Here is a 113,880-nt window from a genome sequence, read left to right as displayed (position 1 = left end):
CAGTTGGGCCGACATCGTCAAGCGTGACCTGGGCATGTTTCTTGAACGCTTGCCGGGCCTGGAGCTGTTGCATTGGAGCGACGGCAGCCCGTTCGCCGACGAGGTCACCCGTGACTGGATCACCCAGCACGTCAGCGGCAATCGTACGCAGCAATGGCTGCCGGCACCCAAGGCGGTGCTGACCACCGGTGATGCCGAGATTCTGTCGCTGGAAGGCGAAGCCCTGGCCCAGGCAGACAGTGACGGCGTGGAAGTCGCGCTGGCCTGGCTGGCGGCGCGGCCGGGCGTGCACAGCGGGCGTCAGCGCTGGCTGTTGCGTTTGCTGATGGCGCGAGTCGCCGAGCAATACGGCAAGAGCGACCTGGCGGTGCACTTGCTGGGCGAGTTGGACACCACTGCGCAACTGCACGCCTTGGCGACGTGGGAGCCGGAGTTGAACTTCGAGGTCAAGGCTCGCCTGCTCAAGCTGCTGCGTTTGAAAGCACAGCGCAATGATGCCGACAAACCCACTCTGGCGCGACGCAACGAGGCATTGCTGGCGGCGCTGGTGGCGATTGATCCGGTACGTGCTGCGGTGCTCTGCGGCTAACCCTCATTCATCAGGAATTTATCTGTGAGCTTGGACAATTTAACACTGCGCTACTTTGACGCCGAAATGCGTTACCTGCGCGAAGCCGGCAAGGAGTTCGCCGAAGCGTTCCCGGATCGCGCCGCCCAGCTCAACCTGGACAAGCCGGGTGCGCAAGACCCGTATGTGGAGCGCCTGTTTGAGGGGTTTGCCTTCTTGATGGGGCGCTTGCGCGAGAAGCTCGACGATGACCTGCCGGAGCTGACGGAGGGGTTGGTCAGCCTGCTATGGCCGCATTACTTGCGCACGATTCCCTCGTTGTCGATCATCGAGTTGGTGCCGGATCTGGCACAGATGAAGCGCAGTGAAACGATCGCCAAGGGCTTTGAGGTGTTGTCCCAACCGATTGGCCCGCAGCGCACCCGCTGCCGTTACACCACCACCCAGGATCTGATCCTGCAACCGCTGTCCCTGGAGTCGGTGAGACTGGCCTACGAGCCGGATGGGCGCTCGCTGCTGCGCCTGCGCTTTGCCTGTGGTGCGTTGACGGACTGGAGCCAGATCGACCTGAGCCGCCTGCCGCTGTACCTGAATGCCGACGCTCCTCTGGCCAGCGCATTGCATCAGGCACTGACCCTGAACACGCAGGCGTTGTACGTACGTCTGTCAGGGCAGCACGAGCGCCAGCGCCTGGAGGGCCACTTTGCGCCCAAGGGGTTTGCCGATGAGGATCGCCTGTGGCCCAAGGGCGATAGCGCGTTCAGCGGTTATCAGTTGCTGCTGGAGTACTTCACCTTTCGCGAAAAATTCATGTTCGTGACCCTTTGTGGTCTTGAACAACTGAACCTCACCGCAGGTACACCCTGGTTCGAACTGGACGTGGTACTGCGCGAGGCATGGCCACACGAATTTAGTGTGAGCAGCGAACACATTCGCCTGCATACGGTGTCGGTGATCAACCTGTTCCCGCTGGAGGCCGACCCGTTGACCCTGGCGCCGTTGCAAACCGACTATCTGCTGCGGCCCATGCGCCTGCAGGACGGTCACACCGAAATTTATTCGGTCGACCAGGTTACCTCGTCAAAAAACGCGGTGCGTCAGGACTATGTCCCGTTCACCAGCTTTCGCCACAAGGGCGGCATGCTGCGCGACGACGCCCCTGAGCGTTATTTCCATACCCGGTTGAAGCGCTCCGCCAAGGGTTTGCATGACACCTGGCTGATCCTGGGCGGTGACGGTTTCGATAAGGATCGGTTGCAGGGCAGCGAAAGCCTGTCGTTGCGTCTGACCGGCACCAATGGGTTGTTACCGCGCAAGGCGCTGCAAAGCACCTTACTCGACACCCTGGTGCAATCGACTCAGACCGGCCTGCGGGTGCGCAATCTGTGTGCACCCAGCTTACCGTGCTACCCGCCCAACCGTGATCGTTTTCATTGGCGGGTGCTCAGCCATTTGGGTTCGAACTTTTTGCCGATGCTCGACAGCGCCGAGGTGTTGCGCGGCACCCTGGCGTTGTACGACTGGACCGGCAGCGAGCTGAATCGCCGTCGCCTGGAGGCGATTGTCGAGGTTCGCCATCATCTGGTTCAGCGCTTTGAAAAAGGCTTTCTGCTACGCGGGGTGGATATCGAAGTCACCCTGGATGCCAATGGCTTTTCTGGCGAGGGCGACATCAGCCTGTTTGGCGAGATGCTCCATCGCTTCTTTGGTCTGTATGCCGACATTCATTTGTTCAACCAGCTCACGCTGATCTTGCAACCTACTGGAAAGTGCCTGCGATGGAACGAGAACCACAGTCAGCGTATTCCCGGCTGAAAGCCGCTGGTTTACTGCAAGCGCTGGACGGACGGGTCGCGGAGGCCAACCTGTACCGTTTCTGTCAGTTGCTGGAACAGGCGCTGCCCAATCACCCAACCTTGGGGAGCACCGCTCACCCGGCGGATGACCCGGTGCGCTTTCGGCCCGATCCCGGCATGGGCTTTCCGGCGGGTGAACTGAAGGCCATCGAAACTGACGAAGAGCATCCCGAGCGTCCGGCGACGGTACGCACACGTCTGCTGGGCCTGTATGGCGTCGACTCGCCAATGCCGACGACGTTCCTGGACGACATCGCCCAACGCCGCGAAGGACATGAGGCACTGGAAGCGTTCCTGGATATATTCAACCACCGGATATTCACCCAGTTCTATCGCATCTGGCGCAAGTACTCCTACCCGGCAACGTTCGAAGAGGGCGGCAGCGATGCTACTTCGCAATGCCTGCTGGGGCTGATCGGTCTGGGGATACCCGGCACGGCCAAACAGATCGCCACGCCGATATCGCGCTTCCTGGCGCTGCTCAGCGTGATGCGCCTGCCGACGCGTAACGCCGAAGGCATTAGTGCGCTGGTCAAGCTGCTGGCCCCCAACACTACAACCCGAGTGACGCCGCACTGGCCACAGAAAGTGCCTCTGGCGCAGCCGGCCAGTTTGTCCATCACTCACCCGGTGAGCTTATCCCAGGGTACGCCGTTGGGCAGCGTCGGTTTTGATGCCAACAGTCAGTTGCACCTGGCACTGTTCACCGAGGACCTGATTGAGGCGTGTGGCTGGTTGCCGGGCAATCAACTGCACAACGATTTGTTGGTGCTGCTGCGGGTGTACCTTGGCTGGCGTTGTACTGCGAAATTGCAGCTGTCGCTGCCGATGCACAGCCTGCCCAAACCGATGCTTGGCGGCGCGCCCGTGCTGCTGGGCATGACCGGTGTTCTGGGCCTGGGCAGCGAGGCCTGGCAGGTCGCAGAACACGACACCATCACCATCAACCTGGGCCGATACCAAGGCCTGCACAGCAACCCCCAGTACAGAGAGGCACTGCATGTCGCGTACCGTTTTTAATCTATTGAAGGTGGCGCTGCTCGGTGCGTTATTGAGTGGGTGCGGGCTGACCCAGACCGTGACCGACGGCACCGCGTCCATGGCCAAGGCCATCTTCTACAAACAGGTAAAAGTCCTGCATCTGGACTTTACCGGCCGGGCAGCGATGAACACCGACGTGACTGACATGACGGGCTTATCCGTACCCACTGTCGTGCGGGTGTATCAACTGCGCGATCACAAAATCATGGACAAGACCACCTACGACAGCGTGTTGAGTGATGCTGACAACCTGCTGCGTGCTGATCTGTTGGAGCAGCATGTCCTGGTGGTGAAACCTGAAGAGGGTATGCAACTGAATGTACCCATGAACAAAGACGCTCAGTTTGTGACGGTGGTGGCGTTGTTTCGTACCCCCGACATGCAGAACAACACCTGGCGCCTGACGGTGACCCGCGATGACCTGGACCCGGACCGGGCACGAGTGATCGAACTGGGTAACAACCAGCTGACCCTGCAACCCCTGGAAAAGGAGTAAGTCGTGAGCGAGCTGAATCCTTCTCTCTACGAAATGCTGCTGCAAAACTTTGACGGTGAACTGGACCTGTACCGTGTCCGGGAGGAGGACCAGCATACCCTGTCGGTACTGGATAACCTGCAACGCATCCTCAACAGCCGAGCGGGATCGATCAGTCATTTGCCGGACTACGGCCTCCCGGATATGGGCCTGATCCTGCAAGGATTGCCCGCTGCTGCACATGGGCTGATGGGCACGCTGAAGAATACCTTGCTCAAGTACGAGCCTCGCCTGGAGGCAGTGAACATCGAGCTGCTGCCACAGACTCAACCCGGTCATCTGGAGTATGCCCTGGACGCACAACTGAAAGGGGGCGAACGGGTGACCTTCGCCACGACCCTGGCGCCCGAGGGGAAAGTGTTGGTGCGTCACTTGAGGCGGCAGAACTACCTGTCCAAGCCGTAAACCTGTAACAGAAGGGATGCTGTATGACGGCGTTATTTGAAATGCGTATCCGGGTCGGCGGTGCCCCGAGCAGCTTTGGTGAGTTCTCCGCACTGCGTGACGAGTTGGCCAAACTGAGCCATCCGGCGTGCCCGGACGTCGACTGGGCCAAGGTCGAGCAACTGTGCCTGACGTTGTTCCACGACAACGGCGCAGATCTGCACACCGCTGCTTCTTTTGCACTGGCCCGCAGTCAGCGCCACGGTCTGGAAGGTATGGCGCAAGGGGTGACGCTGATAGAGGCGCTTTGCGGTGAATGGCCCAGCGTGTGGCCACCCATGGCCTCCGTGCGCCTGGACATCCTGGCCTGGCTGTTTGCTCAATGGCAGCCGTTGCTACGCGGCCTGGAAATGACGACACAGACGCTACCCTCGCTGGTGCGTCTGGACAGTGAGCTGGCACGTTTAAACGCGCAATTAGATCGTCAGACACAGGTTCCGCAGGTCCCGTTGCAGACGTTACGTCATCAGGTGAGCGCTCTGATGCAGCGTCTGGAGAGAAATATCTATGCAGGTGAAATGGTGCCGCAACCAAGTAGGGTTCCGGAGCCAGCCTTCGTGATGTCGGTGGTGATTCTGCCAGTCTACCCGATGCTAGAAGTGCCGTCTGCGGCTTCGAAAACCCGCAAACGCCGAATCGCCCTATGGCTATTTGCGTTGGTCGCCACCCTGGTCCTGGCAGGCGGTCTTGGCTGGTTTATCGCTTCACAACAAAAATTGACCGCGATTGATCCGGTGCAGTTGAGCAGCTTGTCGCTGTTCGATGCCGGTAGCACCGTGCTCAAGCCTGGATCGACCAAGGTGCTGATCAATGCCTTGGCTAACATCAAAGCCCAGCCAGGCTGGCTGATTGAGATCGTCGGGCACACCGACACCACGGGTAACGCGGAGCAGAACCTTCAACTGTCATACGCACGCGCCTCGGCAGTGCGCGACTGGATGCAGCGCATGGGCGACATTCCTGACAACTGCTTTGCGGTTCGGGGGGCGGCAGGCAGGCAACCGATTGCTGGCAATGAGACTGCGTCGGGACGAGCGGACAACCGCCGTGTGGATATCCGTCTGGTGCCGCAGGTAGAGGCTTGTATGAGTGCCGCACAGTGAAAGGGCGATGCCGATAGTTAAACGTAGCAAAAATGTACCGTAATAAATGCATGAGCAGGGTCCACCGGACCCATATTAAAAAATAGGAGCGCAGATGACTCAACCCATTGATAAAACGATCCAGGTACTGGAAGAGCTAAGCCGCTGTGAACCACGTAAAGTGCGACGTACAGGTTTGGAGAACAAGGCACAGGTTATCGCCAACTGGTGTTTGGGGCTTGCTCTGTTTTTTCTTGTTGTCAATGGAGGCTTCGTTTTTTTCTATGACACTAGACCACCGTCTCTATATGCCAAAATATTTGTGCTGCTGATGAGCACGATTTCCATGCTACTGGCCATCTCTTCATTGGTTGCGCCGATGGTTGCGTCATTTCTGCTGGCTTTTCGCTGGAAGAAATTATCGTTGGAAGGGTTGTGTGACGATATTCGGTATGAACAAGCGATGGCGGATCGTTTGGCCACATACGAGGCAGGAGCCTTGAAAGATGCCCATTTTTGGTTAAACCGGAAAATCAGACGTATCAATGAGCGTACAGGACGTTTTTTCGGGGAGAAGACTGCCGCAATAGGTCTTTTGGCAACCGCGTATTCATTTACTGCTGAGTTTGGTGGCTTTGAATGGGTGTCGAAGACAATGGCCGCCGGTTTCAGAATAGATAATTTAGGGAATACTGTGTTGTTGGGGGTTGGTGCGCTCTTACTCGGTATGTCTATCGGCTCAATCTTGCTGGGGCATATTGCTGCACGTTACCGGTATCAGATTGAAATAATCGAGTTGGTGGATAGGTCATAACTGAAAAAATCGGCTTGAAATTTATTTATATGAGCGTGGTTTTTTGCAAAGCTTTAAAGCTTGTCTATTTTTGGAGGGAGAGTGTTTCGACGTTTTTGACAAAAAATTAAATAAAATACTTAGAAGCCCTGGTGATGAACTTGAGTGTGTGCAGGGCTGCTATGCATGTTTTCAGGTCCTGGTAGTGGTTATTTAGGCTCTGTACGAAATTCCGAGAAACCTAATTACCACCCCTCGGAGCCTCAGATTTTGTAGAGTTTCCAGCCATCTACGGAAAGGAATCCTATGATGGCAAAGCGTTACGAACTCTCGGATGAGGCTTGGGATGTGGTCGCCGAGCTCTTCACCGAATCCCATGGCAGGGGGCGGCCCCGCCTAAGCGACCGCTTGATGCTCGACGGCATACTCTGGGTGCTCTGCTCGGGTGCGGCATGGCGAGATATGCCAGATTACTTCGGCCCGTGGTCAACGGTGTATCAACGGTTTCGGGTCTGGCGAAACCGGGGAACATTCGATCAGATGCTCAAACGCTTGCATCTGAAGCTGAACGAAAAAGGTCTGATTGATTTGCAAACCTGGATGATCGACTCGACAGCAGTACGCGCAACCCGAGCCTCATCTGGCGCTCGGAAAAAAGGGGGGCTGACGAGCCTGCCGATCACGCTCTAGGTCGCAGTCGCGGTGGCCTGACAACCAAAATCCACATGCTCTGCGACGCTAACGGGACACCGTTGCGTTTCCTCCTCTCTGGCGGTCAAGCCAGTGACATCAACTACGCACAGCCACTGCTGGACGATGTCAGCATTCCATCGGGCCAACGTGGCCGTCCGCGCAAACGCTGCAAACGGTTACTCGCCGACAAGGGCTATGACGCCGAGGTGTTACGCCGTTATTGCGACCAGTATCGAATGCAACCCGTCATCCCGCTGCGCTCGATGAAGCGCAAACCTAAGCCAGGTTTACCGAGGCTGTTTGATCGCCCCAAATACCGGCAGCGCAACATCATCGAGCGCATGTTTGGCTGGTTGAAAGAGAACCGCCGGATCGTGACACGCTTCGACAAGCTTGCGAAAAGCTATGCCGCCATGGTTTCGCTGGCTTGTTCCATGCGGTGTCTGCGACAGCTCTTTTCGTACAGAGCCTAGCTCACCTTGACTTGGCTGGCTGCTTTTGGCTGATAGCAGCGCTCCGCGACAGGCTGCTTTGGGCCGGTAACTGCCGTTCGCCAGAAGTCGCAATCAGTCCCAAGCAATCTTGTCATTTGCCAAGGCTTAGGGCAGGGTCGATACCACTGATATCTCTGCCAAAGGAGTCACTCCATGTCAAAGCTATATCCCAGTATTGATCCTGAGGGGCTGGTCGAGTACTCGGTGGTCTACACCGACCGCTCGCTCAACCACATGTCGCAGTCATTTCAAGGCGTGATGAACAACATTTCCAGGACCCTGAAACAGGTCTACAACGCCCAGGCTGTTGCGGTAGTCCCGGGCAGCGGCACATTCGGCATGGAAGCGGTAGCGCGACAGTTGGCCACCGACCAGCAATGCCTGGTGATACGCAACGGCTGGTTCAGTTATCGCTGGAGCCAGATCCTCGAGATGGGCAACATCCCGGCGGCCACCACGGTGCTCAAAGCCCGACCAGTCGATACGGGGCGCCAGGCTGCCTACGGACCACCCCCTCTGGACGAAGTGCTGGCAGCCATTGAGGCTTCGAGGCCGCAGATTGTCTTTGCCCCCCACGTTGAAACCTCATCAGGGATTATCCTGCCCGATGACTACCTGCGGGCCGTCGGCGACGCCGTGCATGCGGTGGGCGGCCTGTTCGTGCTGGACTGCATCGCCTCAGGCACAATTTGGGTTGATATGCACAAGTGCGCAGTCGACCTGCTGATCAGCGCACCGCAGAAAGGCTGGAGCGCTTCCCCTTGCTGCGCCCTGGTGATGCTCAGTGCTTTGGCCCTCGAGCGCATCGAGCAGACCCAAAGCAGCAGCTTTGCCTGCGACCTGAAAAAGTGGCTTCAGATCATGCAGGCCTACGAACAGGGCGGACATGCCTACCATGCAACCATGCCCAGCGATTCCCTCGCGCGATTCAACGAAGTGATGAAAGAGATGCAAGCCTACGGTTTCGACAAGGTCCGCGGCGAACAACAGGCCCTGGGCGATCGGGTGCGCGTAATGTTGACCGGCAAAGGCATCAAAAGCGTGGCCGCAGCCGGCTTTCAGGCCCCTGGCGTAGTGGTGAGCTACACCGATGATGCCGACATCAAGAGCGGCAAGAAATTTGCCGATCAGGGCCTGCAGATCGCCGCCGGAGTGCCGTTGCAATGCGACGAGCCGGCCGACTTCCAGACCTTCCGCATCGGTCTGTTCGGTCTCGAAAAGTTGCACAATATCGAGCGCACGGTCAGCACCCTCGAGCAGGCACTGGACGAAGTGCTAGTGCACTAAGCCCTCACCCATGTTCCGCTGCCAGCATTGATCTGAACTGCGAAATCAGCGCTGAAGATAGCCCGGCAGCTTCGAACACGGCGCAGGTGAAGCTTACGGGGGCAGGGCCTGGAGCCGTTATGATGCGGTCTGCAACCACCGCTACCGGACTGCTTCGATACAGCGTGCGCCCCCCATAACCTGCGGCATTCTGTTGCAAGAAATCAGCGCTGTTCGAGGTATGAGGAACCGTGTCGAGCAGCCCGGCTCTGGCAAGTGCCAGCGTTGCACCACAGATGCCGGCGATGGTCGCTCCACTTGCGCGACTGGCATGAAGAAAGTCTCGAATATCCGGAGCCTCTGCCCGCTCCCAGACCATGCCTCCAATAACGGCGACAACGTCCGGTTTCCAGTCAAGACAGTGTTGCAAGCCGCTATCGACAGTGACAGTCAATCCGCCCTGCGAGTGGAGCTGCCCCGTAGTCGGAGCGAAAAACCTGACGTCGATCCCGTAAAAGGGGGACGCCGTTCCCGCTATGAATGCGTATTCCCAGTCCGCAAAACCCGGTGTCAGTATCAAACCCACGCGTGCCATCAGCCACAATCCTCCATGAATGCCGACAGGGTACGGTGACGTCAAACAGACATCAAGGTCGCAGGGACGCGCCCGTGTTCTCAGCAGCCTGCCGCTTTGCTCTGCTCCAGCCACTGCGGGTAAGTGATGCAGCTGATGTGTTCAGTCCGATAGTCGTTGAGGAATGGGTTGTATTTGTTTTCTTCAGTGTGGTGATGGCGCAAACCACACTTCGATTGCACGGCAAACGACTGGGTGTTGTTGGCAAAGTAGCCACACCACAGGGCTTTGAGCTTCAGGGTTTCGAAGGCGTGGCGCATCACTTCACGCACGGCTTCCGGAATCAGGCCTTTGCCCCAGTACGGCACGCCGATCCAATAGGCAATTTCGCCTTCCTGCTCACTGATCTCGAAATTGCTGTTGCCACCGATAAGAATGCCGACGCAACCCACCGCACGACGGTTCTCCTTCAGCTCGACCGCATAGACCTCGGGGTGATTGAACACGGTGCGAATGATCTCGGCGCTGTTTTCCACACTGGTGTGCGGGGGCCAACCGGCGACGGGGCCGACGCGCTCGTCTTGGGCATATTCGTAAAGATCCGCGGCATCCGTGTCTTGCCAGGGGCGTAGCAGTAGCCGTTGTGTTTCAAGTCTCATGTCGTGCACTCGTGTTTGCTTGGCTCGGGTGGCACACAGTAGTGCCATGGGCCTGATCGGCAAACGCCAGTACCTCGGCATTTTCGGTACTTATCGAAACTAATGGGCCTAGCGATGTTAGGCTCAGCCCTCTTGTATGGGGTTACTTTGAGTCGCTATGCAGCACATTCCCAAACTTTATGCGCCTGACGATTCGCTCCGGCTGGGCGACACCACGCTGGCCGAAGGGGTAGGGGTGCCGCTTGCTTTCGGTCATGCGTACATGGTGCTGCTGGTGTGCCTGTCCGGGCGTGCCTACTTCACCCTCAACTTCAAAGAGCATGCGGTCCGTCGCGGTGATGTGCTGATACTGGCGGAGGACACCATTGTCTTGCTCAAGCGTCGCTCACGCGGCTTCAGGGTGTTTTTCTGCCTGATGCCCAAAGCCCTTGCGGCGGAGGTTGCCTACCCATTGCCGAACCCGTTGTTCGTGTTTCTGCATGACCATCCCCATTGCGTACCCGCAACCGCAGACAGGCCGCTGCTGGACGGCTGGCTGCTGCAGATGGGCGATATTGCGCGCAGCGGTGCCACCTACCGGCACATCATGCTGCGCAACCAGTTGCAGAACTTCTTTCTGAAGATTGCCGAGCAACTGCCAAGCCTGGAAAAAGGCAGCAGCGAGTTCAGCCGCAAGGAGATGCTCAGTTGGCGTTTTTGGGAATTGATCGGCAAAAACTGCATCCGCCACCGCGACGTGAAGTTCTATGCCGATGCGCTCAATATCACCCCGTTCTACCTGTCACAGCTCACCAAAGCGCATTTCAACGACAGCCCCAAAGGCCTGATTGATCGGCAGGTGACCCTGGAGATCAAAGCGCTGCTTTCGTACAGCAACCTGGCGATCGGGCAAATAGCGGACGCGCTCAACTTCGCTGACGCGTCGTACTTGTGCCGCTATTTCAAGCGGCAAACCGGGGTGTCGCTGTCGCGCTATCGCAGGCATGAGCAGGAGGGGAGCGCAGCCAACAAAACAGGTGGCGCCTGAGTGACGACCGCTGCGCGCTCGATTGCCGGCAAGTCCGGCTCCCACAGGATTAGCGCAGTACCTGGGGGAGATGGCTTGCCAGCGATAGGGCCAGTCCAGCGCCAACCTACAACGACACCAACACATCACACTGCGATTCATTCAGCACATGCTTGGTAACGCTGCCGATCAACAATTCTTCCAGCGCGCTGTCCCCCTGCTTGCCGATCACGATCAGATCGCAGTCCAGCTCCTGCTCCTTCTCGACGATCCGCCAGGCAGGGTCGCCGTGCACCACGACTTGCCGCGCATCGCTCACCCCGGCGGCTTCGCTCAAGGCCGCGAGCTGCTGCACGGCATCTTTGCGGATGACATTGCGGTAGTGAGTGAGCGTGTCCTGGTCGATGTGGGCGAAGCGCATGCTGCTTTCGAACGGTGCTTCGTATACATGCAGCAGGATGATCTCGGCCTGCGGGGCAACTGCTTTTGCCTGCTCGATGGCGCGCAGCGAAGAAGGCGAGAAATCAACCGGCACCAGCACGCTACGGTAGGCGTCGCGGGGCGCCTGCTTGACCACCAGCATCGGGCAGAGCATGCGGTTGAGCATTCGTTGCACGGTCGAGCCCAGCAGCAGACGGCGAGCCACGCTGTGGCCCTTCGCCCCACACACCAACAGGTTGCTGCATTTGTCCTGCACTACACGGGTGATTTCGCTGACTACCGAGCCGGGCGCGACCTGCACGCCAGGGGCGATGTCATAGCGCTGGAACAGCATGGCTGCCAGGGCGTGCACTTTCTCTCCGGCGGTTTCCAGCAAGCGATTCAACAAGTCTTCATCCGGCACCAGCACCTGCTTCAAGCGCTCGTAGGGCGCAGGATTGGCAACGTAGAGCAGATCCAGTGCTGTCTGCTGCGCCTTGCAGAGCAGCGCGGCGCGCTCTGCCGCGTTGCGGGCAGAGGAGGACAGGTCGGTGGCAACCAGAACGTGATTCAGCGGGCTCATTTGGGGCTCCTTATGCAATGCCGCGCACAGGGATCGATGGCGTTGGCCGGTGTCGATCCATTCCTTGCTTGCAGCCATCGTCTCGCGAACCAGGCTTGGCGGCTTGATTTGGGTCAAAGGAGTAGGGGAGGCAAGGTCTACGGTACTGGATGAGCGGGCCGCATCGGCGGCCCAGGACTATCGCTGGCGATCACTCCGCCGCCGATTGCCCTGCTTGCAGCGAGCGCCGCAACAACGCGGCGGTTGCCGACCGCGCTTCGACCTCATCCAGCAACGCATGCTTACATGACCGGCTAGAGCAGAACCTCGCTAGAAAGCGCAGCGGATTCGGATGCTGACGGACAGCAATAAACATCCGGCTGGGCAAGCTACAGAAGGGCACTTAAGCCGTCGCCTACCCCGTCACCTCAGTAGAGATGGCGCAGGTCATGCTTGACCACCGCATCGACCACTAGGCTGGTGGCCTTGCCCAACAGGCCCGTACCGTTCATGTGCTCGGACAGCATCTTGGAAAAGGCTGGAATCTGCCTTTCGTCCAGGTGTGTTGCGCGATCCCACAAGCCCGCGGCCAGCAGTTCTGGGCAGTGCTGGAAGCGATAGCGCTCGACGTTCACGACGGTAGCGACCCGAGGTGGCTTGCCGTTGATTGCCAGTGGGGCGAGCAAGTTCGAGTCGTTGTTCAACCAGGCACGCCCGGCCACGGATAAAACCGTGTCGGCGCCGGGCTGAAGGAAGGACAGGCGCAAGGCGCCATCGACGAGGATATTGCTCAGGCTGCAGGCAACCTTGTTGCCGGGGCGTTCCGGTACTAGCAGAGTGTGGCGATCCAGTACCTGGACGAAACCAGCCGGGTCACCTCGTGGCGACATCTCGGTGGCGTCGGCCTGGCGCTGCGTGAGCATCAGCAGGTAGGGCGAGGCGGCGATAAAGGCCTGCGCTGGCTCGGACAAGGCCTGCCCTGTGTCAGCTAAAAAGGGCGTGGTGTACTCTCTGGCCCGCCAGAAATCGGCGCGTACCTTGGCTCGCGAACAGTGCAGGAACAGCGCCTCGGCGCGAAACTCCAACAGCTTTCCGGCCCGCAGAGAGCCCCGGCCATTGGCGCGCAGGCTGAACCCCACGCCGGGCAGGATGAAATACAGACTGCAGGCCATTTCCTCTATCGGCTGCTGTGAGATCGCTTTGTCTGCCGGCCAGGGCAGCAAGATGTCCTGGCCCTCGGCCCGTAACACTGGATGGTGGCGCAAATCGAGGTACTCGATATCTAACCGCGGGTCGGCGAAGCCGACGGCGCAAACCGTCGCTTGGCGGATCATCAGCAGGCAGTGCTCATCCAACCTGCGCTGCAGGCGTTTGTGCATCATCGCCGGTGGTGGCGGAATCAGTGCGCGCAAGGCGCTTAACGATTCGATTCTGTGCTCGGGCATAGCAGGTCTTCCTGTGCCATGGTCGTGTCGTCGATGCTAGGCAGTCCGATGACGGCTGGCCATGGCTCTGCGGTTCAACCTGCATGGCTTTTGGTTGCAACCTGCACTTGCACGGCCGACGGCTGGCCGCCGCTCTGCACCGTGCGTTAGAGTCGTTACCTAAGCAACTACCAAGAGCAAGCCCGATGGTCAGAAGTACCACCGTATCGGCCGTCGCAGTGCTGGATCTGCACGACCAGTTGCTGAATCTCGGCGTGGTCACTGCAACCCAGTTGCGGGAGGCCGGGGTGGAGGGTGCCAAACTTCTCGACCAGGGGGCTGCGGCATCGCCGATCCAGGAGCAGCGTGTCGACGAGACCCAGTTACTGGCGCTGTGGCAGTTCGCCGCGAACAACACGCAATTGCCGCATATCGGCCTGCTGATCGGGCAGACCTTCAACCCCGCCACGCATGGCGTGCTGGCTAGTTGGTTGTGCCAATGCAGTCGGGTGAGCGAGGCGCTGGAAGTGTTCCAGCGGCATATCGCGCTGATGAACCCTTCGGAGAGCTGGCAGTACAGTGAAACGGCAGATGCTCTGGTGCTGGAGATCACCTTCGCCCCCGGCAAAACCTACCCGCAGGCCGCCATCGAACGCAGTATGAGTGCAGTGCTGCGCTGGAGCCGGGAGATGACCGGCGTAGAGCTGCGGCCTCTGGCCTGCGAGTTCGCTTTCCCATCCCCGGCCTACCATGCGCACTATGTCGAGCTGTTCGGCAGCGAGCTGCGCTTCGACAGCGAGAGAAACAGCCTCCACCTGCCGCGCGACTTCCTGCAGCATCCCATTCTCGGCGCCAGCGACTACCTGCGACAGATGCTGGAGTCTCGTGCAAGGGCGACACTCGCAAAGCTGCAAGACGCAGATACGATTGCCGGCACGGTGCGTCGCTTGATTCTCGCAAGCCTGCCCGAAGGCATGAGCATCGAGCCAACCTGCCAGGCGTTGCACGTCAGTCGCACCACGCTCTACCGACGCTTGAAGGAAGAGGGCACCAGTTTCAGCGCGCTGGTAGCGGAGGTACGTCGCGAGTTGTCCGCGGAGCTGATTCGCCAGGGGCTGCCCGTGGCGACGGTCAGCGAGCGGCTGGGGTTCAGGGATACCAGCACTTTCCACCGTGCCTTCAAGCGCTGGTTCGACCGCCCTCCAGGAGCCTTTCGAGAGTAGCAATGGGCTTGCCGCTTTCGGCGTCAATGGCGCGTTAAGCGAGGCGATTGAATTGCCCCTGAAAAGGTAGGTACCTGCGAACCTCAATGCAGGAGACTGGCCTGCTACGAATCAGTCCGTTTCTGGCCGGTTACTTCCCTTCACAATACGTAGCTTCTTGGCCACTCTAGGGTAGCAGCTACCCGCCGGTTCCCAGGCCAGCGATCAAGAAACCCGACACGCATGACGGCGCCCCGCGCACAGCCGTCACCACAAGAAGTGCCGCAGTGTGGGCCCCCTGCCAACAACCTTGATTGTTAACAAACAGCCACTAGCCTTTACCCATCTTCGCGTCACCCCCTCAACGCAGGAGAGCCCCCATGAGCAAGCCAGCCAATACCCTGATGCTGCGCTTTGATCCGGCATTTGCGTCATTGCGCGACGGCCTTTCGGTTGCCCTGCAGATCGGCGACACGCTGTGGCTGGCCAACGACGAAACCACCAGCCTCGAACGCCTGATCATCCAGCCCGCAGCATTGGGTGAGGCCGTAACGTGCGATGAGCACCACTCCTTCCCGCTCATGAAGTACCTGACCCTGCCCATACCCGATCCAGACGCCGAGATCGACATCGAGGGCCTGGCCTATGCCCCTGACGGGGGGTATCTCTGGGTCGTCGGCTCCCATAGCCTCAAGCGCAAGAAGGCGGATGCCGATAAATCTGCGCAGAAGAACATCAAGCGCCTGTCGAGCGTAGAGGCTGACGGCAATCGCTTTCTGTTGGCGCGCCTCCCTGTGGTGCAGCAGAACGACAGCTATGTGCTCGCCGACAAGGTGGATGGCGATGGACGTACGGCGGCGCAGTTGCATGGCAATGCGCTCGGCAACGACCTGACCGCACAAATTGCCAAGGACGATCAGCTACGCGACTTTCTGCGCATCCCGGGCAAAGACAATGGTTTCGACATCGAAGGGTTGGCCGTCATCGGCTCGCGCCTGCTGTTGGGGCTGCGGGGGCCGGTGCTGCGCGGCTGGAGCGTGCTGCTGGAGCTCGAACCTGAACCCGATGGCGACTCCACCGACACCCTGGTGCTGAAGAAGATTGGCCCGGATGGGCGCGGCTACCGCAAGCACTTCTTCGCGCTCAACGGCCTGGGGGTGCGAGACCTGTGCAGCAGTGGCGACGACCTGCTGATTCTGGCGGGGCCGTCCATGGACCTGGACGGCCCGGTCACCGTGTTCCGTTGGCGCGGCGGCTTCGCGGCCGATGAAGAGCAGGTAGTGTTTGCCGATCAATTGGAGAGGGTGCTGGAGGTACCGTTCGGCCAAGGCGACGACCATGCAGAGGGCATGTGTTTGTTCACGTCGGCTGAGGAGGGGAGTGAGCTCTTGCTGATCGTCTACGACGCCGCCGCGCAGCGTCGTAAACACGGCGACCGGAGTGTGGAAGGGGACCTGTTTACCCTCAGTTAGCGGCGGCTGCGCGGTATTGAAATCGCTTTTACCGCTACACTATGGCTACCACCATCGAAAAAACCGATACCCCCTCATGCGCTACTCCCCAGAAGCCCTCCAAGCCTTCGTCGAAGCCGCCGCCCTGGGCTCCTTCTCCGCCGCCGCCCGCAAGCTGCGCAAAAGCCAATCCACCATCAGTGCCGCAATCGCCAACCTTGAGGCCGACCTGGGCGTCAGCCTGTTCGACCGCCAAGCCCGTCAACCCGTGCTCACTGAAGCCGGGCGCAAGGTGCTCGGCCATGTGCAGGAGATTCTCGCCGCCAGCGAGCGCCTGGACCAGTTGAGCATCCGTCTGGCGGACAAGGTCGAGCCGCGGCTGACCATCGTGTTTTCCGACATGCACCAGCTCAACCCGGACAACCGGGTGATGCAGTTGTTCGAGCAGCGCTACCAGGACATCGAGCTGGAATGCATGATCGCCGAGGCCGGTGATGTGCTGAACTTGCTGCAGAGCGGCCGTGCGCATCTGGGCATGCTCGCTGCGCAGCCCGGCTACCCGCCGGATGTAGCCGCCACGCGGTTGGCGGCGCAGGCGCAGATGGGGATCTTTGTTGCCAGCAATCACCCACTGGCGCAGCTTGAGCAGCCGACCCAGGCGCATCTGGCTGGGCATCGTCAGTTGTACTTGAACACCTACACCGACAGCGAGAATAAACCCCAGGGGCGGGTGTGGTCGGCACCGGATTATCTGATGCTGCTGGAGATGACCGAGGAGGGCTTTGGCTGGGCCGAGTTGCCCCACGGCCTGGTCAGGCAGTACGGCCATGGTCAGCTCACTGAGCTGAAGCTGCGCGGTTGGCCACGGCCGATTGCGGTGGATGTGGCCTGGTCGAAGCTGACCCCGCCGGGGCCTGCCGGGTTGTGGTTGCTCGATCGCTTGCTGGAGAGCAGTTAGGCGCGGGCGCCGGCCTGTTCCAGCAAGGTCTGCATTTCTTTGTAACCCCGCTGCCGCGCATGCTGCAGCGGCGTCACGCCTTTTCCATCGGCCAGGTTCACATCCGCCCCGGCCTTGATCAGCTCACGCACGATCTCGACATGCCGTTGGCCGCCGTCGCCGAGGATGATGGCCTCGAGCAGGGCGGTCCAGTGCAGTTTGTTGACGTGATCAACCGCCACACCCGCGGCGATCAGCAGGCGCACGGTGTCGACGTGACCGCGTTCGGCGGCCGGTATCAGGGCGGTGCCGCCGTAGCGGTTGGTGCTGGCCAGATCGGCGCCGTGGGCCAGGGTCAGTTTGAGGATGTCGTTGTGGCCTCGGGCGCCGGCGTACAGGTAGGGGCTGTCTTCGATCGAGTCTTTGGCGTTGACGTCGGCGCCGGCGTCGATCAGTACCTTGGCGGCGTCGACCTGGTTGTTGTGGGTGGCCAGCAGCAGCGGGGTGCGGCCCATGTTGTCGCGGGCTTCAAGCGTGGCGCCCTGGTCGAGCAGGCTGCGTACCTGTGCGGCCTGGCCGTGTTCGGCGGCGCTGCGCAGTTGGCTTTCGAGGGTGCCGCCGTCGGCACTGGCGGTCAGCGATGTGAGCATGGCGAACACCACGGCAAGGTGAGTGGACAGGCGTTCAAGGAGCATAGCGGGACCTCCTGGTAGGCGATTGCTCGCTGGGTCGGGCCATGTTAAAAGTCGAACTCCTTATTTAGAAGTTAAATAAAAGCATGTCTGTCAGTGAAAAATCGAATAGGCCGCTGTTCGACCTCGACCTGTTGCGCGCGGTGGTGATGGTCAGTGATTGCGGCAGCTTCACCACGGCGGCGGCGCGCCTGCACTCGACCCAGTCGACGGTCAGCCAGAAGGTCCGCCGGCTGGAGGAGATGGTCGGGCACAAGCTGCTCGAACGCGGCAACCGCGACGTGCTGCCCACTGACGCCGGGCAGACGCTGCTCGGTTACGCCCGGCAGATGCTCGCCTACAACGATGAAATGCTTGAGGCGATGTCGGGCGCCACCGTGGCGGTGACCGTGCGTTTGGGCGTGCCCGAGGACTTTGCCGCCGGGCGTACCACCCATCTGCTCTCGACCTTCAACCGCAAGCACCCGCAGGTCAAGCTGGAGGTCACCAGCGGCCTGTGCCGCGACCTCAGCGCCAGCTACGACAACGGTGAGCTCGACCTGATTTTGCTCAAGCAGCGGCGCAACAGCCGTGAGGCGGTGGCTTGCTGGCCAGAGAAACTGCAATGGATCGACAGCGCCAAGAACCCTGCCTTCGACCAGGACCCGGTGCCGCTGGTGACCTTCCCGCCGCGCGGCCTGTACCGCGACGACATGATCGGCGCCATCGAGCGCATGGGCCGCCGTTGGCGCATCAGTTTCACCAGCTCCAGCCTTAGCGGCCTGCAGGCGGCAGTGGCCAACGGCATGGGCATCAGCCTGTTGCCGCTGCGGGCGGTCACCGCCGAGCATTTGCAGCTGACCTCGGAACACGGCCTGCCGTCGATCGATGCCATGGAGGTGGCGATCATTCATCGGCCGACCGCCGACGCCATGGTCAAGGAACTGGCCGCGGAGCTGGCGCGCACCCTGGCGAGCGAGTAAGGCCCAGGCACGCCCTCAGCGCGAATCGGCAGGCGTGCCGCTCGGCAGCCATCTAGCCGGCTGGTACAAGTGCACGCGATTACGGCCCTGGTGTTTGGCGGCATACAGGGCGTTGTCGGCCTTGGACAGCAAGCGCGAAAGGTCATGCGCGCCAGGGCCGCGGGCGCCGACGATGCCGATGCTGACGCTGAGAAACCCCGGTTCCAGCATCGGTTGCGCGTAGAAGCTGTCACAGATGCGTTGCGCCACCTGGCGTGCCGTCTGTTCGTCGGTATTGGCCAGCAGGCAAGCGAACTCTTCGCCGCCGATACGGGCGAAGACATCCTCCTGACGCACACTGTTGCCGGCGACCTGGGCGAAGGACATCAGGGCCTGATCGCCGGTCTGGTGGCCGTGGGTATCGTTGAGGCGTTTAAAGTGATCCAGGTCGCAGAGCAACAGCGCCACCGGCTCGCCACGGCGGGCACAATCGCTGAGCAACTGTGCGCCCCGGCACATGAAGGCGCGACGGTTGCCGATGCCGGTCAAGGGGTCGGCATAGGCGGCGGCCTTGAATCGCAGTTCGGCGCGCTCGCGGACCATGGCCAGGGTCACGTAGGCGATGCCGATGGCAAACAGCATCGATTCGAACAGCATGAACGAGAAGAACCCGGTGCCGCGGCCGTTGCTGGCGATTGCTTGCTCCAGGGACACGCCGTGGTCGGCGAAGGTACGCACGCAGTAGGTCGCGGTATGCCCCAGCAGCAGGATCAGTGCTGGCAGGTGGGCGACTTCCAGGCGCTTGCGGTCGCGCCATAGCTCCAGTACCGCCAGGCAGCCGTAGCCGGCGGTGAGCATGGAGTAGACCGTCACGCGCAGGCCCAGGTCGTCGGCAAAGCCTGGCGTCAGCGACCAGGCGAACCAGAACAGGGCACCGGCGAAAATCCCCGGCAGGTGCGGCGGGCGGCCGCTGAACACGCGCATGCTGGCCCAGTTCAACGCCGCACTGAGCAGCAGCACCATGTTGCCCAGCACCAGGGCGATGAAGTCCGGGGCACTGCCGCGCAGGCTGATCAGCGCCGTGCCGAAGGCGGCAAGCAGGAGCATGCTGCCCAGGTAACCGAGGGTCTGTTCACGTACGCCTCGGCTCCAGGCATGCAGGGTCAGCAGGCCCATCAGGGCGAAAATGAAAACCGCTACCAGCAGCAGGGTGGGGATGCTCAGCAGCACGTGTATCGTTCTCCGCAGATGGCCTTGCGGCCAACCGGCCAGTGCCGGTTTTCAGCGGCATGCTAGCCGAGCACCTGTCACTTTGCCAGCAGCGCTGCCTGCGGGCCAGGGTTCGGTTATGCTGCGGGCCGATCTCATTGCTGCGAACTGCCCATGCCCAGACTGCCTTCGCTGACCGCCTTGCGCACCTTCGAGTGCGCTGCCCGCCATGGCCATTTTGGCCGCGCCGCCGCCGAGCTGTGCGTCACCGACAGCGCCGTCAGCCATCAGATTCGCCAGCTCGAAGAGCAACTGGGGGTTGCGCTGTTCGTCCGCGAAGGGCGCCAGGTGCGGCTGACCAGCGAAGCAGGGCGCCTGCTCCAGCATTTGCAGCAGGCCTTCGAGCTGATCGGCAAGGCCTGCGACGAGCTGCGCGACCCGGCCTCCCAGGCGGTACTGCGCCTGGCGGTAACCGCGGAGCTGGCGCAAAAGTGGCTGGTGGCGCGCCTGGCCGATTTCAGCAGCCGCTACCCGCATATCACCCTGCACCTGCATGAGCAGCCGATCGATGCCGGGGCGCCGGCCGCCGATATCGACCTGGCGATCACCTATGGCACCAGTTCGGTGGATGCCAGCACCCACTTCGTCCGGCCCTTGCCGTTGTTGCAGTTCTTCCCGGTGTGCAGCCCTGGGCTGTTCAACCTCGGCGGCCTCAAGCGCCCGCGCGACCTGGTGCGCCACTGCCTGCTGCACGACGACCAGGACGGCAAGACCTGGACCGCCTGGCTCGCCACCCATGCCGACGATGCCCAGCCCGGGCGCCAGCTGTACTTCCCCCATGCGGCCCTGGCGCTGGAGGCGGCGGCCTTGGGCCAGGGCGTGGCCATGGGCGACAACCTGACCTGCCAGGCCGACCTGGTCAGTGGCCGCCTGGTGCGCCCGTTCAATGCCAGCGTCACGGCGTTGGGGCAATACGCGCTGGTGTGCGAGCGCCTGCGCCTGGAGCGCGGCGCGGTGGCTGACTTCATAGAATGGTTCACCACTCAGATCGCCGAACCGTGAATTGAACTCATCAATCGCTTAGATTTCATCGTTGGAAGCCTCGGCCGGGGCGGCGTAGCGTGCAGCTATCCCCACCCACCGCAGAGGTTGCTCATGGCGCGTTCACTTACCACCACTCCCAAGGCCGATGGTTTCCGCCTGCCCGGCGAATTCGAGAACAAAGCCGGTTGCTGGCTTGGCTGGCCGGAGCGCCCGGATGTGTGGCGCAACGGCGCCAAGCCTGCGCAGAAAGTCTGGGTCGATATCGTCAGTGCCATCGCCTCCAGCGAGCCGGTCACTGTCTGCGCCTCCGCCGCCCAGTACGCCAACGCCCGACGCCTGTTGCCGGCGCAGGTGCGGGTGGTGGAAATGACCTGCAACGACACCTGGTTCCGCGACAGCGGCGCGGTGTTTGTGGTCAACGATGCCAGCGGCGAAGTGCGCGGCGTCGACTTCGAGTTCAACGCCTACGGCGGCCTCGATGGCGGCCTGTACTACCCCTGGGACAAGGACGACCAGATCGCCCAGAAGATCCTCGAAATCGAAAACCTCGACCGCTACCGCGCGCCGCTGGTCGCCGAGCTCGGCGGTATCCAGAGCGACGGCCAGGGCAGCGTGCTGACCACCGAACAGTGCCTGCTCAACCGCAACCGCAACGCCCACCTGGGCAAGGCTGAAGTCACCCGGCGCCTTGAGGAATACCTGGGCGCCGAGCAGGTGATCTGGCTGCCGCGCGGCTGCAAGTTCGACGAGACCGACGGCCACGTCGACGACCTGGCCTGCTTCGTGCGCCCCGGCGAAGTGGTGCTGCAATGGACCGACAACCGTGACGACCCGCAGTGGGAAATCTACCAGGAGGCCTACGACATCCTGCGTAGCACCCGCGACAGCCGCGGCCGCGAACTCAAGGTGCACAAGCTGCCGCAGCCGGATGTGCTGGAATGGACCGCCGAAGAAGCCGCTGGGCTCGACCAGGTCGACGGCACCCACCTGCGCCAGGCCGGGACCAGGATCTGCGCCTCGTACATCAACTACTACGCCGGCAACTCGGCCATCGTCGTGCCGCTGTTTGGCGACCGTAACGACAAGGTGGCCCAGGCCACTCTGGCCGAACTGTTCCCCGGCCATCGAATCATCGGCATCGACAATTCGCGGGAGATTCTGCTCGGCGGTGGCAACGTCGCCTGCATCACCATGCCGCAATACGCCGGAGTAAAAATCTCATGAGCCTGCGCGCCTGTGGCCTGGCCGTAGCGCTGGCGTGCGGTATGACGCAGGCGCTGGCTGCCAGCAATGAGCAGCCGACGGTCAACCTGTACATCTGGGGCGAGTACCTGGCCCCGGATACCCTGAGCAACTTCGAAAAAAGCACCGGCATCCGCGTGGTGGCCGACCACTTCGACTCGCTGGAAACCGTAGAGACCAAACTGCTGACCGGGCGCAGCGGCTACGACCTGGTGCTGACCGCCGGCCAGCACCTGTCGCGGGCAATCAGCAGCGGTGCCCTGCAGACGCTGGACAAAGCCCGCCTGCCGCACCTGGCTGGCATCGGCGAGGAGTTCCGCCAGCACATGGCGGTGTACGATCCGGGCAACCGCTATGCCGGCACCTATGCCTGGGGCACCACCGGCTTCGGCTACCAGCAGCAGGCCCTGGCGGCGCGCCTGCCCGAGGCGCCGACCGACAGCTGGGCGATGCTGTTTGATCCGCAGGTGGTGTCGAAGTTTGCCAGTTGCGGGGTGAGCCTGCTCAACGACCCCAACGAGGTGTTCGCCGCCGCCATGCGTTACCTCGGGCTGGACATCAACCAGCAACGCATCGAAGACCTGCGCCAGGCCGAGGCCTTGTTACAGAAGGTGCGGCCGTACATCCGCTACTTCGACAACGACCGCAACATCAACGACCTGGCCAATGGCGAAACCTGCCTGGCGATGTCGTGGAACGGCAACGTCGCCATCGCCCAGAACCAGGCGCGCCAGGCCAACAAGGCCATCGACCTGACCTTCAGCATTCCCCGCGAGGGCACGCTGATCTGGCTCGACGCCCTGGTGATCCCCAAGGACGCGCCGCACCCGGAGGCGGCGCTGGCCTTGATGGACTACCTGATGCGCCCGGAGGTGATCGCGCCGATCACCGACAACATCCAGTACGCCAATGCCATCAGCGCCGCCGATGCCCTGGTCGATCCGGCCATCCGCAATGCTCCCGGCACCTATCCGCCCGCCGAGGTACGGGCGCGCTTGTACAGCAAGAACGACAACAGCAAGGCCTTCAACCGCGAACTGACCCGCGCCTTCAGCCGGCTCAAATCGGGGACCTGAAGCCGGCCAAGATGCGCGGGTGCGCCACATTGTTGCGCCTGCGCGTCGCGGCGATTGTGGCGCCTGCCGGCGTGCGGTATGAGTAGCCGACTCCCGTCGCCCAAGAGCGGGAGATCACAAGGAACGCCCCGAATGCCTCAGCTCAAGAACGCGATCTCCCTGGCCTTGCTGTTGCTGGCCACGCCCCTGGTCCATGCGCAGACCGCCACCAACCCCGAAGCCGCCGTGCGCTCCAACCTGCTGGTCGATGCCGTGGCCTGGCGCCAGACCGCGGCAGAATTTCGCGCCCTGTATTACCAGGGTTTCAACGTCGCCAAGGCGCGTCTGGACCAGGCCCTGGCCAACCAGAAGCCAGGCGACAAGAAGCCTGCGATCATCAGCGATATCGACGACACCATCCTCAGCAGCAACACCTACTGGGGCTTTCTGATCGGCCAGGACAAGGAGTTCTTCGATGACGCGGTGTGGGACCGCTGGGTCGCCGCCAATGGCCCGACCCTGACCCCGGGGGCGCTGGAGTTCCTTGAGTATGCCAAGTCGCGCGGCGTGGAGATCTTCTACGTTTCGAGCCGCGACCAGGGCGACAAGACCTACGAGTACGCGCTCAACAACCTGCGCACGCTCAAGGTGCCGTACGCCGACGAAGCCCACGTGACCATCCTGCGCGAGAGCTCGAACAAGGAGCCGGCCCAGCACAAGATTGCCGAGCAGTACAATGTGCTGCTGATGCTCGGGGACAACCTCAACGACTTCGAGCGCAGCTTCTACGTCGACAAGGTCGACCAGCGTGCGCAACGGGTGGACGCCAGCCGCAGCAAGTTCGGCGGCCAGTACATCATCTTCCCCAACCCCACCGACGGCCATTGGCTCAAGGCCATCTTCGGCGAATCGGAACCGGCCGATACCCCGGCCAACCGGGCGAAATTCCGCGAGGCGGCAGAGCAGGGCGCCTGGAAACCGGCTAGCTGATTCACCGAAGCCATAAGCAAAAAATCCCGCAGGCCGTGTGGCCTGCGGGATTTTTCATGCAACCGTGAAACTTAGCGCTGCGGGTTGAGCACCAGGTTCATGTGACGGTTTACATCTTTGTACAGCAGGTAGCGGAACGGGCCCGGGCCGCCGGAGTAGCAAGCCTGCGGGCAGAAGGCACGCAGCCACATGAAGTCACCGGCTTCGACCTCGACCCAGTCCTGGTTCAGGCGGTAAACGGCTTTACCTTCCAGTACGTACAGGCCGTGCTCCATGACGTGGGTTTCAGCGAACGGAATCACGCCGCCTGGCTGGAAAGTGACGATGTTGACGTGCATGTCGTGACGCATGTCGGCCATGTCGACGAAGCGGGTGGTGACCCAGGCGCCGTCGGTGCCCGGCATCGGGATCGGCGCGATGTCTTTTTCGTTGGTGACGAACGCTTCCGGCAGGGCCAGGCCTTCAACCACCTGGTAGTGCTTGCGGATCCAGTGGAAGGTGACGTTCTTGGCGCTGTTGTTGCGCAGGCTCCACTCGGCTGCCGGTGGAATAAAGGCGTAGCCGCCTTCTTTGAGGGTGTACGGCTTGCCTTGCAGGGTGATGTCGATTTCGCCTTCGACCACGAACAGTACCGCTTCGGCGTTCTTGTCCAGCTCAGGACGCTCGCTGCCGCCTTCTGGCGCCACTTCGACGATGTACTGCGAGAAGGTCTCCGAGAAACCGGTCAGCGGGCGGGCGATGACCCACATGCGCATCTTGTCCCAGAACGGCAGGTGGCTGGTGACGATGTCACGCATCACGCCTTTGGGGATGACCGCGTAGGCCTCGGTGAACATGGCACGGTCGGTCAGCAGTTCGGTCTGTGCCGGATGGCCGCCGTGGGGAGCGTAGTAATTGGACTTCGACATGGAACACCTTCTGTCGTTGTTGTTCTGGGGTTTTGTGTTGCATCGCCCGGGAGTTGCCCTGGGCGATTGTCTTTCTCTGCGGCGCAAGCCGGCAGAAATGTGTTTGCTTAGCCGCTACGCACTTCGAAGTGCAGCGCCGGCGTTGGTGCAAGCAGCTGGCCGCGGCGTACCAGGCGCCGTTCGGCCGGCGCGGCGGCAACCGCGGCAGCGCCGTTGTCGGCCTTGAGCACGATGAAGGTCGCCTCGTTGCCTACCTTCAGACCGTAGTCGTTTTTGCCCAGCACTGCCGCCCCGGCCGTGGTGGCCATGGCCAGGGCCACATTCAAGTGTTCATCGCTGTAGAAGCCCGAGCGGTAGCCGATCAGCATGGCGCGCTGGAGCATGTCGGCGTTGCCGTAGGGCCACCAGGCATCGCGAATGTTGTCGTTGCCGGCGAACACGTTCACCCCGGCGGCGCGCAGGCGCAAAATCGGCGGGAAGCCATGATCGCCCGGGGCATTGGTCATGATCGCCACCCCGGCTTCAGCAAGGGTGGTGGCGGTGCGGGCCACTACCGCGTCGTCGACCTGGCCCAGGGCATAGGCATGGCTGACCGCGACGCGGCCATTGAGGCCGGCGGCACGGGTGCGGACGGCGATCCGTTGCAGTTGCTCGATGCCTTGCAGGCCGGGTTCGTGCAGGTGAATGTCGATCTTCACACCCTGACGCTCGGCAATGCCGAAGACCACATCCAGCTGACCGTCGGCGTCGCCGTCCAGGGTCGTGGGGTCGATGCCGCCGATCACATCGGCGCCTTCACGAATCGCCGCCTCCAGTACCTCGGCAGTGCCAGGGCAGGACATCACACCGGCTTGCGGGAAGGCCACCAGCTCGATATCGACGATGCCGCGCCATTTCTCCCGGGCTTCCAGCACCGCCTGCAGGTTGCGCAGGCCGGTGGTGGCGTCGACGTCGACATGGCTGCGCATGGCCACGGTGCCAACCGCTACCGCCTGGCGGATCAGCGCCTCGGCACGTTCGAGCATCGGTGGGGCAGCGGCCAGTTCGCGCTTTTCGATGGCCAGGCGTTCACGCAGGCTGCCAACCGCTTGATGCGGGTGCCAGCGGTCGCCGACAAAGCTCTTGTCCAGGTGGATGTGACCGTCGATCAAACCGGGCAGCACCAGGTGGCCGGCCAGGTCGATGACCTCGGCGCCGCTGCTGGCCGGACGTTCGCTGCCCAGGCTGACAATGCGCCCGGCGGCAACCGCAAGGTTGAGCGGGCTGCCATCGGCAGCAACAGCGTTGACGAATACACGATCGATCATTTTCCAGCCCTTTGCCTACTACTGATTCACACCCTATAGAAAGACTGCACCTATCCACAAATTAAATATTGGAATCGGTTGCAGTGGATTTCTGAATGCGAACCCCGGGCTTGGCGCTGGCTCAGCCCAGCAGGTGTTTGAGCGGGTGATAGTCGGCCTTGAGCGTTTGCGTGGCCTTGAGAATCGCCTCTTCGATACCGCGCAGGTGGGTGCATACCAACTCGATGGCAGCGGCCTGGTCACCGGCTTCGATAAAGCCCAGCAGGCGCAGGTGCTCGTTGCCGCGACAGGCTTCGTGACGTTCGTCATCCAGGGTCGAGGCGTACAGCGAGCCGCGTTCGATCAGCTTGCGGAACCAGTCGAGCAGCACCGGGTTGTCGAGCACTTCGGCCAGGCGCAGGTGGAACTCGCCGAGCAGCAGGACGTAACGGCCATGGTCGCCGGCGTCGGCGGCGGCTTCTTCTTCGGCAACGTGCTGGTGCAGCGGGGCGAGGAGGGTGGGGTCGGCGCGGCGGCACAGCTCGGTGACGATGCCGATTTCGATCAGCCGGCGGGTTTCGAACACCGAGCGGATGTCATCGTCGCTGGGCAGGGATACCCAGGCGCCCTTGTTCAGTTCGGTGGACACCAGGCCGTCGGCTTCCAGTTGCTTGAGTGCCGCGCGTACCGAAGTGCGACTGACCTTGAACAGCTCGGCCAACGACGACTCGCCCAGCTTCATGCCAGGGCGCAGGGTGCGTTTTCTGATGGCCTCGTGAACCCCTTGGTAGACGCGCTCTACCGTCGATGCGGGGTGTTTTTCCGTCATTACCAGCTCCGATATGCCTTGACCTTATAAGCATGCCGTAAATGAGGGCTGCTGTGCACCACTGATGGCCTCATCGCGGGTCAAGCCCGCTCCTACAGAAATCGCATCGAGCTGTGGGAGCGGGCTTGACCCGCGATACTTCTTGAATACACAAGTGTGTACTTGAGTAGCAAGTATATGGATACAAAAACTAGCCGTAATGTTACTGGTTTTCTCATCTAACGCTGTAGACGATTGACCGCTTGATCAGGTTTATCCGGCTTTAGGGTGTTCAGGTAAAAAATTAAAACTATAAAAATCAATCATGTAGTGGTCTTGTCAGGTCGCCCGCATAACCCCTGCGCTTTCCCTTTGGCACACATATTGTTCGTCGAAAATCGTTAGACAAAAATTGTATGCAATATTTGTATTCATCGGCGCAGGGCAGCGCCAACACTGCGGTCCCACTCTTGAAATCCAACAATAATTCGCTGCAGCACCTTTACTCAGGGCTGCAGAAGGAGCCCGGGGAACATGCAATTGGATACTTCCAACCCGCTGCAAACCGCCTACCTGCCGCCGCAGGCCGCGTCGCTCGAGCCGGGGGCCCTGAGCCCCCGCCTGCACAACGCCGACCTTGCGCCCACCAAGGCCGAAGGCCGGCGCTGGGGCGGTTACAGCATCTTTGCCTTGTGGACCAACGATGTGCACAACATCGCCAACTATTCCTTCGCCATGGGCCTGTTCGCCCTCGGCCTGTCCGGCTGGCAGATGCTCGCGGCGCTGAGCATCGGCGCTGTGCTGGTGTACTTCTTCATGAACCTCTCAGGTTACATGGGGCAGAAAACCGGGGTGCCGTTCCCGGTCATCAGCCGCATGAGTTTCGGTATCTACGGTGCCCAGTTGCCGGCGATCATCCGCGCGGTGATCGCCATCGCCTGGTTCGGCATTCAGACCTACCTGGCCTCGGTGGTACTGCGGGTGCTGCTGGTGGCGGTGTGGCCCGACCTTGCACGCTTCGACCATGACGCGATCCTCGGCCTGTCCAGCCTCGGCTGGGCGAGCTTTGTCGCCATCTGGCTGGTGCAGCTGGTGATTCTCACCTTCGGCATGGAGATGGTGCGCAAATACGAGTCCTTTGCCGGGCCGGTGATTCTCTCTACCGTGCTGATCCTGGCGGTGTGGATGTACCTGCGGGTCGACGGGCACCTGGCCTGGTCGGTCGGTGAGCCTCTGACCGGCTGGAAGATGTGGACCCAGGTATTTGCCGGCGGCGCGCTGTGGCTGGCGATCTACGGCACGCTGATCCTCAACTTCTGCGACTTCGCCCGCTCGGCGCCGTGCCGCAAGACCATCCGCATCGGCAACTTCTGGGGCCTGCCGGTGAACATCCTGGTGTTCGCGGTAATCAGCTTCGTACTGGCCGGGGCGCAGTTCAGCATCGATGGCCGGGTGATCGACAGCCCGACCCAGATCGTTGCCGCGATCCCCGACAAGACCTTCCTGGTGCTCGGTTGCCTGGCGTTTCTGATCGTCACCGTGGCGGTGAATATCATGGCCAACTTCGTGGCGCCGGCGTTCGTGCTCTCGAGCCTGGCGCCGAGCCGCCTGAACTTTCGCCGCGCCGGGCTGATCAGCGCCACCCTGGCGGTGCTGATCCTGCCCTGGAACCTCTACAACAGCCCCTTGGTGATCGTCTACTTCCTCTCCGGCCTGGGCGCGCTGCTGGGGCCGCTGTACGGAATCATCATGGTCGACTACTGGCTGATCCGCAAAGCCCAGGTGCATGTGCCCGACCTCTACAGCGAAGCGGCCAGCGGCACCTATCACTACACCCGCGGGGTCAACTACAAGGCGGTGGCTGCCCTGGTGCCCTCGGCCCTTGCCGCCGTGGTGCTGTCGCTGGTGCCGGCCTTCAGCGCCCTGACGCCGTTCTCCTGGTTCTTTGGCGCCGCGATTGCCGGCGGCGTGTACTACCTGATTTCCGATCGCAACAAACACTACGTGGACTGTTCCGGCGAGCACTTTGCCGTCGACAGCGCCCAGCACTGAGCTCTGCACAAGGAATACCGCAATGAGAATTCTGGTCGTAAACGTCAACACCACGCAGTCGATCACCGACGCCATCGCCCGCCAGGCGCGCAGCGTGGCCTCGCCAGGCACCGAGATCGTCGGCCTGACCCCGCGCTTTGGCGCCGAATCGGTGGAGGGCAATTTCGAGAGCTACCTGGCGGCGGTGGCGGTGATGGAGCGGGTGCTCAGCTATGACCAGCCGTTCGATGCGGTGATTCAGGCCGGGTACGGCGAGCACGGGCGTGAAGGGCTGCAGGAGTTGCTCAACGTGCCGGTGGTGGATATCACTGAGGCGGCGGCCAGTGTGGCGATGTTGCTGGGGCATCGCTATTCGGTGGTGACTACCCTGGATCGTACGGTGCCGCTGATCGAGGACCGCCTGAAGCTGGCCGGGCTGGACAGCCGCTGCGCCTCGGTGCGGGCCAGTGGCCTGGCGGTACTGGAGCTGGAGGAAGACCCGGAGCGGGCAATCGAGTCGGTGGTGCGCGAGGCCGAGGAGGCGGTGCGCGTCGACAAGGCCGAGGTGATTTGCCTGGGCTGTGGCGGCATGGTCGGGCTGGAGGAGCGGATTCAGGCACGCACCGGGGTGCCGGTGGTGGATGGGGTGACGGCGGCGGTGGCGTTGGCGGAGTCCCTGGTGCGCTTGAAGCTGAGTACGTCGAAGGTGAGGACGTATGCCAAGCCACGGCCCAAGCAGATTCTGGGATGGCCTCGGGCTTTGTTGGGGTAGGTGAGGCTGGCGCGGGATCTTGTGGGCACATCCGTTTGCCGGGGGCGGTCTGGCCACCCCCGGCAAACCTACGGTCGGGCTATCAAGGCGTGACGATATTGAACTGCGGGCTGAAGCTGTCGAGGGTCCCCAGCAGTTCGGCGATTTTCTTGCCGTTGCCTTCGACCTTGATCAGGCCTTTTTGCATCGCCGTCGGGAAGTCCAGTTGCTTGAGGCTGATCTGCTCCAGGGTCGCCTTGTTCATGCTCAAGCTCGCATCGGCCTTGGGGTTCAGGCCCGCTCGGTGGGTCAGCACGCCATTGCGCAAGGTCAGGTTGTAGGCCTGGTCCGGCTCGGTAAAGCTCCAGTTCAGGTTCAGGTCATGGCCCACCGCCTTGTCGACATCCACCCGCACTGCCATGTAGTCGAAGAACATGTCCGCAGTCAGCGCCCGGACCATGTCCACCGACACTGAACTGCCCCCCTGGCTCGGCACGCCATCGCGCAGTTCCATCGCGCCGGTCAGGTACATGTTGCGCCAGGTGGCGTTCTCGCTCTGGTAGCCCAGTTGCTCCATGGCTTGCGCCTGGGTACTGCGCGCCTGGGCATTGTCCGGTTCGGCAAACAGTAGCTGGTTGCCCAGTTGCACCGCCCAGCGGTACTCGCCTTTGTCCATCGCCGCACGCACCTTGGCCAGCACGGCGTCGCCGCCACCCATGGCCTCGACATAGTGCTGGGCGCTCTCTACCGGTGGCAGCGGGTTGAGGTTGGCCGGGTTGCCGTCGTAAAAGCCCATGTAGCGCTGGTACACCGCCCGCGCGTTGTGGCTGAGCGAGCCGTAGTAGCCACGGGTGTACCACTTCTTCGCCAGCTCCCCGGGCAGGGTCTGCATGTTCTGCGCGATTTCCATCGGCGTCAGGCCCTGGTTGAGCAGGTGCAGGGTGCGGTCGTTGAGGAAGGCATACATGTCGCGCTGGTCGGCAATCAGCGTGCGCACCTGTTCAGCGCCCCAGGTCGGCCAGTTGTGCTGGCCGAACAGCACCTCGGTCTTGTCGCCGTAACGGCTCAGGCTGGCGTCCAGGTACTGCGACCAGGCCTTGGCATCGCGCACCTGGGCACCGCGCGGGGTGAGGATGTTGTGCATGGTCTGCGAGGCGTTCTCGGCAATGCCCAGGGCCTTGAACTGCGGCAGGTACAGGTTCATTTCCGCGGGCGCTTCAGTACCCGGCGTCAGCTGGAACTCAAGCTCGACGCCGGCCACGGTGCGGGTCTCGTAGGGCTTGCTGATCAGGTCGCTGGGTTCGATCAGGGTGATGGTGCCACCGGTGGCCAAGGCCTTGCCGATCCCGGTGTCGACCTGGCCCTGGGCGCCGCGTGGCAGGTACATGCCGAACTGGTATTGGGCGCGCCGGCTCATGGCGTTGCCAGCGTAGACGTTCTCGCTCATCACGTGTTCCATGAAACCGCTGGGGGCGAACACCTTGACCTTGCCGGCCTTGACGTCGGCCTCGTCGATGACCCCGCGCACGCCGCCAAAATGGTCGGTATGGCTGTGGCTGTAGATCACCGCCGCCACCGGTTTGTGCGGACGGTTCTGGTAGTACAGCTGCAGCGCGGCGCGGGCGGTTTCGGCGCTGGTCAGCGGATCGATGATGATCAGCCCGTCGTCGCCCTCGATGATGGTCATGTTGGCCAGGTCCAGGCCACGCACCTGATACAGGCGCGGCGCGACCTCGAACAAACCGGCATGGGCGTTGAGCTGGGCCAGGCGCCAGAGGCTGGGGTTGACGCTGTCGGGGCTGTCCTGGGCGGCAAGGAATTTATAGCCTTCAAGGCTCCATACCGGCTTGCCGGCAGCATCGCTGACCTGGCCGTTGAACGGCGCAATCAGGCCGCGGGTAACCGCCTGGTAATCGGCGCGGTCGGCGAAGGGCAGTTGCGTCAGCACGGCGGCATTGCTGCTGCGGGTCTGTTCGCTGGCAGCGGCCGGGGCTTGTGCGGCGTGCAGGGACTGGCTCAGGCACACAGCTGCGATCAGGCTGGCCAGGCGTGTACGCGGGTGCAGGGTTGGGAAGGGCATGGCAACTCCATTTTTTGTCGTTATGGCACACGGCTTCGAGCCTAAGGCTCGGCCTCGGCCCGGCAGCAAGCCGCTGACGACAAAAACCATGCAGGCGCAGCTCAAGGCGTTGCACCGCCCTGGCGCTCGGCCACGGCGCGCAAGGTGCGCAAGGAGACGGTGGGCGCGTCGAGGACGAACTGGTTGGCCAGCCACGAGGGAATGTCCCCGGCCGGATCGGCCTGCAATTCATAGGTGACTTCGGTGAGTTGTTCGCCTTTGGGCACCAAAGTCCACAGGCCCTTGAGCTGGCGCACGCGGATCTGCCCCGGCACATGTTTGACCATGCCGGGCACGGCCTTGAGGTGACGCACCAGGCTGCCGTCGTCGCGGCGCTCGCTGCGCACCTGGATCACCATGTCGCGGGTGCTGGCCGGCCAGGGCAGGGCGGTGGTCAGGTAGACCCAGGTGCTGTCGCCCTCGACCTTGAGCAGGCGCATGTCGGCGCAGCCGTACAGCCATTTGCAGGCCACCCGCAGGTTTTCCTGCAACTCGCTCAAGGTTGCCACGCTGGCCTTGATCAGAGCGACGCCGCGAAACTGCTGGTATGGCGAACCCGGCACATCGCTGAGATAGACCTGAATACCGTCTTCATCTTGCGCCAGATGCCACTGTGCAGCAGCGCTGGCGCCGTTGCTGACGGCGAGCAACAGGCACAAAACAAGGCGAAAGCGCATGAACAGGCTCCAGCGGCGGGCGACTGCTCAGAGCATAGTGCCTCGGATCAGATCTGGACGAGCCGGCCCTTGTGCTCGGGTTGCAAGCGGTCACCGCGGCCGAACAGCTTGTGGCGCAGGGTGCCGTCTTCATAGGCACTGCGGTAACGGCCACGGCGCTGCAATTCAGGCACCACCTGCTCGACCACCGCTTGCAGGTCGTCCGGCACCACCGCATAGGTGAGGTTGAAACCGTCGATACCGGTGCTGTCGAGCCAGTCTTCCAGTTGGTCGGCAATCTCGGCGGGCGAGCCGAGCAGCACCGGGCCGCGGCCGCCGAGGCTGACGAATTCGGCCGCTTCGCGCACGGTCCAGCGCCGGTTCGGGTCCGCCTTGGTAAACACCGCCAAGGCAGTACGGCCGGCGTCGTTGTCGATGTACTCAATCAACGCGTCGGGGTCGACGCCTGCGAAGTCGATGCCGGTCCAGCCCGAGAGCAGGGTCAGCGCCGCCTCGACATCCACGTACTGGCGGTACTCCTGCAGTTTGGCCTCGGCAGCCTGGCGGTCCGCGCCGACGATCAACAGGGCCTGGGCGTAGACCAGCACGTCCTGCTCAGGCCGGCCGGCGTCACGGGTGGCCTTGCGGATGCCCTCGACAATAGCGCTCAGCGCCGCCTGGGTCGGTGCGCTGATGAATACGCATTCGGCATGATCGGCGGCAAAGCGCAGGCCCCGGGGCGAGGCGCCGGCCTGGAACAGCACCGGTGTGCGCTGCGCCGAAGGCTGGCTCAAATGAATGCCGGGTACCTGGAAGTGCTCGCCCTGGTGGTTGATCGGGTGCACCCGCGCCGGGTCAAGGAACCGCCCGCTGGCGCGGTCCTGTACCACGGCATCGTCGTCCCAGCTTTTTTCCCAGAGTTTGTACAGCACCTGCAGGTATTCCTCGGCCAGCTCGTAGCGCTCGTCGTGGCCCAGTTGCCGGGCCAGGCCGAGGTTGCGCGCGGCGCTGTCGAGGTAGCCGGTGACGATGTTCCAGCCCACCCGGCCGGCGCTCAGGTGATCGAGCGTGGACATGCGCCGGGCGAAGGGGTACGGGTGTTCGTAGGTCAGCGAAAAGGTGATGCCAAAGCCCAGGTGCTCGGTCACCCCGGCCATGGCCGGGACGATCAGCAGCGGGTCGTTGACCGGCACCTGTACGCCGCCGCGCAGGGCACCGTCGGGGCTGCCCTGGTAGACGTCATAGATACCCAGCACATCGGCGATGAACAGCGCGTCGAACAAGCCGCGTTCGAGCAGGCGGGCGAGGTCGGTCCAGTAATCCAGGCGATTGAAATCGACGCTGGTGTTACGCGGATGGCGCCACAGCCCGGGGGACTGGTGGGTGGCGGCGTTCATGCTGAAAGCGTTGAAGCGGATGGTCTTTGGCATGGTCTGTACTCAGGGCAGGACTGACACCGGGTAGACCGCGTCGGCCACCTTCAGCGGTTTGGGGATCAGGCCCAGGCCCTGGAAAGTGTCGGCAAGCCTCTGCTGCTCGGCGGTGATCTTCGCGTCAATGGCCACGGCGTTGTAGTTGCGTCGCTCGCTGGCCACCTGCAGCACGTCGGCGCCGATGCCCAGTTGCGGCGCCAGCAGGGCAGCGACTTCGTCGGGCTTGTGGTTGGCCCAGTTGCTGACCTTGGCCAGTTCGCTGAAGAAGGTTTTCAGCAGTGCGCGGTTGTCGTCGGCAAAGGTCGCCGACGACAGGTAGAAGGTGCGGTTGTTGGACAGCCCGCTGCCATCACGCAGGTTCTTCAGGCCCGGTTGTTTTTCGGCGGCGGCGAGGAAGGGGTCCCACAGGGTCACGGCCTGCACGCTCCCGGACTGCAAGGCGGCCACGGCATCGGCGGCGTTGTTGACGTAGGCCGGGGTGATGTCCTTGTAGCTCAGGCCGGCGTCCTGCAGGGCCACGGCCAGCAGGTACTGGGCGTTCCAGCCGCGACCGGTGGCCACGCGCTGGCCTTTGAGAGCGGCGACATTGGCGATATGGTCCTGCTCGCGCACCACCAGGCCGATGCCTTTGGGGTAGGGCTGTTCGGCGGCCAGGTACACCACCGGCTTACCGGCGGCCTGGGCGAACACCGACGGCGCGTCGGCGGCATGGCCAAGGTCGATGGCGCCAGTGCTCAAGGCTTCGAGCAGTTGCGGGCCGGCGGCGAATTCGTACCAGCTGACCTTCACCCCTTGTGGTTCCAGGGCTTTTTCCAGGGCGCCACTGCCTTTGAGGATGTTGATGCTGTTGAACTTCTGGTAGCCGATGCGCAGGGTCTTGCTGGGTTCGGCATGGGCCAGCGGGCCGGGCAATACCAGCGCGGCCAAGGCGGCAAACAGGCCGCCGGTGAGCAGGCGACGCAGGGGGGAATGGGGCGTGTGCGACATGGGCGGACTCCTGGGATTCAAGGGCAAGGCATGCCCGAAAATATAAGGAGCCCGCGCAGGCCCTTCAATTTGTTTATTCCAATTTGTTAGATTGTTTTGTTATTTTTATATCCTTTTGTTGTGGGAGCGGGCTTGCCCCGCGATTGCGCTATGACTGACAGACCGCTATCGCGGGCAAGCCCGCTCCTACAGGGTTAAAACTGCCATTGCACGCCCAGCGAGTAGCCGGCCTGATTGCCCTCGCTATGGGCAAAGCGGCTGTTCACTTCGGCAAACACCCCCAACTGCTCGGTGAACAGCAACTGCGCCCCCAGTTGTGCGCGGCCAAAGTCCTTGTCGACACTGCCCATGTCCGCCACCCGCACACGGCCGTCGGCATTGCTGGTCAGGTCGATTTCGTCCAGGCGGCCATCGGCCAGTTCGCGCACCCAACGCACGCTGGCGTAGGGTTGCAGGGCCATGTTCGCCCCCAGGCCAACGCTGCCATGCAGGCGCCAGCCGAGGCTGGCTTCGAGGGCGTCGTAGTTCTGCTTCTCGTAGCCCAGGGCGGTGCGCAGGCTTTCGTCTTCGTGGAAGTCGTCGATGCGGTAGTGCATGTAGTCCAGGCCTGCGACCGGGCCGGTCTTCAAGGCGCCGAAGCTGAAGTCGTAACCGCCGTCCACCCGCGCACCCCAGAACCATGCCGAGGTGTCGCCGGAAAGGCGCTGGTCGAGCAATACCGGGCCATTGTTGGCCTGGATGTACACCGAGCGTTTGGTATCAAAACTGGTATGCCCGGCGCTCAGCTCGCCGGCCAGCCATTGCGGGCCGCCGTCATTGAGCAGGGCAAACAGCCCGGCCTGCCAGGCATCGCCTTCGATGCGTCCACCATGGTCGAGGGAGTCGCGGCTGCGCTGGAAGCTCAAGCTGGCACCGACGCTCAGGGCCTCGTTGAGACGGTAGTCGGCGATGCCATAGACCCCCACGCGTTTCGACTCGGGGTTACCCGGCGCATCGAAACCGCTGTCAGGCGAGACTTCGCCTTCCATGCCCACTTCGCCGTCAAAACTGCCCACCGCCCGCGAGGCGTCCAGCAGGCTCAGCCAACGGCGGTCATGCAGGCGGGTCAGGGCCTGGTGCTGACGTTGCAGTTGGTCTTCCATCTGCCGCGCCATGGCCCCGCCGGAGGCGGTGGAGGCCAGCACATCGGCGTTGGTCAGTTCCAGCACCAGGCGCGTCAGCAGCCGCGAGAAGTCGCTCAGGCGCTGGTCGATGCGCTCCTGGCCGAAGGCGTTGGTCAGTACTTGCTGGTTGTCTTCGGCCGGGTCGTGCCAGGTCGAGCCGCCGGGAATCGCCGGGTTGTCGGTTTGCTCATAGCCGTCCAGTTCACCCAGCTCCCAGTTGGTCGCCTCGATGAACAGCACCGGCACGTTGAGGCCGTTGAAGCTTTCGCCGTCGCTGCAGCAGCCGGTGCCGGCCGGGTACTCGGGGTTAAGGCCAGGGTTGGTGAACAGCGGGATGTTCATCTCTTGGGCGATGCGCAGCAATTGGTCGCGGTAGGCACCCAGGGCCGGGTTGGCGACGCTGTTGCTGGCGGCGTGGGCGTACATCTTGTCGCCGGTGATCAGGCTGTCGAGGTTGATCATGCCCAGCAGGTTGGCGCGCTGGCTGTCGCTCAATGAGGCGACATAGGCCCGCGAACCGCGCAGGCCTTCTTCCTCGGCACCAAAACCGACCACTTCCAGGCCGTTCTCCAGGGCTACGCCGCCCAGGTTGCGGGCGATCTCGGTGAGCACGGCGGCGCCCGAGGCGTTGTCGTCCAGGCCTTGCAGGGTAGGGCGGCCGAAATAGGTGTCGTAGTGGGCGCCGAGCACCACATAGGTGCTGTTCTGGCCCGGGGCTGAAGCGATGACGTTTTGCGAGCTGCGGTTGCCGGCCCAGGTGAAGTCCTGGCGGCGGGTCTGGTAGCCGAAGCCCAATTGCGTTTGCATCAGTGCGGTAGCACCTTCGAAACTGGCGGTACCGCGGTAACGCCCGGGGTAGTCGTTGATCAGGCGGTCCAGGGTCTGTCCGGCAAACTCCCCATATTCATAGGCGCTGGCGCCTGCGGACAACATGGCACAACCCAGGCTTACAGCGACTGCTAACGGTTTGAACACGGCACTTTTCCTTATGTGTCGTTACGAAAGGCGCATCATAGGATGCGCCGCGTCGCAGCAAGCAGGATGTGTACCGTTTTGTGACTGATGTAGGAAATTCGCAGCATGAAGGTTCAGATAAAACCCGCACTTGAGCGTGAAAAAGCCCACTTTGAGGCAATGCTTGCGCAGTATTTGCGCGAACTTGATGTCGAAGGGGACTACCCCTATTTATCGCTTTACTGGCAGGAACCAGGACGATTTGCCTATCTGCTGCTGGTTGAGAACGAAATTGCAGGGTTTGCCCTGGTTCGCCAGCTGCAAGAGAGCACAGCGCACGAACTGGCGGAGTTTTATGTTGCCAGCGCTTATCGCCTGGCGGGGGTTGGCCATGCCGCCGCGCAGGCGCTGTTCGATTTGCACCGCGGCCCATGGGAGCTATCGGTATTGGCGGATAACCTCGCCGGTCTGGGTTTCTGGCCAAAGGTTTTGCCGGCGGGGGCCCATGCCGAAACCATTGATACGCCCGAAGGGGTGCGATACGTCCAGTTCGAGTTCGTCAGTGGCTAACCGGCCAGTGTGGCCAGCAATGCGGCAATCGCCACCTTGGCCACCTGCGCATCCTGCTCGGACTTGACCCCGGAGACCCCCACCGCGCCGATCACCTGGCCGTCCACCCACAGCGGCACGCCGCCTTCGAGGGTGGCGTTGAGCACCGGCACCGAGAGAAAGGCGCTGCGCCCGCCGTTGATGATGTCTTCGTAGACCTTGCTTTCCTTGCGCCCAAGAGCTGCGGTGCGGGCCTTTTCCTGGGCGATGTAGGCGCTGATCGGCGGGCAGCCGTCCAGGCGCTCCAGGGCCAGCGGGTGGCCACCGTCATCGACCACGGCGATGCTCACCGGCCACTGGTTGGCCTGGGCTTCGGCGCGGGCGGCGGCAAGCAGTTGCGAGACTTCCTGTTGAGTCAGTACGGCCTTGCTGAGCATGGGGTAGGGCTCCACGAATGAGGGGCGGATACGAGTGCATCACTATTACCGTAGACGTTGCCGGATGTTTCTTGTCACTGCCTGCGACAACAGGCCGCACCCCGTAAATACTGGGATACAGACGTACGGGACGCTGCGCGCTGGAACCTGCGTCCACCGCCATGACAAAATGCGAAGGTTTCTCGACATGCCCTCTATCCAGGGGCTGGCACCTTCCCAAAAGGATGGTTACATGACTGATTTACTGACCCGGCGCCAGGTTGTTGCCGGGATCAGCCTGCTGGGCCTCGGCGCTCTTGCAGGTTGCGACCCCCGTTCCGGTGGCGCGCTGGACTTCAAATACGGCAAGGACATGAGCAACAAGATCCTCGGCCGTTCGTTCAAGCTCAAGGATACCCAAGGCAACGTGCGTACCCTGTCGAGTTTCTGGGGTTCGATGCCGATGGTGTTCTTCGGTTTCACCCAGTGTCCGGCGGTGTGCCCGACCACCCTGGCGCGCGCGGTGCAGATCAAGAAGCTGATGGGCCGCGACGCAGGCTTTTTGCAGGTGGTGTTCATCAGCCTCGACCCCGAACGCGATACCCCCGAAGTGCTCGACGCCTACGTCAAGGCCTTCGACCCGTCGTTCGTGGCGCTGTCCGGCACCCTTGAAGAAACCGCGGCGGCAGCCCGGGAGTTCGGTGTGTTCTACGAGAAGGTGCCAGCCGGCGATACCTATACCATCTCGCACACCTCAACCAGCTACGTCTTCGATTCCCGCGGCCAGTTGCGCCTGGGTCTGTCCCATTCGCTCAATGCAAAAGAGTGCGCAGAAGACCTGCTCACTGTCATGGAGGTGTGTTAATGCTTCGCAACCCTGTCAAACGTACCCTGGCCGCGCTGGCCCTGATCGGCCTGGCTTTGCCGGCCATGGCTGAAACCACCGTCAGCGACGCCTGGGCGCGCGCCACTGTGCCACAGCAGAAGTCCAGCGGTGCCTTCATGACCCTCACCGCCAGCACTGACAGCAAGCTGCTCAGCGTCGCCTCGCCGGTGGCCAAGACCGTGCAGGTGCACCAGATGACCATGGAAAACGACGTGATGAAAATGGGCGAGGTCGACAGTGTCGCGCTACCGGCAGGCAAGGCGGTGAGCCTTGACCCCAACGGTTATCACGTGATGCTCATGGACCTGAACCAGCAGCTCAAGGAAGGCGAGCAGGTGCCGCTGACCCTGGTGGTCGAGGATGCCAAGGGCGTCAAGCAGACCATTGAAGTGAAGGCGCCGGTGCGGGCGCTGAATGCTGAAGCCATGTCGGGTCATCAGCACATGCACTGATCGCCGCCAAGCGATCGAGCACAAGCCAGGCTGCAGTCAAGGACGGCTGCCTGGCTTTTTTGTGCGCGGCATCAAATTATTTAGCTGTAATAGCTTTTAATTCGCATTTACAAATCGTTACCATTCGCACCCCTTTACAATCTTTACAAAAAAGGAACGCATGGTGGCTCTTTCGCGCATTCACCCGGCCTCACTTTCCGTGCTCGGCGTACTGGTCGTTCCAGCGCTGCACGCCGAAACCCTGGCTATTCCGGCAACCTCGGTCAACAGCAATTATGAAGAACAGAGCTACAACGCCAGCGAAAGCCGCCGTGCACTGAAAATCGATGCACCACTGCGCGATATCCCACAAACCGTCAACGTCGTGCCGCAAAGCGTGATCAAGGATCAGGGCGCGCAATCGATGGAAGACGTGCTCAAGAACGTGCCGGGGTCAAGCTCAACCGCGGCAACGTGCAGCGCACCGAGGACGGCTGGTTCAACCAGACCGAACTCAAGCAGGAGGGCGTGCTTGCCGGCATGAACCACAACCTGTTGTACGGCGTCGAACTCGGCCGCCAGGTCAAGGACCAGAGTGTGTTCAGCCAGAACAACGTGGCTCAGGTACCGGTGTTCCGCGATGCGCTGGTCGATGTGCCATTCCAGGCCAATCGCCAGACCGCCAAGGGCACGACCACCCAGGACACCGCAGGTTTCTACGTGCAGGACCTGATCGAACTGGCGCCGCAGTGGAAGGCGTTGCTCGGCGTGCGCTACGACGTGTTCGACCAGAAATACGCCGACGACCTGACCCGTACCGATCTGTCGCGTAGCGACACTACCTGGAGCCCGCGTGTAGGCCTGGTCTACCAGCCGGATGCGGTGCAGTCGGCCCATGGTTCAGTGGACCTGTTCACCGCCGCCGGCGCCTGCCGGTGACCATCGACAGCGGCAAGTTCTCCTTCAGCCGCCAGCTCTCGAACAACGCCGCGCCAATGTGCAGGCAAACCAGCGCCAGCAGGGCGTTAGCCATGTACTCATGGATGTCGCGCAGGCCGTCTTCGCCCCAGAAGTAGTAGATCTCCTCCATCATGAAGCCGCTGACGCCAAGGCCGGCCATCAACAGCAACATCAGTACCATCACCAGTGCGCCCAGCGGCGAATGCCCGAGGCGGTGATAGTCAGCGCCGCTGAACAAGGCTTGCAGGTGCCATTTCAGCCGTATGGGCGTTGGCCAGAAGTCGGCCCAGCGCGCTGCCGGGCTGCCGATGAACCCCCAGGCCGTGCGCAGCAGGACGATCGCCAGACCGTAGTAGCCCAGCCAGCGGTGCCAACCGTCACCTTCCTCGGTGAAAAAGTATCCGCCAACAAAGGCCACCACCAGCGACCAGTGACACGCGCGCACCAGCGGGTCCCAGAGGCGCAGGCTGTTGCCGCTCACCTCAGTCGATCTCTTCCTTCACCTTTTTGCCAGTGACCGGGTCGAAGTAGATCTCGACTTTTTTACCTTCTTTGTTCTTGCCATAGATCTCGTAGCAGTTACCGTCGGTGACCTTGAATTTCTTGATTTCGTAGCCGTCTTTTTTCAGCTGTTCCTGGAAGTTGTTCTGGTCCTGCCATTGCACCTTGTCGGCGGTGCTGCATTCGGTTTTGGCCAATACGGCGGGGCTTGCGACTAACAGTGAGACAAGCAGAAGGTTACGCATGATGGCTCCTGGGGTTGTCGAACAGTGGCTGCCCGATTGAGCTTATGCCAGGTTTGCCGACTTCGCTAACGCCTCATCCAGCAGCTCGATCCAGTGCCTTACCGGTGTGCGCCCGGCGCCATCAAGGTGGGTCTGGCAGCCAATATTGGCGCTGACGATCAGGTCCGGGTGGCCGCTTTCCAGGGCGTCGAGCCGGTTGTCGCGCAGTCGTGTGGCCAGCACCGGTTGCGTGAGCGAATAGGTGCCGGCCGAGCCGCAACACAGATGCCCGTCGGGCACGTTGCTGAGGTTGAAGCCCAGGTGCTTGAGCAGTGCCTCAAGGCTGCCGCCGAGCTTCTGTGCATGTTGCAGGCTGCACGGGCAATGCACCGCCAGTACCAACTCGCTGTGGCAGGCGAGTTTTTCCAGCGGCTGGGCGGCAATCACTTCGACCAGGTCCCTGGCCAGCTCACTGACCCGGCGGGCTTTGTCGGCGTATTGCGCATCGCCGTGCAGCAGCTTGGCGTATTCCTTGACGAAGGCGCCGCAACCGCTGGCGGTCTGCACGATGGCCTCGGCACCGGCTTCAATGGCTGGCCACCAGGCGTCGATGTTGCGCCGGGCACGTTCAAGGCCTCGGGCTTGGGCATCCAGGTGATAGTCGACTGCACCGCAGCAGCCAGCCTGGGGCGCCGGGGTGACGCTAATGTCCAGGCGATCGAGCACCCGTGCCGTGGCAGCGTTGGTGTTGGGCGACAAGCTGGGTTGCACGCAGCCTTCGAGCAGCAGCACCCGCCGTGCGTGGCGGGGTTGCGGGCGTGGTTGGGGGACGCCGGCCGAACGCGGCAGCTTGGCCTTGAGCGGCGCCGGCAGCAGGCTGTCGAGGCTGCGCCCCAACTGCACCAGGTGCTTGAAGGTCGCCGGGTGGTTGACCAGGTTGCGCAGGCCGCTGCGCAGGGCCCGCTGCAACGGTGGCCGGGCCACGGCCTGATCGACCACGGCGCGGCCGATATCCAGCAGGTTGTGGTAATCGACTCCGGAGGGGCAGGTGGTTTCGCAGTTGCGGCACGACAGGCAGCGGTCCAGGTGCAGTTGGGTTTTTTCGCTGGCCGGATGGCCTTCGAGCACCTGCTTGATCAGGTAAATGCGCCCGCGCGGGCCGTCCAGCTCGTCACCGAGCAACTGATAGGTCGGGCAGGTGGCGTTGCAGAAGCCGCAGTGCACGCAGCTGCGCAGGATGCTCTCGGCTTCTTCGGCGCGGGCCAGGCGTTTGGCGGCATCACTCAGTGTGGTTTGCATGGTTCAGAACTCCGCATACATCCGGCCAGGGTTGAAGATCCCCTGCGGGTCGAGGCGCTGTTTGAGTTGCTGGTGATAGCGCAGCAAGGCCGCAGGCAGCGGCTGGAACGGGTTGTCACTGGCGCTGTAGCAGGTGGCATGGCCGCCCAGGTGCGTGACCGCACTGCGAATGCTCGCGGCCGGGGCCTCGGACTTGAGCCAGCGCTGGGCACCGGCCCAGTCCAGCAGTTGCTCGCCGGGCAAATCCAGCACCGGGCTGTGGTTGGGCAGCGACAAACGCCACAACGGGCGCGGGTCGGCGAAAAACGCCAGGCGCTGGTTGTTCAGGCCCTGCCACCAGCTGGCCTCGAAACGTTCGCCGCCAAGCCGGTCGCGGGCGGCCTTGACCGAGCCTTCGCCGCCTTCAAGGCGCAGGCGCAACATGCTGCCATCATGGCAGGCGGCGCTGATCGGCAGCGGTTGCTGGCCCCATTGCGCCAGTTTCAGCAGCGCTTGCTGTGGGTCGAGGTGCAGGGCGATGTTTTCTTCGCAGCGCGGCTTTGGCAGCACTTTAAGCGACACCTCGCTGATCAGCCCAAGGCAGCCGAAGCTGCCGGCCATCAGCCGCGACAGGTCGTAACCGGCGACGTTCTTCATCACCTCGCCGCCAAAGCGCAGGTGCAGGCCCAGGCCGCTGATTACCCGGGTGCCGAGCACAAAGTCGCGTACCGAGCCAGCCCAGGGCCGGCGCGGCCCCGATAGCCCGGCGGCGACCATGCCGCCCAGGGTGGCACCATCATCGCTGTGCGGTGGCTCGCAGGGCAGCATCTGCCCGGCGGCCTCAAGCGCCGCCGTCAACTCGCTCAGCGGTGTGCCGGCCCGGGCGGTGATCACCAGCTCCGTCGGGTCGTAGTTGACGATGCCGCGGTGGTCACGGGTGTCGAGTTCAACGCCGTCAACCGGGCGGCCAAGAAAGGCCTTGCTGGCGCCGCCACGAATGCGCAATGGCGTGCCCTCGGCGCGGGCCTGGCTGACCTGTTCGAGCAACGCCTGGCTGGCATCGTTGTTGTGCGCCAACATCAGAAACGCTCCAGGTCGGGGAAGGGCAGTTGCCCGGCGTGTACATGCATGGCGCCGAATTCTGCGCAGCGGTGCAGGGTCGGGATGTTCTTGCCGGGGTTGAGCAGGCCATGGGGATCGAAGGCCGCCTTGACGGCGTGGAACAGGGTCAGCTCGTCGCTACTGAACTGCGCGCACATCTGGTTGATCTTCTCGCGGCCCACGCCATGCTCGCCGGTGATACTGCCACCGACGCTCACGCACAGTTCGAGAATCTCGCCGCCGAAGGCTTCGGCGCGCTCCAGTTCGCCGGGCTGGTTGGCGTCGAAGAGAATCAACGGGTGCATGTTGCCGTCACCGGCATGAAAGACGTTGGCCACCCGCAGCGCGTACTTGTGCGACAGCGCAGCGATGCACTGCAGCACATGGGGTAGCTCGCGGCGGGGGATGGTGCCGTCCATGCAGTAGTAGTCGGCAGAGATTCGCCCCACCGCCGGGAAGGCGTTCTTGCGCCCGGCCCAGAACTTGACCCGCTCCACTTCATCGCGGGCCTGGCGCACTTCACTGGCGCCAGCCTGTTCGAGCAGCGCACGAACCCGGTCGCAGTCGTCATGCACGTCAGCTTCGACGCCATCCAGTTCGCACAGCAAGATCGCCTCGGCGTGCACCGGGTAGCCGGCATGAATGAAGTCTTCGGCGGCGCGGATGGCCAGGTTGTCCATCATTTCCAGGCCACCGGGAATGATCCCGGCGCCGATGATGTCGCCGACCGCCCGGCCGGCCTTCTCCACCGAGTCGAAGGCCGCCAGCAGCACCTTGGCCACCTGCGGCTTGGGCAGCAGCTTTACTGTTACTTCGGTGATGATCCCAAGCATGCCTTCGGAGCCGGTAAACAGCGCCAGCAGGTCGAAACCCGGGGCATCGAGGCTGTCGGCGCCGAGGGTCAGGCATTCGCCTTCGACCGTGAGGATTTCGACCTTGAGCAGGTTATGCACGGTCAAGCCGTATTTCAGGCAGTGCACACCGCCGGCATTTTCGGCGACGTTGCCGCCGATCGAACAGGCAATCTGCGATGAAGGGTCGGGCGCGTAGTACAGCTCATGGGGTGCGGCGGCCTGGGAAATCGCCAGGTTGCGCACCCCGGGCTGTACCCGTGCGGTGCGCGCGGCCGGGTCGATGGCGAGGATCTTGTTGAAGCGCACCATCACCAGCAGCACGCCTTTTTCCAGTGGCAGGGCGCCGCCCGAGAGGCCGGTGCCGGCGCCACGGGCGACCACCGGCACCTTGCGCGCAAAACACAGTTTGAGGATGCCCTGGACCTGTTCGAGGGTATGCGGCAGCACCACCAGCATCGGTGTGCAGCGGTAGGCCGAGAGGCCATCGCATTCATAGGGCTTGAGGTCTTCCTCGGCGTGGAGGATATCGAGATCGGGCAGTTGTGCCTGCAAGGCCTGTAGCAGCGCCTGCTTGTCGACTGCGGGCAGGGCACCATCGACGTTTTCGTCGTAAAGAATATTCATTGACGGCCAGTCACCGGAAGGTGCCAGAAGCTGCGGGAAATCGAAGGCGAAGCGCGGCGCCTGGTGCCGGCGAGCCAGGGTCGTGCAGGATGGACCTCAAGTGCGCCTGGCACCCGCCGCCAGCCTCCGGGCTAGCGGAAACGGGGCAGTGGGCGTTCGACGCTCAACGAGGTGAGGGTTTTTCTGACCAACTGATCGTCGGCTTCAACGGCCTTGAGGGTGTCGCGGATCTTGCCGGCCACAGGCACATCGCCCTGGCGGTCGATCCAGTCGGCAATCTCCTTGCACGCCGAAGCGAGCCGGGCCTGGCGCTGGTTGATCAGGTTAAGGGCTGTGGTGATCTCTTTATCGGACATGAGGGAATCCTCCATCTGCGCGAATAAAGTGTAGCAGCGCAGAAAAATCCTGCGCTGGGGCCTCAGCCGGCCAGACGCTCGCGCACACGCATCAGGGCATAGCCCAGCAGGTTCAGGCCCTGCCACTGGCGCGGGTCGGCCGCTTCAGGCGCCTTGCCTTCCAGGCCAATGCCCCAGATGCGGTCCACCGGGCTGGCTTCAACCAGCACCTGGCCCGCGGTCGACAGCAAAAAATTGCGCAGCCCAGGGTTCTGCTCGAACTTGAGCAGGTTGGCCTGCTCGACGATGGCCGAGCGCTCGGCAACCCAGGCGTCGTCGTCGTAGCCGGCGACTTCGCGGCCAAGCTTCTTGGCCTCGGCGGGCGTGCGTGCGGCGAGAATCTTCTCAAGGGTGGCCTGGTCGTCGAACAGCCGCGCCTTGCCGGCCATCATGTAGTGCTCGGCGCTGGGGTAGTTGAGGCCTTGCTCTTTGAAGCCGGCTTCGAACCACTGGCTGAAGCAGCTTTTGTCCGGCTTGCCGTCGACCTTTTGCCGGTGGCCCCAGAAGTACAGGTAGCTGGGCGCCAGGCCCTGGTCGATGGCGGTGATCAGGCTGGCGTTGTCGAGGATGTTGCTCAGTGCCTTGGGCGATACAGTCATGCCTGGTAATCCGTTATCAATCATTCAAAGAGAGGGAGCTACCAGCGCAGGGGCCGGTCCAGTTGCTTCCAGAACAGCCAGCGGTGCACTTCAGCGTGTTCGCCGGTACCGATCTGCCAGTCGGGGCGCGAGGTGTCCAGGGCGATGACCGAGATGAAGCCGGCATGGCTGGCGACCACCAGGGTCTTGCCGTCGGGCGAGATATCCATGGCGCTGATGGTCGAGCCGATAAAGTGCTGCCAGCGTTCCTGACCGTCCTCGCCAAAGGCCCGCAGGTAGCCATAGGCATCGCCGACAATGAACTCGTCATTTCGCGAGGCGCCGGCATAGACCCGGGCGCCATCCTGCAGCACCGGCGTGCGCGGATCGTCGCTGTAGAAATCGGTCTTGAGCCCGGGGATGTCCTTGACTGCCACGCCCAGGGTCGCGCCGTAGTAGAAGTGGCAGGCATTGAGGATCAGCCGGTCGCCACGCTGATTGAACAGGGCAAAGTGCGGGTACTCGCCGGCCGGGCCGATATCGGCGATCACCTCCAGGCGATCATTGAGTACCAGGTGCTGGCCGCATTGCTCGCCGATGGCAATCAGCGAGCCATCGGCAGAGATGGCCGCGTGCTCCATGGACAGGCTGAGATTCAGATCATCCGCGCTGATGCCGTCGGCCATGTCCTGGAGGATATCTTCGGCGCGACGCAGCAGGCGCGTGGCCCCCGTGCCATGCAGCACGAAAATGCCATCGCTGCTGACCAGCAACACCCGTTGCCCATCCGGGAACGGGATCAGCGCTGTAGGCTGCGGGGGATGTTCGAGCGCTTCGAGCCCGGCGTCTGCAGGCAGACCTTCGAGGCCGTTGGGCCAGGCGAACTGGGCAACCTGCTGGCCGCCCCAGCCATCGGTGACGCGAACCCCGTCGGCATTGCCCAGGGCGAAATAGCGCCGTGCCGGGCAGCGGCCAAAGTGATCGACACCGGCTACCGGGGTTACCGATTCGCCGTCGATCTGCACCACCTGCCCTGGTTGATAGGCAGTGCCGATGCGCGCCAGCAGACGACCGTCGTCGAGCAGCACCAGGGTGCCGATGCTTTGCGCCTGTTGATCCAGCATCGGGATCAGTGGCAGGTGTGCAGGTGGCCAGTCCTGGCGAAATGCCTGGTGCTGGAGTGCATCGACGCCCGGTCGGTTGACTGCCTGCAGGGCTGCCAGCCAGGCGGGCAGCAGGTGTTCGGTGGGGGCCGACTGGGGTTCTTCGAGCCCGTCCCAACCTTCTTGCGTACCTTGCGCGACGTAGCGGTTGACCGCCTGGGCGTAGTCGACCACGGCGGCTCGCCACGCTTGTTGGGCTGTGGCAGGGTGCGGGGTATCCATGGGGGCGAGCTCCTTGTTCCTGGGTGAAGGCGTGTCCAGGGCGCCATGATAGCGTGCCCCCCTGCGGTTGTGACAGCATCGGTGCTGACGTACTATCCTTGCCAGCAAGCGATACTCCGCATACTTATAAATCTTTCCTCAGCGCACACGCTTCACTCAGGCCCGACCGGCATGAGTGTCTGGCGCTGGGCGCGTTTTCGTTCCCGGCAACCGCAAACCTCTCGGAGCAAGGCCTTACTCATGAATACATCCGTGGATGCGCGAACCGGTAGTTGGCTGAGTGTCATCGCCCTGGCCCTGGCGGCCTTCATTTTCAACACTACTGAATTCGTCCCAGTGGCGCTGCTCAGCGACATCGGCCGCAGTTTCGACATGTCCACCGCCCAGGTCGGCCTGATGCTGACCATCTACGCCTGGGTGGTGGCCCTGGCCTCGCTGCCGATGATGCTGCTGACGCGCAACATCGAGCGGCGCAAGTTGCTGATCATCGTCTTTGCCCTGTTCATCCTCAGCCATTTGCTTTCGGGGGTGGCGCAGAGCTTCGCCATGCTGCTGGTCAGTCGGATCGGCATCGCCCTGGCCCATGCGGTGTTCTGGGCCATTACCGCCTCGCTCGCCGTGCGCGTGGCGCCGCCGGGGCAACAGGCCAAGGCTCTGGGGCTGCTGGCGACCGGTACCACCCTGGCGATGGTCATGGGCATACCGCTGGGGCGGGTGGTTGGCGAAGCCCTGGGCTGGCGCACCACCTTTTTGGCGATTGCCGGGGTGGCTCTGGCGACCTTGTTGTGTCTGGTCAAGTCCCTGCCGCTGCTGCCCAGCCAGAACTCCGGCTCATTGCGCAGCGTACCGGTGCTGTTCAAGCGTCCGGCGCTGGTGACCGTGTATGTGCTGGTGGCGCTGGTGATTGCCGCGCAGTTCACCGCCTACAGCTACATCGAGCCGTTTGCCCTGAACGTGGCGCAGGTCGGCGGTGAGCTGACCACCGTGCTGCTGTTGCTGTTTGGCGGTGCCGGGGTGTTTGGTTCGGTGCTGTTCAGCCGCTACAGCGAGCGTTTCCCGCAGGGGTTTCTGCTCGGGGCAATCGCCATGCTGGCGACCTGCCTGCTGCTGTTGCTGCCGTTGTCCGGCGACTTCAGCCTGTTGGGCAGCCTGAGTGTGTTCTGGGGTGTTTCGATCATGTGCTTCAGCCTGGCGCTGCAGTCCAAGGTGCTGATCCTCGCCTCGGACGCCACCGACGTAGCCATGGCGATGTTCTCCGGGATCTACAACATCGGCATTGGCGCCGGGGCCTTGATCGGCAGCCTGGTCAGCGTGCACATGGGCCTGGGCAATATCGGCTTTGTCGGTGGTTCGCTGGCGTTGGCCGGGCTGCTGTTGTGCGCGGTGACGACCTACCGCTTTGCCCGGACTGAAGTGGCGTAATCGCGGGGCAAGCCCGCTCCCTCAAGGCGGACCTGTGGGAGCAGGCTTGCCCCGCGATGAGGCCTTGCGATCAATCGCGAATCTTCATCAGCCCGGCGCATTTCAGGCAACGAACCCGCTTCAACTCGCGCAGCTCGCTAAAGCCAGCCCGACGTGACAGCGCGGTGCCGACTTCGTCCTTGTACAGGTGCAGCATCGCCGCGTTGCAGTGCGGGCAGCGAACCAGCATCGCCAGTGGGAAGCACAGAAGGTTCAGACCAAAAAACACCAGTATGTAGGTGCTGCTGATGTCTTTGGGCATCCAGTCGAAGAGCGTCAGGATCAATAACGGCGCGCCGATGTAGATACTGAAGTCGTTGATGCAGATGTTCAGAAACGCCACGCGGTAGTATTCCAGTTGCGGCATGTCAGTTCATCGAGTCATAGGGCAGCAGGGCGGTGTCGACCACCATGTCCGCCGGCAGGGTGACAATGGCAACCACCGGGCAGACGATGGTCACCCAGCAGAATATCGTCGAGTAACCTTCGTAGCCGCGGGCGCCGATGGTGGTCAGCAACTGGACGTTGGCCTGGGTGCCTTTGTAGTAGTCGCCGCTGCCGTAGCTGTTGGAGCCGCGCGCGAGAAAAGTGCCGCAACTGGCCAGGAACAGGGTCGAGGCCAGGAGCAAAGAGGTGAGGATTCTGATGATGCCATTCCTTAGCAGATAGAGATGCGAGACTGGCGCGCATTCTCGCACAACATCCCTAGTATCCGCGCAACCCGCGTGCACTGAAGTACTCTTCCAGCACCTCGGGGCCGGCTCCGACCTGGGCCAGGGCCACATAGCTGTCCGGGCGCAACAGGTACACGCCGTCTTGTTGCAACCCGGCTGCCTCATGGGCCTCGTGCCATTCGAACACTTCCAGCGGCATGCCGCGCTCGCTGCACCAGGCCACCAGGCTGCCGCTGGCGGCGCCATAGACCTGGACTTGCCAGCACATTCGCGCCAGCCCGGTAAAGTTGTCGTGGGTGCCGTCGCTGACCCACGGCATGCGTTCGCCGCCATGCACCTGGCCGGCGCTGCCGACGCTCAGGGGCATGTCGCGGTAGTTCAGGGTGATTTGCGAGACGGTGCGAAACAGGAACGCCCGCGCCGATTTCAGCGCCGCCACCCGCGGCAACAGCAGTGGCGCCAGGCGAGTGCGCAGCAGGGCGGCCAGGCGGCCGTCGGCGGTGATGAAATTGAACACCTGGTCGGTGGTCGACACCAGTCGTTGGGCAAAGGCGCTGCGCTCGATTTCATAGGTCTCGAGCAGAGCGTCCGTGGCGCAGCCCTGCAACACGGCGGCCAGTTTCCACGCCAGGTTGATGGCATCGCCAATGCCGGTGTTCATGCCCTGGCCGCCGGCCGGGCTGTGCACATGGGCGGCGTCACCGAGCAGGAAGGCGCGCTCATGGCCAAACTGCTCGGCCACCCGGTGGTGCACACGGTAGGTGGAGAACCAATTGACCTGTTTGATCTCGACCTTCAGGTGCTCCATGGCCCGCTGGCTGACATCCTCGAAACGCAGGTCCCGGGGGTGTTCGGCGCGCTCGTCGCGCACCGTGCCGATCAACCGCGCCCGGCCGCTGCCGGCCAGCGGGAAGACGGCGAGAAAGTCCGCTTCGTCGAGGTCCACGTGCAGTTCGCCATTGAACGCCGGCCCCGTACCGTCGACATCGGCGACATAGAACACCTGCTCATAGGTACCACCGGGAAAGCCGATGCCCAGGACCTTGCGCACAGTCGAACGGGCGCCGTCGCAACCGGCCAGGTAGTCAGCTTCGCAGACTTCCTCGACGCCGTCGGCATGCCGCAGGCGGGCGGTGACAGTGTCGGCGTCCTGGCTGAAACCGAGCAGCTCGGTTTGCCGTTGAACCTCAACGCCAAAGTGCTGCAGGCGTTCGATCAACAGCTGCTCGTGCTGGTCTTGCGGGTAGATGTGCAGGAACGGGTAGGGCGTAAGGTCGGCGCCAATGCTGTTGAACGGCAGCCGCGCCGCGGTTTCGCCCTTGACCCACAGGTTGGCCGCCGGCACCCGGTGCCCCTGCTCGAGGATCGCTTCGGTCAGGTCCAGCTGGCGATACAGCTCCAGGGTCCGCGCCTGCACCGCGAGGGCTCGCGAGGTGGTGCCGGGGCCGGCAGTCTTGTCGATGATCCGCACCTTGATGCCCAGCTTGCTCAACCACAGCGCCAGCACCAACCCGGTGGGGCCGGCGCCAATAATCAGTACGTCACAGCGGTTCATCGCAGGCGCTCCTCGGTACTTGTTGCGGCTGTGCATTGAAGTGTAAGACCCCTGCGCGGTTTTGCTCGCCAATCGTCGGCGCCTGGCTGGTGATGCGGGATTATCTGGATTACTATAAATTCAAGATATCCAGTCTAATCATCGGGAGGTCCCATGAGCCGAACCCAGGATCAGCGCCCGGCGGTTGCCGCCCTGGCCGGTTCGCCGAAGGATGTGCGCAAGCGCCTGAGCCGCCAACAGGCCGAGCACGTGGTGGCCGTGGCCCTGGCCGATGCCAGCCCCGGTGAGGCCGATGCCATTGCCGCGACCTTTGCCAGCGTCGCCGAGTTCGTCAAAAGCCTGGTCGGCCGGCAACAGCAGCAAACCCTCGAATCCATCGTCGAAGCCCTGGTGCCCAAGGCGCCGCCAACCCCCAATGCGCTCAAGGAGGCAGCGATGCTGGCCCAGGCGCGCACGGCGGTGCTGGAGAGTGGCGACTGGCTGACTGCGGCGCAGATCGCCGGGCTGGCCGGCTTCAGCCTGAGCAACCCCAGCGCCCAGCCGAACAAGTGGAAGCGCGAAGGGGCGATCTTTGCCCTGCGCCACCATGGCGTCGATTACTTCCCGGCCTATGGCCTGGACGCCGCGTACCGGCCGCTCAAGGCCATGGCGCCGGTGCTGGCGCGCTTTGCCGGGGCCAAGGACAGCTGGGGCCTGGCCTACTGGTTCATGTCGGCCAACAGCTTCCTCGCCGGCAAGCGCCCGCTCGATCTGCTCGTCAGCGCGCCGGAGCAGGTGCTGGCCGCCGCCGAAGACGAACTGCAGGGCGTCGCTCATGGTTGATACGCCGGCGCCTGCCGGTGTGTTGCAGCTGTCGACCCTGAGCTGGGCGAAGGGCACGCCGATCCATCGTGTGCACCTGGATCTGTACGGTCCCGGCCAGTTCAACCCCGGGCTCAAGGGCAATGCCCGTTTCAGTCCGATCAGGGATGCCCGTGGCCAGCCGATCCCGACCTTGTACGGCGGCACCAGCTTCGACTGTGCAGCGATGGAAACGGTGTTTCACGACGTGCCCTTTGCTGTCGGGCTCAAGACTTACGACAAGGGCAAGTTGCACGGGCACTTGCACTCGGTGCTGCACAGTGGCGAGGACTTGCTGCTGGTCGACCTGGGCAGCAAGGCGCTGCGCAAGCTCGGCGTGCCGCGCAACCAGTTGATCGACACCGAGAAGGACCAGTACCCGCAGACCCGCCTGTGGGCCGAGGCGATCTACCGGCAGAACCCCGAGGTGCAGGGCCTGTGCTGGACTTCACGGCAGGATGACAGCGCGCGGGCGTTGATGCTGTTTGGCGATCGTGTCGCGGCCAGGGCGCTCAAGCCCCAGGGCGAATCGCGCAGCGTGCTGCAGGACAGCGGCGCTTACGCCGAGCTGTTGCAACTGGCCGAGCAAATCGGTGTGCTGCTGGTTGCCGGGCGCATGGGCTGATTACTCAGCCTTGCTGCGCACGATGCGCCCGACCTTGATCTCGTCGGCATAGGCCTTGAGTTTGTCGGAGTCTTTGTACAGGCGGTTCATCAGGTGCAGCACGGCAACCACATCAACGCCATCGATGCGCTCGGCCAGTTTGCTGATTTCACCGGCGGTGCGCTCCAGGTTGCTGGCGACGGCTTTGAGGTCGCGCTTGAGTTCGGCGGAAGATTTCTTGATGCCCATTGGGGGTTCCGGGTGTGGGATGAAAAGGGGGGCATCGCGGGGCAAGCCCGCTCCTACAAGGTCTGTGGGAGCGGGCTTGCCCCGCGATCGCTTTATCAGCCGGGAAACAAAAACGGGCTGACACCACTACGCCCATACCCTTCGCGCTCCACTTCGGCGTCCAGCGCCAGGGAGGCCAGGTCATCGGCCAGTACTTCCTGGTCGCGGTCCTTTTCCGGGTACAGCACTTTCAGGTAGCTGTGACAGTCGTTGCAGCTCTCGGCCTTGATCGCGGCATCCTGACGCTCCAGGGACCAGTAGTCCAGGGCGCCGGTGGCTTCGCAGTTGCTGCATTTTACCCGAACCATGTGCCAGCGGCTTTCGCACAGGCTGCAATGCAGGTAACGCAGGCCGGCCTGGGCGCCGGTCATGATCACGCTGGCCACCGGCGCGCTGGCGCACACCGGGCAATGCTGGCGCTGTTCGCCCAGGGCGGCCTTGGCCGAGGCCGGCAGGGCATTGGCCAGCTGGGTGAAGTACAGTGACAGCGCGGCCCAGAGGAACAGCGCCTGGCCGCTGTCGACCTGGTCATAATCACCGGCAAGCAAGGCGCAGGCGCGTTCTTCCAGTTGCGCTGGCGAGTAGCCGCGCAAGGCGTCCAGAGTGCTGCACACCACCGGCGTGGCGTCGTTGTACAGCGCATCAATCAAGGCGCCGAGCAACTGCTGCCAGTAAGCGTGGCGCGGGTACTCGCCGCTGGCCAGTGGCGCCCGGCCATCGGCCAGGCGCGCAGCCAGCCCGGACGCCTGCATTTCAGGCAACGGCAGGCTTGCAAGCAACTGCTGCTGCGTCTCGGCGATGTTGGCACACAAGCCCAGGTAATCGCCCATGGCATGGCCGTCGGCCAACTGGCGCAGGCGCGCCGCGCGTTTGCGGTAACGTTCCTTGAGCGACGGCAGCAGCACCGCGACGATCTCGTTGACGCCACCGCTGGGCGTCTGCACCGGGGTCATCTGGATGCTGTTCATTTATCGCTCCCGGCCTTGCCCTGCTTGTTGTTCAGCTGACGGTACCAGCGGTCGTGGTGGGTCTTGGCCCAGCTGCGGCTGACGTAGCCGGTGACCATGCCGCGGATTGAGCCCTTGACCCAGAACGCCAGGTAGGCGTGGCCGATGATCAGCAGAATCAGGCTGATGCCGGCCAGCGCATGCACCAGCAAGCCGATGCGAATGGTCGGGATGCTGAACAGCGGCGCGAAGTACGGCCGCCAGATCACCACGCCACTGAGCAGCAGCAGGCTGATCAGGCCCATGATTCCCCAGAACAGGATCTTCTGCCCGGCGTTGTACTTGCCGATGTTCAGCGCCGGCTCATGCTTGCCGGCCAGCACTTGCTTGACGTTCTTGAACCACTGCAGGTCTTCGCGTTCCGGCAGGTTGTAGCGCACGAAGCGCACGAACAGGAACATCAGCAGCAAAAACACCACCACGCCGAAAAACGGGTGGAGGATGCGCGCCAGCTGCGGGGTGCCGAACACCGCATTGAGGCCGTTGAGCGAGGGGAAGAACCACGACAGCCCCGACAGTGCCACGGCGAAGAAGCAGATCACCATGAACCAGTGGCTGGCGCGCTCGATGAAGCGCGTGCGCAGGATCAGTTTGTCCTTGTTCATGCGTGGGTATCCTCTTCGATCTTCTGGTCCTGTTCATCGACTTCGTTGGGGCCGACGCCGATGTAGTGGAACAGGGTGCCGGCCAGGGTGGCGAAGAACGCCGCCGCAGCCACCGGTTTCATCCAGCCTTTCCAGCCCTGGATGGCGTTGCTGATGCGCGGGTCGGTGGGCAGCTTGTGGTACAGCTGCGGCTTGTCGGCGTGCTGCAGCACGTAGACCACGTGGGTGCCGCCGACGCCCTGCGGGTCATAGATGCCGGCGCCGGCAAAGCCGCGGCCCTGCAGCTCGGTGACCCGCTCGCTGGCCTGGTGCAGCATGTCTTCTTTGCTGCCGAAGTTGATCGCTCCGGTCGGGCAGGTCTTGACGCAGGCCGGCTCCTGGCCGACCGACACGCGGTCGACGCACAGCGTGCACTTGTAGGCCTTGTTGTCCTTTTTGCTGATGCGCGGCACATCGAACGGGCAGCCGGCGATGCAGTAGCCGCAGCCAATGCAGTGCTCGGACTGGAAATCGACGATGCCGTTGGCGTACTGGATGATCGCCCCCGGTTGCGGGCAGGCTTTCAGGCAGCCGGGGTCGGCGCAGTGCATGCAGCCGTCCTTGCGGATCAGCCATTCGAGTTTGCCGCTTTCGTCTTCGACTTCATCGAAGCGCATCAGCGTCCAGGTTTCGGCCGAGAGGTCGGCCGGGTTGTCGTACACGCCAACGTTGTGGCCGACCTCGTCGCGCAGGTCGTTCCATTCGTTGCATGCCACCTGGCAGGCCTTGCAGCCGATGCAGATGCTCACGTCGATCAGCTTGGCCACTTCGGCCTGGTGATCGCGGGTGTGCGGCGCCGGGGTCAGCACGTTGGTGGCTGAGCGGCGGACGATGTCTTGGGATTGCATGGACATGGTTTTCGCCCTCAGACCTTTTCAATGTTCACGAGAAACGCCTTGTACTCCGGCGTATGGGTGTTCGACTCGCCAATGCCCGGGGTCAGGGTGTTGGCCAGGAAGCCCTTGCGCGTGCTGCCCTCGTAACCCCAGTGGCAGGGAATGCCGATGGTGTCGACATCCTGGCCATCGACGGCCAGGCGGCGGATGCGCTTGGTCACCACCGCCTTGGCCTTGATGTAGCCACGCTTGGTGCTGACCTTGACCATGTCGCCCTGAACGATGCCCTTGTCGGCAGCCAGCTTCTCGCCGATCTCGATGAACTGCTCGGGCTGGACGATGGCGTTCAGCCGGGCGTGCTTGGTCCAGTGACGGAACAACTCGGTAATCGAGTAGGTGGTCGCCACGTAGGGGAACTCTTCGCGCTTGCCCATGCGTTGGCGGTCGCTTTCATACAGCCGCGCGGTCGGGCTGTAGGTCACGTTCGGGTGCAGCGGGTTGCTCGCCAGCGGGCTTTCGGTGGGCTCGTAGTGCTCGGGGAACGGCCCGTCGTTCATGGCGCCGGCTGAGAACAGCCGGCCCAGGCCTTCAGGCAGCATGATGAACGGGTTGACCTTGCCACCGGGGGCGGCGGTGATGGCAAAGTCCGGCACGTCGACGCCGCTCCAGCGCACGCCGTCCCAGCCGATCAGCTTGCGTTTCGGGTCCCACGGCTTGCCCTGCGGGTCGGCCGAGGCGCGGTTGTAAAGGATGCGCCGGTTCTGCGGCCAGGCCCAGGCCCAGCCCGGGGTGCAACCCAGACCGCTGTCGGCGTTGTCGCGACGGGCCATCTGGTTGCCTTGTTCGGTCCAGGAGCCGGCGAAGATCCAGTTGAAGCACTGGGTCGTGCCGTCGTCGCGCAGCTGCGAGAAGTCATTGAGCAACTGGCCCTTGCGCAGGATCAGGTTGCCTTGCTCGTCGTGCAGATCGGCGAGGGCGCGGCCGTTGGACTCCTTGGCCACTTCTTCCGGCTTGGGGTCCAGCGGGTCGGCGTAGTCCCAGGCCATGTTGAGGATCGGTGCCGGGTTGGCGCCGCCTTCCTTTTCGTACAGCTCGCGGATCTTCAGGAACAGGTGGCCGAGGATCTTGCCGTCATGCCAGGCTTCACCCGGTGGCGCCGCGCCCGCCCAGTGCCATTGCAGCCAGCGCCCGGAGTTGACGATCGAGCCGTCTTCCTCGGCAAAGCACGAGGAGGGCAGGCGGAACACTTCGGTCTGGATCGCTGCGGTATCGACGTCGTGCTGCTCGCCGTGGTTCTGCCAGAAGCTGGAGGTCTCGGTGGCCAACGGGTCGATGATCACCAGGAACTTGAGCTTGGCCAGCGCCGCCTGGGCCTTGTTCTTGTCCGGGAAGGCCGCCACCGGGTTGAAGCCCTGGGCGATGTAGCCATTGACCTTGCCCTCGTACATGCGGTTGCTGTAATTGAGCACGTCGTAGCTGTCGTCCCACTTGGGCAACCAGTCGAAGCCCCAGTCGTTGTCCTTGGTGGCCTTGTCGCCCCAGAGGCTTTTCATCAGGCTGATGAAGAATTTCGGCGTGTGCTTGTAGTAGTTGACCTGGTCCTCCAGCAGCGCCGTCGGCGTCGACTGCTTGAGGTAGGTGGCCAGCGTGGTCTGCTCGTCGGACGGCAGGTTCATGTAGCCGGGCAGGCGCAGCGACAACAGGCCCAGGTCGGTGTAGCCCTGGATGTTGGAGTGGCCGCGCAGGGCGTTGACCCCGCCACCGGCCATGCCGATGTTGCCCAAAAGCAGCTGGATCATGCCCGAGCCACGGATCATCTGCGCGCCGTTGGTGTGGTGGGTCCAGCCCAGGGCGTAGAGGAAGGTCGCGGTCTTGTCCGGGGCGCTGGTTTCGCCAAGGATCGCGCAGATCTGCAGGAAGTCGTCCTTGGGCGTGCCGCAGACGTTAGTCACCATGTCCGGGGTGTAGCGGCTGACGTGGGCCTTGAGCAGGTTCCACACGCAGCGCGGGTGCTGCAGGGTCAGGTCGCGCTTGGCGTAGCCCTTGCTGTCGAGCTCGTAGGTCCAGGAGCTACGGTCGTAGTTGCGCTTCTTGGCGTCATAGCCACTGAACAGACCGTCGTCGAAGTGGTAGTCCTCGCGCACGATGAGGCTGGCGTTGGTGTAGTGGCGCACGTATTCGTGCTGGATCTTGTCGTGGCTGATCAGATAGTTGACCACGCCCATCAGGAAGGTCACGTCGGAGCCGGCGCGGATCGGCGAGTAGATGTCGGCCACCGCGGCGCTGCGGTTGAAGCGCGGGTCGACGACGATGACCTTGGCGCCGTTGCGGATCTTCGCCTCGATCACCCATTTGAAGCCCACCGGGTGCGCCTCGGCCGGGTTGCCGCCCATGATCAGCACGACGTTGGCGTTCTTGATGTCGACCCAGTTGTTGGTCATCGCACCACGGCCGAAGGTCGGCGCCAGCGCGGCAACGGTCGGCGCGTGGCAGACCCGGGCCTGGCTGTCGGTGCCGAGAATACCCAGGGCGCGGGTGAAGCGCTGGTCCAGCGAGCCGGTTTCGCTGCTGGCCGCCGACGAGCAGAGCATGCCGGTACTGAGCCAGCGGTTGACCGTGGTGCCCTTGGCGTTCTTCTCGATGAAGTTGGCGTCGCGATCGTCCTTCATCAGCCGGGCGATGCGCTCGATGGCGTGGTCCCAGCTGATGCGCTGCCATTTGTCCGAGCCCGGCGCGCGGTATTCGGGGTAGAGCAGGCGCTGTTCACTGTGCACGTAGTCGACCAGGCCGGCGCCCTTGGGGCACAGCGAGCCGCGGCTGACCGGGTGATCGGGATCGCCTTCGATATGGAAGATCCGCGCCTTGGCGTTCTTGGCGCCGTCGCCCAGGCTGTACATGAGAATCCCGCAACCGACCGAGCAATAGGTGCAGTTGTTGCGGGTTTCCTTGGCGCGCAGCAGCTTGTACTGGCGCGACTGGGTCGCCTGGGCCACGCCCGGGGCAAAGCCCAGGCTCGCACAGGTGGCGGTGGCGACGCCGGCGGTACACAGCTTGAAAAACTGTCGTCTGCCAAGTCCCATGGGTATCTCCTCATTCTTATCGGCTGCACAAAGCTGCGGGCATAGGCATGCCCGGCAACAAGGCGTCGCAAGCGCAGTTGGCTGGGGTGTCGAAGCACGGTGTGTCGCAGGTCCCTGTCTGGCGCAGGGTTTTAAGCGGACGTATGCGCGCTAGTGTATTCCCGTACGGAATGTGGGACTAATCGACCTTGTTGATAGGTCTATCGACGGGATCTATCAAAGGCTCAACCTTGATCAACTGTTCGCCAGGCAACAGCAGTTGGACAGATACCCGAAATTCGAACAATTGTTTAAACCGCCGCAGGCGCTCAAACGCAGGTAATACAAGGGTTTTGCCGGTTGGCACGGTCGCTGCAACAGCTCCCTTCGAGATTGACTATACCAATAGAAACTCGCCTATTTTTTAATCAGGTGGGGAGCAAGACCTTGAATTTCGTGCCTCGGGCAACATCGCTAACATTGAATTCTTCGACCAAAGTAGTAGGCAAGGACTGGAAGCTCGCCGGTGTCGGCGTAGCCCTGTTGAGCCTGGCACCATTGGCCCAGGCCGAAGACGCCACACCGACGGAAAAACGCCTGGAGACGGTCACCGTCCAGGCGGCCAAAGCCACCCCGGTGCAAGCGGCGCAGGCGCAACTGGACGAAATCCCCGGCGGTACCGGGCTGGTCCGGCAGGCCGAGGTGGAGAAGGGCCGGTCGGCCACTCTGGAAGACACCCTGGCCTATCAGCCGGGGGTGTATGCCCAGGCTGCCGGCGGTAACGATGCGATCAAGATTTCCATCCGTGGCTCGGGCGCCAACACCTCGCCGGGCTACTTTCGCGAAGGCACCAAGTTTCTGTTCGACGGCCTGGCCCTGACCGGCGCCGGCGGCACGCCTTATGAGCTGCTCGACACCCAGGGCCTGAGCTACACCGAAGTGCTGCGCGGCGCCAACGCCTTCGAGTACGGCGCCTTGTCCCTGGGCGGAGCAATCAACTTCGTTACCAACTCCGGGCTGACCGCGCCCGGCAACCGCATCAAGGTCGAGGGCGGCAGTTTCGGCTGGCAGAAGCAGACCCTCAGCACCGGTGGCGTGGCCGGTAACGCCGACTACTTCATCAGCGTCGACAACTCCAAGCGCGACGGTTACCAGGACTTCACCTTCACCAAGGCCAAGGGCGTGGTCACCAACTTCGGCTACCGCTTCAACCCGAAACTGGAAACCCGCCTGTATATCCGCTACCGCGAGGAATACCACGAAAACTCCGGGGCGTTGACCCTGGCGCAACTGAAGAAGAACTCCTCGCAAACCAACCCCAGCACCCGCGCCACCCGTGGCGACTCGACCAAGGAAGGCTCGACCTGGGTCGGCAGCAAGACCACCTACACCTTCGACGACGACTCGACCCTGGTGGCCGGGCTGGTCTATCACAACTACCCGCAGATCCTCAGCAAGAAGAGCACGGTCAACCCCAACTACTGGGACTGGCGCGACATCAACTACTCGCTCAAGTACACCCGCAGCGACCAGCTGTTCGGCCTGCCGAGCACCACCAGCGTCGGCTGGAGCAGCACCCAGCACATCCGCTCCGGGGTGCGCACTTACAGCGGTGACAAGGACCTGGGCAGGTTGCAGAAGCAGGTCGAGTACGACGGCTCGTTCGACCATGTGTTCTCGCTGGGCAACGACCTCGGCCTGACCGACAACCTGTACCTGTCCACGGGCCTCTCGGCCATCGAGGTCAAGCGCAACGTCGATGTCAATTTCAGCGACCGGCCCAACACCAGCGGCATCCCCAGCCACTACCGCTATCAGGAATGGAAACTGGCGCCACGGGTCGGCCTGCGCTACTACCTGACCCCGGATGTGCAGGTGTTCGGTAACGTCAGCCGCTCCATCGACCCGCCCAGCTCCTGGTCCAGTTCAGGCTCCGGGGTGACCACCAACTTCGCCAAGACTCTGGTGCCACAAAGCGCCAACACCGTGGAGCTGGGCATTCGCGGGCGCTCGGACATCTTCGATGGCAGCCTGACCCTGTACAAATCCTGGATCAAGGACGAACTGCTCAACGTCGAAATCCTCCCGGCCACCAACACCTCGGCCGCCGTGGTCTCGACTTCCAATGCCAGCCCGACCATCCACCAGGGCATCGAGGCGGGGCTGACCACCAAGCTCTGGCAGCGCGATAACGGCGATGTACTGAGCTGGCGCCAGGCCTACACCCTCAACGACTTCCACTACCGCAACGATCCGCTGTTCGCCAAAAACGAGCTGCCGGGCCTGCCCAAGCACATCTACCAGGGCGAGCTGTTCTACCAGTACGCCAACGGTTTCTACGCCGGGGTCAACGTGCGCTCGGCATCGAGCACCGCGGTGGACTACGCCAACAGCTTCTACGCACCGTCCTACACCCTGTGGGGCGCACGCCTGGGCTACGACGCACCGAACAAGACCTGGCAGGTGTACCTGGACCTGAAAAACCTCACCGACAAGGACTACGTCACTGCTCTGGTGCCCAGCTACGACGCCAAGGGCCAGGACACCGCGTCGCTGTACCCGGGTGACGGCTTCGGCGCCTACACCGGGATTGCCTACAACTTCTGAGCCAGGGGCGGGTGCCGTTCACGCGGCACCTGCGGGAGAACCGCATGAGAGTAATCGCAAGGCTGGGCGCGCCCGCCGTGCTTGGCGCGCTACTGGCCCTGGGCGCCTGCAAGCCGGTGGAGCCAGCGCCGGGGCAGGGCAGCAGCGGCATCGACGGTACGCTGCACAACGGCACCCTGAACTATGCCGCGCAAGACTATTACGAGGCCGCCCCGGGCAAGCCCGGTGGCACCCTGCGGGTGTCGACGGCATCCGACACCACGACGCTGGACGTGCATTCGATTTCCCACGGCAATGTGCAGTGGTTGGGGCGCATTCTGTTCGACTGCCTGCTGTACCAGGACGAGCAGGGCAATATTTCACCGTGGCTGGCCAAGTCCTGGGAGATTTCCGAGGACGGCAAGACCTACACCTTTCATTTGCGCGATGACGTGACCTTCAGCGATGGCGAGAAATTCAACGCCCGTGCCGTGCAGGTCAACCTTGAGCACATGCGCGACCCGGCGACCAAGTCGCCGCTGGCTGCCGCCTACATCGCCCCTTATGTGGACGGGCGCATCGTCGATGAATACACCTTCGAAGCGCACCTGCGCGAACCGTATTCGCCGTTCCTCGATGTGCTGGCGCAGTCGTGGCTGAGCATGATCTCGCCGCGGCAGATCCTTGAAGCGCCGAAGACCATTGCCGAGCACCCGATCGGTTCCGGGCCCTTCGTGCTGGAAAGCTACACCCGTGACCAGGGCGCCAACTTCGTCAAACGCAAGGGCTACAACTGGGCACCGGCAGTGACCCGCCACCAGGGCGAGGCCTACCTCGACCGCCTGGAACTGAGCATCGTCCCCGAACCGATGATCCGCTTTAGTACCCTGGAATCCGGCCAGTCGGACTTCACCGTCGATGCCCCGACCCAGAACGCCCGGGCTATCCGCGACAACCCGGACTTGCACATGCGCAGCCGCATTCGCAAGGCCAACCCGTTTCGCAGCCTGACCTTCAACGTCGAGCGTTTTCCCTTCGACGATGTCCAGGTGCGCCGCGCCGTGGCCAAAGCCATCGACCGTGACGGCCAGGCCTGGATCACCGGCTTTGGCGAGTACCTGGCCAAGGGCGATTTCCTCGCCGCCAACACCCGCTACTACGACCCGGCGTTCAAGGACGTGCTGGCCTATGACGTGGCCGAAGCCAACCGCATACTCGACCAGGCCGGCTGGAGCGCACGCGACGTCGGGGGTTACCGGGTCAAGAACGGCCAGCGCCTGGCCGCACATTTGCTGACCTACGAAACTGCGGCCTACCCGAGCAGCATCGCCGTGGCCATCCAGGCCGACCTGAAGAAGATCGGCCTCAAGATCGACATCGACCTGCTGCCCCTGGCCCAGGTCACCCAGCGCCGTTACGCCAGCGACTTCCAGTTGATCGGCGGCGGTTACTGGCACACCAACACCCCCGATGGCCTGTACATCCTCTACCACAGCCAGGCGATCAGCACCGCCAAGCTGATCGGCCAGAACGCCGGGCGCTTTCGAGATGCCGAGCTCGACCGGGTACTCAGCGCCGCACGGCAAACCACCGATCCGGTCGAGCTGAGCGACCTCTATCGCATCGCCCAGGAGCGCCTGGCGCAAACCATCCCGGCCGTGCCGGTGTTCGAGAGCCATGTGCTGCTGGCCTACCGCAAGCGGGTCAAGGGGCTGATTTTCGACACTTCGCACAACACCCCGTTCTTCACCAGCGTCTGGCTCGACCCGGAGGGCAAATGATGACCTTGCAGCGATTGGCCTGGCGCCTGCTGGCCGGCATCGGCGTGCTCTGGGGCGCGGCGACCCTGACCTTCCTCGCCATCAACCTCAGTGCCGGCGACCCGGCCCTGGCGATTCTTGGCGGCCCGGATGCCATGCCCAGCGCCGAACTGATTGCCCAGGTGCGTGCCGAGTACGGCCTCGACCAGCCGTTGTGGGTGCAGTACGGCCAGTACCTGGCGCGCCTGGCCCAGGGCGATCTGGGCGAGTCGTACCGCCTGCGCATCCCGGTGCAGCAGGTGATCAGCAGCCAGTTGGGCGCCACGGTGCAGCTGTCGCTGGCCGCCGCCTTGCTGTCGATTGTCCTCGCGGTGAGCTGCGCGGTGCTCACCGCCAACCGTCCGCGCTGGGTGCGCTCGCTGGTCTGCGGCACGGAACTGGTGCTGTCCTCGGCACCGTCGTTCGTGATCGGCATCGTGCTGTTGCTGTTGTTCTCGTTCGGCTGGCACCTGCTGCCGCCGTCCGGCTCCAGCAGTTGGCAGGCGCTGATCTTGCCGAGCCTGGCCCTGGCCCTGCCGATTGCCGCGGTGCTGACCCAGGTGCTGCGTCAGGAGCTGGAAGACATCCTCGAACAGCCGTTTATCGCCATGGCCCGCGCCCGTGGCATGTCCGAGACCGGCGTGCGCCTCAAGCATGCCTTGCGCCATGCCCTGGTGCCGTTGGTGACCTTGTCCGGGTTTGTCTTCGCCAGCCTGTTGGGCGGCGCGGTGATCGTCGAAATGCTGTTTGCCCGTCAGGGTATCGGCCGGCTGATGCTCGACGCCGCGCTGACCAAGGACATGCCCTTGCTGTTGGGGATCACCCTGCTGGCGGCGGCGATTTATGTGGTCGTCAACTTTCTCGTCGACCTGATCAACCACTGGGTCGACCCACGCAGCAAAAGCGTATGAACCCGAATTTCAAGGAGCAGCCATGAGTGCCCATGATTTGCCAACACCCCTGGCCGCGCACAATGCTGGCCAGGACTATGCCCAACTGCAGGCGCGTTTTGCTCCGGTCTTTGCCCGCATTGCCGACGGCGCGGTCGAACGCGAGCAGCAACGCACGCTGGCCCATGAGCCGGTGGCCTGGCTGCGCGAAGCGGGCTTCGCTGCCTTGCGCGTGCCCCAAGCGTTGAAGGGTGCGCAGGTCAGCCTGCCGGTGCTGTTTCGCCTGTTGATTGACCTGGCCGAAGCCGACTCCAACCTGCCGCAGATCTTTCGCGCCCACTTCGGTTTTGTCGAAGGCCGGCTGTCCAGCGGCGATGCCGCCTCGCAACGGCACTGGCTGGCCAAGGTGGCGGCAGGGCAGTTGTGGGGCGCGGCCATGGCCGAACGCACCGACACCACCGGCAACTCGGTGCGCCTCAGCCCGGCCGACCCGCAGGTGCCAGAGAGCGGTTGGTTGCTGCACGGCGAGAAGTACTACTGCACCGGCGCCATCTATGCCGACTGGGTGGCAGCGGTGGCCATGCTCGAGGAGGACTTTGTCAGCGTGGTGGTGCCGACCACGGCGCCGGGGGTCAGCCTGGAAGACGACTGGGACGGTTTCGGCCAGCGCCTGAGCGGCAGCGGCACCACCCGTTTTGCCAATGTCGCGGTGCCGCCGCAGCAGGTGTTGCGGCGCTTCAAGCCCGGCGAGCTGCGCGCCGAGTCCTACTTGTCGGCCTTCTACCAGCTGTATCACCTGGCGACCCTGGCCGGTATCGCCCGTGCAGTGCAGCGCGATGCCGTCGACTTCGTCCGCGGCCGCACCCGCGCCTTTGGCGTACCGGGCCAGTCCAGCCCCAAGGACGATCCGCTGGTGCAGCGGGTGATCGGCCGCCTGTCGAGCCTGGCCTATGCCGCCCAGGCCCTGGTGCTGGATGTCGCCCAGGTGCTGCAGCGAGTGCACGAAGCCGAGCTCGACGGCACGGTGGGCGAAGCGCACTACGTCGAGGCCGACATCCGCACCTACCAGGCCCAGCAGATCGTCCTTGCGCAGGTGCTCGAAGCCACCAACTTGCTGTTTGAAGTCGGCGGCGCCTCGGCCACCAGCCAGGCCCGGCGCCTGGATCGGCATTGGCGCAATGCCCGCACCCTGGCCTCGCACAACCCGGCGATCTTGCGCGAGAAGGCGCTGGGCAACTACTACCTCAACGGCATCAGCCCCGGTGCCGCCTGGCGCCAGTTGCACGCCCAGGACAACGCTGCCCGCGACGAAGCCAGCGCGGTCTGACCCCCTTCAAGGAGTTGCCATGAGCCAGCCTGCAAACCACATGAGCATCGGCATGAACATCCTCGGTTTCGGCGCCCACTCCGGCGCCTGGCGCCAGGGCGAGGTGCCGGCCAATGCCTATCTCGATCACCAGTACTACAGCAACATTGCGCGCATCGCCGAACGCGGCAAGCTCGATGCGATCTTTCTTGCCGACGGCCCGGCGCTGTTCGGCGATATTGGCCAGCACCCGGCCGGGCGTCTGGAGCCGACCGTGCTGCTCACCGCCGTGGCCCTGGCCACCCGCCATATCGGCGTGATCGCCACCGCCTCGAGCACCTACAACGACCCCTATAACCTGGCCCGGCGCTTCAGTTCGCTGGACCATATCAGCGGCGGTCGCGCGGCCTGGAACGTGGTCACCAATGCCGGTGATGCCGCAGCGCAGAACTTCGGCCTGGCCGGTGCGCCGCGGCATGTCGACCGTTATGTCCGCGCCGATGAGTTCATCGACGTTACCCTCAAATTGTGGGACAGCTGGGAAGACGATGCGGTGATCGGCGATGCCCGCCGTGGGCGCTTTGCCGACCCGGCCAAGGTGCACGCCATCGACTTTGTCGGCGAGCACTTCTCGGTCAAGGGCCCGCTCAACCTGCCGCGTTCGCCCCAGGGCCGGCCAGTGCTGGTGCAGGCCGGCTCCTCCGAAGGCGGCAAGGCCCTCGGCTCGCGCTATGCCGATGCGATCTTCACCACCCAGACCACCCTGGTCGACGGCCAGGCTTTCTACCAGGAAATGAAACAGCGCGCCCGCCAGTGGGGGCGCAATCCCGAGCACCTGAAAATCATGCCGGGGCTGTCCACGGTGATCGGCAGCAGCGAGGCCGAGGCCCAGGCGCGCTTCGACGAACTCAATGCCTGGTACGGCGAAGAAGGGCTGATCAATCAGGTGGCGGCGCGGGTGGGGCTTGCGGTCAGCGAGCTGGAGCTGGATGCGCCCTTGCCCTGGGAGCGGATCGGCCCGGTGGCGGACTTCGAGCGCGGCTCCCATGGTTTTCTCGAAGCCCAGTTGAACCTGGCGCGGCGCGAGAACCTGACCATCCGCGAATTGTCGCGGCGCATCCTGGTCGGCCACCGGCTGATCGTCGGTACCCCGGAGCAGGTCGCAGGCACCCTCGAACACTGGTTCCGCGCCGGTGCCGCCGATGGCTTCAACATCATGCCGGACATGTTCCCCTCCGGCGTCGAGGTGTTCGTCGACGAAGTGGTGCCGCTGCTGCAAAAGCGCGGGGTGTTCCGCCACGAGTACCAGGGCAGCACCTTGCGCGATCACCTCCGCCTGCCGTACCCGGCCAGCCAGTACCAGCGCGCCGCTGAAGCGGTTTGAGCCTTTTCACTTTCGAGACGGAGCGAGCATGATCAAACGTCCATTGGGCCACAGCGATATCCAGGTCAGCGTGCTAGGGCTGGGCAGCATGACCTGGGGCCACCAGAACAGCGAAAGCGATGCCCATCGCCAGCTCGACGCGGCGCTGGCCGCTGGCATCAACCTGATCGACACCGCCGAGATGTACCCAACGCCCACCCACGCCGAAACCTGGGGCAGCACCGAGCGTTTTATCGGCAGCTGGCTGGCGAAAAACGGCCGGCGTGCCGAGGTGGTGCTGGCCAGCAAGATCATCGGCCCGGCGCGCCAGCCGGGGGCAGGGAGGCATATTCGCGAGGGGCGCACGCGCCACGACCGGACCAACATCGTCGCCGCCCTGGACGGCAGCCTCAAGCGCCTGCAGTCCGAATACCTGGACCTCTACCAACTGCACTGGCCCGATCGCACCACCAATATTTTCGGCCAGCGTGAATATCCCTATGTCGAGGATGACCACGAGACCGTGAGTATTGCCGAGACCTTGCAGGTGCTGGCCGAACAGGTCGCCGCCGGCAAGATCCGCCATATCGGCGTGTCCAACGAAACCCCATGGGGTGTGGCCGAGTTTCTGCGCCAGGCGCGCGAGCAGAACCTGCCGCGCATCGTCAGCATCCAGAACCCCTACAGTTTGCTCAACCGCCTGTACGAGGGCGGCCTGTCGGAGTTCAGCCAACGCGACAACATTGGCTTGCTGGCCTATTCGCCGCTGGCTTTCGGCGCGCTGACCGGCAAGTACCTCAACGGCGCCTTGCCGCAGGGCTCGCGGCTGTCGTCGGTGTACCGCACCTTCAATCGCTACGACAGCCCCGGCGCCCATCAGGCCATTGCCGCCTATGTGGCGCTGGCCCAGGAGCTGGCGATCAGCCCGGCGCAACTGGCCCTGGCCTATGTGCTCAACAAGCCGTTTGTCAGCAGCGCGCTGACCGGGCAGACCAGCCTTGCGCAACTGGCCGACAACCTCGGCGCGCTGCAGGTCAGGCTCGACAGCGAAGCCCTGGCGCGCATCGAGCAGATCCACCGGCAGATTCCCAATCCTGCTCCCTAATATTCACTTCATGGAGGTGCCCGATGGCGCCGATCAATACAACGGCGGCGGTGCTGCCCGTCAGCGGCCTGATCCCGGCCCAGGCGCGCTTTGCCAGCCGTCGGCCACTGGCCTTGCGCCCGGGGCTGGTGCTGGCGGCGCTGTTCGTCACCTTGCTGGTGCTGGCGGCTTTGCAGCCGGGCTGGCTGGTATCTGCCGACCCGCTCGATGCCAGCGCCCGCCAGGCTTTTCAGGCGCCGAGCAGCCTGCACTGGTTGGGCACTGACGAGAACGGCCGCGACATTCTCGCGCGGCTGGTGTACGCGGTGCGCCCGTCGTTGGTGCTGGGCCTGAGTGCCACGGCCCTGGGATTGTTGCTGGGCACCGTGCTGGGGCTGCTGGCCGGGCTTGGCCCGCGTCTGGTCGACGCTGCGGTGATGCGCCTGGTCGATGTGCTGCTGGCCTTTCCGGACCTGCTGCTGGCGCTGGTGATCATCACCTTCTTCGGCCAAGGCGCGCTCAACACCATCATCGCCGTGGGCATCGCCAGCGTGCCGCGCTATGCGCGCCTGGTACGGGCGCAAACCCTGGTGGTGCGCAATGCCGGCTACGTCGAGGCGGCCACCACCCTGGGCCTGCCACGGCGTCAGGTGATCTCGCGGCATGTACTGCCCAATGCGATCAAGCCGATCCTGATTCTCGCCACCATCGGCATCGGCAGCACCATCGTCGCTGGTGCTGCCTTGAGCTTTCTTGGCTTTGGCGCGCCACCACCGGAGCCGGAGTGGGGCGGCATGCTCGCCATTGGCCGCAACTACCTGGCCAACGCCTGGTGGCTGGTGGCTTGGCCGGCACTGGCCATCACCCTCACCGTGGTCTCGATCACTGCCATCGGCCGCGAACTGCTGCGCCGCAACGAAGGTAAACGCCTATGAACGCTGTTCTCCAACACCCCGCGCCGCTGATCGAGGTCAGCGACTTGCAGGTGCGCTTCGGCCAGGGCGTACCGGTGCTTAAGGGCATCAGCTTCACGGTGCAGCAGGGCGAGTGCCTGGCGTTGGTGGGCGAGTCCGGCTCGGGCAAGAGCGTCACCTCGCGCACCCTGGCCGGGCTGACCGGTGCCCATGCGCAACTGCAGGCCAGCCGCCTGGCCTTCGCCGGGCAAGACCTGCGCCAGTTCGACGAGCGCGCCTGGCGCCGGGTGCGTGGCGCGCAGATCGGCTTTGTCATGCAGGACGCGCTGGGTTCGCTCGACCCCTTGCGCCCAGTGGGCAAGGAGATTGCCGAACCGCTGCAACTGCACAGCGAACTGAACCGCGAACAGCGCCAGGCGCGGGTGCTGGAACTGCTGCGCGCGGTCGGCGTGCCAGAACCTGAGCTGCGTGCCCGCCAATACCCCTGGCAGCTCTCCGGCGGTTTGCGCCAACGGGCGCTGATCGCCTCGGCCATCGCTTGTAATCCGCGCCTGCTGATTGCCGACGAGCCAACCACGGCGCTGGATGCCACGGTGCAGGCCCAAGTGTTGAGCCTGCTCGAATCCCTGCGTGGCGACAGCACGGCGATGCTGATCGTCAGCCATGACCTGGCGGTGGTCTCGCGCCTGGCCAACCGCGTGGCGGTGATGCACAACGGCGTGATCGTCGAGCAGGGCAGCGTCGAGGCGGTGCTGCAGGACCCGCAGCACCCTTACACCCAGTACCTGCTCAAGGCCGGCGCCGCCGTGCATTTTCGCCGGCCCCAGGCGCCAGTGCTGGCGGCCGTGGCGCCGCCGGTGGTGGAAAGCAGCGCGCCGCTGTTGCAGGTGCAGCAGTTGAGCAAGGCCTTCAAGGGCCCGGACGGCGCGCTGCGCACCGTGGTCGACAAGGTCTCGCTGCAACTGCACAAGGGCCGCACCTTAGGCATCGTCGGCGAGTCGGGCTCGGGCAAGACCACCCTCACCAGGATGATCCTCGGCCTGGAAACCCCCGACAGCGGCGAGATCCAGATCAAGGGCCGGCCCTGGTTGCACCTTGATGACCAGGAAAAGCGCCAACTGCGCCGCAGCATCCAGGTGGTGTTCCAGGACCCGCTGAGCTCCTTCGACCCGCGCTACACCGTGCAGCGAGTGTTGTTCGAGGCGCTGCAGGTGGCCGGGCACCCGCGCGGGCAATGGCGCCCGCAGGCTGTCGAGTTGCTGAACCTGGTGCGCCTCGACGAAAGCCTGCTGGATCGGCGTCCGATCGAGCTGTCTGGCGGCCAGCGGCAACGCATCGCCATCGCCCGCGCCTTGGCCGCGCAGCCGCAGATATTGGTGTGCGATGAGCCGGTGTCGGCGCTGGATGTGTCGGTGCAGGCGCAGATCCTCGAGCTGCTCGACGACCTCAAGCAGCGCCTGGGCCTGGCCTGCCTGTTCATCTCCCACGACCTGGGGGTGATCAACCACGTCAGCGACCAGGTGCTGGTGATGAAAGATGGCGTGGCGGTGGAAAGCGGCGCCGTGCGCGATGTCTTCGACCGACCGCAACACCCCTATACCCGCGCCTTGCTCGATGCCATTCCACACCTGGAAAGCGGCCGTCGGGTCAGCTTCGAATTTCTCCGATTGGCGATCTGATCGCCTGATCCGCACAAGGAAAGTCCATGCCTGGTTTATCTGCAGTCCCCCAGCTTGATCGCCGCAACCTCGACGACCTCAAGGGCAATACCGAGAATCTTTTGCCGCTGATTGCCGCCGGCGCGGCACAACGTGAACGCGAGCGCCAACTGCCCTATGAAGCGGTGCGCCAGATTGCCCAGGCCGGGCTCTACACCTGCCGCATTCCCGAGGCCTATGGCGGCCCGGGTGGCAGTGTCAGCGATGTGATCGGCCTGTTGCTGCGCATCGCTTCGGTGGACTCCAACGTCGCCCAGGCGCTGCGTCCGGGCTTCGGTTTTATCGAGGGTTTGTTGTCGTCAACTGCCGACGGCGCCGAGGCCGAGCGCCAGCGCTGGTTCGCCCGCTACCTGCAAGGTGCGGTGCTGGGCAATGCCGGCTGGGAAGTGGGCGGCGCCAATGGCGCGATCAGCGCGCGCATCGTGCGTGACGGCGAGCATTACCGCGCCAGCGGCAGCAAGTACTACAGCACCGGCTCCCTGTACGCCGACTGGGTCAGCGCCGTGGCCCTGGATGAAAACGATCAGCCAGTGTCGTTCGTGCTGCCGCGCGAGCGCCAGGGCCTGGAGTTGCTCGACGATTTCGATGCCATGGGCCAGCGCCTGACCGCCAGCGGCACCACGCGCTTGCATGATGTCGTGGTGTACGCCGACGAGATCCGCACGCGCACCGTGGAGGAGGGCAAGCGCACCATCGTCACGCCGTTTTTGCAGTTGTTCCTGGCCACGGTGCAGGCCGGTATCGCCCGCAACGCGCTGGACGATGCCACCTGGTTTGCCCGCGAACACGCGCGGCCGATCAAGCACAGCAGTGCCACGCGTTCGGTGGACGATCCGTACGTGCAGCTCAGCGTCGGCGAGATCGCCGCCCGCGTCTTTACCGCCGAGGCCGTGGTGCTGCGCGCTGCGGCCTCGATCGACCGCGCCTGGGCCGGCGGGCTTGAGCCGCAACAAGTTGACCAGGCGGCCATCGACGTCGCCCAGGCGCAGTACATTGCCGCTGAATCGGCGCTCAAGGCCGCCGAACTGCTGTTCGACGTCGGCGGCGCTTCGACCACCGGTCGCAGCCACAACCTCGACCGCCACTGGCGCAACGCGCGCACGGTCGCCAACCACAACCCGCGGCACTGGAAGGCGGCGGCGGTGGGCGCCTGGCAACTGACCGGCACGCCGCCACCGACTTCGGGGTTGTTCTGACTTGGGCAGCGTGCAGGCGCCACCGTTGACACAAAGTACCCGGCTATCACGGCGGGTACCGATGATCATCGGTTGTGCGCTGTTGATGGAGCTGATCGATTCCACCGTGGTGATGACTGCCTTGCCGCAGATGGCCAGCGAGTTCGGCGCGCCGAGCGTGCGCATGAACCTGGTGGTGTCGCTGTACATGCTTGCCGCCGCGTTGGCGGTGCCGGTCAGCGGCTGGGCGGCGGATCGCTACGGGCCACGGCGGCTGTTCGTTCTGGCCATTGTCCTGTTCACTCTGTCGTCGCTGGCCTGCGCACTGGCCGGCTCGTTGCTGCAGCTGTGCCTGGCGCGCCTGTGCCAGGGCGCAGCGGGGGCGATGATGGTGCCGGTGGGTTTGATGATCCTGCTGCGTTGGTCGCCGCGCGAGCACCTGCTGCGCAACATGTCCTACCTGACCATCCCGCCGCTGGTGGGGCCGATGCTCGGGCCGCCGCTGGGCGGTTTGCTGGTGACGCTGCTGGCGTGGCAATGGATCTTTCTGGTCAACCTGCCCATCGGCGTGCTCGGGGTGTACCTGGTGCTGCGGCATATTCCCGATTACCCCGGCGACTGCCAGCAACGCCTGGACCTGCGCGGGCTAGTGCTTGCCAGTGTGGCCCTGGCGGCACTGGTGTTCGGCTTCGAAGCCCTGGGCCATGGCTTGCTGGCGCGGCGTTGGGTGTTGCTGATGTTGTTGCTCGGGCTGCTGGCGGCGTTGCTCTATGTGCGCCATGCGCGGCGTTGCGCCCAGCCGCTTCTGGACTTTGCGCCCTTGCGCGTGCGCAGTTTTGCCTTGAGTTTCTGGGGTGGCAACTTGTTCCGCCTGGGCACGGCGGCGCAGCCGTTCTTGATGGTGTTGCTGTTTCAGCTGTGCTTTGGTTTGAGCCCCTTGCATGCAGGGCTGCTGACCTTCACGGGTGGCGTCGGTGCTTTTGTGGTCAAGCTGCTGGCGGTGCGCATCGTGCGCCGTTTCGGCTTTCGCCGCACCTTGAGCATCAATGCGCTGCTCACCGGCTTGAGCCTGGGCGCCTGTGCCAGTTTCAACCTCGACACCCCGTATTGGCTGGTGGTGTTGATCCTGTTCGCCAGCGGCCTGATCCGCTCCTTGCAGTTCAGCGCCATGGGCGGCCTGACCTATGCCGATGTACCCGCCGAACTGCACAGCCGGGCCAGCAGTTTGTCGGCGGCAACGGTGCAGTTGACCATGAGCTTGTCGGTGGGGGTGGCGGCTTCGTTGCTCAGTGTATTGATGAGTGTGAAGGGCGAGCAGCAGGTGGGGGTGGTGGATATTGCCTGGGTTATTGGCGTGAGTGCGCTGCTGTGCATGGCCTCGGCGCTGGTGTTTCGCAAGCTGGCGGCGGATGCGGGAAGTGAGATCTACCGCTGACCTTTTCTCGCCTGGACTGCGACCGCTGCGCGCTCGATCGCGGGTCGAGCCCGCTCCCACAGGATTGGTGCAGGGCCCGCGATGAGGCCATTAGATCGACAAATTCAGCACCCGCTCGCCTTGGGTACTCCCCGCAGGCTGCCTTCGGTTCACCGCCAGCTCGCCCATCTTGATCAACCGGGTACGGGTGACATTACGGCTCAAACCCAGCAAGTTGGCGGTGTGCACCTGGTTGTAATGGCTGAACCGATACGCTGCGCGCAACAGCGCATCCTCGACCTTTTCGTGCAAGGCGCCACCAGGCTGCTCGAACAGCTTCTGGAAGGCCCGCTCCAGCAACCCTTCCGCCGAATCATCGCTACTGGGGCTGTCGTCGGCGCGTTCGATGCGCATGTTCGACAGGCGCAGGTCTTCCTGGCGGATCACGCCGTCGCGGCAGATCAGCAAGGTGTGGTGGATGACGTTTTCCAGCTCGCGGATATTGCCCGGCCAGCCATAACTGCGCAGCTTGGCTTCGGCTTCGCTGCTCAGGCTGACTTCGCCATAGCCCAGGCGCTGGCTGTAGGCCTGGATAAAGTGGCGGGTCAGCGGCAGGATGTCGCCCGGACGCTCGCGTAGCGGCACCAGCTCCAGGCTGACCACGTCGAGGCGGTAGTACAGGTCTTCGCGAAAATGCCCGGCATTGATGGCTTTTTCCAGTTGCACGTTGGTCGCCGCCAGCACCCGCACATCAATGGGGATGCTCTTGCGCGAGCCCAGGCGCACCACCTCGCGCTCTTGCAACACGCGCAGCAGCTTGACCTGGATCGGCATCGGCAAGTCGCCGATCTCGTCAAGGAACAAGGTGCCGCCGTTGGCTTCTTCGAACCAGCCGGCCTTGGAACTGAGGGCACCAGTGAACGCGCCTTTTTCATGACCGAACAGCTCGGCCTCGACCAGCGATTCGGAAAACGCCCCGCAGTTGACCGCGACGAAGGGCTTGTCGCGCCGGCCGCTCAGGTTGTGGATGTGCCGGGCCACCAGCTCCTTGCCGGTGCCGGTTTCGCCGATGATCAACACGCTGGCTTCACTCGGCGCGACCCGCTGCAGGTGCGCCAGCAAGGCCCGCGACTTGGGGTCTTCGAACACCTGCGCGGTGGCGCGGATCGAGGTGGCCAGGGCCGGGGAGGGTGGAAGGGTCAACAATTGCATGGCGGTCACACTATGAGTAGAAGGTCGGAGTCGGCAATTGCCCGCGCAGGGCCCATTCACCGAGTTCGTGCAGCTTGTAGTCGAGCGGGTCGTGCAGGCTCTGGGTGCGCAGGTTGCGCCAGTGCCGGTCGAGGCCCACCGAGGCCTGGGTGGCGCGGGCGCCGGTGACTTCAAACACCTTGCTGCAAATCTCCAGGCCATCCCGGCTGGCGGCGACCTTGGCGGTGGCGATGGTCACCGCCAGGCGCCCGCGTTGATCGGCACTCAGCGCCGCGCCTTTGTCCCAGGCCTGGTCCAGCTCAAGGGCGGCTTGATCAACCAGCAAGCGCGCGCCCTGCAGGCGTACCCAGAAGTCGCCGAAATGGTTGAGCACATAAGGGTCGGCGCTGCTCTGTTCGGCGAATGATTTGAACCACGGCCGCGACTCGCGCAGGGCGTACTGGCGGGCCTCTTCGAAAGCGCCTTCGGCGATGCCGAGGAAGATGTTGGCGAAATGCAGCTGGGCAATCAGCGGGCGCAGGCAGGCGAACGGCGTGCTCAAGGGGCCGGGGTCGAGCAGCAGGTCGCTTTCTTCCACCCGCACCCGTTCGAAGCTGGCGCTGCCGCTGTCGGTCTGGCGCTGGCCCATGTTGTGCCAGTCGTTGTGCAAGGTGATGCCGGTGCGGCCGCTGGGAATTGCCGCGATCAACAGCTTGCCGCCGGCGCTTTCGTCCACCGCCGAGGCGATGAGCATCTCCGAATCGCTGGCGCCGGAGCAGAAGCTCTTTTTCCCGGAGAATTCACGAAAGCTGCCGCGGTCCTTGACCACCGTGCGGGTGTCCAGCGGGTTGAGGGCATTGCCCCAGAACCAGCTCTTGCGCGCGGTCAGTTCGAACCAGGGCTGCCACTGCGCCGGGGTGGCGAACAGGCGCACGGTGGCGAGCATCAGGTGATGAAAGCCAAAGACGTGGGCCAGGGAGCTGTCGACCCGGGCGAATTCGCGGACCACTTCGAAGGTTTGCCCCCAGCTGGCGCCCAGCCCGCCGAAGTCGCGGGGGATACTCAAGGCCAGCAGGCCGCTGTTGCGGATGGCGTCACGTTCGGCCTTGGGTGTGCCGCCTTGGCGGTCGCGCTCGACCGCAGTGCGGGCGAACTCATTGGCCAGTTCCCGCGCGATGTGCAAAGGGGTCGAAGGAGTGCTGTGCAAAGGTGGCGCTCACTTGCTCTATGAGGGTGGATCCGATGCTAAAGGATCTAAAAAACTGAAAATAAATAACTTGTAGGTCTTTCGTTATGTCGTTTTTTATATTTCTTTTGGTTCTATATTCGTAAGTATTTATTCTTTTTAATTTTATTCGCTGCGGCGCAATCTGCACCTCAAGCACTGCGCGGCAGTGCACCCCAGGACGAGGAAACAGCACATGACCATCAAGGCAATCAACGTACGCAATCAGTTCAAAGGCACGGTCAAGGAGATCATCGAAGGCCCGGTGGTCTCGGAAATCGATGTGCAGACCTCCGCTGGCATCGTCACTTCGGTGATCACCACCCGCTCGGTGCACGAGCTTGAACTGCGGGTCGGCAGCGAAGTGATTGCCTTCGTCAAATCCACCGAGGTGTCGATCGCCAAGCTATGAAGGACAGGAACAAAAACAGGCCGAGCCCCGGCGACTTATTCCCCCAACATCTGAATACATAATTTAAGCAAAAAACTGGCACCCCTCTCGATGGGGTGTTTTTTTACCCAGAAATTGAAGCTATACCATAAATAAACATCTTATGTGTTTGCTGGTAAACGGTAGGTATGATAAGGCCCGGACTAAGATTTTCCAGCGCAATGTCTGCCTCGTCCATAAAAATGTCTTATAGGACTTGAAGAAACAGAAAGCTGACGCTGAAGAGTCCGGGCAGACTGTTGCCAAAAGTGATGCCTAGCGTCAAATACAAACTGTGTGGGAAACAGCTATGAGCAACTGGCGTTATGCCGTGTACGAAAAGTAATGTCGTATAAGGTGTTCGGCATCGTAGCCCTTGTCCGCCAACAACCAGCGGCAGCGCTTAGGCGATCGCCCTCTCTGACTGCTTGGTATTTGAACCCGGTCAAGTAATGGCTGCGCATGCGCAATGTCGCTGGCCTGTCCATCCGAAAAGTTGAAACACAGCGGTATTCCATTCGAATCGCAGAGCCTATGAATCTTGGTCGTGAGGCCACCGCGACTGAGCCCCAGCTCATGGTCTAGCGGTTCTTCAGCCCCCCCCTTTTTTCCGACGCCGGAGGAGGCTCGGGTTGCGCGCACTGTGGTGGAGTCGATCATCCAGGTGTCCAGATCGATCAGGCCTTGCTCATTGAGTTTGATGTTCAAGCGCTTGAGCATCTGGTCAAACGTGCCTCGATTTCGCCAGTCGCGAAAGCGCTGATAAACCGTCGACCAAGGGCCGAAGCGCTCAGGCATATCACGCCATGTGGCCCCCGAGCAGAGCACCCAGAGTATGCCGTTGAGCATCAGTCGGTCGTTGTTGCGCGGGCGTCCGGTTTTCTGATCTAGGGTGATCAAATCTTTAATCATTTCCCAGGACGCATCGCTGAGTTCGTATCGCTTGGCCATTGGGTGCTCCTATCTTTGATGGCGTCGATTCTACCCATTTCGATGTTTCAAGGGTTTTCGTACAGAACATAGGATGTGTCATTTTTCGACCGGTATTGACTTTGATGTGTCGGGGGTAGACTCTCGGTTTCGACGGGGGATCGTAGCTGGAATCGGATCGAAGTCGTTTTTCTGAATATAATCAAAGATTATTGTTTATCTCTGGCTCAGGAAAAATATGTCCTGGTTTACCTGGCCATGGATGTTGTTTTTCATGAGCGGAAATAACCAGGGCCTTTAGCTGAAAACTGTCTAAATTTGCCGGCAGGCGTGGGTTTGGTAATGTGTGATGGTGCTGGCAAGATAATGTCGATTAATACACCTGATCTATATAATAAATAGTGGTTGGTTCTAATGGTCGACACGTTACCACTGGATGGCTTGAGGCATACGACAGACAGGAGTCAATAGATAATGCTCCATGAACTTGCACTTACCTGATGTGGGTGCAATCAATCGATAGAAGTGACCTTATTCACTTCTGGAGGTAAGGATGCACGACCAAGTTACGTCGGAAGATTATGTTCGTCTGTGTATTCATCAGCTGTTTGAGGCGCAGGTTGCGCGCAGTCCTGAGGCAACGGCACTGATCTTTGAGGGTGAGGTGCTCAGCTACAGCGAACTCAACGCCAGGGCCAATCGGTTGGCGCATCGGCTGATTGCTTTGGGTGTCAGGCCTGACCAGCGAGTAGCAATTTGTGTCGAACGCTCTGCGGCAATGGTTGTTGGCCTGATGGCGATCCTGAAGGCGGGCGGCGCCTATGTGCCGCTCGATCCGGAGTATTCGGGCGAGCGACTGGCGTTCATTCTTGGCGATACGGCTCCGGCCATGGTGCTGGCTGATGCGGCCGGGCGCCATGCGCTCGGGGACGCTTTGCAGGCTCATACCGTCCTCGATCCCCGTGATGTCCACCCTGAAGCGGCCGCCAACCCTGAAGTCATCGGCCTTGCCCCCAGCAACCTCGCCTATATCATCTACACCTCAGGCTCAACCGGACAACCCAAAGGGGTCATGGTCGAGCATGCTCAGGTGGTGCGCCTGTTCGACACTACACACGCCGACTTTGGTTTTGAGGCCAGTGATGTTTGGTGCCTGTCCCACTCTTTTGCCTTCGACTTCTCGGTCTGGGAACTGTGGGGAGCCCTTCGTTATGGCGGCACGCTGGTGTTGGTTCCGCATGCCATTACCCGTTCACCGAAAGCGTTCTACCAGCTGATTTGTGAGCAGGGCGTCACCGTCCTGAACCAGACCCCGAGCGCCTTCACCGCCTTGATGGAATACGTACAACCGTCATCGGACCGGCTGCGCTATGTCATTTTTGGCGGCGAAGCGCTGCAGCCGTCAACCTTGCGCGACTGGTATGGCGTGCGTGGCGAATCTGCCCCGCAACTGATCAACATGTACGGGATCACCGAAACCACGGTTCACGTCACCTATTACCCGCTGACTTCATCGGATGCGCAACAAGCCGACAGCGTGATCGGTCAATGTCTGCCGGATCTGAATCTCTATCTTCTCGACGCATTTGGCCAGCCTGTTCCGATGGGGGCCGCGGGTGAAGTGTACGTCGGCGGCGCCGGCGTTGCGCGTGGTTATCTGAACCGGCCCGAGTTGACCGCAGAGCGTTTCCTGCACGATCCCTTCGCCGGCAAACCTGAAGCGCGGATGTATAAAACGGGGGACCTGGCCCGTCATCTTCCAAACGGCAATCTGGCGTTTCTAGGGCGCAATGACGACCAGGTGAAGATCCGCGGCTTCCGGATTGAACTGGGTGAAATTGCGGCCCGATTGGCCGAGCATCGTTCCATCCGCGAGGCGGTGGTGGTGGCGCAAGGCGCGGATGCCGACAAGCGCCTGGTTGCTTACGTGGTGGTGCAGTCCGCAGTTCAGAACACGCCGGTAGACTCCGAGGCTGGCTTGGCGCTAGCGGGCGCGCTGCGTGATTACCTGAGTAGCTGTTTACCCGACTACATGGTGCCGTCTGCCTTTGTGCGGATGGAAAGCTTACCGCTGACGGGCAATGGCAAGCTTGATCGGCGGGCGTTGCCGGTTCCAGAGGGCGATGATTTTGCCCATGCGATCTACGAGGCGCCGTTGGGCGAGATCGAGGTCACCCTTGCCAGGATGTGGTCAGAGCTGCTTGGCGTCGAACAAGTCGGTCGCCATGACAACTTCTTTGCCCTCGGCGGCCATTCTCTCATGGCCGTCCAGCTGATGCAGAAAGCCAGGAGTTATGGTTTGGAGTGTTCGTTGACCGACATTTTTGAACACCCGCGATTGGCTAACCTTGCCACTCAGATCGCACAGTCTCCTGTGTTCAACCCGCAGATCGGGGCGATCACGGTGCGCGCTGGCGGGACTGAGCCCCCGGTCTTTTTCGTGCCCTCGGGATTAGCCGATTACTCGTATGCTATTTCGCTAGCCCAACAAATCCGCGCCAGTTGTCCGATCCATGTATTGCCGTGGTCGGCCATTGACGACCCTCTACCTCAATCAATGGAGGATATGGCCGAAAAAATGATACCGCTCATCCAGACGATCCAGCCTGAAGGGCCTTATCGTATTGCGGGGTATTCCTCTGGAGGGATTCTCGCTTATGCCATCGTCCATGCGCTTATGTGCAAAGAGGCCAGCGTTGAATTTTTAGGCTTTATTGATGTTCCCGCGCCGCACAAGTTGCCATATAAAAACCAGGGCTTTGAGAACTACTTTATTGAGCATGTTAAGGCGTCGACTTCCGAGGCGGAGCGTCATCAATTCGATGTGTTAGATGAGGATGATGAGCTTGCGGAGCTGATAAGAAAAGCACAGCGTTTGGGAGGCTATGATTTAAATGCAGACCTCTCGCTGGAAACAGTCAAATGGCAAACCATTTATCATTTTTCACAAATTGCCGGCGCCTATAAACCATCTCCATTGCAGGTCAATCTCCATCATTTCTACGCGACTGATCGTGAGCGCCCCCCTTTGCCGCAGGTTGATATGGTAGGTGGGTGGAGAGAGCTCTTGCCTGATTTGGCGATGCGTTCTGTTTCTATTCCAGGTGGGCATGTCTCCATGATGGAGAACGTTAGTAATCGCAAGCACTTGGCTGACGCATTGAGTCGAGCGCTTTTGTAAGAGGTGATTGTTGAGTGTTTTGCATCATCTAGATGCAAGTGGACTTGTAACCTCCCAGTTGTATGTTTTCTCAAATAAGCACTCGGGCGCCGATTTACCGCTCCATTAATTTGAGTCGCCTGCAGCGGGCCATTCATCAGCGTCAAATCATAAAAAGGAGGAATCATGGCAAATCCCTACCGTGAGCTTCTCACCACTCCGGGCGTCATGGGGTTAGTGATCGCGAGTTCCATTGCCCGTCTGCCACAGGCAATGATCGGCATCGGCATCATTACCATGTTGGTGCAGCAGACGGGTCTTTATTGGCTGGCGGGCTCAGTCGCCGGTACTTTTACCTTGGCGAATGCGCTTATCGGTCCGCACGTATCGAAACTTGTTGATCAGCGGGGGCAACGTCGGGTTCTGCCCTTTGTGACGGCCTTCAGCATTGGTATGTTGCTCGCGCTGATCATTGCCGTCTACATGAGGGCTCCCGCCACACTGCTGTTTATTCTTGCGGCATTGGCGGGCACGATGCCGAGCATGCCCGCCATGATAAGAGCACGCTGGACGCAGCTTTTCCGTGGCAAGCCACAGTTACACACGGCCTTCTCCCTGGACACGGTTCTAACTGAACTCGCCTTTATCATCGGCCCACCACTTGCCATTGGTCTGAGCGTCAGCTTTTTCGCGGAAGCCGGGCCTCTTGTAGCCGTCTTGTTGCTGGTTGTCGGCGTGACGGCTTTTCTTATGCAGCGGCACACAGAACCGAAGGTGGTTGTGGGCATTAGAAGGAGCGCAAGCTCGACCCTGCTTATCCCCGGCGTTCGTACCATCGTGCTGGCGCTCTTGGCGATGGGTGTGATTGGCGGATCAGTCGACGTGGCGGTTGTTGCCTTCGCCAACGCACAAGGCTGGCCGGCGTCTGCCAGTTTCATCCTGGCAGCCTATGCGCTCGGCTCAATGATCGCGGGTCTGACGTTCGGTGCTTTAAGGATTTCCTTGCCGATTGAAAAGCAGTTCTTTATCGGGGTACTGATAACGGCAGTCACTGCCGTGTTGCCCATTCTTTCAGCGGACGTCTACATTCTTTCCGGGATGCTGTTTGTGGCAGGTATGTCATTTGCACCAACGATGGTCGTCGTGATGAATCTCGGTACGATCATTGTTCCACCGTCCAGGATCACCGAAGGACTTACGTGGATGACGACAGGCATCAGCATCGGCGTAGCGCTCGGTGGCGTCTTGGCGGGCCTGGTCATCGACGTCTATGGCGCGCTGGCAGGGTTCGGTGTCGCGATTGTCGCGGGTCTGTCCATGGTGGTGATCGTACTTTTGGGGTTGCGTACACTTCGTGCCACGTCTGCGGTTTGTGCCGAGCTGAACTTCCAGTGATCAGCACTCTTGCGGCAGGATCATCTGCGCTGGGGCATCGGCGGCCTTGCGCCGTGCAACCAGGTAATACAGCACGCTCGGCACCACCAGGCCGATGATCCACGACAGGTCGACGCCGCCCAGATGGGCAACCATCGGGCCGGTGTAGAGCTTGGTGGAAATGAACGGCATCTGCACCAGCACGCCAATGGTGTAGACGATGATGCCGGGCATGTTCCAGCGCCCGTAGCGGCCGTTGGGATTACCCAGTGCCGGCACGTCGTAGCGCTCCTTGGTGATGAAGTAGTAGTCCACCAGGTTGACCGCACTCCAGGGCACGAAGAAAGTCAGCAGGAACAGGATGAACGACTTGAACGCAGCCAGGAACGAATGCTGGCCGAGCAAGGCGATCAGGGTCGAGGCACCGACAATGGCCAGGACGAAGAACAGGCGCTGGCGCCGGGTCACTTCGATGTGCCCGCGAAAGCCACTGATGATGGTGGCGATGCACATGAAGCTGCCGTAGGAGTTGAGGGTGGAGATGGTCACCTTGCCGAAGGCGATGCTGAAGTACAGCAGCGCGGCGGTGGCGCCGGTACCGCCCAGGCCGACGATGTAGGCCACTTCACGGCCGGAGAACTGGCCGTTGGCAATCGCTGCGGCAAACACCCCGAGCACCATCGACGCCTGGGCGCCGACCACCGAGCCCAGGCCTGCGGCGAGGAAGGTCTTGAACGATGAGGTGTTGCTCGGCAGGTAGCGCGAGTAGTCGGCGACATACGGGCCGAAGGAAATTTGCCAGGACGCCGACAGCGACACTGCGAGCAGGAACGAGGCCCAGGTGAAGTGGCGGTTCTCCAGCAACTGGCTGATGTCGCTGATGACCATGATGCGGCTGAACAGGTAGACGAAGGCGATGATCCCCAGCACGCTGGCGACCCGGCCGATCCAGTGGATCATGCGGTAGCCGAACACCGTGGCAAGCACGATGACCCCGGCGAAGATCAGAATGCCGGCGCTGTCGCTGACGCTCAGCAACTGGCCGATGGCCTGGCCCGACAGCACCGTGCCGGTGGCGGTGAAGCCCAAGTACATCAGGCACACCAGGGCAATCGGGATGGCCGCGCCATACACACCAAACTGCACGCGGCTGGAGATCATCTGCGGCAGACCGAGTTTCGGCCCTTGGGCGGCGTGCAGGGCCATGACCGCGCCGCCGACCAGTTGGCCGAGCAGCAGGCCGATCAGCGACCAGAACACATCGCCACCGAGCACCACGGCCAGGGCCCCGGTGACGATTGCGGTGATTTGCAAGTTGGCACCCAGCCACAGGGTGAACTGGCTGTAGAGGCGTCCGTGTCGTTCGTTTTCCGGGATGTAGTCGATCGAGCGCCGCTCGATCAGGGGCTTGCTGCGCGAGGCATTGGCCTGGGTCATTGCTCGGGATCTCCGCCTATTGTTGTGTTGTCGCGGTCGGGTCGCCAGCCGAACGCAAGCGGGCGACTGAGCCGATATGAGCATGTCTATACAAATACAGTCAAGTGAAGGTGTCGGCTTTGTCGCATCCATCCGTCGCGATGGATGCTGCGATGATTTCGAGCATAAGGTTATGCTGTTGCGAAATATTACAAAGCCGGGTGAGGGAACAATGCCGTTAAAGGATTTGCTGTTGGCACTGGTAGTGATCGTCGTCTGGGGCGTCAACTTCGTGGTCATCAAGGTGGGCCTCGAGGGCCTGCCGCCGATGCTGCTGGGGGCCTTGCGCTTTGCCCTGGTGGCGTTTCCGGCGGTGCTGCTGGTCAAGCGCCCGCAGTTGCCTTGGCGTTGGTTGATCGCCTATGGCACAACCATCTCCCTGGGCCAGTTTGCCTTTCTCTTCGAAGCCATGGGCAACGGCATGCCGCCGGGGCTGGCTTCACTGGTGTTGCAATCCCAGGCCTTCTTCACCCTGTTTTTTGCCGCGTTCTTTCTCGGCGAGCGGCTGCGCGCGGCCAGCGTGCTGGGCTTGCTGGTGGCCGCCGGCGGCCTGACCCTGATCGGCAGCGAGAACGGCGCCAGCGTGCCGTTTTTCGCTTTGCTGCTGACCCTCTGTGCCGCCTCGATGTGGGCCATGGGCAACATCATTACCCGCCGCTTTGGCAACATCGACCTGGTGGCCCTGGTGATCTGGGGCGGCTTGATACCGCCGCTGCCGTTCCTGGCCCTGTCGTGGTGGCTGGAAGGCCCCGAGCTGATCGAAAGCTCCCTGCGTGGCATCGGCTGGAGTTCGGTGCTGGCGCTGGCGTACCTGGCGTTTATCGCCACCATGCTCGGCTACAGCCTGTGGAGCCATCTGTTGTCGCGCTACCCGGCGGGCAAGGTGGCGCCGTTCTCGTTGCTGGTGCCGGTGGTGGGCCTGAGCTCCTCGGCGCTGCTGCTGGGCGAGCGCCTGACCCCGATGCAAGGTTGGGGAGCATTGCTGGTGATGGCCGGGCTGTTGATCAACGTCTTCGGCCCGCGCGTGCGCCAGTTGATGCTGGCGCGGATGGCCGATTAGGGCAAAGCATGACCGCCGACAATGTTTGCTCGGCGCAGGGTGGTTAGCGTCTTGTGGGTTGTGCATTGGAAGGCACAGCTCTAATATCCAAGAACTTGCTTGTGTAATTACGCTCAACCACCACGGACGTTCAAATGGATTTGCATACCTCCCTCTGGCTGTTCCAGGCGGTTCAGGCCATTGGCCTGAGCCTCTGGCTGTGCATCGCGGTGCTCAATAACCTGCAGGCATTTCGCGCCTCCCTCGGTGCGGTCGGCGCGACCATGGCCATGGCGCCGCTGCGTCAGGCCCCAGCGATTGACTTCCCGCTGCTGTCTCGAGCCCTGCATTCGCCGGCAGTGCACCGACTTGCCCTGGTGCTGGTGCTGGTACTGCAGGTGGTGGCGGCAGGCGCTGCCCTGGTCGGTACTTATGTATTGATGATCGGTGCCGGTATCGAGCCGGCGCGGCCCTGGCTCAACCTGGCCCTGAGCGCGTTTCTCGGCTTTACCTTTGCCATGCTGCTGGGCGGCCTGTGGTTCGGCTACTGGATTCGCCAGGAGGGGCTGCAACTGACGCATTTGGTACTGGTGCTTTGGGCCCTGCTGGCCTTCGTGGTGTTCAACGTGCAGTGGGCCTGAGGCCAGCCTTACAGGGAGTGGTGGATGAACAGGAAGTTTCTCGCGCTCGGCATTTTGCTGGTGGGCGCAGCCATGGGGTCGTTGCTGGTCTGGCAACAGTCGCATACCGCGCAGGCTTCGGCGCCGCCGGCCCGTTCGCTGGTCAAGGTGGCACTGGGCACGGTGCAACGGGGCCCGGCCAACGGCTTTTTCGCCGGGGTCGGTGAGCTTGAGGCGGTGCGCCAGGTGCTGGTCTCGGCAGAGATCGGCGGGCGGGTGACGCAAATCAACTTCGTCTCCGGGCAAAAGGTACGCCGTGGCGATGTGCTGGTTACCCTTAACGATGCGCCCGAGCAGGCCGAACGCATTCGCCTGCAGGCGCAACTGCACAACGCGCGCATCAACCACCGTCGGGTCCGTGACCTGCTGGCGGAAAACGCCGCCACCCAGGAGCAGCTCGACAACGCCCTGGCCGCCCGCGACATGGCCAGCGGCGAACTGGCGCACACCGAGGCGGTGATCGCGCAGAAGAGCATCCGTGCACCGTTCGACGGCGTGCTCGGCATCCGCAAGGTCAACGAAGGTCAGTACCTGAATGTCGGCGACGCCATCGTCAGCCTGATCGACACCCGCACGCTGTATGTGAACTTCTCCCTCGATGAGCAACTGAGCATCCACCTCAAGCCCGGGCAGGCGGTCGATGTGTTGCTCGATGCCTATCCCGAGCGCACCTTTGCGGCGCGCATCAGCGCCATCGACCCGCTGATCGACCGTTCGCGTACGGTGCAGGTGCAGGCCACCCTGGACAACGCCGAAGCGTTGCTCAAGGCCGGTATGTACGCCAGCGTCAAGGTCGCCGACCCGCAGGTGGCCCAGGTGCTCAGCCTGCCGGAAACCGCCGTGACCTATACCGCCTACGGTGACACGGTGTTCCTCGCCCGGCATGACGAACAGCAGCAGGCTTTGGTGGTGCAGCGGGTGCCGGTGAAGATCGGCGAGCGCCAGGATGGCCGGGTGATCATCCTCCAGGGGCTACAGGAGGCCGACCAGGTAGTGACCTCCGGGCAGCTCAAGCTCAGCGACGGGGTGGCGGTCGAAGCCACCGAAGACACCCTGCAAGCGCCGGCGCTGTCCGGCTCCTGACTGATCGCCCAGAGACCTTCACATGAAATTCACCGATCTGTTCGTGCGCCGGCCGGTGCTGGCGCTGGTGGTCAGCATCCTCATTTTGCTGCTGGGCATTCTCTCCCTGCGCCAGTTGCCGATCCGCCAGTACCCGATGCTGGAAAGCTCGACCATCACCGTCACCACCGAGTACCCCGGCGCCTCGGCCGAGCTGATGCAGGGCTTTGTGACCCAGCCGATCGCTCAGGCGGTGTCGTCGGTAGAGGGTATCGATTACCTGTCGTCGTCTTCGGTGCAAGGCCGCAGCCTGGTCACCGTGCGCATGGAGCTCAACCGCGACTCGACCCAGGCGCTGACCGAGGTCATGGCCAAGGTCAACCAGGTGCGCTTTCGCCTGCCCGAGCAAGCTTATGACCCGGTGATCGAACGTTCGTCCGGCGAGTCGACGGCGGTGGCCTATATCGGCTTTGCCAGCAACAGCGTGTCGACCCCGGCGATGACCGATTACCTGGCGCGGGTGGTCGAGCCGATCCTGACCACCATCGATGGTGTGGCCAAGGTCCAGGTGTTTGGCGGCCAGACCTTGTCGATGCGCCTGTGGATCGACCCGGCGCGCCTGGCCGCCCGTGGCCTGACCGCTGCCGATGTGGCCGAGGCGGTGCGCCGCAACAACTACCAGGCAGCGCCCGGCAAGGTCAAAGGCCAGTTCGTGGTCGCCAACATTCGGGTCAATACCGACCTGACCAGCGTCGGCGAGTTTCGCGAGCTGGTGATTCGCAACGACGGCAACGGCCTGGTGCGCATCAAGGACATCGGTACTGTCGAACTGGGCGCCGCTTCGGTGGAAACCAGCGCCTCCATGGACGGCGTGCGCGCCGTGCACCTGGGTCTGTTCCCGACTCCCGGCGGTAACCCGCTGGTGATCGTCGACGGCATCCGCAAGGTCCTGCCGGACATTCGCAAGACCCTGCCGCCGGACGTCAAGGCCGAGCTTGCCTTCGAGACCGCGCGGTTTATCCAGGCGTCGATCGACGAGGTCAGCAAGACCCTGCTCGAAGCGCTGCTGATCGTGGTCATCGTGATCTACCTGTGCCTGGGCTCGCTGCGCACGGTGTTGATCCCGGTGGTGACCATTCCGCTGTCGATGCTCGGTGCGGCGGCGCTGATGCTGATGTTCGGCTTCAGCCTCAACTTGCTGACCTTGCTGGCCATGGTCCTGGCCGTCGGCCTGGTGGTGGACGATGCCATCGTCGTGGTCGAGAACGTCCACCGCCACATCGAAGAGGGCAAGACCCCGGTGGCCGCCGCATTGGTGGGGGCGCGGGAAGTGGCCGGGCCGGTGATTGCCATGACCATCACCCTGGCCGCGGTGTACGCGCCAATCGGCATGATGGGCGGGCTGACCGGTGCGCTGTTTCGCGAATTCGCCCTGACCCTGGCCGGGGCGGTGGTGGTCTCCGGCGTCGTGGCCCTGACCCTGTCGCCGGTGATGAGCTCGTTCCTGTTGCAGTCCAAGCAGTCGGAAGGGCGCATGGCCCATGCCGCCAACCGCTTCTTCGATGCCCTGGCAAGCCGCTACAGCCGGGTGCTGGAATTCTCCCTGGCGCGGCGCTGGCTGAGCGCCGGGTTTGCCTTGCTGGTGCTGCTCAGTCTGCCCTGGCTCTACGGCTTGCCCCAGCGCGAACTGGCGCCGACCGAAGACCAGGCCGGGCTGCTGACCGCGATCAAGGCGCCGCAACACGCCAACCTCGATTACGTCGAGCGCTTTGCCGACAAGCTCGACCAGGTCTACAACCGTCTGCCGGAAACCGTCAGTACCTGGATCATCAACGGCAGCGATGGCCTGGCCTCGGGCATCGGCGGTATCAACCTGTCGCTGTGGGACGAACGTGAGCGTAGCGCTTCGCAGATCCAGGTTGACCTGCAAGCGGCGGTCAACGACGTCGAAGGCACCAGCATCTTTGCCTTCCAACTGCCGGCCCTGCCGGGTTCAACTGGCGGCTTGCCGGTGCAACTGGTGCTGCGCAGCTCCCAGGACTACCAGGTGCTGTACCAGACCATGGAAGAGATCAAGCAAAAGGCCCGCGACAGCGGCTTGTTCGCCGTGGTCGACAGTGACCTGGACTACAACAACCCGGTGGTCCAGGTGCGTGTCGATCGGGCCAAGGCCAACAGCATGGGCATCCGCATGCAGGACATCGGCGAGTCGCTGGCGGTGCTGGTGGGCGAGAACTACCTGAACCGCTTCGGCCTCGAAGGGCGCTCCTACGATGTTATCGCCCAGAGCCCGCGCAGCCAGCGCCTGACCGCGCAAACCCTGACCCGCCAGTACGTACGCAGTGAAGACGGCACCCTGGTGCCGCTGTCGACTGTGGTGCAGGTGTCCGAGCAGGTTGAGCCGAACAAGCTGACCCAGTTCAACCAGCAGAACGCCGCGACCTTCCAGGGTATTCCGGCAGCGGGGGTGACCCTGGGCGACGCGGTGGCGTTTCTCGATCAGGTGGCGGCGTCGTTGCCAGCCGGTTTCAGCTACGACTGGCAGTCTGACGCACGCCAGTACACCCAGGAGGGCAGTGCGCTGATGCTGGCGTTCCTGGCGGCGGTGATCGTCATCTACCTGGTGCTGGCGGCGCAGTACGAAAGCCTGGTCGACCCGCTGATCATCCTCATCACCGTGCCGCTGTCGATCAGTGGCGCGCTGATCCCTCTGGCGCTGGGCTATGCGACGGTGAATATCTATACCCAGATCGGCCTGGTGACGCTGATCGGCCTGATCAGCAAGCACGGCATCCTCATGGTCGAGTTTGCCAACACCCTGCAGGAAGAAGAGCAACTGGACCGCGCCGCGGCGATCAGCAAGGCAGCGCAGATTCGCCTGCGGCCGATCCTGATGACCACCGCGGCCATGGTCGTCGGCCTGATCCCCTTGCTGTTCGCCTCCGGCGCTGGCGCCAACAGCCGCTTCGGCCTGGGGTTGGTGATTGTCTGCGGCATGTTGATTGGCACCTTGTTCACCCTGTTCGTGCTGCCCACGGTGTACAGCCTGCTGGCGCGCAAACACTCGGTGGCCGCAGGTTCGACGCGTGCGGTTGCCCTGGCTGATGCGCTGAGGAGCGAAGGATGAACAGACACACTCTGACCCTGGCCTGTGTGCTGGCGAGCCTGGCCCTGGCCGGTTGCAAGGTGGGTCCCGACTACGAGAAAGCCACGCCTGCGCCCATGCCGTTGAGCACACCGCAACAGCAGCAATTCGCCGCGGCTGCGCAGTTGCCGGCGCAGTGGTGGTCGTTTTTCGATGACCCGCAGCTCAACAGCCTGGTCGATAGCGCGCTCAGGCATAACCACGACATTCGCCAGGCCCAGGCCAACCTGCTGGCAGCGCGGGCGCTGTTCGATGACAGACGCCTGGATCAGTACCCGGGTGTCACCGCACGCACGGGTTTCAGCCAGAGCCTTGAGCCGCAGCAACTGGCCGACGGCAGCGACCCGCAGCGGATGTTTTCGCGCAGCTACCGCGCAGGCTTTGACGTGCAGTGGGAGATCGACTTGTTCGGCCGCTTGCAGCGCCTGACCGCCGCGGCCGAGGCCCGCTCGGAGGCGGCGCGGGCTGACCTTGAGCAGATGCGCCTGAGCATTGCCGCTGAAGTCGCCCGCGCTTACTACCAGCAACAGGGTTTGCGTCGCAGCCTTGAAGTGGCGCAGGCCCAGGTTGACGCCTGGGGCGAAACCCTGAAGCTCACCAGTGCCCAGGTGCGTGCCGGCAGCGGCCAGTACGAGGACGAGCAGAACGCCCATGCCAACCTGCTGCTCAGTGAGGCAGCGGTGCCGCCCTTGCAGGCGTCGATCCAGGAGGCCGGTTATCGTCTGGATGTGCTCACCGGGCGTGCCCCGAGCCTTGCCGAGGAACCTGCGCAAGCGCGTTTTCTGCCGCCATTGGCGCGGCAATTGCCCTTGGGCGATGTCAACGCGCTGATCAACAACCGCCCGGATGTCGCCAGTGCCGAGCGGCAACTGGCAGCCAGCAGCGAAGACGTTGGCGTGGCTACCGCCGAGCTGTATCCACGCCTGGACCTGGGCGGTTTCATTGGCTTCTTCGCCCTGCGCAGTGGCGACCTGGGCAGCGCCGCCCGTGCGTATGAACTGGCGCCGACGGTGACCTGGCCGGCGTTTCGGTTGGGGAATGCCAAGGCCCGCTTGCGCGCTGCCGAGGCGCAATCGCAAGGAGCGCAGGCGCGCTATGAGCAGTCACTGCTGCTGGCCCGCGAAGAAGTGGAAAACGCCGTCACCCGTCTTGCCCGCAACCAGACCCGGCTCGGCGCGTTGATGCAGTCGGCGGCCCATGGTGCCGATGCCGTCGACATCGCCTCCAAGCGTTATCGGCGGGGGGCGGGTACCTACATGGCGGTGCTCGAGAACCAGCGGGCGTTCTTCTTGATCAAGCGGGAAGTGGCCGAGGCGGAGACTGCGTCGTACCTGAATGCGATTGCCTTGTACAAGGCGTTGGGCTGGGGCAGTGGCGGGGTGCAGTGATCGGTTCATCGCGGGTCCAGCCCGCTCCCACGGTGGGAGCGGGCTGGACCCGCGATGAGGCCCTTCAGTCCGCCGCCAATCCATTGGCCAGCAACTGCGCCTTGAGCTGCGGCCGATAGTTGCGCGCATAACAGCGGCCGATGCTGCCCGACCAGTTCTGCCCCTCGACCCGCCCGGCAACGTGCCAATGCGCCATCAGCGCCGCATCGTATGCCTCGATCGCCGACGGCAATGCGTCAGCGTCATAGCGCTCGTCATGACGAAACGAAGCCAAGGGCAAGCGCGGCTTTTGCAGTGCTGGCTGTTGCACATAACCCAAGGCAACACCGCACAGGGCAAAGGATTTTTTCGGCAGGCCGAGCAGTTCGATCATGCCACTGGCATCGGCGCGAATCCCGCCCACCGGGACCACGCCCAAACCCAGTGAACGCGCAGCCGTCATCAGTGTCGAGAGGAGGATACCGCCATCGGTACAGGCGGCAATCATGCCTTCCAGGTGCTGGTGGATGCACTGCTGATCACCACTCAGGCGCGCCGCCAGTTCGGTCTTGTAGAAGTCCACCACCAGGGTGATGAACACCGGTGCTGCAGCAATCCACGGTTGCCCGCCGGCCAGTTTGGCGATCTGCCGGCGACGCTCTGCATCGCGCACCACCACGGCTGAAATGTGCTGGGCATTGAAGGAGGTCGGTGCCTGGTGGGCTGCCTGGAGGATGGTGTCGAGCAGGCTGTCGCTGATTGGCCGGTCGTGGAAACTGCGCTCGCTGCGATGGCTGGCGAGCAACTCGATGGTCGGGTTCATGTGCGCCTCATTCCTTAAGGACTTATGGGGTTACTGCGCGGGCGCCGTCCTCGGCGAAACCCGGTACACGCAGCGTCGGTCACCTGATATCAGATGTTCGCAGCGTTCGACAAGCGCCTGTTCACCAAGCACCGCCTGGAAAATCTGCAACTCCGAGCGGCAGAAGCCCTGGCAGCGGCTGGCCGCCACGCAGATCGGACAGTGGTTTTCGATGATCAGCCAGCCGTTGTCGCTTGCGACCATCTCTGCCATGTAACCGGCGCGTTCGCGCAGTTGCACCAGTACTCGCACCTTGTCTTCGACCGACTCGGCCTGGCTGCACGCCTGCAGGTATTCGCTGCGGTTGGCGGTTTCCATGCGGGTGATCAGTTGATCGACCCCTTCATGGCCGAACACCTGCTCGACCGTCTCGATCAGTTGCAGGGTCAGCACGCTGTGAGAATCAGGGAAGCGCCGCTGCGCAGCCTCGGTCAGGGTCCACTTTTGCGAAGGGCGGCCAGCGCCTTTGCTTGGGGCACTGATACCGGTGATCAGTTCGGCGGCCTGCAATTTCTGGATCTGCTGGCGTGCGGCTTCAAAAGTAATGTCCAGCAGGCTGGCAAGGTCGGTGGTTTTCAGCGCGCCACGGGTCTTGAGCAAAAACAGGATGCGCTCGAAGGTGGAGTTGGCGTCGGCAGCGGGTGCAGTCATCGTGGGCAAATAACCATGCGAATAGGCGTTAACGGTCGACCTGTGGCGCCATCCATTGCGCAGGTAACGAGCTTGAGCTTAGGCAGTTTTAGCACTGCACGCTTTATTTGTAAAAGGTATCAACTACAAATTTGAAAGCTCAAAAAAATATAAAAGATCAAATTTGTGTTTTCCTCGGTAGCGACTAGCATCATTTCTTAGTTTTGCGCCTGTGGCCGCAGTGAGCCGCGTCAACAGCCAGAACTTCGCCGTGCATTGCTAGGCCATGGGCCTGAAGCATTTAGGGAAAGAAACTCAACAGGGAAGTGAGTGTATGAATGCGCAAAAACCGGTCACCATCTATGAACACGCCGAAGAGGCCAACACCCTCAACGGTGTGTTCGACCTGGTGAAGCTCTCTGACCAGTATCGCCAGTCGGCGATCCTCCACGCGGCAGTGGCGCACAAGGTGTTCGACCACACCCGCGCCCCGGTCAAGGCCGAAGCGGTGAGCCTGGCGCTGGGCTGGGTGGCCAACAAGGGCAAGATTTTCCTCAATGCCCTGGTTGCCATGGGCCTGCTGCAAAAAACCGACAAAGGCTTCGTCAACTCGCCGTTGAGCGAGCGCTTCCTGGTCAGCAGCAGCGCCGAATTCATCGGTCCGATCATTGCCCACCAGCGCCTGCAATGGCAGAACTGGCCGCGCCTGGGCGAGATTCTCAGCACCACCCAGTCGCTGGATTTCCAACAGGAAAACCGCTTCAAGCATGATGTCGCCGCTCGTGATGCATTCAACGATGCCATGGTTCGCTTCAGCCAGCCAATGGTCGATGTACTGCGTGAGCTGTCAGTCTTTGACCAGGCCAAGCGTGTGATCGATCTGGCCGGGGGCCACGGCACCTATATCGCCGAGATCGCCCGTCGCCATCCGCAGGTCAGTGGCGAAATCTGGGACCTGGACGCCACCCGCCAGGCCGCCCAGAGCACCATCGGCAAATATCAACTCGAGCAGCGCCTGAGCTTCAAGGAGCGCAACCTGCTCGACCTTGCGCGTTATCAGGACGCGCGCGCCGACGTGGTGATGCTCAACGACTGCCTGCATTACTTCACCCGCGAACAGACCACGGCGCTGATCAAGGGCGCTAGCCAGTTGCTGGAAAACAACGGTGCACTGCTGATCCTCAGCATGACCCTGGACGAAGACGAGATCCACCCGGCGCTGTCGGCGGATTTCTCGTTGCACATGATGGTCAACACCGTGAATGGTGAGTTGCACCCGACCCGCTGGCTGGCAAAACAGCTGCAGGATCAGGGCCTGAGCGTCGACCAGGAGCCGATTGGCCGCTACACCCTGCTGGTCGGACGGAGGACGCACTGATGCTCAAGTTCATTCTGTTGCACCCAGCCAACCCGGACGGGCGGATGCTGACCCTGATCGGCGAGTTGGGCCAGGTGGCCAGTGCGGCCGGTTTCGAACTGCACGCCACGGCGCAGTTGGCCCGCCAAGGCGAGGCGGATGGCCTGATCGTGTTGCTGGCAAGTGATCAGCATGCGGCACTTGGCGCGCAATTCAAGGCGGCCGAAGCCCTCTATCGCAATACCGCGGTGACCCTGGTACGCCTGGCTGACAGCCAGGGCCGGGAGCCTGCCGCGGAGGGTATCCAGCAGCAGTTGCTGCAGGCTGCGGCCTGTTTCGTCTATCCCTACGGCCTGACGCAACTGCACCAGCCGCTGGCGAACGACGCCTTGAAAACCTGGCTGGCCGGCTACGCCAAGTTCACCGCCGCGGTGAAGATGTGGCGTGCCCTGGAAGGGGTATCGATCGATGCCGCGGCGCTGGCCCGCCAGCAACCACAGCTCAATCACATCAATATCCTGGCCCGCGACCTGGAAGTGTCCCAGGCCTTCTACCGCAATATCTTCGGTGCCCGCTACTGCTACAACCTCGGCCCGCGCAAGGTGGTAATGGAACTCAACGGCTTTGACTTCTTTATCGAGCAGAGCGCCGAGTTCAGTTATCCGCCGGGCTATCACATCGGCATCCGCGCCTTGCCCGAGGACGTCAAGCGCATTGCCGAACGGGTCGTCGCCAATGGCGCAATCAAGCTGGTCAAAGGCAATGGGCCGGCGCCGGGGTATCACCATGGCCCGGACAACGTACGCAGCGCCGTGTACTTCGAAGACCCCGATGGCCTGGTGGTCGAAGTCTACAGTGCCGAAATCGAGATGATCGAAACCAACCGCCGGCTGCTGCTCGACCAGCTCTAAGGCTACCCCTGGGTACTGCGTCGTGGGCCGAACCGGGTTCGGCCCCGCCGTGGGCGTCGTTACTCAATACAAGGTGCAAGGATGAACAGTCTCAAGGATCGGCATTGGCCGCGGCTCCCCAGCCCGCTGCCCAAAGACGTTACTGACAGGGTGCTGATGGGCTACCCCGAGCAGTACCTGGAATACCCGCTGGTGGAGCAGGTCGGCCTGGCCGTGCGCGCGCTGCTCGATACGCCGCTCGAGCAGTTGCTGGAGCTGGTGCAAAGCGCCGCTGCGCCGCTGTACCGGCGCATTGCTGCAGGTGAAGTGCTGGGCCTGCGCGGCGACCCGCGCATCGATGTGTTCAACCCGCAGATGATCGACATTCCCGCCGCGACCGTGCAGATCGGCCTTGCGCCAGAGCGGGTCGCTGAAGTGATGGATGCGTTCGACGGTCTGGGCCTGGACCGCAGCTGGATCGAGAAGGAAACCCCAGTGCACAGCGTTGCGCTGGACAGCTACCGCATCGCCCGCTTTGCCGTGACCAACAGCGAATACCGGGAGTTCCTGCTCGACACCGGCCACCCGGCGCTGCCCAGCAGTTGGGCCTTCGGCCGCTACCCGCAGCAGCGCGCCAACCACCCGGTGTACAGCGTCAGTGACAGCGACGCCGATGCCTACGCGCAGTGGCTGAGCCTGCGCACCGGCCGGCGCTTCAGCCTGCCGACCGAAGCACAATGGGAACATGCCGCCGCCGGGCCCCAGCGCCTGCAGTTTCCCTGGGGCGAGAGCTTTCACGTCGAGTACGCCAACACCGTTGAGCTGGGCTACCTGGACAGCACGCCGGTGGGGGTTTTCCCCCAGGGCGCCTCGGCGTTCGGTGCGCTGGACATGGCCGGCAACGTCGAGGAATACGTCGCCGATGACTATCGGCCGTACCCCAGCGGCCCGCAGATCAACGACGACCTGGTGCTGGATGTCGGTCGTCACCGAATCGCCCGTGGTGGCAGCTTCACGCGCTTTCGCGACCTGGCGCGCAACCCTCGGCGACATGGGCGTTACCCGCGACCGATCTATGTCATGGGCTTTCGCCTGGTAGAAAACAACAACTGAGTTATCTGTCAATCGTGCGAGGTTTGATCATGAACAACGACGTTTCGCTGCACACCAAGGTGCCGATTTCGATCCTCGGTGGTTCGGTCGACGCCCACTTCTTCGGCTTCAAGGGCTTTGACAAGCACAACGAGCATTTTGCCGTCGGCATCAACCTGGACAAGGCCCAGGTGCCGCTGGTGCGGGTGCACTCGGAATGCATCACCGGCGATGTGTTCGGCTCCCAGCGCTGCGATTGTGGCCCGCAATTGCAGGAGGCGCTGAACACCTTGAACGTGCAGGGCGGCTACCTGATCTACCTGCGCCAGGAAGGGCGCGGCATCGGCCTGTATTCCAAGTTCGAAACCTACCTGTTGCAGGACCGCGGCCTGGACACCTACGAAGCCAACCTTGAGCTCAACCACCCCGCCGATTCGCGCAGCTTCGCCCCGGCGGCACAGATGCTCAAGGCCTTGAATGTGCACTGCTGCCGCCTGTTGACCAACAACCCCGACAAAGTCCAGCAACTGCGCGATGGTGGCATCGAGGTCATCGACCAGGTGCCGACCGGGGTGTTCCTGACCCAACACAACCGCAATTACCTGCTGTCGAAGGTGGCCAAGTCCAGCCACTCCATCAAGCTCTGATTGTTCTCTGAAGAAAAAAGGATTTTTCGATGAAACACATAGGCCCCATCAGCGGCATTGCCGCCCATGCAGCAGAGTTCGTCGCCACCGCCGGCTACGACAACCAGGTCATTTTGTGGAATGCCCGCACCGGCTTGCCCATTCACCGTGTACACCATGATCACCTGGCCAACCAGTGTGCCTTCAGCGCAGACGGCAAGCACCTGGTCAGTGCCAGCAGCGATTACACCGCGCGGATCTGGGAAGTGCCGAGCATGCGCCTGAAGGCGGTGTTGTCTGGCCATGACGACGATGTCGAGATGGCGGTGTTCTCGCCTGACGGCACGCTGGTCGCCACCTGCTCGCGTGATCACGTACTGCGCATTTTCGACCTGCAGGGCGAGCTCAAAGGCAGTTTTCATGGCCACCAGGCGGACGTGATTTCGGTGGTCTGGTCACCCGACGGCAAGCGCCTGATTTCCAGCAGTGACGACGGCACCGTGCGCCAGTGGGACACCGCCAGTTTCGCCCAGTGCGATGAAGTGGACATTGGCGGCGTCGAGACCGACACCATCGCCATCACCCGCAATGGCGTAGTGTTCGCAGGCGACGACGAAGGGCGCATCTCGATCATCGGCCAGGGCCAGGTGCGCAGCGTTGCCGCCCACGCCGCCGGGATCAAGCGCATCGTCTGGAACGATGACAAGCAACTGCTGGTGACCCTCAGCTACGACCGCTCGGCGATCCTCTGGCGCCTCGATGCCCAGCACACCCTCAGCAAGCTGCGCAGCACTGCGCTGCCTAGCATCATCTGGCCACGCAGCTGCGCTTTTGTCGGTGAAGAAGAACTGGTGTTCGCCACTTTCGGTTCGCGCTATGCCACCTGGAACTACGAGCGTGACCAGTGGAGCATCGACGGTATTCAGCCGGCGGTCAGCATCAATGCCGTGGTCAGTGCCCAGGGCCAGCAGTACAGCATCGGCGATGCCGGCTTGCTGTTTCGCGACAACAAACCGGTGACCGGGGTCGGTAGCCTGTGCAACTTCCTCCAGCCCTTCGGGCCGCTGCTGTTGACTGGCGGGCAGATGGGCCAGGTCTTCGATGCCTTCACCGGGCAGCTGCTGTATCAGCACCGCTCGCCCCTGAACTGCGGCACCACCTTTGAAAAGGACGGCGTGCTGCATGCGCTGATCGGCACCTACACCGGCGAAGGCCTGGTGTTCATCCTCGATGGCCGTGACGGCCTGAAACTGGTGGCCTCGATTGCCATGCACGACAACGCCATCAAAGGCGTTGCGGCCAACGATCGCTACCTGTTCAGCGTCTGCGCCTCGGCCGATGCCGCGCTGCACCGCATCGATGACTTCAGCTGTGCCCGCCATATCGACAATGCCCATTCGCGCATTTCCAATGGCTGCTGCCAGATCGCCGGCGGCTTTGCCAGCATCGGCCGCGACCTCAAGTTGCGCCTGTGGCTGGAGAGCGGTGATGAGGTCTACGACTCGCCGCACCAGCACTCGATCAAGTGCATCGGCGCTTCGGCCGACGGCGCGATCATCGCCACGGCTGCCTACAACGGCACGGTGGCGCTGTTCGACCTGGGCACCCGCAGCTGGCAGCCACTGCAGCGGCCCACCGCCAGCGGCATTTCCTGCATCACCCACAGCGGTCAGCAGCATGATTTTCTGGCCAGCTCCTATGACGGCAACATCTATGGTATCGCCGCCCGGCGTGCCTCCTGAGTGCGAGGAGATCGGTCAATGAGCAAGCAGGCAGTGGATTTCATGGAGCCTTCGGCGTACCGCAAGGCCCTCGATACCTCGTTCGTGCACCGCTATAGCCACGGTGAAGACGAGTGGTCGTGGGACATCGGTATGGCCAAGGCGGCGCGGGTGTTCCTCGCGGCACTGGGCGACCCGCCCGACCAGCGCATCCTCGATGTGGGTGTCGGGCGTGGCCGCGATGCCTCGGAGTTCATCCAGGCCGGACACCGGGTCACCGGCCTGGACATCGTCGAGAACTCCAGCTGGCCGCTGTTGCGCAAGCGCTGGGGCGAGCGCCTGGAACTGGTCAAGAGTGCCCTGCAGGACTGGCAGCCAGCGGATGGCCGGCGGTTCGACGCAGTGCTCGACAATGGCTGCTTCCACCATCAGCACCCTGATGAGTGGGATGCGTACCTGGCGCATATGCGCAGCCATGTGCGCAAGGGCGGCCTGATTGCCCTCAACGTGTTTGGTGTCGACAGCAGCAACCCGGTACCGGGCTGGCGCGAGATGGACAATCAGCGCCAGGGCTACTTCTTCACCGAGCAGGGCATCCGCGACACCCTCGAAAGCTACGGCTTTGCCTGGCAGGAGCTGGTGGTGATCGAGCGTCAGCATGGCGACGCCATGTACCTGCTGGCGCTGGTACGCAACTGAGCGGGACCACGGCCGGGCCCTGACGCATCAGGGTCTGGCCGTGGTGTTTACTTCCTGCAGATCAGGCCGATCTGCAGGCTGTTGCTTTCGAACTCATCCCAGTAGCCCGGTTCGCGGGCTTCTTTGCGTTGCTTGCTGATCAACGGCGCGATCCAGCGACAGTCGCTGAAGCCTGCGGCTTTTGCCGCGTCTTCATACACGTCCTGACGCCAGCGGTAGTAGGTGAAGTCCGCTGGCGGCGTGGACATGAACTGGGCCTTGCAGCGATAGCCGCCGTTCACGGCGCTCTCATCCAGCACGCTGATGCCGTAGCGGGTGAAGTTGCCCTTGCCCAGGTCGAACGCCGGGTTGGCCGTGTAGGCGATCAAATGGCCGCCGGGCTTGAGGTTCTGCGCTGCCGCGCTGAACATCCGCCCCAGGTCCTCGACGCTGCTGGCGTAATTGAACAACCACGCTGCGGTGACCTTGTCGTAGGTGCCGATGCGGCCCATTTGCGTGACGTCGCGTACTTCGTAGGCAATGCCGTCGTTGGCCTGGCGGGCCTGGTAGATCATGCTCGGAGAAAAATCCACGCCGCGCACATGGGCAGCGCCCCAGTCCTTGAGCTGACGGCTGAAAAAGCCTTGTCCGCAGGCCAGGTCGAGAATGTCCAGGCCCTGCACGTTGCCGACCATGTAGCGAAAGGTGTCGACTTCGACCCCGCGCTGGCTGGCGTGGCTGGTGAAGTCTTCGAACTGTTCGCTGATGCGCTCATACACCTGCTTGGCTTCTTTCATCGGCTGCTCCTTGCGTGGGGATGGATCAATTCATCAGGCCAGGGCCTGGGCCGGGCTGCGGGTAATGCGCCAGGTCATCAACAGGGCCAGCAGCGGCGCCAGGGCGAAAACGCCGAACAACCAGCTGGCCGCTTGTTGAGCACCGGCGATACCACCGGGCTCGACCAGCCCGGCGCTGTTGCTGACCAGACCGGCCAGTGCCGCGGCGAGGGCGGTGGCGTAGAGCTGGACGGTGGTGATCGACGCCGAGGCGAGGTTCTCTTCGCCCGGGCGGGCAGCGCCGAGCACCCGGGTCAGCAGGTGCGGCCAGCCCAGGCCGATGCCCATTCCCACCCCGGCCAGGGCCAGGCAATACAGGGCCAGGCCCCAGGCTTGGGCCAGCCAGGGCCGTTGTGGGGTCATCAGTGCCAGTGCCAGCAGGGCGATGAAGATCAGCGCCGGGCCAAAACGGATCATGCGCTCGGCCGCAGCAGCGGTGCGGCTGGCGCTGAACAGCGCGGCGACGGTCCAGCCAGCGGCCATGGCGGCGGTCATGTAGCCGGCCGTCAGAGGGCTCAGGCCATGTATCTCTTGCAAGAAGTAGGGCACGAAAATCTCTGTGGTAATCGCCGCGATCAACAGGCACATCACCGCATACAGCGCACCCAGCGGCGTACCCAGGGCGTAGGCGCCCGTGGGCAATAAACGTCGACCGGGCGTGTGGTCCTGGCGCGCGATCAGCACGGCAATGGCCAGGCCCGCGCCGATGCCAATCAGGTTCCAGAGCAGTTGCGTCGACAGGCTGGCGGCGGAAATTGCCAGCACCGACGCCACCAGGCAGGCGATCAGACCATAAGGGGGGCGGGCTTGGGAGCGGGCCACGACCTTATTGTTCAACTGGCTGATGACGATCAGCGCCAGCAGCGCCGCCACCGGCAACAGCGACCAGAAGGCCCAGCGCCAGTGGCCGCCCTGGGCAAAAACACCACCTACTGCCGGCCCGCACAGGGTGGCCACGCCCCACATGCCGGACACCAGGGCCATGGCTCGCGGCCACAAACGCTCGTCGAACACCAGGCGGATCAGGGCGTAGCTCAGTGCAAACAGAATGCCGCCGCCCAGGCCCTGAACGCTTCGGCCAATCAGCAGTACCGGCATGCTTGGCGCCGCCGCGCAGATCACCGAGCCCAGAGCGAACAGCGCCAAGGCCAAAAGAAACGCGGCACGTGCGCCCAGGCGTTCGATCAGTTGCGCTGACAGGGTCGAGCCGATAATCGAGGTGGCGACGAACAGCGTGGTGCTCCAGGCATAAAAAGCCAGGCCACCGATGTCGGCAATCACGGTTGGCAAGATGGTAGTGACGATATAGACGTTGATCGCATGCAGGGCCACACCACCGGCCAGGGCGATCGAGCGCAGGGCGTTGCGCCCGTGCAGCAATTGGGCCCATGAAGCGGGGGCGGGGGTGTGGGCGGTATTCATGCGCGGCTCCTTCGCAGGTGGGGCTTCGAGTGGCTGAAAGTTTAGGTGCAGTTACACTGTTACACAATGTATTGCTTGTATAAATAGCCCGCGCTCCAGGCGTCGGGTTTGCTACCATCGCGTTTTTTTCGCCCGCTCACTGACGTGTCGGGCGGCTGACAGGCAAGACCGAAGGAGAGCAGTATGATCATCACCACCACAGGGACCATCGAAGGCCGGGAAATCGCGGCTTATCTGGATGTGGTCAGCGCCGAGTCGGTCCAGGGCATCAATGTGGTTCGCGATATGTTCGCCAGCTTTCGCGACTTTTTCGGTGGCCGTTCACAAACCCTGGAAAGCGCCCTGAAAGAAGCACGCATTCAGGCCACCGACGAAATCCGTGCCCGCGCACGCAGCCTGCAGGCCGATGCAGTGGTGGGCCTGGACTACGAAATCAGCATGCCGTCGGCGCGTGGTGGCATGGTCGTGGTGTTCGTCACCGGTACTGCGGTGAAGCTCAGGTAAGCGCCAGGGTGCGACAAAAAAGCCCGGCCATTGGTCGGGCTTTTTTGTCTTAGCCCGTGCGGTCCGTAAATGACCGGCTAGTCTCAGAATCACTAGGGTCAGTGCTTTTCTGGGCAATCATCTGCTTGCCGGTACTGATCCGCTGTCGGAGGGAGACTGGGGCATGATTGAATCTTACATCGAAGACCACGGCGACGATTTTCCAATCAACAGTGTGGTGCGTTGCGGTCAGAGCGGCTATCGGCTGGGCTTTGCCAACATGACACTGGATGACGCACAGGTGCGTCTGAACGCACTGCCGCGTAGCAAGAAGGGCAAATTCACCCCGCGCTTGCCCGCGAAGAAGTGATCGAATCGTCCACAACCCCGCCCAACGGCGGGTTTTTTTGGCTCTTCACGGAATCCAGGGTTGGGATGTTGAGGCTGCGAGTTTATCCATTCAGTGTGGGGCCAACAGCGGCGCCACACCGAATGGATAAGCCCGCAACCCAACCCAAGACTCATAGCCCCCGGGATTCCGTGAAGAACCTTTTTTTTTGCATTGTTTGACCTTGCGCAAAGGTTGCGCGGCTCGTGCTCGCCTGATCCCGGGTTGTGTGCCTTACTAGTGCCGCCATCAAGACAGGAGCCATTCGATGCGTATCAGGGAAGAAACCTACTGGAACTGGGCTGACGCGCAACTGCACAGCCGCAGCCATGACGAACAGCTCAGTGACGGCATTAGCATCGATGTACAGGTGAGGTTGTCGCGTACCGGCGCCACCCAGCTGTTCCTCGGCATCTATACGCGCCAGGGCAAGGCCCTGGTCGAGGAGTATTACGACAATCGCCCCGGCGAAACCATGACCCGCGCCATGGTCTGGGGCGTTGACCGTGCCAGGGCGCTGGCCACCGGCGCCTTGCCACTGGAGAAGGCGCCGCTGCGCCGTCAGGCCTGAGGGTGACGGGCGCGGCTGGCCTGGACGATGCGCTCGGCCGGCACGCGCAATTGGCGCAGCAGGTACTCGGCGAACTCGGCAGAGTAATCCTGCAGGGCAATCGCCTGCGCCATGCAGCCCAGCCAGATAGCGCTGTGCTGTTCATCGATCGGCCATTGGGCATGGAAGCTCGGGATGGTGATTGGCCCATAGCGTTCACTGAACAGCCGCGGGCCACCGAGCCAGCCACTGAGAAAACAGGCCAGCTTGTCGCGCGAGGCTTCAAGGCTTTGTGGGTGCATCTGGCGCACGGTTTGCGCCTGGGGATTCTCATCCATCAAACGGTAGAAGTCATCGACCAGGCGGCGCAGGCCGTCGATGCCCCCTGCGGCCTGGTAGGACGCATCAGCGGTTCCGAAAGCAGGTTGGCTCATAAGTGGGCTCTGGGCGCAAAAGCGTCATTCTAGCCGGGTAGCGGGGCAAATAAAAAAGGTTCTTCACGGAATCCTGGGTTGGGGGGCGCGAGCTTATCCATTCGATGTGGCGCTGCTGCTGGCCCCTTCCGCCTTTACGGCGGGTCCCTTTTGTCTTGGCAAAAGGAACCAAAACCGCCTGCTCCTGCATACGGCCCTACGCTGCGCTTCGGGTCCCCTCGCTACGGCACCTTCCGGGGCATCGCGGCCTACGACTTGCTACGCCAAGTCTACGTCTCGCGTCTTCGGCTGACGCCGAAGGTGCTGCGCACCGCCCCTACAGGCACCTCCGCTCGGCCTCCTGAAGTCGCCTTTCGCGGCGCCTGGAAGTGCGTGCATGAAGATCAAAACCAAAACCAAAACCAAGCAAGTCGTTCCTAGCTTTGGCTTCAGTATGTAGTGGTCAACTAATCCCGGACACTGCGTTAAGTTTCTCCTCGGCCACAGCGGGCGCCAGCCCGCTGTTAAATTGATGTGGCCGTTGCCAGTTGTAGCGCTGCATCAAAAACCGGCCGATATCCTGCTGTGCCAGCGTAGCGCTCATGTAGCCCACGCTCGGTACCCATTCTGTTTTCAGACTGCGAAACAACCTTTCCATCGGCGCATTGTCGTGGCAGTTTCCGCGCCGACTCATGCTCTGTGTGAAGCGATAACGCCACAGTCGCTGGCGGAAGCTTCGGCTGCCGTATTGGCTGCCTTGATCGCTGTGAAACAGCACACTCTGTGGCCGACCACGCTGTTCATAGGCCATGTCCAAGGCCTTGATCACCAAGTCGGCATCGGGCTTCGATGAAAACGCCCAGCCCACCACGCGGCGGGCGAACAGATCAATCACAGCCGCCAAATAGTGCCAGCGACCTTGAGCCCAGACATACGTGATGTCACCACACCAGACCTCATTGGGTGCCGATACGCTGAACGCTCGATCCAGCACGTTCGGAATATCCGGCCGCTCGACCGTCGCCTTTTTGTAGGCATGTGAGCCGGGTTGCTTGCTGATCAACTTCATTTCGCTCATCAGCTTGCGCACCTTGAAACGCCCGATTTCTATGCCGTCCTCGCGCATCATGAACATGATGCTTCGACTGCCTGCGGCACTGCGGCTTTGGGTGAACAATTCGTTTACACGGCTGCGTAAAACCAGCCGCTCAACGTCGGGAGTTCGCCGTTTTCGGCAGTGCGCGTAGTAGCAAGATCGGGTGACTTCAAATACCGAGCACAACAGATCAACAGGCTCTTCAGAGCGGAGCTGATCGATTAACGCGAACGCTCGTGTTCCTCGGCCATCAAGAGCGCGGTGGCCTTTTTTAATATAGTTTTTTCCCGTTCCAGCCGATTGATCCGAGCTTCCAGCTCCTGGATTTTTTGCTGCTCGGGCGTGAGCGCCTTACTGGTCGGAGTGACACCGCCTCGTTCTTGCTGGAGCTGGTTGACCCAGCGGCGCAGGGCAGACTCAACCAACCCTAGTGAGCGAGCTGCTTCGATATGGCTGTAGCCCTGATCGAGCACCAGGCTGGCGGCTTCTCGCTTGAACTCGGGCGTAAAGGTACGGCGTTGCTTGGTCATCAGACACCTCTCTGTGGCGAGCATTCTCGCCTAAATGGGTGTCCGGAATCATTAGACCACTACAGTATGACTGCGGCAGAATCTGATTTCGCAGATACGTCAGTGTAGGCGCCGCCCGTAACTTCGCGACTTCAGGAGGCTGAGCGTAGGTGTCTGGAGGGGGCTGGTGCGTAGCACCCTTCGGCGTCAGCCGAAGTCGCGAGACGTAGACTTGGCGTAGCAAGTCGTAGGCCGCGATGCCCCTGGAAGGCACCGTAGCGAAGGAACCCGGAGCGCAGCGTAGGGCCGTATGCTGGAGCGAGCGGTTTTGGTTCCTTTTGCCAAGACAAAAGGGACCCGCCGTAAGGGCGGAAGGGGCCGGCAGCAGCGCCACAGTGAATGGATAAGCTAGAAACCTCAACATCCCAACCCAAGGATCATAGCCCCCGGCAACCCGTGAAGAACCATAAAAAAGGTTCTTCACGGAATCCCGGGAAAGACGCTCTTGATCTTCATGAAAAAGAATTCGCTATCCCGGTAACCATACGCCATCCGCTTGATGACCTTTATTCGATTGTTTATTCCTTCCAGCTGACCCGTGTGCATCGGCCAGCGAACCCGGCTTACGATGCCCCGCCAGTAACCCTTTAGCCGTTTGGCGAACAGGATCAGAGCCGGTATCGCGCTTTCATGAGCGTGGCGCAGCCATTGCTTTCATGCCGATCTCCAGTCCCAAGCGGTACTTGGCGTGCAGAGCGTTTTGAGTTCAGCCTTCATCAAATAGACCGTCATCAACGCTTGGTTGGCCGCCAGCAAATCCTGCAAGTGGACCTGCTGTTCCGGCGTTTTCAGGTTCTGCGGGTTGCGCAGAAGCAGCCATCGAGCTTGCTTGATGACCTTTCGAGCAGGCTTGTCATGACGTAGCCGATTAGCTTCGTCGACTCGTACCCGATCAATCACCTCTCGACCATATTTGGCCACCACATGGAAGAGGTCGTAGACCACTCGCGCTTTTGGGCAGTGCTGGCGAACCTCCAGGTCAAAAGCGGTGTTCATGTCCATCGCGACCGCTTCGATTCGAGCGCAACCCTCTGGCCCCAGCTCTTCAAAGAATGGCCTGACAACCGCACGGCTGCGGCCTTCACCGACCCATAGAACTCGTCGTGTATCCGCATCCAAGACAACGCTGGCGTAACGATGCCCTTTGAACAGCGCGAACTCGTCCATGACCAGACGTCGCGGTTGCGCCTTTGGCAAAGTGCTCAACGCCGCTTGCAAGGCTCGACGCTCCAGCAGCCGAACGGTGTCCCAATGCAGCCCAAACAGTTGTGCCACATGTAACGTGGGAAGACGTTCGCAGGCTTGAATGACTGCCTCTGCCAAACGGCGCGTCATGCGGGCATAGCGATCCAGCCAACTAACGGCCTCCATGCGTTTGCCACAGTCACGACAGCCAACACGCCTGAGCAAAACGCTGAGGCGCACGGCACGACCGAGAATGGGCAAATCACGAACGACTCGCTCGCAATACTCATGAGTGGTTGAACAGGGCTTTTGGCACCCACCACAGGAAGGGAATCGGGTAGCGTGGGGCGTCAGATCGATCTGTAGAGCATCGCCATCAGGCTTGATCGTGACGACAGAAAAGCCCTCCCAAAAAGGAAGGAAAGTATTAATATCACGCATAAGAACGCCGGTTTGTTAGATGTGTTTGCTCGCACGAACATCATCAATCAAATCGGCGTTCTTGTTTCTGTGTTTCCCGGGATTCCGTGAAGAACCATAAAAAAGCCCAATCCGCGTGGATTGGGCTCAAGCGTGGCTGGGGCCGTGCAGCGCCCCAGCGACTCTTAGCAGAGACGGTCGATCACCGCGACGCCTGGGGTGTCCTGCAGTGCAGGCCACTCGCTTTGCAGGGTCTGCAGGACCCGCCCGATGTACTGTTTGTCGGCGGCGGCTTTCTTGCCAACGTAGCCCTGACCGCGCCGGTACATCTTCAGGCGGGCACGCATGTTCGGCTTGCGCTCTTCGAACTCGGCTTCGTCGGTCATGGTTTCCAGGCTGTCCAGGTGAACTTCGCCTGTGTCGCAAACCCAGAGGATGTGGCTGTCGAGAGTGTCCTTGCGCGCGGCGAACAGCCGGGCCAGTTCGTCAACAGTCGGTTGATTGTTCAGATTCATCATAAAGCCCCCTTGACCATTCGTTGTTTGTTCGCACTTGGCGCATAACATGTAGCGTTAAATGAAAGCTGCTACAGCAGCGTCACAACTGGGGGCTTCTACACGCTGCCTTTTGGGCAGTACCCATCCGCACACAGCTCATGGATCTGTCGAGCTGCCTGGAACACCCTTGCCAGTACCCCCGATCGGGGAGACGACCTCATCATGCAAGGGCCGACGAATGGCGTCAACAGGTTTTGTAGTGTTTTTTTAGCGCACTACATATTGTCCGACAATGCTTTGAATTCAGGGCATTGATGCGTATCAGTCCACGCTAAAGCGATCTGCAGGATCATGGCTGCACATGTTCTGCAGGGAGTTACCCATGAATTCGCCGGCCAATGCGCCTGTCTCACAAACCGCCAGAACCCGCGTGCCCATTGGCCTGCTGGTGGGTATAGCCGCCCTGATCGGGGTGTTGCTGTTGCCCATGCCTGCCGACTTGCCGGTGGCCGGTCACCGGGTGCTGGCGATCCTGGCGTTCGCCGTGGTGGTCTGGATCAGCGAAGCGGTGTCGTACGAAGCCAGCGCGATCATGATCACTTCGCTGATGGCCTTTCTGCTCGGCACGGCGCCGACGGTAGCCGACCCCTCGGTGATCTACGGTTCCTCGGCGGCCATCACCCTGGCCCTGACCGGTTTTTCCAACAGTGCCCTGGCCCTGGTGGTCGGCGCCTTGTTCATCGCCGCGGCCATGACTCACACCGGGCTGGATCGGCGCATTGCTTTGGTCACGCTATCAAGCATCGGTGTCAGTACCCGGCGCATCCTCCTCGGCGCCGTGGCGGTCACCGTGCTGCTCAGCCTGGTGGTGCCCAGCGCCACGGCGCGCAGTGCCTGCGTGGTGCCGATCATGATGGGCGTGATCGCCGCCTTTGGCGTCGACAAACGCTCGAACATCGCCGCCGGGATCATGATCATCGTCGCCCAGGGCACCAGCATCTGGAACATCGGCATCCAGACCGCCGCGGCGCAGAACCTGCTGACCGTCGGCTTCATGGACAAGATGCTCGGTGCGCGGGTGTCGTGGATCGACTGGCTGATCGCCGGTGCGCCGTGGGCGCTGATCATGTCGGTGGTGCTGATCGTGCTGGTGCTGAAAATGCTGCCGCCCGAGAGCGACGCGATTCCCGGCGGCAAGGCGGCAGTGAGCAAGACCCTGGCGGAACTTGGGCCCATGACCGGCGCGCAGAAACGCCTGCTGGGTGTGTCGCTGCTTTTGCTGTTGGCCTGGGCTACCGAGGGCAAGCTGCATCACTTCGATACCACCTCGACCACCTATGCCGGCTTGGTGATCCTGCTGCTGCCACGGCTTGGGGTGATGACCTGGAAAGATGTGCAGGCGCGCATCCCCTGGGGCACGGTGATTGTCTTCGGGGTCGGCATCAGCCTGGGTACCACCTTGCTCACTACCCAGGCCGGACAATGGCTGGGCGCGCAGGTGGTAGCCCATACCGGGCTGGATCAACTGGGTACCCTGGGGGTGTTCTCGATCCTCGCGGCATTTTTGATTCTGATCCACCTGGGCTTTGCCAGCGCCACCGCGTTGACCTCGGCACTGCTGCCGATCCTGATCGCCGTATTGCAGACCTTGCCGGGTGATTTCAGCCGCCTGGGCATGACCATGGCCCTGGGCTTCGTGGTCAGCTACGGCTTTATCCTGCCGATCAACGCACCGCAGAACATGGTCTGCCTGGGCACCGAGACCTTCACCGCCAAGCAGTTTGCCCGGGTGGGGATTTTGGTGACCTTGATTGGCTATGGGCTGATGCTGGTGTTTGCCGCTACCTGGTGGCAGTGGCTGGGCTGGATGTAGCAGCAAGATTCATCGCGGGGCAAGCCCGCTCCTACACAGATCCTGTAGGAGCGGGCTTGCCCCGCGATCGTATTCTCAGAAATTCGCCGGGGTGTTGGCGCTGATGATTTCGGCCTCATCCTGGCCAATGTTCTTGAAACTATGGGGCAGGGTGGTGGGGAAGTAGTAACCGTCACCGGAGTTGAGGATGCTGACCTGGCCATCCACCCGCAACTCGATGGTGCCACGGGTCACCAGGCCGCACTCTTCGCCCTCGGCATGCACGATCGGCTCGCCCGAATCGGCACCCGGTGCATACAGCTCGCGCAACATGCGCATCTGCCGGCCCTCGACACTGGCCCCCACCAGCAGCATGCGCAGGCCGCTGTTGCCCAGGTCTGGCTGCTCGTTGGAGCGGAACACAAAGCGCTCTTCGCGGATCGGCTCGTCGAAACTGAAGAACTCCGCCAACGACATCGGGATGCCTTCAAGCAGCTTTTTCAGGGAACTGACCGAAGGGCTGACGCGATTCTGCTCAATCTGCGAGATCGTCGAGTTGGTCAGGCCACTGCGTCGAGCCAGCTCCCGTTGGGAGAGTTTGTTGCGTTCACGCACCAGTTTGAGTCGTGTCCCCGTGTCCATAGCCGCCTTATGTGTCAAAAATTTTGGGCGAGGCATTAAAACACATTCGACCAGGCTTTAGCGGCCCGCCTGTTAGGCGGACTTTTTCGGCTGCGGCCATAGGCCTACCAGCAACAGCAGCGCAGCGACAATCAGGTACGGCAGGCGCGGATCGACGGCGTAGATCAGGGTCCCGGCCAGCGGCCCGATAACCACCCCCAGGCCTTGCACGGCGCCAATGGAGCCGGCCGTGGCGCCTTGTTCGCAGGCGTCCATGGCATTGGCCGCCAGCGCTGAGAACGCCGGGAACACCCAGCCCATGCCACAGGCCGAGAAAAAGAAACACGCCCACAAGCCCACGGCACTGGTGGCCAGGGCGCTGGCGGCAAAGCCCACGGCGGCGATGCTGGCGCCGACGCGGATCATTCGCAGCGGTGGCCACTCAAGTTTGCGCACCAGGACCTGCGAGAGGATCAGCGCCACGCCAACCATGGTCAGGGCAACCCCGGCGGTTTGCGCGGCGTCGGCGGTGCTCATGCCCAGGCGGTCGAGGGCGAAGAAGCCAACGGTAATCTGCGCTACCGACACGCTTAGCATCGCCACGAACGCCACCAGCAGCGGCCGGCGCAGGCGCGGGTCGGCCAGGCGTACCGGGCGCGGTGGCTGCTTGAGGTGCAGTTCCTGGCGCTTGAGCTTGAGCAGCAGCACCAGGAACGCCAGCATCGGCAGCACCGCCATCACATAGAACGGCAGGCTCAAACTGAAGCGTGCCAGCACCGCCGCCAGTGCCGGGCCGATGACCAGGCCAAAGGCGTTGGCCGCCCCCAGCGAAGCCATGGCCCGGGCGCGATGTTGCGGTTCGATGTTGTCGGCAATCAGTGCCGCACCGCCGACCGGCAGGGCAGCGTAGAAGGCGCCGATCAGGCCGCGGCCAAGCACCAGCCCGGCAAAGGCCAGGGCGGCGCTGGGCAGCAGGTGCAAGGCGGTATCGATGAACAGGCACAAGGCCCAGTAGGCGGCGGTGAAGCCCGCGGTGCCGAGCAACAGCACCTTGCGCCGGCCCAGGCGATCACTGGCCCGGCCCCAAGGGCGCGCCAGAAGCATCCAGATCACCCCGGCCACCGTCACTGCCGTGCCGGCCTGCCAGGTGGCCAGGCCGAGCGTACGGGCAATCGGGCCGATCAGCGAGACGAAGGCCATCATCGCCATGGTACAGGCCATGTTGGCCGCCAGGAGCGGACGTAGATCGAAGGTAGAGCGCTCGGGGGAGGCGAGCACGGCAGGATCCGTTGCAGTGGGCATGGGCAATCCAGGGCAGATGAGGGCAAGGCGGTCGACGACCGGGAAAAAAATGATAACGACTATCATCAATCAGCGTCGACCGCAAATCACCCGCGTCAGAAATCGCCTTTGAGGGTCACCATGAAATGACGCGGCTCACCGTAGAAGTTACCCCAGGCCAGGGCGCCGACACTGGAGTAGTAGTGCTTGTCGAACAGGTTGTTGCCGTTGACGGCAATGCTCCAGTTGTCGTCCAGCTGGTAGCCCACGCGCGCGTTCCAGATCGCGTAGCCGGGCTGTACGGTTTTCGCCGCGCGGTCCTGGTAGTGGTTGTCGCTTTGCGCATTGACCCCACCGCCCAGGCTCCAGCGCTGCAGCGGGCCATCCAGCTGGTAGTCGGCCCAGACCCGCAGCAGGTGACGCGGCACGTAGCTGGCAGTGAAGGTCGCGTCCTGGCTGGTGCTGTTGGTCTTGAGGTATTCAAGCTCGGTATAGGTGTAGCCGGCCAGTACCTGCAGGCGCTCGGCCAGCTCGCCGCTGAGTTCGGCTTCGAAACCCTGGGCGCGAACCTTGCCCTTGTCGCTGTAGCAGTATCCGTCGGAGGAGCCGGCACAGACCGAGTCATAGTCGGCTTCGGCGCGGTGCGCCTCGATGGTGCGGAACAGGTTGAACGCTGCGTTCAGGCCGCCATCGAGCCATTCGCCCTTGATCCCCAGCTCATAGTTGGCGCCGGTCTTGGGTTGCAGCGGGCTGCCCTCGGTATCGGTATAGGTGCCCTGGGGCTGGAAGATGTCAGCGTAGCTGCCGTACACCGACCAGGTGTCGTCCAGGTCGTAGATCAGCGCGGCAAACGGCGTCACCTGGCCGTTTTCCTGGCTGCGATCATGCTGCCAGTAGTCCCAGGCCTGGGTGTAGGAATCACGCTTGCTGCGGTACCAGCTGACTCGGCTGCCAAGCACCAGGGTCAGCGGCTCGGCCAGTTTCAGGCGCAAGGTGGCGTAGGTGCCGATCTGCCGGGTGTCGCTTTCCACCGGCAGCGGGCCGCCACGGTAGGAAGCGGTCTGGTACAGGCTGTCGGGCGGCTTGGGAATGTCGCGGTTGGGCGCGAAGGGGTCCATGGTCACGCCGAGCAACTGCGTCATGTTGATCAGCGCATAGGTGTCGCGGCCCTTGGCGCGACTGGCGTTGGCGCCGACGATCAGCTCGTGCTCCAGGCCCCAGGCGGTGAATTTGCCGTCCAGGTAGGCGTCCATGCCGTAGTCGTGCTGGTCGTAGTCGAACAGGCCGGAATACACCTGGTTGTTGGCCGCGGTGCTGCCGACCGGCACGCTGCCCAGGGTCATGGCGTACTGGATGTCCTGGGTGTTGTGGCTGTGCATGGCGGCGACTTTCAGCAGCCACTGGTCGTTGAAGTGGTGGGTGAGGTCGGCGAACAGGTTCACGCGCTGGCTTTCCCAACTGTTCCAGGTCGCGCCCAGGCAGGTTGCGCGCGACAGCTTCAGGTCCGAACCCTCGCTGTAGCGCGGCAGGCCCTGCCAGCAAGGGGTGGCATTGAGCTTCTCGTAGGCGGCGCCGATGCCGAGGGTGGTGGCGTCGTTGAAGTCGTAGTCGAGCGCGCCGTAGACCACCTGGTCGTCGCGCTTGCCCATGTCATAGAAGTACTGGCGATCCTGCCCGGTAACCACCAGCCGGCCGCGCAGGCTGCCGGACTCGTTGAGCGGGCCGCCGGTGTCGAGCTGGGCACGGTAGTTGTCCCAGGAGCCCGCCGAAAGGCTGACGCTGGTCGCGGCCTTTTCCTGCCCGCGCTTGCGGATGAAGTTGACGCCACCGGCGGAACTGCCCGAGCCCTTGAGCATGCCGGCGGCGCCGCGCAGCACTTCGACGCGGTCGTAGTAGGCCATGTCGCTGGCAAAGCTGTTGGCCTGTACGTAGTTGCCACCCAGGTCCAGCGGCACGCCGTCGTACTGGTACTGGCCGGCGAGCATGAAACCGCGCGAGTAGAAGTATTTGCCGCCCATGGGCGAGTCATGCACGGTGATCCCCGGGGTTTTCTCCATCACCTGTTCGAGGGTGTTGAGGTTCTGCTCATCCATCATCTTGCGAGTGATCACCGTCACCGACTGCGGTGTTTCGCGCAGCGAATGCTCACCCTTGGCGAAGCTGACCTGGCGCACGGTGAGGCTGTCGGTGGTTTCTGCGCTGGTGTTCAAGGTGCTGGCGCCGATGGTGGTTGCACCCAGTTCCAGCGCACCGTTGCTGGCCGGCAGCGGGCGCAGCGAGTAGCTGCCGTCGGCCTGGCGGTAAGCCTGCAGGCCGCTGCCGGCGAGGATCCGGCTCAAGCCTTCGAGTACCCCGAAGCGGCCCTGCAGGCCAGGGCTATGCTGGCTGGCGGTCAGTTGTGCGTCATACGACAGGTTGACCCCGGCCGCGGCGGCAAAGCTGCCCAGCACCCGGCTCAGGGAACCCGCTTCAATGGCGAATACCTGGCCGCTGCTGGCGCTGTCGGTCTCTGCCGCCTGGACCATGGCGACGGGTAGCAAGGGCAGAGCCAAGGTGGCGGCCAGCAGGTGGCGGCCGATCAACTGGGGAAGGAGGGCACGGGGGAAGCGGGGTTGCATGGAAATCCTCTTCGTTCGCAAATGAGATTATTTCCTACAGAGGCGGACGAACGAAAAAAAACAGGCACCCCCCGGTTCAAAAAAAATCAACTCAGATCGACATTGACCCAGAAGCGGTTGTAACGCCGCACCTGAAGCTTGAACGACGTGGCCAGGGCCGACAGCGCGGCATCGCTATCGGTGAGGGAGAAGGTCCCGGATACCCGTAGCCCGTTGAGCTCGTTGGAATAGGACAACAGCCCCGGTCGGTAGCGGCCGAGCTCTTCGAGCAGGTCGCCCAGGCGCCAGTCTTCGACGATCAGGTGCCCGCCGGTCCACGCCGCTTCGCTGCTGGCGACGGCCTGCGCGGCATGCACTACATGGCTGTCGAACTGGCAGCGCTGCCCGGCTTCGAGGTGTCGTGCCGGGGCCTGATGCGGGTTGATGCGTACCGCGTGCTCGAACACTTCGACCCGGCTGGCGGCCTCGCGCTGATCAACGCTGAAGCGCGTGCCCAGGGCTTCGACCAGGCCCTGGGCAGTTTCCACCCGCAACGGGCGTTGCTGGTTGTCTTTGCCGCTAGTAAGAAAAATCCGCCCGTGGCGCAGGCGAATAAGGCGTTGCTGATCGTCGAAGCGGATGTCCACGGCGCTGGCGGTGTCGAGCACCAATTGGCTGCCGTCGGCGAGGCTCAAATGACGAATTTCACCGGTGCCGCTGTGCTCATCCGCCAGCCAGTGTTGCGCCGGCTGGCTGCGGTAGCTGGCCCAGCCACCGAGGCCAAGGCCGGTGGCCAGCAGCAGGCCCTTGAGCACGCTGCGCCGGGGCAGGCCTTCGGCTTCGCTACGCTGCATAGTGTCGAAGGCCAGCGCCCCGGGCACACTGGCCAGGCGTCCCTGCAACTGCTCGACCCGTGCCCAGGCCCAGCGATGCTCCGCGGCGCTGGCCAGCCATACTTGCCAGGCCTGGTACAGGTCGGCCGGGGCATCGCCGGCGGCCAGTTGCACATGCCAGCGGGCGGCGGCTTTCAGGGCCTGGCGTTGGTGTTCTCGGTCAGTCATGGCTGGGCATCGTAGGCGAGCAGCAGGCAGCGCTCGGTGGTCTTGATCAGGTACTTCTTCACCGTGGTCAGCGACACACCCAGGGCTTCGCCGATTTCCACGTAGGTCATGCCCAGCCAGTTGGCCATCAGAAACGCCTTGCGCGCCTTGGCGCCACAGCCGGCCAACAGTTGGTCGATTTCACGCAGGGTTTCCAGAATCAGTACCTGCTCTTCGGTGGAGATCTGTTCGGCTTCCGGTTGCGCTGCCAGGGCTTCGAGGTAGGCGCGTTCCAGTTGCTGGCGGCGGAAATGATCGATCATTACCCGCCGCGCCACGGTTGCCAAGTAGTTGCGCGGCTCACGCAGCAGGCGCACCAGTTCCAGCGCCTCGGAGGAGGCGAGGATGCGCACGAAGGTGTCCTGCATCAGGTCCGCCGCCCGTTGTGGGCAGCTCAGGCGCCGGCGAAGCCAGTGTTGCAGCCACAGGTGATGGTGCTGATAGAGCTGGCCGAGTTCGGCATTGGGCGGTGACGGCGGTGCGCTCATCCTGGCTGCATCCCGAAAAAATGATGCAGATGATAAGCATTCCCAAAAAACTAATAAAGGGTTGTTTTCACACGGCCGTCACCAGCACTTACCAGAGGGCCAGGGTGTAGCCGACGATCAGGCGGTTCTCGTCGATGTCCGTGGTCAAGCCACCGCTGGAGCGGAAGGTGGCATTGCGCAGGCGCACGCTGACATTCTTCAGTGGCCCGCTTTGCACCACGTAGGCAATGTCGGTATCGCGCTCCCATTCCTTGCCACCACTGACACTGGCAGTTTCGATATGGCTGCCATTGACGTAGCGGGTCATGAAGCTCAAGCCCGGCAGGCCGAGGCCGGCGAAGTTGTAGTCGTAGCGTGCTTGCCAGGCATCGGTCTCGGCCTTGGTGAAGACGTTCACCGTGACCAGGTTGACCGAGTAGGGGTCGAGGCCTGGGTAGGCAAAATCGCCATCGCCGGAAAGGTTCTGGTAACC

At 62.7% G+C, this 113,880-nt stretch carries 100 protein-coding genes and 4 pseudogenes (2 of these 104 cut by a window edge); 55 read left to right on the top strand and 49 right to left on the bottom strand.

What is annotated here, in order from left to right; genetic code table 11:
• The 9 genes from tssA to F8N82_RS14270 form a co-directional block, all read left to right on the top strand.
• Positions 1–589: the 3' portion of a type VI secretion system protein TssA gene (tssA, locus tag F8N82_RS14310; RefSeq protein WP_038995955.1), read on the top strand. 995 nt of this gene lie to the left of the window's left edge; only the last 589 of its 1,584 coding nucleotides appear in the window; the start codon falls outside the window, past its left edge; the stop codon is at positions 587–589.
• A gap of 24 nt (positions 590–613) precedes the next feature.
• On the top strand, positions 614–2,383 hold the full coding sequence (tssF, locus tag F8N82_RS14305) for a type VI secretion system baseplate subunit TssF (RefSeq protein WP_038995954.1): 1,770 nt from the start codon (positions 614–616) through the stop codon (positions 2,381–2,383).
• Positions 2,347–3,444 carry a type VI secretion system baseplate subunit TssG gene (tssG, locus tag F8N82_RS14300; RefSeq protein ID WP_038995953.1) on the top strand — a complete coding sequence of 366 codons (1,098 nt, stop codon included), beginning with the start codon at positions 2,347–2,349 and terminating at the stop codon, positions 3,442–3,444. The genes tssF and tssG overlap by 37 nt, the downstream gene beginning before the upstream one ends.
• Complete coding sequence (gene tssJ / locus F8N82_RS14295; RefSeq protein WP_038995952.1) at positions 3,425–3,961, top strand: type VI secretion system lipoprotein TssJ; 537 nt, start codon at positions 3,425–3,427, stop codon at positions 3,959–3,961. Before tssG ends, tssJ begins: the two co-directional genes overlap by 20 nt.
• Before the next feature lie 3 nt (positions 3,962–3,964).
• The gene (tssE, locus tag F8N82_RS14290) at positions 3,965–4,405 is read left to right on the top strand and encodes a type VI secretion system baseplate subunit TssE (protein WP_038995951.1); all 441 of its coding nucleotides are present in this window, start codon (positions 3,965–3,967) and stop codon (positions 4,403–4,405) included.
• A gap of 23 nt (positions 4,406–4,428) precedes the next feature.
• Positions 4,429–5,547 carry an OmpA family protein gene (locus F8N82_RS14285; RefSeq protein WP_038995950.1) on the top strand — a complete coding sequence of 373 codons (1,119 nt, stop codon included), beginning with the start codon at positions 4,429–4,431 and terminating at the stop codon, positions 5,545–5,547.
• Between the two features lie 94 nt (positions 5,548–5,641).
• Positions 5,642–6,340 (top strand): hypothetical protein, encoded by a 699-nt coding sequence (locus tag F8N82_RS14280; protein ID WP_052251534.1) that lies wholly within the window; start codon positions 5,642–5,644, stop codon positions 6,338–6,340.
• A 288-nt stretch (positions 6,341–6,628) separates the two neighbouring features.
• Positions 6,629–7,485, top strand: a protein-coding gene (locus tag F8N82_RS14275) for an IS5 family transposase (RefSeq protein ID WP_095162588.1) whose coding sequence is annotated in 2 segments (ribosomal slippage) — positions 6,629–6,967 and positions 6,970–7,485 — 855 coding nt in all. Because the reading frame shifts where the segments join, the coding sequence is not laid out codon by codon here.
• 174 nt (positions 7,486–7,659) lie between these two features.
• Positions 7,660–8,793 carry an aminotransferase class V-fold PLP-dependent enzyme gene (locus F8N82_RS14270; RefSeq protein ID WP_038995946.1) on the top strand — a complete coding sequence of 378 codons (1,134 nt, stop codon included), beginning with the start codon at positions 7,660–7,662 and terminating at the stop codon, positions 8,791–8,793.
• Between the two features lie 4 nt (positions 8,794–8,797).
• Here the strand turns inward: F8N82_RS14270 and F8N82_RS14265 are convergent, their stop codons facing one another.
• Together F8N82_RS14265 and F8N82_RS14260 are read right to left on the bottom strand one after the other, a co-directional pair.
• Complete coding sequence (locus F8N82_RS14265) at positions 8,798–9,367, bottom strand: DJ-1/PfpI family protein (RefSeq protein ID WP_038995944.1); 570 nt, start codon at positions 9,365–9,367, stop codon at positions 8,798–8,800.
• A gap of 80 nt (positions 9,368–9,447) precedes the next feature.
• Complete coding sequence (locus F8N82_RS14260) at positions 9,448–10,005, bottom strand: GNAT family N-acetyltransferase (RefSeq protein WP_038995943.1); 558 nt, start codon at positions 10,003–10,005, stop codon at positions 9,448–9,450.
• Between the two features lie 157 nt (positions 10,006–10,162).
• Here F8N82_RS14260 and F8N82_RS14255 point away from each other — a divergent pair, with 157 nt between their 5' ends.
• The gene (locus F8N82_RS14255; RefSeq protein ID WP_038995942.1) at positions 10,163–11,032 is read left to right on the top strand and encodes a helix-turn-helix domain-containing protein; all 870 of its coding nucleotides are present in this window, start codon (positions 10,163–10,165) and stop codon (positions 11,030–11,032) included.
• Between the two features lie 106 nt (positions 11,033–11,138).
• On the opposite strand, the gene F8N82_RS14250 is transcribed toward F8N82_RS14255, so the two are convergent.
• Both F8N82_RS14250 and F8N82_RS14245 read right to left on the bottom strand, forming a co-directional pair.
• A complete protein-coding gene (locus tag F8N82_RS14250) occupies positions 11,139–12,014 on the bottom strand; it encodes a universal stress protein (protein WP_038995941.1) in 876 nt (291 codons plus the stop codon).
• A gap of 407 nt (positions 12,015–12,421) precedes the next feature.
• Complete coding sequence (locus F8N82_RS14245) at positions 12,422–13,438, bottom strand: hypothetical protein (protein WP_038995939.1); 1,017 nt, start codon at positions 13,436–13,438, stop codon at positions 12,422–12,424.
• Between the two features lie 185 nt (positions 13,439–13,623).
• Between F8N82_RS14245 and F8N82_RS14240 the strand changes: the two genes are divergently transcribed.
• The 3 genes from F8N82_RS14240 to F8N82_RS14230 all read left to right on the top strand — a co-directional run bounded on the left by F8N82_RS14240 (position 13,624) and on the right by F8N82_RS14230 (position 17,028).
• Positions 13,624–14,640, top strand: a complete 1,017-nt coding sequence (locus F8N82_RS14240) for an AraC family transcriptional regulator (RefSeq protein ID WP_038995938.1) — start codon at positions 13,624–13,626, stop codon at positions 14,638–14,640.
• Between the two features lie 359 nt (positions 14,641–14,999).
• The gene (locus tag F8N82_RS14235; RefSeq protein ID WP_038995936.1) at positions 15,000–16,091 is read left to right on the top strand and encodes a DUF3616 domain-containing protein; all 1,092 of its coding nucleotides are present in this window, start codon (positions 15,000–15,002) and stop codon (positions 16,089–16,091) included.
• Between the two features lie 76 nt (positions 16,092–16,167).
• Positions 16,168–17,028, top strand: a complete 861-nt coding sequence (locus F8N82_RS14230; RefSeq protein ID WP_038995935.1) for a LysR family transcriptional regulator — start codon at positions 16,168–16,170, stop codon at positions 17,026–17,028.
• On the opposite strand, the gene F8N82_RS14225 is transcribed toward F8N82_RS14230, so the two are convergent.
• Complete coding sequence (locus F8N82_RS14225; RefSeq protein WP_038995933.1) at positions 17,025–17,702, bottom strand: ankyrin repeat domain-containing protein; 678 nt, start codon at positions 17,700–17,702, stop codon at positions 17,025–17,027. The genes F8N82_RS14230 and F8N82_RS14225 overlap by 4 nt on opposite strands.
• An 83-nt stretch (positions 17,703–17,785) precedes the next feature.
• On the opposite strand from F8N82_RS14225, the gene F8N82_RS14220 reads away from it, so the two are divergent.
• Positions 17,786–18,661: a LysR substrate-binding domain-containing protein gene (locus F8N82_RS14220; protein WP_038995932.1), complete on the top strand. Its 876-nt coding sequence runs from the start codon at positions 17,786–17,788 to the stop codon at positions 18,659–18,661.
• A gap of 15 nt (positions 18,662–18,676) precedes the next feature.
• On the opposite strand, the gene F8N82_RS14215 is transcribed toward F8N82_RS14220, so the two are convergent.
• Positions 18,677–19,870 (bottom strand): GGDEF domain-containing protein, encoded by a 1,194-nt coding sequence (locus F8N82_RS14215; protein WP_052251533.1) that lies wholly within the window; start codon positions 19,868–19,870, stop codon positions 18,677–18,679.
• A gap of 153 nt (positions 19,871–20,023) precedes the next feature.
• Between F8N82_RS14215 and F8N82_RS14210 the strand changes: the two genes are divergently transcribed.
• The 4 genes from F8N82_RS14210 (at position 20,024) to F8N82_RS14195 (ending at position 24,180) form a co-directional block, all read left to right on the top strand.
• Entirely contained in the window at positions 20,024–20,911 is an 888-nt protein-coding gene (locus tag F8N82_RS14210) for a LysR substrate-binding domain-containing protein (protein WP_038995931.1), read from the top strand.
• 93 nt (positions 20,912–21,004) lie between these two features.
• Positions 21,005–22,117, top strand: a complete 1,113-nt coding sequence (aguA, locus tag F8N82_RS14205; RefSeq protein WP_038995930.1) for an agmatine deiminase — start codon at positions 21,005–21,007, stop codon at positions 22,115–22,117.
• A 41-nt stretch (positions 22,118–22,158) separates the two neighbouring features.
• On the top strand, positions 22,159–23,211 hold the full coding sequence (locus F8N82_RS14200; protein WP_052251659.1) for an extracellular solute-binding protein: 1,053 nt from the start codon (positions 22,159–22,161) through the stop codon (positions 23,209–23,211).
• 132 nt (positions 23,212–23,343) lie between these two features.
• Complete coding sequence (locus tag F8N82_RS14195) at positions 23,344–24,180, top strand: 5'-nucleotidase, lipoprotein e(P4) family (RefSeq protein ID WP_038995928.1); 837 nt, start codon at positions 23,344–23,346, stop codon at positions 24,178–24,180.
• A gap of 71 nt (positions 24,181–24,251) precedes the next feature.
• Here F8N82_RS14195 and F8N82_RS14190 read toward each other — a convergent pair whose 3' ends face one another.
• From F8N82_RS14190 to F8N82_RS14180, 3 genes are all read right to left on the bottom strand, one after another.
• Positions 24,252–25,088: a bifunctional allantoicase/(S)-ureidoglycine aminohydrolase gene (locus F8N82_RS14190; RefSeq protein WP_010225345.1), complete on the bottom strand. Its 837-nt coding sequence runs from the start codon at positions 25,086–25,088 to the stop codon at positions 24,252–24,254.
• Between the two features lie 107 nt (positions 25,089–25,195).
• The gene (locus F8N82_RS14185; RefSeq protein ID WP_038995927.1) at positions 25,196–26,395 is read right to left on the bottom strand and encodes an amidohydrolase family protein; all 1,200 of its coding nucleotides are present in this window, start codon (positions 26,393–26,395) and stop codon (positions 25,196–25,198) included.
• 121 nt (positions 26,396–26,516) lie between these two features.
• Complete coding sequence (locus F8N82_RS14180) at positions 26,517–27,203, bottom strand: GntR family transcriptional regulator (RefSeq protein WP_038995926.1); 687 nt, start codon at positions 27,201–27,203, stop codon at positions 26,517–26,519.
• Positions 27,204–27,716: 513 nt separating this feature from the next.
• Between F8N82_RS14180 and F8N82_RS14175 the strand changes: the two genes are divergently transcribed.
• Positions 27,717–29,234, top strand: coding sequence for an NCS1 family nucleobase:cation symporter-1 (locus tag F8N82_RS14175; protein ID WP_038995925.1), 1,518 nt, complete (start codon positions 27,717–27,719; stop codon positions 29,232–29,234).
• A gap of 22 nt (positions 29,235–29,256) precedes the next feature.
• Entirely contained in the window at positions 29,257–29,985 is a 729-nt protein-coding gene (locus F8N82_RS14170; RefSeq protein ID WP_038995924.1) for an aspartate/glutamate racemase family protein, read from the top strand.
• A gap of 82 nt (positions 29,986–30,067) precedes the next feature.
• Here the strand turns inward: F8N82_RS14170 and F8N82_RS14165 are convergent, their stop codons facing one another.
• The 5 genes from F8N82_RS14165 to F8N82_RS14145 form a co-directional block, all read right to left on the bottom strand.
• Complete coding sequence (locus F8N82_RS14165) at positions 30,068–32,044, bottom strand: alkyl/aryl-sulfatase (RefSeq protein WP_038995922.1); 1,977 nt, start codon at positions 32,042–32,044, stop codon at positions 30,068–30,070.
• A gap of 101 nt (positions 32,045–32,145) precedes the next feature.
• Positions 32,146–32,760, bottom strand: coding sequence for an START domain-containing protein (locus F8N82_RS14160; RefSeq protein WP_038995921.1), 615 nt, complete (start codon positions 32,758–32,760; stop codon positions 32,146–32,148).
• Positions 32,761–32,807: 47 nt separating this feature from the next.
• A complete protein-coding gene (locus F8N82_RS14155; protein WP_038995920.1) occupies positions 32,808–34,169 on the bottom strand; it encodes an LLM class flavin-dependent oxidoreductase in 1,362 nt (453 codons plus the stop codon).
• Positions 34,170–34,178: 9 nt separating this feature from the next.
• Positions 34,179–35,159, bottom strand: coding sequence for an aliphatic sulfonate ABC transporter substrate-binding protein (locus tag F8N82_RS14150; RefSeq protein WP_038995919.1), 981 nt, complete (start codon positions 35,157–35,159; stop codon positions 34,179–34,181).
• A gap of 194 nt (positions 35,160–35,353) precedes the next feature.
• Positions 35,354–37,297: an autotransporter outer membrane beta-barrel domain-containing protein gene (locus tag F8N82_RS14145; protein WP_095162584.1), complete on the bottom strand. Its 1,944-nt coding sequence runs from the start codon at positions 37,295–37,297 to the stop codon at positions 35,354–35,356.
• A 105-nt stretch (positions 37,298–37,402) separates the two neighbouring features.
• Between F8N82_RS14145 and F8N82_RS14140 the strand changes: the two genes are divergently transcribed.
• Positions 37,403–37,846 carry a GNAT family N-acetyltransferase gene (locus F8N82_RS14140; RefSeq protein WP_038995916.1) on the top strand — a complete coding sequence of 148 codons (444 nt, stop codon included), beginning with the start codon at positions 37,403–37,405 and terminating at the stop codon, positions 37,844–37,846.
• Here the strand turns inward: F8N82_RS14140 and F8N82_RS14135 are convergent.
• Positions 37,843–38,262: a heme-binding protein gene (locus F8N82_RS14135; protein ID WP_038995915.1), complete on the bottom strand. Its 420-nt coding sequence runs from the start codon at positions 38,260–38,262 to the stop codon at positions 37,843–37,845. The two genes, F8N82_RS14140 and F8N82_RS14135, sit on opposite strands and share 4 nt — an antisense overlap.
• 232 nt (positions 38,263–38,494) lie before the next feature.
• Between F8N82_RS14135 and F8N82_RS14130 the strand changes: the two genes are divergently transcribed.
• The 3 genes and pseudogenes from F8N82_RS14130 to F8N82_RS14120 all read left to right on the top strand — a co-directional run.
• A complete protein-coding gene (locus tag F8N82_RS14130; protein ID WP_038995914.1) occupies positions 38,495–39,106 on the top strand; it encodes an SCO family protein in 612 nt (203 codons plus the stop codon).
• Positions 39,106–39,579 carry a copper chaperone PCu(A)C gene (locus F8N82_RS14125; protein WP_038995913.1) on the top strand — a complete coding sequence of 158 codons (474 nt, stop codon included), beginning with the start codon at positions 39,106–39,108 and terminating at the stop codon, positions 39,577–39,579. The genes F8N82_RS14130 and F8N82_RS14125 overlap by 1 nt, the downstream gene beginning before the upstream one ends.
• 160 nt (positions 39,580–39,739) lie before the next feature.
• Positions 39,740–40,464: pseudogene (locus F8N82_RS14120) on the top strand (TonB-dependent receptor domain-containing protein); the annotation flags it as partial.
• A gap of 7 nt (positions 40,465–40,471) precedes the next feature.
• Here F8N82_RS14120 and F8N82_RS14115 read toward each other — a convergent pair.
• From F8N82_RS14115 to F8N82_RS14080, 8 genes are all read right to left on the bottom strand, one after another.
• Positions 40,472–40,999, bottom strand: a complete 528-nt coding sequence (locus F8N82_RS14115) for a cytochrome b/b6 domain-containing protein (RefSeq protein ID WP_038995910.1) — start codon at positions 40,997–40,999, stop codon at positions 40,472–40,474.
• Position 41,000: 1 nt separating this feature from the next.
• The gene (locus F8N82_RS14110; RefSeq protein WP_038995909.1) at positions 41,001–41,264 is read right to left on the bottom strand and encodes a PepSY domain-containing protein; all 264 of its coding nucleotides are present in this window, start codon (positions 41,262–41,264) and stop codon (positions 41,001–41,003) included.
• A 42-nt stretch (positions 41,265–41,306) separates the two neighbouring features.
• Positions 41,307–42,542: a glycolate oxidase subunit GlcF gene (glcF, locus tag F8N82_RS14105; RefSeq protein WP_038995908.1), complete on the bottom strand. Its 1,236-nt coding sequence runs from the start codon at positions 42,540–42,542 to the stop codon at positions 41,307–41,309.
• Positions 42,543–42,545: 3 nt separating this feature from the next.
• Entirely contained in the window at positions 42,546–43,601 is a 1,056-nt protein-coding gene (gene glcE / locus F8N82_RS14100; protein WP_038995907.1) for a glycolate oxidase subunit GlcE, read from the bottom strand.
• Entirely contained in the window at positions 43,601–45,100 is a 1,500-nt protein-coding gene (gene glcD, locus F8N82_RS14095) for a glycolate oxidase subunit GlcD (RefSeq protein ID WP_038995906.1), read from the bottom strand. Before glcD ends, glcE begins: the two co-directional genes overlap by 1 nt.
• A gap of 131 nt (positions 45,101–45,231) precedes the next feature.
• A complete protein-coding gene (locus F8N82_RS14090; protein ID WP_010222367.1) occupies positions 45,232–45,456 on the bottom strand; it encodes a hypothetical protein in 225 nt (74 codons plus the stop codon).
• A 62-nt stretch (positions 45,457–45,518) separates the two neighbouring features.
• Positions 45,519–46,094 carry an NADAR family protein gene (locus F8N82_RS14085; RefSeq protein ID WP_038995903.1) on the bottom strand — a complete coding sequence of 192 codons (576 nt, stop codon included), beginning with the start codon at positions 46,092–46,094 and terminating at the stop codon, positions 45,519–45,521.
• Between the two features lie 38 nt (positions 46,095–46,132).
• Entirely contained in the window at positions 46,133–47,458 is a 1,326-nt protein-coding gene (locus F8N82_RS14080; protein WP_038995901.1) for a hypothetical protein, read from the bottom strand.
• Between the two features lie 240 nt (positions 47,459–47,698).
• Between F8N82_RS14080 and F8N82_RS14075 the strand changes: the two genes are divergently transcribed.
• Positions 47,699–48,880 carry a sugar transporter gene (locus F8N82_RS14075; protein WP_038995900.1) on the top strand — a complete coding sequence of 394 codons (1,182 nt, stop codon included), beginning with the start codon at positions 47,699–47,701 and terminating at the stop codon, positions 48,878–48,880.
• 70 nt (positions 48,881–48,950) lie between these two features.
• Here the strand turns inward: F8N82_RS14075 and F8N82_RS14070 are convergent, their stop codons facing one another.
• The 3 genes from F8N82_RS14070 to F8N82_RS14060 all read right to left on the bottom strand — a co-directional run bounded on the left by F8N82_RS14070 (position 48,951) and on the right by F8N82_RS14060 (position 51,148).
• Positions 48,951–49,286: a hypothetical protein gene (locus tag F8N82_RS14070; RefSeq protein ID WP_038995899.1), complete on the bottom strand. Its 336-nt coding sequence runs from the start codon at positions 49,284–49,286 to the stop codon at positions 48,951–48,953.
• A gap of 1 nt (position 49,287) precedes the next feature.
• Positions 49,288–49,548 carry a YceK/YidQ family lipoprotein gene (locus F8N82_RS14065; RefSeq protein WP_224793818.1) on the bottom strand — a complete coding sequence of 87 codons (261 nt, stop codon included), beginning with the start codon at positions 49,546–49,548 and terminating at the stop codon, positions 49,288–49,290.
• 76 nt (positions 49,549–49,624) lie between these two features.
• A complete protein-coding gene (locus F8N82_RS14060; protein ID WP_038995898.1) occupies positions 49,625–51,148 on the bottom strand; it encodes an FAD-dependent oxidoreductase in 1,524 nt (507 codons plus the stop codon).
• Positions 51,149–51,301: 153 nt separating this feature from the next.
• Here F8N82_RS14060 and F8N82_RS14055 point away from each other — a divergent pair, with 153 nt between their 5' ends.
• Together F8N82_RS14055 and F8N82_RS14050 are read left to right on the top strand one after the other, a co-directional pair.
• The gene (locus F8N82_RS14055) at positions 51,302–51,970 is read left to right on the top strand and encodes a hypothetical protein (protein WP_038995897.1); all 669 of its coding nucleotides are present in this window, start codon (positions 51,302–51,304) and stop codon (positions 51,968–51,970) included.
• Positions 51,963–52,613, top strand: a complete 651-nt coding sequence (locus F8N82_RS14050) for an RES family NAD+ phosphorylase (RefSeq protein WP_038995895.1) — start codon at positions 51,963–51,965, stop codon at positions 52,611–52,613. The genes F8N82_RS14055 and F8N82_RS14050 overlap by 8 nt, the downstream gene beginning before the upstream one ends.
• On the opposite strand, the gene F8N82_RS14045 is transcribed toward F8N82_RS14050, so the two are convergent.
• The 5 genes from F8N82_RS14045 to fdnG all read right to left on the bottom strand — a co-directional run bounded on the left by F8N82_RS14045 (position 52,614) and on the right by fdnG (position 58,447).
• Complete coding sequence (locus tag F8N82_RS14045) at positions 52,614–52,841, bottom strand: hypothetical protein (protein WP_038995894.1); 228 nt, start codon at positions 52,839–52,841, stop codon at positions 52,614–52,616.
• A gap of 95 nt (positions 52,842–52,936) precedes the next feature.
• Entirely contained in the window at positions 52,937–53,848 is a 912-nt protein-coding gene (fdhE, locus tag F8N82_RS14040) for a formate dehydrogenase accessory protein FdhE (RefSeq protein ID WP_038995893.1), read from the bottom strand.
• The gene (locus F8N82_RS14035; protein WP_038995892.1) at positions 53,845–54,492 is read right to left on the bottom strand and encodes a formate dehydrogenase subunit gamma; all 648 of its coding nucleotides are present in this window, start codon (positions 54,490–54,492) and stop codon (positions 53,845–53,847) included. The genes fdhE and F8N82_RS14035 overlap by 4 nt, the downstream gene beginning before the upstream one ends.
• A complete protein-coding gene (gene fdxH, locus F8N82_RS14030; protein WP_305887453.1) occupies positions 54,489–55,379 on the bottom strand; it encodes a formate dehydrogenase subunit beta in 891 nt (296 codons plus the stop codon). Before fdxH ends, F8N82_RS14035 begins: the two co-directional genes overlap by 4 nt.
• A 17-nt stretch (positions 55,380–55,396) precedes the next feature.
• Entirely contained in the window at positions 55,397–58,447 is a 3,051-nt protein-coding gene (gene fdnG, locus F8N82_RS14025) for a formate dehydrogenase-N subunit alpha (protein ID WP_080764765.1), read from the bottom strand.
• A gap of 615 nt (positions 58,448–59,062) precedes the next feature.
• On the opposite strand from fdnG, the gene F8N82_RS14020 reads away from it, so the two are divergent.
• From F8N82_RS14020 to F8N82_RS13975, 10 genes are all read left to right on the top strand, one after another.
• A complete protein-coding gene (locus tag F8N82_RS14020) occupies positions 59,063–61,033 on the top strand; it encodes a TonB-dependent receptor family protein (RefSeq protein WP_038999450.1) in 1,971 nt (656 codons plus the stop codon).
• 44 nt (positions 61,034–61,077) lie between these two features.
• Positions 61,078–62,793, top strand: a complete 1,716-nt coding sequence (locus F8N82_RS14015; protein WP_150776973.1) for an ABC transporter substrate-binding protein — start codon at positions 61,078–61,080, stop codon at positions 62,791–62,793.
• Complete coding sequence (locus F8N82_RS14010; RefSeq protein WP_038995889.1) at positions 62,790–63,722, top strand: ABC transporter permease; 933 nt, start codon at positions 62,790–62,792, stop codon at positions 63,720–63,722. Before F8N82_RS14015 ends, F8N82_RS14010 begins: the two co-directional genes overlap by 4 nt.
• 22 nt (positions 63,723–63,744) lie before the next feature.
• On the top strand, positions 63,745–65,028 hold the full coding sequence (locus F8N82_RS14005) for an acyl-CoA dehydrogenase family protein (protein WP_038995888.1): 1,284 nt from the start codon (positions 63,745–63,747) through the stop codon (positions 65,026–65,028).
• 19 nt (positions 65,029–65,047) lie between these two features.
• A complete protein-coding gene (locus F8N82_RS14000) occupies positions 65,048–66,391 on the top strand; it encodes an LLM class flavin-dependent oxidoreductase (protein WP_038995887.1) in 1,344 nt (447 codons plus the stop codon).
• A gap of 28 nt (positions 66,392–66,419) precedes the next feature.
• Positions 66,420–67,475: an NADP(H)-dependent aldo-keto reductase gene (locus F8N82_RS13995; RefSeq protein WP_095162578.1), complete on the top strand. Its 1,056-nt coding sequence runs from the start codon at positions 66,420–66,422 to the stop codon at positions 67,473–67,475.
• A gap of 23 nt (positions 67,476–67,498) precedes the next feature.
• On the top strand, positions 67,499–68,389 hold the full coding sequence (locus F8N82_RS13990; RefSeq protein WP_038995885.1) for an ABC transporter permease: 891 nt from the start codon (positions 67,499–67,501) through the stop codon (positions 68,387–68,389).
• Positions 68,386–70,047, top strand: coding sequence for a dipeptide ABC transporter ATP-binding protein (locus F8N82_RS13985; RefSeq protein ID WP_038995883.1), 1,662 nt, complete (start codon positions 68,386–68,388; stop codon positions 70,045–70,047). The genes F8N82_RS13990 and F8N82_RS13985 overlap by 4 nt, the downstream gene beginning before the upstream one ends.
• 26 nt (positions 70,048–70,073) lie before the next feature.
• Positions 70,074–71,282 (top strand): acyl-CoA dehydrogenase family protein, encoded by a 1,209-nt coding sequence (locus F8N82_RS13980; protein WP_038995882.1) that lies wholly within the window; start codon positions 70,074–70,076, stop codon positions 71,280–71,282.
• 61 nt (positions 71,283–71,343) lie between these two features.
• Entirely contained in the window at positions 71,344–72,696 is a 1,353-nt protein-coding gene (locus tag F8N82_RS13975) for an MFS transporter (protein WP_224793817.1), read from the top strand.
• Positions 72,697–72,786: 90 nt separating this feature from the next.
• Here the strand turns inward: F8N82_RS13975 and F8N82_RS13970 are convergent, their stop codons facing one another.
• Positions 72,787–73,887: a sigma-54 interaction domain-containing protein gene (locus tag F8N82_RS13970; protein WP_038995879.1), complete on the bottom strand. Its 1,101-nt coding sequence runs from the start codon at positions 73,885–73,887 to the stop codon at positions 72,787–72,789.
• A gap of 10 nt (positions 73,888–73,897) precedes the next feature.
• The gene (locus F8N82_RS13965; protein ID WP_038995878.1) at positions 73,898–75,073 is read right to left on the bottom strand and encodes an acyl-CoA dehydrogenase family protein; all 1,176 of its coding nucleotides are present in this window, start codon (positions 75,071–75,073) and stop codon (positions 73,898–73,900) included.
• Positions 75,074–75,287: 214 nt separating this feature from the next.
• Here F8N82_RS13965 and F8N82_RS13960 point away from each other — a divergent pair, with 214 nt between their 5' ends.
• A complete protein-coding gene (locus F8N82_RS13960; RefSeq protein WP_010227092.1) occupies positions 75,288–75,503 on the top strand; it encodes a TOBE domain-containing protein in 216 nt (71 codons plus the stop codon).
• 351 nt (positions 75,504–75,854) lie between these two features.
• Here the strand turns inward: F8N82_RS13960 and F8N82_RS13955 are convergent.
• A pseudogene (locus F8N82_RS13955) lies at positions 75,855–76,472 on the bottom strand (IS5 family transposase); the annotation flags it as partial.
• 568 nt (positions 76,473–77,040) lie between these two features.
• On the opposite strand from F8N82_RS13955, the pseudogene F8N82_RS13950 reads away from it, so the two are divergent.
• A pseudogene (locus F8N82_RS13950) lies at positions 77,041–79,632 on the top strand (non-ribosomal peptide synthetase); the annotation flags it as partial.
• A gap of 165 nt (positions 79,633–79,797) precedes the next feature.
• A complete protein-coding gene (locus F8N82_RS13945; protein ID WP_038995877.1) occupies positions 79,798–81,006 on the top strand; it encodes an MFS transporter in 1,209 nt (402 codons plus the stop codon).
• Here the strand turns inward: F8N82_RS13945 and F8N82_RS13940 are convergent, their stop codons facing one another.
• Entirely contained in the window at positions 81,007–82,422 is a 1,416-nt protein-coding gene (locus tag F8N82_RS13940) for a purine-cytosine permease family protein (protein ID WP_038995876.1), read from the bottom strand. It lies immediately after the preceding gene.
• A gap of 211 nt (positions 82,423–82,633) precedes the next feature.
• On the opposite strand from F8N82_RS13940, the gene F8N82_RS13935 reads away from it, so the two are divergent.
• The 5 genes from F8N82_RS13935 (at position 82,634) to F8N82_RS13915 (ending at position 89,775) form a co-directional block, all read left to right on the top strand.
• Positions 82,634–83,521 (top strand): EamA family transporter, encoded by an 888-nt coding sequence (locus tag F8N82_RS13935; protein ID WP_038995875.1) that lies wholly within the window; start codon positions 82,634–82,636, stop codon positions 83,519–83,521.
• Between the two features lie 134 nt (positions 83,522–83,655).
• A complete protein-coding gene (locus tag F8N82_RS13930; RefSeq protein WP_038995874.1) occupies positions 83,656–84,141 on the top strand; it encodes a DUF2165 family protein in 486 nt (161 codons plus the stop codon).
• Positions 84,142–84,165: 24 nt separating this feature from the next.
• Positions 84,166–85,263 (top strand): efflux RND transporter periplasmic adaptor subunit, encoded by a 1,098-nt coding sequence (locus tag F8N82_RS13925; protein ID WP_038995873.1) that lies wholly within the window; start codon positions 84,166–84,168, stop codon positions 85,261–85,263.
• Between the two features lie 22 nt (positions 85,264–85,285).
• Positions 85,286–88,369 (top strand): MexW/MexI family multidrug efflux RND transporter permease subunit, encoded by a 3,084-nt coding sequence (locus F8N82_RS13920; protein WP_038995872.1) that lies wholly within the window; start codon positions 85,286–85,288, stop codon positions 88,367–88,369.
• Complete coding sequence (locus F8N82_RS13915) at positions 88,366–89,775, top strand: efflux transporter outer membrane subunit (protein WP_038995871.1); 1,410 nt, start codon at positions 88,366–88,368, stop codon at positions 89,773–89,775. The genes F8N82_RS13920 and F8N82_RS13915 overlap by 4 nt, the downstream gene beginning before the upstream one ends.
• Positions 89,776–89,839: 64 nt before the next feature.
• Here the strand turns inward: F8N82_RS13915 and F8N82_RS13910 are convergent, their stop codons facing one another.
• Positions 89,840–90,577, bottom strand: coding sequence for a nitroreductase family protein (locus F8N82_RS13910; protein WP_038995870.1), 738 nt, complete (start codon positions 90,575–90,577; stop codon positions 89,840–89,842).
• A 30-nt stretch (positions 90,578–90,607) separates the two neighbouring features.
• Positions 90,608–91,267, bottom strand: coding sequence for a helix-turn-helix transcriptional regulator (locus F8N82_RS13905; protein ID WP_038995868.1), 660 nt, complete (start codon positions 91,265–91,267; stop codon positions 90,608–90,610).
• Between the two features lie 313 nt (positions 91,268–91,580).
• On the opposite strand from F8N82_RS13905, the gene F8N82_RS13900 reads away from it, so the two are divergent.
• The 6 genes from F8N82_RS13900 to F8N82_RS13875 all read left to right on the top strand — a co-directional run bounded on the left by F8N82_RS13900 (position 91,581) and on the right by F8N82_RS13875 (position 97,631).
• Positions 91,581–92,624, top strand: coding sequence for a methyltransferase (locus F8N82_RS13900; RefSeq protein ID WP_038995867.1), 1,044 nt, complete (start codon positions 91,581–91,583; stop codon positions 92,622–92,624).
• Positions 92,624–93,514 (top strand): VOC family protein, encoded by an 891-nt coding sequence (locus tag F8N82_RS13895; RefSeq protein WP_038995866.1) that lies wholly within the window; start codon positions 92,624–92,626, stop codon positions 93,512–93,514. The genes F8N82_RS13900 and F8N82_RS13895 overlap by 1 nt, the downstream gene beginning before the upstream one ends.
• An 81-nt stretch (positions 93,515–93,595) precedes the next feature.
• Positions 93,596–94,606 carry a formylglycine-generating enzyme family protein gene (locus tag F8N82_RS13890; RefSeq protein ID WP_052251530.1) on the top strand — a complete coding sequence of 337 codons (1,011 nt, stop codon included), beginning with the start codon at positions 93,596–93,598 and terminating at the stop codon, positions 94,604–94,606.
• 29 nt (positions 94,607–94,635) lie between these two features.
• Positions 94,636–95,232, top strand: coding sequence for a GTP cyclohydrolase II RibA (gene ribA, locus F8N82_RS13885; protein WP_095162572.1), 597 nt, complete (start codon positions 94,636–94,638; stop codon positions 95,230–95,232).
• Positions 95,233–95,261: 29 nt separating this feature from the next.
• A complete protein-coding gene (locus tag F8N82_RS13880; RefSeq protein WP_038995865.1) occupies positions 95,262–96,953 on the top strand; it encodes a WD40 repeat domain-containing protein in 1,692 nt (563 codons plus the stop codon).
• Between the two features lie 18 nt (positions 96,954–96,971).
• Complete coding sequence (locus tag F8N82_RS13875; protein ID WP_038995864.1) at positions 96,972–97,631, top strand: class I SAM-dependent methyltransferase; 660 nt, start codon at positions 96,972–96,974, stop codon at positions 97,629–97,631.
• Positions 97,632–97,678: 47 nt separating this feature from the next.
• On the opposite strand, the gene F8N82_RS13870 is transcribed toward F8N82_RS13875, so the two are convergent.
• Together F8N82_RS13870 and F8N82_RS13865 are read right to left on the bottom strand one after the other, a co-directional pair.
• The gene (locus F8N82_RS13870; RefSeq protein WP_038995862.1) at positions 97,679–98,407 is read right to left on the bottom strand and encodes a class I SAM-dependent methyltransferase; all 729 of its coding nucleotides are present in this window, start codon (positions 98,405–98,407) and stop codon (positions 97,679–97,681) included.
• A gap of 33 nt (positions 98,408–98,440) precedes the next feature.
• Positions 98,441–99,868, bottom strand: coding sequence for an MFS transporter (locus F8N82_RS13865; RefSeq protein ID WP_038995860.1), 1,428 nt, complete (start codon positions 99,866–99,868; stop codon positions 98,441–98,443).
• Between the two features lie 183 nt (positions 99,869–100,051).
• Here F8N82_RS13865 and F8N82_RS13860 point away from each other — a divergent pair, with 183 nt between their 5' ends.
• The 3 genes from F8N82_RS13860 (at position 100,052) to F8N82_RS13850 (ending at position 101,310) form a co-directional block, all read left to right on the top strand.
• Entirely contained in the window at positions 100,052–100,372 is a 321-nt protein-coding gene (locus tag F8N82_RS13860) for a YbjQ family protein (RefSeq protein WP_038995859.1), read from the top strand.
• 163 nt (positions 100,373–100,535) lie between these two features.
• Positions 100,536–100,721: a hypothetical protein gene (locus F8N82_RS13855; protein WP_038995858.1), complete on the top strand. Its 186-nt coding sequence runs from the start codon at positions 100,536–100,538 to the stop codon at positions 100,719–100,721.
• A gap of 286 nt (positions 100,722–101,007) precedes the next feature.
• Positions 101,008–101,310 (top strand): hypothetical protein, encoded by a 303-nt coding sequence (locus tag F8N82_RS13850; protein WP_038995857.1) that lies wholly within the window; start codon positions 101,008–101,010, stop codon positions 101,308–101,310.
• On the opposite strand, the gene F8N82_RS13845 is transcribed toward F8N82_RS13850, so the two are convergent.
• The 4 genes and pseudogenes from F8N82_RS13845 to F8N82_RS13830 all read right to left on the bottom strand — a co-directional run bounded on the left by F8N82_RS13845 (position 101,301) and on the right by F8N82_RS13830 (position 105,490).
• The gene (locus F8N82_RS13845; RefSeq protein WP_038995855.1) at positions 101,301–101,723 is read right to left on the bottom strand and encodes a group II truncated hemoglobin; all 423 of its coding nucleotides are present in this window, start codon (positions 101,721–101,723) and stop codon (positions 101,301–101,303) included. The two genes, F8N82_RS13850 and F8N82_RS13845, sit on opposite strands and share 10 nt — an antisense overlap.
• Before the next feature lie 442 nt (positions 101,724–102,165).
• A protein-coding gene (locus tag F8N82_RS13840; protein WP_338918746.1) for an IS3 family transposase occupies positions 102,166–103,328 on the bottom strand; the annotation gives its coding sequence in 2 pieces (ribosomal slippage) (positions 102,166–103,073 and positions 103,073–103,328; 1,164 coding nt in all).
• 459 nt (positions 103,329–103,787) lie between these two features.
• Positions 103,788–104,993 (bottom strand): annotated as a pseudogene (locus F8N82_RS13835) (ISL3 family transposase).
• A gap of 164 nt (positions 104,994–105,157) precedes the next feature.
• Complete coding sequence (locus F8N82_RS13830) at positions 105,158–105,490, bottom strand: hypothetical protein (protein WP_080764764.1); 333 nt, start codon at positions 105,488–105,490, stop codon at positions 105,158–105,160.
• 361 nt (positions 105,491–105,851) lie between these two features.
• Between F8N82_RS13830 and F8N82_RS13825 the strand changes: the two genes are divergently transcribed.
• Positions 105,852–107,342, top strand: coding sequence for a DASS family sodium-coupled anion symporter (locus F8N82_RS13825; RefSeq protein ID WP_038995853.1), 1,491 nt, complete (start codon positions 105,852–105,854; stop codon positions 107,340–107,342).
• 75 nt (positions 107,343–107,417) lie between these two features.
• On the opposite strand, the gene F8N82_RS13820 is transcribed toward F8N82_RS13825, so the two are convergent.
• The 6 genes from F8N82_RS13820 to F8N82_RS13795 form a co-directional block, all read right to left on the bottom strand.
• Positions 107,418–107,963, bottom strand: coding sequence for a cupin domain-containing protein (locus tag F8N82_RS13820; RefSeq protein WP_038995852.1), 546 nt, complete (start codon positions 107,961–107,963; stop codon positions 107,418–107,420).
• Between the two features lie 72 nt (positions 107,964–108,035).
• Complete coding sequence (locus tag F8N82_RS13815) at positions 108,036–109,244, bottom strand: MFS transporter (protein ID WP_052251528.1); 1,209 nt, start codon at positions 109,242–109,244, stop codon at positions 108,036–108,038.
• Positions 109,245–109,339: 95 nt separating this feature from the next.
• Positions 109,340–111,841 (bottom strand): TonB-dependent siderophore receptor, encoded by a 2,502-nt coding sequence (locus F8N82_RS13810; protein ID WP_052251527.1) that lies wholly within the window; start codon positions 111,839–111,841, stop codon positions 109,340–109,342.
• Positions 111,842–111,927: 86 nt separating this feature from the next.
• Entirely contained in the window at positions 111,928–112,881 is a 954-nt protein-coding gene (locus F8N82_RS13805) for a FecR domain-containing protein (RefSeq protein ID WP_038995850.1), read from the bottom strand.
• Entirely contained in the window at positions 112,878–113,408 is a 531-nt protein-coding gene (locus F8N82_RS13800; RefSeq protein ID WP_038995849.1) for a sigma-70 family RNA polymerase sigma factor, read from the bottom strand. The genes F8N82_RS13805 and F8N82_RS13800 overlap by 4 nt, the downstream gene beginning before the upstream one ends.
• An 88-nt stretch (positions 113,409–113,496) precedes the next feature.
• On the bottom strand, positions 113,497–113,880 hold the final stretch of the coding sequence (locus F8N82_RS13795; protein ID WP_038995848.1) for an OprD family porin. 870 nt of this gene lie beyond the right edge of the window; 384 of the gene's 1,254 nt are visible here — the last part of the coding sequence; its start codon lies off the right edge, out of view — the gene reads right to left on this strand; the stop codon is at positions 113,497–113,499.

This window comes from Pseudomonas fluorescens (assembly GCF_902497775.2).
Classification (GTDB): Bacteria; Pseudomonadota; Gammaproteobacteria; order Pseudomonadales; family Pseudomonadaceae; genus Aquipseudomonas; species Aquipseudomonas putida_F.
This window is presented reverse-complemented; position numbering and strand designations above follow the sequence as displayed.

What these genes read in the sequence shown, in the direction of transcription:
- F8N82_RS14225 (WP_038995933.1), bottom strand. Translation starts at nt 17,702, where the DNA reads ATGCTCCTTGAACGCCTGTCCACTCACCTTGCCGTGGTGTTCGCCATG.
- F8N82_RS14045 (WP_038995894.1), bottom strand. Translation starts at nt 52,841, where the DNA reads ATGGGCATCAAGAAATCTTCCGCCGAACTCAAGCGCGACCTCAAAGCC.
- F8N82_RS13830 (WP_080764764.1), bottom strand. Translation starts at nt 105,490, where the DNA reads ATGATGAATCTGAACAATCAACCGACTGTTGACGAACTGGCCCGGCTG.
- F8N82_RS14265 (WP_038995944.1), bottom strand. Translation starts at nt 9,367, where the DNA reads ATGGCACGCGTGGGTTTGATACTGACACCGGGTTTTGCGGACTGGGAA.
- F8N82_RS14050 (WP_038995895.1), top strand. Translation starts at nt 51,963, where the DNA reads ATGGTTGATACGCCGGCGCCTGCCGGTGTGTTGCAGCTGTCGACCCTG.
- F8N82_RS14245 (WP_038995939.1), bottom strand. Translation starts at nt 13,438, where the DNA reads ATGCCCGAGCACAGAATCGAATCGTTAAGCGCCTTGCGCGCACTGATT.
- F8N82_RS14235 (WP_038995936.1), top strand. Translation starts at nt 15,000, where the DNA reads ATGAGCAAGCCAGCCAATACCCTGATGCTGCGCTTTGATCCGGCATTT.
- F8N82_RS13865 (WP_038995860.1), bottom strand. Translation starts at nt 99,868, where the DNA reads ATGAATACCGCCCACACCCCCGCCCCCGCTTCATGGGCCCAATTGCTG.
- F8N82_RS14220 (WP_038995932.1), top strand. Translation starts at nt 17,786, where the DNA reads ATGTCTGTCAGTGAAAAATCGAATAGGCCGCTGTTCGACCTCGACCTG.
- F8N82_RS14125 (WP_038995913.1), top strand. Translation starts at nt 39,106, where the DNA reads ATGCTTCGCAACCCTGTCAAACGTACCCTGGCCGCGCTGGCCCTGATC.
- F8N82_RS13945 (WP_038995877.1), top strand. Translation starts at nt 79,798, where the DNA reads ATGGCAAATCCCTACCGTGAGCTTCTCACCACTCCGGGCGTCATGGGG.
- F8N82_RS14005 (WP_038995888.1), top strand. Translation starts at nt 63,745, where the DNA reads ATGAGTGCCCATGATTTGCCAACACCCCTGGCCGCGCACAATGCTGGC.
- F8N82_RS14210 (WP_038995931.1), top strand. Translation starts at nt 20,024, where the DNA reads ATGCCCAGACTGCCTTCGCTGACCGCCTTGCGCACCTTCGAGTGCGCT.
- glcD (WP_038995906.1), bottom strand. Translation starts at nt 45,100, where the DNA reads ATGAATATTCTTTACGACGAAAACGTCGATGGTGCCCTGCCCGCAGTC.
- F8N82_RS13975 (WP_224793817.1), top strand. Translation starts at nt 71,344, where the DNA reads ATGATCATCGGTTGTGCGCTGTTGATGGAGCTGATCGATTCCACCGTG.
- F8N82_RS13805 (WP_038995850.1), bottom strand. Translation starts at nt 112,881, where the DNA reads ATGACTGACCGAGAACACCAACGCCAGGCCCTGAAAGCCGCCGCCCGC.
- F8N82_RS13935 (WP_038995875.1), top strand. Translation starts at nt 82,634, where the DNA reads ATGCCGTTAAAGGATTTGCTGTTGGCACTGGTAGTGATCGTCGTCTGG.
- F8N82_RS13925 (WP_038995873.1), top strand. Translation starts at nt 84,166, where the DNA reads ATGAACAGGAAGTTTCTCGCGCTCGGCATTTTGCTGGTGGGCGCAGCC.
- F8N82_RS13845 (WP_038995855.1), bottom strand. Translation starts at nt 101,723, where the DNA reads ATGAGCCAACCTGCTTTCGGAACCGCTGATGCGTCCTACCAGGCCGCA.
- F8N82_RS14230 (WP_038995935.1), top strand. Translation starts at nt 16,168, where the DNA reads ATGCGCTACTCCCCAGAAGCCCTCCAAGCCTTCGTCGAAGCCGCCGCC.
- F8N82_RS13920 (WP_038995872.1), top strand. Translation starts at nt 85,286, where the DNA reads ATGAAATTCACCGATCTGTTCGTGCGCCGGCCGGTGCTGGCGCTGGTG.
- F8N82_RS14200 (WP_052251659.1), top strand. Translation starts at nt 22,159, where the DNA reads ATGACGCAGGCGCTGGCTGCCAGCAATGAGCAGCCGACGGTCAACCTG.
- F8N82_RS14080 (WP_038995901.1), bottom strand. Translation starts at nt 47,458, where the DNA reads ATGGATACCCCGCACCCTGCCACAGCCCAACAAGCGTGGCGAGCCGCC.
- glcF (WP_038995908.1), bottom strand. Translation starts at nt 42,542, where the DNA reads ATGCAAACCACACTGAGTGATGCCGCCAAACGCCTGGCCCGCGCCGAA.
- tssJ (WP_038995952.1), top strand. Translation starts at nt 3,425, where the DNA reads ATGTCGCGTACCGTTTTTAATCTATTGAAGGTGGCGCTGCTCGGTGCG.
- F8N82_RS14150 (WP_038995919.1), bottom strand. Translation starts at nt 35,159, where the DNA reads ATGTCGCACACGCCCCATTCCCCCCTGCGTCGCCTGCTCACCGGCGGC.
- F8N82_RS13915 (WP_038995871.1), top strand. Translation starts at nt 88,366, where the DNA reads ATGAACAGACACACTCTGACCCTGGCCTGTGTGCTGGCGAGCCTGGCC.
- F8N82_RS14280 (WP_052251534.1), top strand. Translation starts at nt 5,642, where the DNA reads ATGACTCAACCCATTGATAAAACGATCCAGGTACTGGAAGAGCTAAGC.
- F8N82_RS13940 (WP_038995876.1), bottom strand. Translation starts at nt 82,422, where the DNA reads ATGACCCAGGCCAATGCCTCGCGCAGCAAGCCCCTGATCGAGCGGCGC.
- F8N82_RS14000 (WP_038995887.1), top strand. Translation starts at nt 65,048, where the DNA reads ATGAGCCAGCCTGCAAACCACATGAGCATCGGCATGAACATCCTCGGT.
- F8N82_RS13995 (WP_095162578.1), top strand. Translation starts at nt 66,420, where the DNA reads ATGATCAAACGTCCATTGGGCCACAGCGATATCCAGGTCAGCGTGCTA.
- F8N82_RS14260 (WP_038995943.1), bottom strand. Translation starts at nt 10,005, where the DNA reads ATGAGACTTGAAACACAACGGCTACTGCTACGCCCCTGGCAAGACACG.
- fdnG (WP_080764765.1), bottom strand. Translation starts at nt 58,447, where the DNA reads ATGGGACTTGGCAGACGACAGTTTTTCAAGCTGTGTACCGCCGGCGTC.
- F8N82_RS14010 (WP_038995889.1), top strand. Translation starts at nt 62,790, where the DNA reads ATGATGACCTTGCAGCGATTGGCCTGGCGCCTGCTGGCCGGCATCGGC.
- F8N82_RS14250 (WP_038995941.1), bottom strand. Translation starts at nt 12,014, where the DNA reads ATGAGCCCGCTGAATCACGTTCTGGTTGCCACCGACCTGTCCTCCTCT.
- F8N82_RS13815 (WP_052251528.1), bottom strand. Translation starts at nt 109,244, where the DNA reads ATGCCCACTGCAACGGATCCTGCCGTGCTCGCCTCCCCCGAGCGCTCT.
- F8N82_RS13820 (WP_038995852.1), bottom strand. Translation starts at nt 107,963, where the DNA reads ATGGACACGGGGACACGACTCAAACTGGTGCGTGAACGCAACAAACTC.
- F8N82_RS14075 (WP_038995900.1), top strand. Translation starts at nt 47,699, where the DNA reads ATGAATACATCCGTGGATGCGCGAACCGGTAGTTGGCTGAGTGTCATC.
- F8N82_RS13850 (WP_038995857.1), top strand. Translation starts at nt 101,008, where the DNA reads ATGCGTATCAGGGAAGAAACCTACTGGAACTGGGCTGACGCGCAACTG.
- F8N82_RS14070 (WP_038995899.1), bottom strand. Translation starts at nt 49,286, where the DNA reads ATGCCGCAACTGGAATACTACCGCGTGGCGTTTCTGAACATCTGCATC.
- F8N82_RS14155 (WP_038995920.1), bottom strand. Translation starts at nt 34,169, where the DNA reads ATGCCAAAGACCATCCGCTTCAACGCTTTCAGCATGAACGCCGCCACC.
- F8N82_RS14110 (WP_038995909.1), bottom strand. Translation starts at nt 41,264, where the DNA reads ATGCGTAACCTTCTGCTTGTCTCACTGTTAGTCGCAAGCCCCGCCGTA.
- F8N82_RS13960 (WP_010227092.1), top strand. Translation starts at nt 75,288, where the DNA reads ATGACCATCAAGGCAATCAACGTACGCAATCAGTTCAAAGGCACGGTC.
- aguA (WP_038995930.1), top strand. Translation starts at nt 21,005, where the DNA reads ATGGCGCGTTCACTTACCACCACTCCCAAGGCCGATGGTTTCCGCCTG.
- F8N82_RS14240 (WP_038995938.1), top strand. Translation starts at nt 13,624, where the DNA reads ATGGTCAGAAGTACCACCGTATCGGCCGTCGCAGTGCTGGATCTGCAC.
- F8N82_RS14270 (WP_038995946.1), top strand. Translation starts at nt 7,660, where the DNA reads ATGTCAAAGCTATATCCCAGTATTGATCCTGAGGGGCTGGTCGAGTAC.
- fdxH (WP_305887453.1), bottom strand. Translation starts at nt 55,379, where the DNA reads ATGCAATCCCAAGACATCGTCCGCCGCTCAGCCACCAACGTGCTGACC.
- F8N82_RS13990 (WP_038995885.1), top strand. Translation starts at nt 67,499, where the DNA reads ATGGCGCCGATCAATACAACGGCGGCGGTGCTGCCCGTCAGCGGCCTG.
- F8N82_RS14135 (WP_038995915.1), bottom strand. Translation starts at nt 38,262, where the DNA reads ATGCTCAGCAAGGCCGTACTGACTCAACAGGAAGTCTCGCAACTGCTT.
- F8N82_RS14055 (WP_038995897.1), top strand. Translation starts at nt 51,302, where the DNA reads ATGAGCCGAACCCAGGATCAGCGCCCGGCGGTTGCCGCCCTGGCCGGT.
- glcE (WP_038995907.1), bottom strand. Translation starts at nt 43,601, where the DNA reads ATGTTGGCGCACAACAACGATGCCAGCCAGGCGTTGCTCGAACAGGTC.
- F8N82_RS14165 (WP_038995922.1), bottom strand. Translation starts at nt 32,044, where the DNA reads ATGCCCTTCCCAACCCTGCACCCGCGTACACGCCTGGCCAGCCTGATC.
- F8N82_RS13855 (WP_038995858.1), top strand. Translation starts at nt 100,536, where the DNA reads ATGATTGAATCTTACATCGAAGACCACGGCGACGATTTTCCAATCAAC.
- F8N82_RS14255 (WP_038995942.1), top strand. Translation starts at nt 10,163, where the DNA reads ATGCAGCACATTCCCAAACTTTATGCGCCTGACGATTCGCTCCGGCTG.
- F8N82_RS13860 (WP_038995859.1), top strand. Translation starts at nt 100,052, where the DNA reads ATGATCATCACCACCACAGGGACCATCGAAGGCCGGGAAATCGCGGCT.
- F8N82_RS14090 (WP_010222367.1), bottom strand. Translation starts at nt 45,456, where the DNA reads ATGTCCGATAAAGAGATCACCACAGCCCTTAACCTGATCAACCAGCGC.
- F8N82_RS13970 (WP_038995879.1), bottom strand. Translation starts at nt 73,887, where the DNA reads ATGCAATTGTTGACCCTTCCACCCTCCCCGGCCCTGGCCACCTCGATC.
- F8N82_RS14015 (WP_150776973.1), top strand. Translation starts at nt 61,078, where the DNA reads ATGAGAGTAATCGCAAGGCTGGGCGCGCCCGCCGTGCTTGGCGCGCTA.
- F8N82_RS14060 (WP_038995898.1), bottom strand. Translation starts at nt 51,148, where the DNA reads ATGAACCGCTGTGACGTACTGATTATTGGCGCCGGCCCCACCGGGTTG.
- F8N82_RS14085 (WP_038995903.1), bottom strand. Translation starts at nt 46,094, where the DNA reads ATGACTGTATCGCCCAAGGCACTGAGCAACATCCTCGACAACGCCAGC.
- F8N82_RS13875 (WP_038995864.1), top strand. Translation starts at nt 96,972, where the DNA reads ATGAGCAAGCAGGCAGTGGATTTCATGGAGCCTTCGGCGTACCGCAAG.
- fdhE (WP_038995893.1), bottom strand. Translation starts at nt 53,848, where the DNA reads ATGAACAGCATCCAGATGACCCCGGTGCAGACGCCCAGCGGTGGCGTC.
- F8N82_RS13980 (WP_038995882.1), top strand. Translation starts at nt 70,074, where the DNA reads ATGCCTGGTTTATCTGCAGTCCCCCAGCTTGATCGCCGCAACCTCGAC.
- F8N82_RS14130 (WP_038995914.1), top strand. Translation starts at nt 38,495, where the DNA reads ATGACTGATTTACTGACCCGGCGCCAGGTTGTTGCCGGGATCAGCCTG.
- F8N82_RS13900 (WP_038995867.1), top strand. Translation starts at nt 91,581, where the DNA reads ATGAATGCGCAAAAACCGGTCACCATCTATGAACACGCCGAAGAGGCC.
- F8N82_RS13930 (WP_038995874.1), top strand. Translation starts at nt 83,656, where the DNA reads ATGGATTTGCATACCTCCCTCTGGCTGTTCCAGGCGGTTCAGGCCATT.
- F8N82_RS14180 (WP_038995926.1), bottom strand. Translation starts at nt 27,203, where the DNA reads ATGACGGAAAAACACCCCGCATCGACGGTAGAGCGCGTCTACCAAGGG.
- tssG (WP_038995953.1), top strand. Translation starts at nt 2,347, where the DNA reads ATGGAACGAGAACCACAGTCAGCGTATTCCCGGCTGAAAGCCGCTGGT.
- F8N82_RS13895 (WP_038995866.1), top strand. Translation starts at nt 92,624, where the DNA reads ATGCTCAAGTTCATTCTGTTGCACCCAGCCAACCCGGACGGGCGGATG.
- F8N82_RS13905 (WP_038995868.1), bottom strand. Translation starts at nt 91,267, where the DNA reads ATGACTGCACCCGCTGCCGACGCCAACTCCACCTTCGAGCGCATCCTG.
- F8N82_RS14140 (WP_038995916.1), top strand. Translation starts at nt 37,403, where the DNA reads ATGAAGGTTCAGATAAAACCCGCACTTGAGCGTGAAAAAGCCCACTTT.
- F8N82_RS13870 (WP_038995862.1), bottom strand. Translation starts at nt 98,407, where the DNA reads ATGAAAGAAGCCAAGCAGGTGTATGAGCGCATCAGCGAACAGTTCGAA.
- F8N82_RS14160 (WP_038995921.1), bottom strand. Translation starts at nt 32,760, where the DNA reads ATGCGCTTTCGCCTTGTTTTGTGCCTGTTGCTCGCCGTCAGCAACGGC.
- F8N82_RS14195 (WP_038995928.1), top strand. Translation starts at nt 23,344, where the DNA reads ATGCCTCAGCTCAAGAACGCGATCTCCCTGGCCTTGCTGTTGCTGGCC.
- F8N82_RS13890 (WP_052251530.1), top strand. Translation starts at nt 93,596, where the DNA reads ATGAACAGTCTCAAGGATCGGCATTGGCCGCGGCTCCCCAGCCCGCTG.
- F8N82_RS14035 (WP_038995892.1), bottom strand. Translation starts at nt 54,492, where the DNA reads ATGAACAAGGACAAACTGATCCTGCGCACGCGCTTCATCGAGCGCGCC.
- F8N82_RS13810 (WP_052251527.1), bottom strand. Translation starts at nt 111,841, where the DNA reads ATGCAACCCCGCTTCCCCCGTGCCCTCCTTCCCCAGTTGATCGGCCGC.
- F8N82_RS14190 (WP_010225345.1), bottom strand. Translation starts at nt 25,088, where the DNA reads ATGTCGAAGTCCAATTACTACGCTCCCCACGGCGGCCATCCGGCACAG.
- F8N82_RS13880 (WP_038995865.1), top strand. Translation starts at nt 95,262, where the DNA reads ATGAAACACATAGGCCCCATCAGCGGCATTGCCGCCCATGCAGCAGAG.
- ribA (WP_095162572.1), top strand. Translation starts at nt 94,636, where the DNA reads ATGAACAACGACGTTTCGCTGCACACCAAGGTGCCGATTTCGATCCTC.
- F8N82_RS13985 (WP_038995883.1), top strand. Translation starts at nt 68,386, where the DNA reads ATGAACGCTGTTCTCCAACACCCCGCGCCGCTGATCGAGGTCAGCGAC.
- F8N82_RS14170 (WP_038995924.1), top strand. Translation starts at nt 29,257, where the DNA reads ATGAGAATTCTGGTCGTAAACGTCAACACCACGCAGTCGATCACCGAC.
- F8N82_RS14175 (WP_038995925.1), top strand. Translation starts at nt 27,717, where the DNA reads ATGCAATTGGATACTTCCAACCCGCTGCAAACCGCCTACCTGCCGCCG.
- F8N82_RS14285 (WP_038995950.1), top strand. Translation starts at nt 4,429, where the DNA reads ATGACGGCGTTATTTGAAATGCGTATCCGGGTCGGCGGTGCCCCGAGC.
- F8N82_RS14185 (WP_038995927.1), bottom strand. Translation starts at nt 26,395, where the DNA reads ATGATCGATCGTGTATTCGTCAACGCTGTTGCTGCCGATGGCAGCCCG.
- F8N82_RS13800 (WP_038995849.1), bottom strand. Translation starts at nt 113,408, where the DNA reads ATGAGCGCACCGCCGTCACCGCCCAATGCCGAACTCGGCCAGCTCTAT.
- F8N82_RS13910 (WP_038995870.1), bottom strand. Translation starts at nt 90,577, where the DNA reads ATGAACCCGACCATCGAGTTGCTCGCCAGCCATCGCAGCGAGCGCAGT.
- F8N82_RS13825 (WP_038995853.1), top strand. Translation starts at nt 105,852, where the DNA reads ATGAATTCGCCGGCCAATGCGCCTGTCTCACAAACCGCCAGAACCCGC.